109 protein-coding genes and 1 pseudogene (1 of these 110 only partly in view) are annotated in these 110,893 nt (G+C 69.2%); 54 read left to right on the top strand and 56 right to left on the bottom strand.

Going from position 1 to position 110,893, the window contains the following annotated elements:
- From PSV23_RS09705 to pnp, 15 genes are all read left to right on the top strand, one after another.
- Positions 1-275, top strand: the 3' portion of a protein-coding gene (locus PSV23_RS09705) for a hypothetical protein (protein WP_300468325.1). The gene continues 256 nt to the left of window position 1, outside the view; the window shows 275 of its 531 coding nt (coding positions 257-531); the start codon falls outside the window, past its left edge; the stop codon is at positions 273-275.
- A gap of 57 nt (positions 276-332) precedes the next feature.
- The gene (gene metK / locus PSV23_RS09710) at positions 333-1,532 is read left to right on the top strand and encodes a methionine adenosyltransferase (protein WP_300468327.1); all 1,200 of its coding nucleotides are present in this window, start codon (positions 333-335) and stop codon (positions 1,530-1,532) included.
- Between the two features lie 29 nt (positions 1,533-1,561).
- On the top strand, positions 1,562-2,260 hold the full coding sequence (trmB, locus tag PSV23_RS09715; RefSeq protein WP_300468329.1) for a tRNA (guanosine(46)-N7)-methyltransferase TrmB: 699 nt from the start codon (positions 1,562-1,564) through the stop codon (positions 2,258-2,260).
- Positions 2,261-2,291: 31 nt separating this feature from the next.
- Complete coding sequence (locus PSV23_RS09720; RefSeq protein ID WP_300468331.1) at positions 2,292-2,795, top strand: DUF1993 domain-containing protein; 504 nt, start codon at positions 2,292-2,294, stop codon at positions 2,793-2,795.
- A 142-nt stretch (positions 2,796-2,937) separates the two neighbouring features.
- Complete coding sequence (gene rimP, locus PSV23_RS09725) at positions 2,938-3,480, top strand: ribosome maturation factor RimP (RefSeq protein WP_300468333.1); 543 nt, start codon at positions 2,938-2,940, stop codon at positions 3,478-3,480.
- 4 nt (positions 3,481-3,484) lie between these two features.
- Positions 3,485-5,242, top strand: coding sequence for a transcription termination factor NusA (nusA, locus tag PSV23_RS09730; protein ID WP_300468335.1), 1,758 nt, complete (start codon positions 3,485-3,487; stop codon positions 5,240-5,242).
- A gap of 18 nt (positions 5,243-5,260) precedes the next feature.
- Positions 5,261-5,929 carry an RNA-binding protein gene (locus tag PSV23_RS09735; protein WP_300468337.1) on the top strand — a complete coding sequence of 223 codons (669 nt, stop codon included), beginning with the start codon at positions 5,261-5,263 and terminating at the stop codon, positions 5,927-5,929.
- A gap of 82 nt (positions 5,930-6,011) precedes the next feature.
- Positions 6,012-9,017 (top strand): translation initiation factor IF-2, encoded by a 3,006-nt coding sequence (gene infB, locus PSV23_RS09740; protein ID WP_300468339.1) that lies wholly within the window; start codon positions 6,012-6,014, stop codon positions 9,015-9,017.
- Between the two features lie 205 nt (positions 9,018-9,222).
- Positions 9,223-9,753, top strand: a complete 531-nt coding sequence (locus tag PSV23_RS09745) for a hypothetical protein (RefSeq protein ID WP_300468341.1) — start codon at positions 9,223-9,225, stop codon at positions 9,751-9,753.
- Between the two features lie 39 nt (positions 9,754-9,792).
- The gene (locus tag PSV23_RS09750; protein WP_300468343.1) at positions 9,793-10,464 is read left to right on the top strand and encodes a hypothetical protein; all 672 of its coding nucleotides are present in this window, start codon (positions 9,793-9,795) and stop codon (positions 10,462-10,464) included.
- On the top strand, positions 10,461-11,171 hold the full coding sequence (locus PSV23_RS09755; protein WP_300468345.1) for a DUF2459 domain-containing protein: 711 nt from the start codon (positions 10,461-10,463) through the stop codon (positions 11,169-11,171). The genes PSV23_RS09750 and PSV23_RS09755 overlap by 4 nt, the downstream gene beginning before the upstream one ends.
- 60 nt (positions 11,172-11,231) lie before the next feature.
- Positions 11,232-11,705, top strand: coding sequence for a 30S ribosome-binding factor RbfA (gene rbfA, locus PSV23_RS09760; RefSeq protein ID WP_300468347.1), 474 nt, complete (start codon positions 11,232-11,234; stop codon positions 11,703-11,705).
- Positions 11,705-12,637, top strand: coding sequence for a tRNA pseudouridine(55) synthase TruB (truB, locus tag PSV23_RS09765; protein ID WP_300468348.1), 933 nt, complete (start codon positions 11,705-11,707; stop codon positions 12,635-12,637). Before rbfA ends, truB begins: the two co-directional genes overlap by 1 nt.
- Before the next feature lie 10 nt (positions 12,638-12,647).
- Entirely contained in the window at positions 12,648-12,917 is a 270-nt protein-coding gene (gene rpsO, locus PSV23_RS09770; RefSeq protein ID WP_055831653.1) for a 30S ribosomal protein S15, read from the top strand.
- A gap of 247 nt (positions 12,918-13,164) precedes the next feature.
- Positions 13,165-15,396, top strand: coding sequence for a polyribonucleotide nucleotidyltransferase (pnp, locus tag PSV23_RS09775; protein WP_300468351.1), 2,232 nt, complete (start codon positions 13,165-13,167; stop codon positions 15,394-15,396).
- 604 nt (positions 15,397-16,000) lie between these two features.
- Here the strand turns inward: pnp and PSV23_RS09780 are convergent.
- The 3 genes from PSV23_RS09780 to clpB form a co-directional block, all read right to left on the bottom strand.
- Positions 16,001-16,291 (bottom strand): GIY-YIG nuclease family protein, encoded by a 291-nt coding sequence (locus tag PSV23_RS09780; RefSeq protein ID WP_300468353.1) that lies wholly within the window; start codon positions 16,289-16,291, stop codon positions 16,001-16,003.
- A gap of 362 nt (positions 16,292-16,653) precedes the next feature.
- Complete coding sequence (locus PSV23_RS09785) at positions 16,654-17,673, bottom strand: hypothetical protein (protein ID WP_300468355.1); 1,020 nt, start codon at positions 17,671-17,673, stop codon at positions 16,654-16,656.
- A gap of 233 nt (positions 17,674-17,906) precedes the next feature.
- Positions 17,907-20,495, bottom strand: coding sequence for an ATP-dependent chaperone ClpB (clpB, locus tag PSV23_RS09790; protein WP_300468357.1), 2,589 nt, complete (start codon positions 20,493-20,495; stop codon positions 17,907-17,909).
- 151 nt (positions 20,496-20,646) lie between these two features.
- Between clpB and PSV23_RS09795 the strand changes: the two genes are divergently transcribed.
- The 3 genes from PSV23_RS09795 to PSV23_RS09805 all read left to right on the top strand — a co-directional run bounded on the left by PSV23_RS09795 (position 20,647) and on the right by PSV23_RS09805 (position 24,986).
- Positions 20,647-21,294, top strand: coding sequence for a LysE family translocator (locus PSV23_RS09795; protein WP_300468359.1), 648 nt, complete (start codon positions 20,647-20,649; stop codon positions 21,292-21,294).
- Positions 21,295-21,360: 66 nt separating this feature from the next.
- Positions 21,361-22,974 (top strand): serine hydrolase, encoded by a 1,614-nt coding sequence (locus PSV23_RS09800; RefSeq protein ID WP_300468361.1) that lies wholly within the window; start codon positions 21,361-21,363, stop codon positions 22,972-22,974.
- An 80-nt stretch (positions 22,975-23,054) separates the two neighbouring features.
- Positions 23,055-24,986 (top strand): PAS domain S-box protein, encoded by a 1,932-nt coding sequence (locus tag PSV23_RS09805; RefSeq protein WP_300468363.1) that lies wholly within the window; start codon positions 23,055-23,057, stop codon positions 24,984-24,986.
- Positions 24,987-25,004: 18 nt separating this feature from the next.
- Here PSV23_RS09805 and PSV23_RS09810 read toward each other — a convergent pair whose 3' ends face one another.
- The 5 genes from PSV23_RS09810 to prmC all read right to left on the bottom strand — a co-directional run bounded on the left by PSV23_RS09810 (position 25,005) and on the right by prmC (position 30,114).
- A complete protein-coding gene (locus tag PSV23_RS09810; protein WP_300468365.1) occupies positions 25,005-25,724 on the bottom strand; it encodes a DUF4893 domain-containing protein in 720 nt (239 codons plus the stop codon).
- 50 nt (positions 25,725-25,774) lie between these two features.
- The gene (locus PSV23_RS09815; protein ID WP_300468367.1) at positions 25,775-27,151 is read right to left on the bottom strand and encodes an NAD(P)/FAD-dependent oxidoreductase; all 1,377 of its coding nucleotides are present in this window, start codon (positions 27,149-27,151) and stop codon (positions 25,775-25,777) included.
- On the bottom strand, positions 27,148-27,795 hold the full coding sequence (locus tag PSV23_RS09820) for a DUF4893 domain-containing protein (protein WP_300468369.1): 648 nt from the start codon (positions 27,793-27,795) through the stop codon (positions 27,148-27,150). Before PSV23_RS09820 ends, PSV23_RS09815 begins: the two co-directional genes overlap by 4 nt.
- A gap of 81 nt (positions 27,796-27,876) precedes the next feature.
- Positions 27,877-28,863, bottom strand: a complete 987-nt coding sequence (locus PSV23_RS09825) for a DUF4167 domain-containing protein (protein WP_300468371.1) — start codon at positions 28,861-28,863, stop codon at positions 27,877-27,879.
- A 357-nt stretch (positions 28,864-29,220) separates the two neighbouring features.
- Positions 29,221-30,114, bottom strand: coding sequence for a peptide chain release factor N(5)-glutamine methyltransferase (gene prmC, locus PSV23_RS09830; protein WP_300468373.1), 894 nt, complete (start codon positions 30,112-30,114; stop codon positions 29,221-29,223).
- An 82-nt stretch (positions 30,115-30,196) separates the two neighbouring features.
- Between prmC and PSV23_RS09835 the strand changes: the two genes are divergently transcribed.
- The gene (locus PSV23_RS09835) at positions 30,197-31,420 is read left to right on the top strand and encodes a YihY/virulence factor BrkB family protein (RefSeq protein WP_300468375.1); all 1,224 of its coding nucleotides are present in this window, start codon (positions 30,197-30,199) and stop codon (positions 31,418-31,420) included.
- Between the two features lie 160 nt (positions 31,421-31,580).
- Here the strand turns inward: PSV23_RS09835 and prfA are convergent, their stop codons facing one another.
- On the bottom strand, positions 31,581-32,648 hold the full coding sequence (gene prfA, locus PSV23_RS09840) for a peptide chain release factor 1 (protein ID WP_300468377.1): 1,068 nt from the start codon (positions 32,646-32,648) through the stop codon (positions 31,581-31,583).
- A 180-nt stretch (positions 32,649-32,828) separates the two neighbouring features.
- On the opposite strand from prfA, the gene PSV23_RS09845 reads away from it, so the two are divergent.
- The 3 genes from PSV23_RS09845 (at position 32,829) to PSV23_RS09855 (ending at position 34,806) form a co-directional block, all read left to right on the top strand.
- A complete protein-coding gene (locus tag PSV23_RS09845) occupies positions 32,829-33,455 on the top strand; it encodes a response regulator (protein WP_300468379.1) in 627 nt (208 codons plus the stop codon).
- 61 nt (positions 33,456-33,516) lie between these two features.
- Positions 33,517-34,296: a sulfite exporter TauE/SafE family protein gene (locus PSV23_RS09850; protein ID WP_300468381.1), complete on the top strand. Its 780-nt coding sequence runs from the start codon at positions 33,517-33,519 to the stop codon at positions 34,294-34,296.
- A 123-nt stretch (positions 34,297-34,419) separates the two neighbouring features.
- Entirely contained in the window at positions 34,420-34,806 is a 387-nt protein-coding gene (locus PSV23_RS09855) for a hypothetical protein (RefSeq protein WP_300468383.1), read from the top strand.
- An 82-nt stretch (positions 34,807-34,888) separates the two neighbouring features.
- Here PSV23_RS09855 and PSV23_RS09860 read toward each other — a convergent pair whose 3' ends face one another.
- The 8 genes and pseudogenes from PSV23_RS09860 to PSV23_RS09890 form a co-directional block, all read right to left on the bottom strand.
- Complete coding sequence (locus PSV23_RS09860) at positions 34,889-35,485, bottom strand: glutathione S-transferase N-terminal domain-containing protein (RefSeq protein ID WP_300468386.1); 597 nt, start codon at positions 35,483-35,485, stop codon at positions 34,889-34,891.
- Between the two features lie 28 nt (positions 35,486-35,513).
- The gene (locus PSV23_RS09865) at positions 35,514-35,609 is read right to left on the bottom strand and encodes a type II toxin-antitoxin system RelE/ParE family toxin (protein ID WP_300468388.1); all 96 of its coding nucleotides are present in this window, start codon (positions 35,607-35,609) and stop codon (positions 35,514-35,516) included.
- A 50-nt stretch (positions 35,610-35,659) separates the two neighbouring features.
- Positions 35,660-35,788 (bottom strand): annotated as a pseudogene (locus tag PSV23_RS17390) (type II toxin-antitoxin system RelE/ParE family toxin); the annotation flags it as partial.
- 2 nt (positions 35,789-35,790) lie between these two features.
- Complete coding sequence (locus PSV23_RS09870) at positions 35,791-35,967, bottom strand: hypothetical protein (RefSeq protein ID WP_300468390.1); 177 nt, start codon at positions 35,965-35,967, stop codon at positions 35,791-35,793.
- A gap of 42 nt (positions 35,968-36,009) precedes the next feature.
- On the bottom strand, positions 36,010-37,158 hold the full coding sequence (gene ispG / locus PSV23_RS09875) for a flavodoxin-dependent (E)-4-hydroxy-3-methylbut-2-enyl-diphosphate synthase (protein ID WP_300468392.1): 1,149 nt from the start codon (positions 37,156-37,158) through the stop codon (positions 36,010-36,012).
- Positions 37,159-37,213: 55 nt separating this feature from the next.
- Positions 37,214-38,293: a RodZ family helix-turn-helix domain-containing protein gene (locus PSV23_RS09880; protein WP_300468394.1), complete on the bottom strand. Its 1,080-nt coding sequence runs from the start codon at positions 38,291-38,293 to the stop codon at positions 37,214-37,216.
- 195 nt (positions 38,294-38,488) lie between these two features.
- Positions 38,489-40,759: a phosphoenolpyruvate--protein phosphotransferase gene (ptsP, locus tag PSV23_RS09885; protein ID WP_300468396.1), complete on the bottom strand. Its 2,271-nt coding sequence runs from the start codon at positions 40,757-40,759 to the stop codon at positions 38,489-38,491.
- Positions 40,760-40,809: 50 nt separating this feature from the next.
- The gene (locus tag PSV23_RS09890; protein ID WP_300468536.1) at positions 40,810-42,084 is read right to left on the bottom strand and encodes an aspartate kinase; all 1,275 of its coding nucleotides are present in this window, start codon (positions 42,082-42,084) and stop codon (positions 40,810-40,812) included.
- A 55-nt stretch (positions 42,085-42,139) separates the two neighbouring features.
- On the opposite strand from PSV23_RS09890, the gene ubiG reads away from it, so the two are divergent.
- Positions 42,140-42,943, top strand: a complete 804-nt coding sequence (gene ubiG / locus PSV23_RS09895; RefSeq protein ID WP_300468398.1) for a bifunctional 2-polyprenyl-6-hydroxyphenol methylase/3-demethylubiquinol 3-O-methyltransferase UbiG — start codon at positions 42,140-42,142, stop codon at positions 42,941-42,943.
- A gap of 102 nt (positions 42,944-43,045) precedes the next feature.
- Entirely contained in the window at positions 43,046-43,267 is a 222-nt protein-coding gene (locus PSV23_RS09900) for a hypothetical protein (protein ID WP_300468400.1), read from the top strand.
- Here PSV23_RS09900 and PSV23_RS09905 read toward each other — a convergent pair.
- The 5 genes from PSV23_RS09905 to PSV23_RS09925 are packed head-to-tail and all read right to left on the bottom strand — an operon-like array spanning position 43,264 to position 46,121.
- A complete protein-coding gene (locus PSV23_RS09905) occupies positions 43,264-43,767 on the bottom strand; it encodes a GNAT family N-acetyltransferase (protein ID WP_300468402.1) in 504 nt (167 codons plus the stop codon). The two genes, PSV23_RS09900 and PSV23_RS09905, sit on opposite strands and share 4 nt — an antisense overlap.
- Positions 43,767-44,198, bottom strand: coding sequence for a DUF1178 family protein (locus tag PSV23_RS09910; protein ID WP_300468404.1), 432 nt, complete (start codon positions 44,196-44,198; stop codon positions 43,767-43,769). The genes PSV23_RS09905 and PSV23_RS09910 overlap by 1 nt, the downstream gene beginning before the upstream one ends.
- Positions 44,195-45,031, bottom strand: a complete 837-nt coding sequence (locus tag PSV23_RS09915) for a carbon-nitrogen hydrolase family protein (RefSeq protein ID WP_300468406.1) — start codon at positions 45,029-45,031, stop codon at positions 44,195-44,197. Before PSV23_RS09915 ends, PSV23_RS09910 begins: the two co-directional genes overlap by 4 nt.
- Positions 45,031-45,288 (bottom strand): glutaredoxin 3, encoded by a 258-nt coding sequence (gene grxC, locus PSV23_RS09920; RefSeq protein WP_300468408.1) that lies wholly within the window; start codon positions 45,286-45,288, stop codon positions 45,031-45,033. The genes PSV23_RS09915 and grxC overlap by 1 nt, the downstream gene beginning before the upstream one ends.
- Positions 45,289-45,314: 26 nt before the next feature.
- A complete protein-coding gene (locus PSV23_RS09925) occupies positions 45,315-46,121 on the bottom strand; it encodes a ComF family protein (protein WP_300468410.1) in 807 nt (268 codons plus the stop codon).
- Between PSV23_RS09925 and PSV23_RS09930 the strand changes: the two genes are divergently transcribed.
- Positions 46,120-47,013, top strand: coding sequence for a methyltransferase domain-containing protein (locus PSV23_RS09930; RefSeq protein WP_300468412.1), 894 nt, complete (start codon positions 46,120-46,122; stop codon positions 47,011-47,013). The genes PSV23_RS09925 and PSV23_RS09930 overlap by 2 nt on opposite strands.
- Here the strand turns inward: PSV23_RS09930 and PSV23_RS09935 are convergent.
- The 4 genes from PSV23_RS09935 to PSV23_RS09950 are packed head-to-tail and all read right to left on the bottom strand — an operon-like array spanning position 47,010 to position 49,983.
- A complete protein-coding gene (locus PSV23_RS09935) occupies positions 47,010-47,192 on the bottom strand; it encodes a Flp family type IVb pilin (RefSeq protein WP_300468414.1) in 183 nt (60 codons plus the stop codon). The two genes, PSV23_RS09930 and PSV23_RS09935, sit on opposite strands and share 4 nt — an antisense overlap.
- Before the next feature lie 21 nt (positions 47,193-47,213).
- A complete protein-coding gene (locus tag PSV23_RS09940) occupies positions 47,214-47,624 on the bottom strand; it encodes a (deoxy)nucleoside triphosphate pyrophosphohydrolase (protein ID WP_300468416.1) in 411 nt (136 codons plus the stop codon).
- Complete coding sequence (argJ, locus tag PSV23_RS09945) at positions 47,621-49,021, bottom strand: bifunctional glutamate N-acetyltransferase/amino-acid acetyltransferase ArgJ (RefSeq protein ID WP_300468418.1); 1,401 nt, start codon at positions 49,019-49,021, stop codon at positions 47,621-47,623. The genes PSV23_RS09940 and argJ overlap by 4 nt, the downstream gene beginning before the upstream one ends.
- Positions 49,018-49,983, bottom strand: coding sequence for a peptidylprolyl isomerase (locus PSV23_RS09950; RefSeq protein WP_300468420.1), 966 nt, complete (start codon positions 49,981-49,983; stop codon positions 49,018-49,020). The genes argJ and PSV23_RS09950 overlap by 4 nt, the downstream gene beginning before the upstream one ends.
- A gap of 240 nt (positions 49,984-50,223) precedes the next feature.
- On the opposite strand from PSV23_RS09950, the gene secA reads away from it, so the two are divergent.
- Together secA and PSV23_RS09960 are read left to right on the top strand one after the other, a co-directional pair.
- Positions 50,224-53,118: a preprotein translocase subunit SecA gene (secA, locus tag PSV23_RS09955; protein ID WP_300468422.1), complete on the top strand. Its 2,895-nt coding sequence runs from the start codon at positions 50,224-50,226 to the stop codon at positions 53,116-53,118.
- Positions 53,119-53,188: 70 nt separating this feature from the next.
- A complete protein-coding gene (locus tag PSV23_RS09960; RefSeq protein ID WP_300468425.1) occupies positions 53,189-54,367 on the top strand; it encodes a class V aminotransferase in 1,179 nt (392 codons plus the stop codon).
- A 78-nt stretch (positions 54,368-54,445) separates the two neighbouring features.
- Here the strand turns inward: PSV23_RS09960 and PSV23_RS09965 are convergent, their stop codons facing one another.
- Entirely contained in the window at positions 54,446-55,327 is an 882-nt protein-coding gene (locus PSV23_RS09965; protein ID WP_300468427.1) for a hypothetical protein, read from the bottom strand.
- A gap of 234 nt (positions 55,328-55,561) precedes the next feature.
- On the opposite strand from PSV23_RS09965, the gene PSV23_RS09970 reads away from it, so the two are divergent.
- Positions 55,562-56,395: an alpha/beta hydrolase gene (locus PSV23_RS09970; RefSeq protein WP_300468429.1), complete on the top strand. Its 834-nt coding sequence runs from the start codon at positions 55,562-55,564 to the stop codon at positions 56,393-56,395.
- Between the two features lie 24 nt (positions 56,396-56,419).
- On the opposite strand, the gene PSV23_RS09975 is transcribed toward PSV23_RS09970, so the two are convergent.
- The 3 genes from PSV23_RS09975 to PSV23_RS09985 all read right to left on the bottom strand — a co-directional run bounded on the left by PSV23_RS09975 (position 56,420) and on the right by PSV23_RS09985 (position 59,432).
- Positions 56,420-57,922 carry a CoA-acylating methylmalonate-semialdehyde dehydrogenase gene (locus PSV23_RS09975; protein ID WP_300468431.1) on the bottom strand — a complete coding sequence of 501 codons (1,503 nt, stop codon included), beginning with the start codon at positions 57,920-57,922 and terminating at the stop codon, positions 56,420-56,422.
- 83 nt (positions 57,923-58,005) lie between these two features.
- The gene (locus PSV23_RS09980) at positions 58,006-58,896 is read right to left on the bottom strand and encodes an alpha/beta hydrolase (RefSeq protein WP_300468433.1); all 891 of its coding nucleotides are present in this window, start codon (positions 58,894-58,896) and stop codon (positions 58,006-58,008) included.
- Between the two features lie 53 nt (positions 58,897-58,949).
- Positions 58,950-59,432 carry a Fur family transcriptional regulator gene (locus PSV23_RS09985; protein ID WP_300468435.1) on the bottom strand — a complete coding sequence of 161 codons (483 nt, stop codon included), beginning with the start codon at positions 59,430-59,432 and terminating at the stop codon, positions 58,950-58,952.
- A gap of 105 nt (positions 59,433-59,537) precedes the next feature.
- Between PSV23_RS09985 and PSV23_RS09990 the strand changes: the two genes are divergently transcribed.
- Both PSV23_RS09990 and PSV23_RS09995 read left to right on the top strand, forming a co-directional pair.
- Positions 59,538-61,568 (top strand): TonB-dependent receptor, encoded by a 2,031-nt coding sequence (locus tag PSV23_RS09990; RefSeq protein WP_300468437.1) that lies wholly within the window; start codon positions 59,538-59,540, stop codon positions 61,566-61,568.
- 106 nt (positions 61,569-61,674) lie between these two features.
- Positions 61,675-62,466, top strand: a complete 792-nt coding sequence (locus PSV23_RS09995) for a SapC family protein (protein WP_300468439.1) — start codon at positions 61,675-61,677, stop codon at positions 62,464-62,466.
- 169 nt (positions 62,467-62,635) lie between these two features.
- On the opposite strand, the gene PSV23_RS10000 is transcribed toward PSV23_RS09995, so the two are convergent.
- Together PSV23_RS10000 and PSV23_RS10005 are read right to left on the bottom strand one after the other, a co-directional pair.
- Positions 62,636-63,043, bottom strand: coding sequence for an acyl dehydratase (locus PSV23_RS10000; protein WP_300468441.1), 408 nt, complete (start codon positions 63,041-63,043; stop codon positions 62,636-62,638).
- A gap of 11 nt (positions 63,044-63,054) precedes the next feature.
- On the bottom strand, positions 63,055-64,077 hold the full coding sequence (locus tag PSV23_RS10005) for an NADP-dependent oxidoreductase (protein ID WP_300468443.1): 1,023 nt from the start codon (positions 64,075-64,077) through the stop codon (positions 63,055-63,057).
- A 318-nt stretch (positions 64,078-64,395) separates the two neighbouring features.
- On the opposite strand from PSV23_RS10005, the gene PSV23_RS10010 reads away from it, so the two are divergent.
- Positions 64,396-64,758, top strand: a complete 363-nt coding sequence (locus PSV23_RS10010) for a hypothetical protein (RefSeq protein WP_300468445.1) — start codon at positions 64,396-64,398, stop codon at positions 64,756-64,758.
- Between the two features lie 63 nt (positions 64,759-64,821).
- On the opposite strand, the gene PSV23_RS10015 is transcribed toward PSV23_RS10010, so the two are convergent.
- Entirely contained in the window at positions 64,822-65,619 is a 798-nt protein-coding gene (locus tag PSV23_RS10015) for a response regulator (RefSeq protein WP_300468446.1), read from the bottom strand.
- A gap of 195 nt (positions 65,620-65,814) precedes the next feature.
- Between PSV23_RS10015 and PSV23_RS10020 the strand changes: the two genes are divergently transcribed.
- The 5 genes from PSV23_RS10020 (at position 65,815) to PSV23_RS10040 (ending at position 70,449) form a co-directional block, all read left to right on the top strand.
- Positions 65,815-66,015 carry a NepR family anti-sigma factor gene (locus PSV23_RS10020; RefSeq protein ID WP_300468538.1) on the top strand — a complete coding sequence of 67 codons (201 nt, stop codon included), beginning with the start codon at positions 65,815-65,817 and terminating at the stop codon, positions 66,013-66,015.
- A complete protein-coding gene (locus PSV23_RS10025) occupies positions 66,012-66,623 on the top strand; it encodes a sigma-70 family RNA polymerase sigma factor (protein ID WP_056615750.1) in 612 nt (203 codons plus the stop codon). Before PSV23_RS10020 ends, PSV23_RS10025 begins: the two co-directional genes overlap by 4 nt.
- Positions 66,624-66,660: 37 nt before the next feature.
- Entirely contained in the window at positions 66,661-68,412 is a 1,752-nt protein-coding gene (locus PSV23_RS10030; RefSeq protein ID WP_300468450.1) for a sensor histidine kinase, read from the top strand.
- 41 nt (positions 68,413-68,453) lie between these two features.
- Complete coding sequence (locus tag PSV23_RS10035) at positions 68,454-68,591, top strand: entericidin EcnA/B family protein (RefSeq protein ID WP_300468452.1); 138 nt, start codon at positions 68,454-68,456, stop codon at positions 68,589-68,591.
- Positions 68,592-68,790: 199 nt separating this feature from the next.
- Positions 68,791-70,449 (top strand): MFS transporter, encoded by a 1,659-nt coding sequence (locus PSV23_RS10040; protein WP_300468454.1) that lies wholly within the window; start codon positions 68,791-68,793, stop codon positions 70,447-70,449.
- A gap of 3 nt (positions 70,450-70,452) precedes the next feature.
- On the opposite strand, the gene PSV23_RS10045 is transcribed toward PSV23_RS10040, so the two are convergent.
- The 3 genes from PSV23_RS10045 to PSV23_RS10055 form a co-directional block, all read right to left on the bottom strand.
- The gene (locus PSV23_RS10045; RefSeq protein WP_300468456.1) at positions 70,453-70,953 is read right to left on the bottom strand and encodes a hypothetical protein; all 501 of its coding nucleotides are present in this window, start codon (positions 70,951-70,953) and stop codon (positions 70,453-70,455) included.
- A gap of 62 nt (positions 70,954-71,015) precedes the next feature.
- Positions 71,016-71,450 carry an SRPBCC domain-containing protein gene (locus tag PSV23_RS10050; RefSeq protein WP_300468458.1) on the bottom strand — a complete coding sequence of 145 codons (435 nt, stop codon included), beginning with the start codon at positions 71,448-71,450 and terminating at the stop codon, positions 71,016-71,018.
- A gap of 43 nt (positions 71,451-71,493) precedes the next feature.
- Positions 71,494-72,795 carry an MFS transporter gene (locus PSV23_RS10055; protein ID WP_300468460.1) on the bottom strand — a complete coding sequence of 434 codons (1,302 nt, stop codon included), beginning with the start codon at positions 72,793-72,795 and terminating at the stop codon, positions 71,494-71,496.
- Between the two features lie 128 nt (positions 72,796-72,923).
- Between PSV23_RS10055 and PSV23_RS10060 the strand changes: the two genes are divergently transcribed.
- Positions 72,924-73,343, top strand: coding sequence for an SRPBCC family protein (locus PSV23_RS10060; RefSeq protein ID WP_300468462.1), 420 nt, complete (start codon positions 72,924-72,926; stop codon positions 73,341-73,343).
- 154 nt (positions 73,344-73,497) lie between these two features.
- Here PSV23_RS10060 and PSV23_RS10065 read toward each other — a convergent pair whose 3' ends face one another.
- Entirely contained in the window at positions 73,498-73,848 is a 351-nt protein-coding gene (locus PSV23_RS10065) for a hypothetical protein (protein WP_300468464.1), read from the bottom strand.
- An 83-nt stretch (positions 73,849-73,931) separates the two neighbouring features.
- On the opposite strand from PSV23_RS10065, the gene PSV23_RS10070 reads away from it, so the two are divergent.
- Positions 73,932-75,254 (top strand): amidohydrolase, encoded by a 1,323-nt coding sequence (locus PSV23_RS10070; RefSeq protein WP_300468466.1) that lies wholly within the window; start codon positions 73,932-73,934, stop codon positions 75,252-75,254.
- Between the two features lie 75 nt (positions 75,255-75,329).
- The gene (locus PSV23_RS10075) at positions 75,330-75,467 is read left to right on the top strand and encodes a hypothetical protein (protein ID WP_300468468.1); all 138 of its coding nucleotides are present in this window, start codon (positions 75,330-75,332) and stop codon (positions 75,465-75,467) included.
- On the opposite strand, the gene dapE is transcribed toward PSV23_RS10075, so the two are convergent.
- Positions 75,464-76,624, bottom strand: a complete 1,161-nt coding sequence (dapE, locus tag PSV23_RS10080) for a succinyl-diaminopimelate desuccinylase (RefSeq protein WP_300468470.1) — start codon at positions 76,622-76,624, stop codon at positions 75,464-75,466. The two genes, PSV23_RS10075 and dapE, sit on opposite strands and share 4 nt — an antisense overlap.
- A 48-nt stretch (positions 76,625-76,672) precedes the next feature.
- Here dapE and PSV23_RS10085 point away from each other — a divergent pair, with 48 nt between their 5' ends.
- Both PSV23_RS10085 and PSV23_RS10090 read left to right on the top strand, forming a co-directional pair.
- Positions 76,673-77,158, top strand: a complete 486-nt coding sequence (locus PSV23_RS10085) for a cupin domain-containing protein (RefSeq protein WP_300468472.1) — start codon at positions 76,673-76,675, stop codon at positions 77,156-77,158.
- On the top strand, positions 77,155-78,438 hold the full coding sequence (locus tag PSV23_RS10090; protein WP_300468474.1) for an MFS transporter: 1,284 nt from the start codon (positions 77,155-77,157) through the stop codon (positions 78,436-78,438). Before PSV23_RS10085 ends, PSV23_RS10090 begins: the two co-directional genes overlap by 4 nt.
- 168 nt (positions 78,439-78,606) lie before the next feature.
- Here PSV23_RS10090 and PSV23_RS10095 read toward each other — a convergent pair whose 3' ends face one another.
- The gene (locus PSV23_RS10095) at positions 78,607-79,638 is read right to left on the bottom strand and encodes a 2'-deoxycytidine 5'-triphosphate deaminase (protein WP_300468476.1); all 1,032 of its coding nucleotides are present in this window, start codon (positions 79,636-79,638) and stop codon (positions 78,607-78,609) included.
- Positions 79,639-79,731: 93 nt separating this feature from the next.
- Here PSV23_RS10095 and apaG point away from each other — a divergent pair, with 93 nt between their 5' ends.
- Positions 79,732-80,139, top strand: a complete 408-nt coding sequence (gene apaG / locus PSV23_RS10100) for a Co2+/Mg2+ efflux protein ApaG (protein ID WP_300468478.1) — start codon at positions 79,732-79,734, stop codon at positions 80,137-80,139.
- 225 nt (positions 80,140-80,364) lie between these two features.
- Here apaG and PSV23_RS10105 read toward each other — a convergent pair whose 3' ends face one another.
- The gene (locus PSV23_RS10105) at positions 80,365-80,874 is read right to left on the bottom strand and encodes a GcrA family cell cycle regulator (RefSeq protein WP_300468480.1); all 510 of its coding nucleotides are present in this window, start codon (positions 80,872-80,874) and stop codon (positions 80,365-80,367) included.
- A gap of 266 nt (positions 80,875-81,140) precedes the next feature.
- On the opposite strand from PSV23_RS10105, the gene PSV23_RS10110 reads away from it, so the two are divergent.
- The 4 genes from PSV23_RS10110 (at position 81,141) to argF (ending at position 85,557) form a co-directional block, all read left to right on the top strand.
- Positions 81,141-81,968: an ABC transporter permease gene (locus PSV23_RS10110; protein ID WP_300468482.1), complete on the top strand. Its 828-nt coding sequence runs from the start codon at positions 81,141-81,143 to the stop codon at positions 81,966-81,968.
- Positions 81,969-82,034: 66 nt separating this feature from the next.
- Complete coding sequence (locus PSV23_RS10115; protein ID WP_300468484.1) at positions 82,035-82,958, top strand: M28 family metallopeptidase; 924 nt, start codon at positions 82,035-82,037, stop codon at positions 82,956-82,958.
- Between the two features lie 336 nt (positions 82,959-83,294).
- Complete coding sequence (locus PSV23_RS10120) at positions 83,295-84,488, top strand: aspartate aminotransferase family protein (RefSeq protein WP_300468486.1); 1,194 nt, start codon at positions 83,295-83,297, stop codon at positions 84,486-84,488.
- Between the two features lie 154 nt (positions 84,489-84,642).
- Positions 84,643-85,557, top strand: coding sequence for an ornithine carbamoyltransferase (gene argF, locus PSV23_RS10125; RefSeq protein ID WP_370461044.1), 915 nt, complete (start codon positions 84,643-84,645; stop codon positions 85,555-85,557).
- A 3-nt stretch (positions 85,558-85,560) separates the two neighbouring features.
- Here the strand turns inward: argF and PSV23_RS10130 are convergent, their stop codons facing one another.
- Positions 85,561-86,067 (bottom strand): pyridoxamine 5'-phosphate oxidase family protein, encoded by a 507-nt coding sequence (locus PSV23_RS10130; protein WP_300468488.1) that lies wholly within the window; start codon positions 86,065-86,067, stop codon positions 85,561-85,563.
- A gap of 61 nt (positions 86,068-86,128) precedes the next feature.
- Positions 86,129-86,329, bottom strand: coding sequence for a hypothetical protein (locus PSV23_RS10135; protein ID WP_300468490.1), 201 nt, complete (start codon positions 86,327-86,329; stop codon positions 86,129-86,131).
- Positions 86,330-86,553: 224 nt separating this feature from the next.
- On the opposite strand from PSV23_RS10135, the gene PSV23_RS10140 reads away from it, so the two are divergent.
- The 3 genes from PSV23_RS10140 to PSV23_RS10150 all read left to right on the top strand — a co-directional run bounded on the left by PSV23_RS10140 (position 86,554) and on the right by PSV23_RS10150 (position 91,208).
- The gene (locus PSV23_RS10140; protein WP_300468492.1) at positions 86,554-89,340 is read left to right on the top strand and encodes a hypothetical protein; all 2,787 of its coding nucleotides are present in this window, start codon (positions 86,554-86,556) and stop codon (positions 89,338-89,340) included.
- 124 nt (positions 89,341-89,464) lie between these two features.
- Positions 89,465-90,388, top strand: coding sequence for a sulfite exporter TauE/SafE family protein (locus PSV23_RS10145; protein ID WP_300468494.1), 924 nt, complete (start codon positions 89,465-89,467; stop codon positions 90,386-90,388).
- Between the two features lie 10 nt (positions 90,389-90,398).
- Positions 90,399-91,208: a TIGR02186 family protein gene (locus PSV23_RS10150; RefSeq protein WP_300468496.1), complete on the top strand. Its 810-nt coding sequence runs from the start codon at positions 90,399-90,401 to the stop codon at positions 91,206-91,208.
- Here PSV23_RS10150 and hisC read toward each other — a convergent pair whose 3' ends face one another.
- The 5 genes from hisC to rhuM form a co-directional block, all read right to left on the bottom strand.
- Entirely contained in the window at positions 91,209-92,300 is a 1,092-nt protein-coding gene (hisC, locus tag PSV23_RS10155) for a histidinol-phosphate transaminase (protein WP_300468498.1), read from the bottom strand.
- Between the two features lie 8 nt (positions 92,301-92,308).
- Complete coding sequence (locus tag PSV23_RS10160) at positions 92,309-92,992, bottom strand: hypothetical protein (protein WP_300468500.1); 684 nt, start codon at positions 92,990-92,992, stop codon at positions 92,309-92,311.
- Positions 92,992-94,029, bottom strand: a complete 1,038-nt coding sequence (locus PSV23_RS10165; protein ID WP_300468502.1) for a DUF2125 domain-containing protein — start codon at positions 94,027-94,029, stop codon at positions 92,992-92,994. Before PSV23_RS10165 ends, PSV23_RS10160 begins: the two co-directional genes overlap by 1 nt.
- 241 nt (positions 94,030-94,270) lie before the next feature.
- Positions 94,271-97,096 (bottom strand): ATP-dependent DNA helicase, encoded by a 2,826-nt coding sequence (locus PSV23_RS10170; RefSeq protein WP_370461047.1) that lies wholly within the window; start codon positions 97,094-97,096, stop codon positions 94,271-94,273.
- Positions 97,097-97,128: 32 nt separating this feature from the next.
- Entirely contained in the window at positions 97,129-98,196 is a 1,068-nt protein-coding gene (gene rhuM, locus PSV23_RS10175; RefSeq protein ID WP_300468504.1) for a RhuM family protein, read from the bottom strand.
- A gap of 151 nt (positions 98,197-98,347) precedes the next feature.
- On the opposite strand from rhuM, the gene PSV23_RS10180 reads away from it, so the two are divergent.
- Positions 98,348-100,945: a ligase-associated DNA damage response DEXH box helicase gene (locus PSV23_RS10180; protein WP_370461048.1), complete on the top strand. Its 2,598-nt coding sequence runs from the start codon at positions 98,348-98,350 to the stop codon at positions 100,943-100,945.
- On the top strand, positions 100,942-101,673 hold the full coding sequence (gene pdeM / locus PSV23_RS10185; RefSeq protein WP_300468508.1) for a ligase-associated DNA damage response endonuclease PdeM: 732 nt from the start codon (positions 100,942-100,944) through the stop codon (positions 101,671-101,673). The genes PSV23_RS10180 and pdeM overlap by 4 nt, the downstream gene beginning before the upstream one ends.
- Here pdeM and PSV23_RS10190 read toward each other — a convergent pair.
- Genes PSV23_RS10190 through PSV23_RS10205 form a run of 4 tightly spaced genes read right to left on the bottom strand, consistent with a single transcriptional unit; the run spans position 101,612 to position 104,611 of the window.
- Positions 101,612-102,382, bottom strand: a complete 771-nt coding sequence (locus PSV23_RS10190) for a 1-acyl-sn-glycerol-3-phosphate acyltransferase (protein ID WP_300468510.1) — start codon at positions 102,380-102,382, stop codon at positions 101,612-101,614. The two genes, pdeM and PSV23_RS10190, sit on opposite strands and share 62 nt — an antisense overlap.
- Position 102,383: 1 nt before the next feature.
- Positions 102,384-103,013: a YdcF family protein gene (locus PSV23_RS10195; RefSeq protein ID WP_300468512.1), complete on the bottom strand. Its 630-nt coding sequence runs from the start codon at positions 103,011-103,013 to the stop codon at positions 102,384-102,386.
- Between the two features lie 9 nt (positions 103,014-103,022).
- Positions 103,023-103,904 carry an ABC transporter permease gene (locus tag PSV23_RS10200; RefSeq protein ID WP_300468514.1) on the bottom strand — a complete coding sequence of 294 codons (882 nt, stop codon included), beginning with the start codon at positions 103,902-103,904 and terminating at the stop codon, positions 103,023-103,025.
- Positions 103,901-104,611 (bottom strand): cell division ATP-binding protein FtsE, encoded by a 711-nt coding sequence (locus PSV23_RS10205; RefSeq protein ID WP_300468516.1) that lies wholly within the window; start codon positions 104,609-104,611, stop codon positions 103,901-103,903. Before PSV23_RS10205 ends, PSV23_RS10200 begins: the two co-directional genes overlap by 4 nt.
- A gap of 68 nt (positions 104,612-104,679) precedes the next feature.
- Here PSV23_RS10205 and PSV23_RS10210 point away from each other — a divergent pair, with 68 nt between their 5' ends.
- Complete coding sequence (locus tag PSV23_RS10210; protein ID WP_300468518.1) at positions 104,680-105,630, top strand: MJ0042-type zinc finger domain-containing protein; 951 nt, start codon at positions 104,680-104,682, stop codon at positions 105,628-105,630.
- Entirely contained in the window at positions 105,623-106,153 is a 531-nt protein-coding gene (locus PSV23_RS10215; RefSeq protein ID WP_300468520.1) for a phosphoribosyltransferase, read from the top strand. Before PSV23_RS10210 ends, PSV23_RS10215 begins: the two co-directional genes overlap by 8 nt.
- Here PSV23_RS10215 and lysA read toward each other — a convergent pair.
- Genes lysA through argH form a run of 3 tightly spaced genes read right to left on the bottom strand, consistent with a single transcriptional unit; the run spans position 106,150 to position 109,042 of the window.
- Entirely contained in the window at positions 106,150-107,424 is a 1,275-nt protein-coding gene (lysA, locus tag PSV23_RS10220; protein WP_300468522.1) for a diaminopimelate decarboxylase, read from the bottom strand. The genes PSV23_RS10215 and lysA overlap by 4 nt on opposite strands.
- A 4-nt stretch (positions 107,425-107,428) precedes the next feature.
- The gene (locus PSV23_RS10225) at positions 107,429-107,665 is read right to left on the bottom strand and encodes a hypothetical protein (protein ID WP_300468524.1); all 237 of its coding nucleotides are present in this window, start codon (positions 107,663-107,665) and stop codon (positions 107,429-107,431) included.
- A 9-nt stretch (positions 107,666-107,674) separates the two neighbouring features.
- Entirely contained in the window at positions 107,675-109,042 is a 1,368-nt protein-coding gene (argH, locus tag PSV23_RS10230; RefSeq protein ID WP_300468544.1) for an argininosuccinate lyase, read from the bottom strand.
- A gap of 58 nt (positions 109,043-109,100) precedes the next feature.
- On the opposite strand from argH, the gene PSV23_RS10235 reads away from it, so the two are divergent.
- Complete coding sequence (locus PSV23_RS10235; RefSeq protein ID WP_300468526.1) at positions 109,101-109,733, top strand: TlpA disulfide reductase family protein; 633 nt, start codon at positions 109,101-109,103, stop codon at positions 109,731-109,733.
- A 25-nt stretch (positions 109,734-109,758) separates the two neighbouring features.
- Here the strand turns inward: PSV23_RS10235 and PSV23_RS10240 are convergent, their stop codons facing one another.
- On the bottom strand, positions 109,759-110,049 hold the full coding sequence (locus PSV23_RS10240; protein ID WP_300468528.1) for a hypothetical protein: 291 nt from the start codon (positions 110,047-110,049) through the stop codon (positions 109,759-109,761).
- Between the two features lie 74 nt (positions 110,050-110,123).
- Entirely contained in the window at positions 110,124-110,762 is a 639-nt protein-coding gene (gene msrA / locus PSV23_RS10245; protein ID WP_300468530.1) for a peptide-methionine (S)-S-oxide reductase MsrA, read from the bottom strand.
- Positions 110,763-110,893: the final 131 nt, after the last annotated feature.

A 110,893-nucleotide genomic window follows, 5' to 3' on the forward strand; every position in this document is an offset into this window, starting at 1 on the left:
ACGCCCTGCTGATGCTTGTCTTCGGCCGGCTGGCGCTGAAAAGCGACCGCTGGTGGCCTTTGGCGATGACAGCCACGATGGTGCTGACCGTACTGGTGCACGTCTCCATGGTGATGGTCCCTGATCTGGATCACCGCGCCGATATCGCCGCGCGGCTGGGACTTGGGGTCCTGACAACCCTGTCGCTCCTGCTCGGCGTGCTGGAGCGCTGGCTGGCGGGTGAAAGGCCCGTGAGCGAGAGCGCTCGCTGGCGCCGTGTCGAGCGTGCGCCTTGAACATATAAACATATCCTTATATGTCTGCCGGCCTTCCCATGCCGCCGGAGCTCAACCTTGTCCCGTTCGTCGTTCCTGTTCACATCTGAAAGCGTCTCCGAAGGCCATCCCGACAAGGTCGCGGACCGCATCTCCGACACCGTGGTGGATCTGTTCCTGGGCAAGGATCCCTATGCGCGGGTGGCCTGTGAAACCCTGACGACGACCAACCTGGTCGTGCTGGCGGGCGAAATCCGCGGCCAGGGCATCATGGACACGGACGGAAACTGGGCCCCGGGCGTCCAGGACGAGATCGAGGCCGCCGTTCGCGCCGCCGTGCGCGACATCGGCTATGAGCAGTCCGGCTTCCACTGGGACAGGTTCGAATTCATCAACCGCCTGCACGGCCAGTCGGCCGACATCGCCGTGGGCGTCGACGCCGCCGGCAACAAGGACGAGGGCGCGGGCGACCAGGGCATCATGTTCGGCTACGCCTCGAACGAAACGCCCGAGCTGATGCCGGCGACCCTGCAGTACAGCCACAACATCCTGAAGCGCCTCGCCGAGGTCCGTCATGGCGGCGACAAGCGGCTGGAGCCCGACGCCAAGAGCCAGGTGACGATCCAGTACGAGGACGGCAAGCCCGTCCGCGCCACCTCGATCGTTCTGTCGACCCAGCACGCCGCCGGCCTGTCGTCCGCCGACGTCGCGGAGATCGTCAAGCCGCACATTCTCGCCGTGCTGCCGGAAGGCTTCACCGACGAGAACACCGTCTGGCACATCAACCCGACCGGCATCTTCGAGATCGGCGGCCCGGACGGCGACGCCGGGGTGACCGGTCGCAAGATCATCGTCGACACCTACGGCGGCGCGGCCCCGCACGGCGGCGGAGCCTTCTCGGGCAAGGACCCGACCAAGGTCGACCGCTCGGCCGCCTACGCCTGCCGCTACCTGGCCAAGAACGTGGTCGCCGCCGGTCTGGCAGACCGCTGCACCATCCAGATCTCGTACGCCATCGGCGTGGCCAAGCCCCAGTCGATCCACGTGGACCTGCACGGCACGGGCAAGGGCGCCATCACCGAGGCGGTGCTGGAGGCGAACATCCTGGGTCTGATCGGCGGCGCCACGCCGCGCGCCATTCGCGAGCACCTGGGCCTGAACAAGCCGATCTACGCCCGCACCGCCGCCTACGGCCACTTCGGCCGCGCGCCGGACGCCGACGGCGGGTTCAGCTGGGAGAAGACCGATCTGGTCGACCAGCTGAAGGCGCTGGCCTGAACGGCCGGGCGCGTCTAACAGGCGCGCCCATGGCCTCCTCCGACGAACCCAGACACCCGCCGCTCCGCTCATTCGGACGCATAAAGTCGCGCGCCATCAAGCCGCGCCAGGCGGCGCTGTTCGACACCTTGCTGCCGTCCATCGCCGTACCGGACCCCAGGGCGGGGCCGATCGATCCGTCGAGCTTGATGGCGGAGGCGGTTGGCGTCTGGCTGGAAATCGGCTTCGGCGGCGGCGAGCATCTGGCCGAACAGGCGAGCCGCCATCCGGACGTGCTGATGATCGGCTGCGAGCCGTTTCTCAACGGCGTCGGCTCGGCCCTGCGCCACATCGACGAGCGCGGGCTGAAGAACGTCCGCCTGCACGCGGATGACGCGCGCGACGTGATGACGGCCTTGCCGGACGCCAGTCTGGACCGGGTCATGATCCTGTTCCCCGATCCCTGGCACAAGGCGCGGCACAACAAGCGGCGGCTGATCCAGGACGAGACGGCGGCCGGGATCGCACGACTGCTGAAGCCGGGCGGCCGGCTGCGTTTCGTGACGGACTGGACCGACTATGCGGAATGGGCGGTGGAACGGTTCGAGCGCACGCCGGGTCTGGTCCGGCAGCTCGACCCGGGCGTTGACTGGTTCACGGCGCCTGACGATCACGTCGTCACCCGCTATGAAGAAAAGAAGCTTGGCGATACACCGCCGATCTTTATGGATTTCGTTCGCGCGGCCTGACGCAACGCTGGTCGAACCAGGGGATCGCCTCATGATTCTCGCCCTCCACGACATCGCCGCGCCCATGTTCCTGCGCGGCCTGAACGCCCTGTCGGGTCTGGTCGACAGGGCCATCGCGTCCGACCTGGATGAAGCCACGCTCATGGATGCGCGTCTGGCGCCCGACATGAAGCCGTTTCCCGACCAGGTCCGCATGGCCTCGTTCTCGGCCCGCAGCTGCGTGGCGCGGCTGACTGGCCAGGAATGGCCCCGGACGGACGACGCCGAGGCGACCCTGGTCGAGCTGAAGGAGACGATCGCCCTGTCCATCGCCTTCATCGAGGCGACCGATCTGCGGGCCTTCGAAGGCGGCGAGACGCGCCGCGTGGAGTTGCGCTTCCCCGGCGTCGAGCTGGATTTCGAAGGCGCGGGCTATCTGACCAGCTTCGCCCTGCCGAACTTCTATTTCCACATCAGCATGGCCTATGCGGTCCTGCGCAATGCGGGGATCGAGTTGGGCAAGCGCGACTATCTCAGCCAGCTGGAGCTGGTCTGATGGCGGCGGCCTCTGACGACAGGGGCTGACAAAGGCGTTTGGGGGAGCTATACGCCCTCCCACATCGTTAGACCGGCGTCCTAACGGCGCCGTTTGAAGCGGCGGCCGTCGGGCCCGCCGCTTTTTGTTTGGACCAAAGCCTTTGAAGGCCAAGACCGCCGAAGACCGCGCTCTGCTGGAGCTGATCGAACCCGTGGCCGAGAGCCTGGGCCTCGATATCGTGCGCGTGCGGCTGATGGGCGGCACCCTGCGCCGCCGCCTGCAGATCATGGCCGAACGGCCGAGCGATCACGACATCGCCGTCGAGGAATGCGCCCGTCTGAGCCGCGCCGTGTCGGAGGTGTTCGACGCCGCCGACCCGATCAACGGCGAATATCTGCTGGAGGTGTCGTCGCCGGGCGTCGACCGCCCGCTGACCCGGCTGTCGGACTTCGATCTGTTCGAGGGCTATGAGGCGCGGCTGGAAAGCGATCGCATGATCGAGGGCCGCAAGCGCTTCAAGGGCGTGATCGCCGGCACCGACGGCGACAATGTCGCCATGGACCTGGAGGGGGAGGAGGACACCGCCCTGATCCCCTTCGAATGGCTGGTCGACGCCAAACTGGTGCTGACCGACGAACTGATGAAGGCGGGCGCCGAGAAGCGCGCCGCCCGTAACGACAACTCTATCGAGACCGAGGAATAACAGAATGGCTGTCGCCGGCGTTTCCGCGAACCGACTCGAACTGCTTCAGATTGCTGACGCGGTCGCGCGCGAAAAGAACATCGACAAGGAGATCGTCGTCGAGGCGATCGAGGAGGCGATCCAGAAGGGCGCCAAGTCGCGCTACGGCGCCCATCACGACATCCGCGCCAAGATCGACATCAAGTCGGGCGAAATGGCCCTGACCCGCCACGTCACCATCGTGCCGGACGACTGGCAGCCCGAGGACGAGCTGGAAGAGTTCAACGACTCGGCCATGGTCCGCCTGACCGACGCCTCCAAGCGTGATCCCGAGGCCTTCGTCGGCAAGGAATACATCGAAAACCTGCCGCCGTTCGAGTTCGGCCGCGTCCAGACCCAGATGGCCCGCCAGGTCGTGACCGGAAAGGTCCGCGAGGCCGAGCGCGCGAACCAGTACGAAGAGTTCAAGGACCGCGTCGGCGAGATCGTCAACGGCACCGTGAAGCGCGTCGAATACGGCAACACCGTCGTCGACCTGGGTCGGGGCGAGGGCATCATGCGCCGCAACGACTCGATCCCGCGCGAGGTGTTCAACATCGGCGACCGGATCCGCACCTACATCTACGACGTCCGCGCCGAGGCCAAGGGCCCGCAGGTCATGCTGTCGCGTTCGCACCCCGGCTTCATGGCCAAGCTGTTCGCCCAGGAAGTGCCGGAAGTCTACGACGGCGTGATCGAGATTCGCGCCGCCGCCCGCGACGCAGGCTCGCGCGCCAAGATGGCCGTGCTGTCCAATGACTCCTCCATCGATCCGGTCGGCGCCTGCGTCGGCATGCGCGGCTCGCGGGTTCAGGCGGTCGTCGCCGAACTGCAGGGCGAGAAGATCGACATCATCCAGTGGAACTCGGACGAGCCCACCTTCATCGTCAACGCCCTGGCCCCGGCCGAGGTGTCCAAGGTGGTCCTCGACGAGGAAGCCGACCGCGTCGAGGTCGTGGTGCCGGACGAGCAGCTGTCGCTGGCCATCGGCCGCCGCGGCCAGAACGTCCGCCTCGCCAGCCAGCTGACCGGCTGGCAGATCGACATCATCACCGAAAGCCAGGACTCCGAGCGCCGTCAGCGCGAGTTCAGCGAACGCACCGTCCTGTTCCAGGAAGCCCTGGACGTGGACGAGGTCATCGCCCAGCTGCTGGTCACCGAAGGCTTCGCCACGGTCGAGGATCTGGCCTTCGTCGAGCCGTACGAAATCTCGGACATCGAGGGCTTCGACGAGGACACGGCCGAGGAACTGCAGGCTCGCGCCCGCGACTTCCTGGACCGTCAGGCCGCTATCCTTGACGCGAAGCGCGTCGAGCTGGGCGTGCTGGACGAAGTCATGGCCGTTCCGGGCGTGACCGGCGCCATCGCCGTCGCACTGGGCGAAGGCGGGGTGAAGACCGTCGAGGACCTGGCCGACCTGGCCACCGACGAAATCCGCGGCGGATACGAAGTCAAGAACGGCGAACGGGTCAAGGTTCCGGGCGTGCTGGAAAGCTTCAACCTGGCCCAGGAAGAGGCTGAAATGCTGATCCTGCAGGCGCGCGTCGCCGCCGGCTGGATCGACGCCTCGGAACTGCCGCAGCCGCCCGAGCCTGAGTATGAGGAAGAGCTGCCCGAGGGCGAGTACGACGCCGAAGCCGTCTTCGCCGCCGCGCCGGAAGGTGACCAGGCTGAAGTCGTCGCCGACGAAGACGCCGACGCGGAGGTCCTCGCCGGGGACCCCGAACAAACCCCCGACGCGTGATGGGAGACCGGATCGTTCATGAGTCTGCGCGAAGCGACGATCGATAGAGAGCGACGCGACCTCGTCACCCACGAGGTCATGGACGAATCTCGCCTGATCCGCTTCGTCGCCGCTCCGGACGGTTCGGTGGCCCCCGACCTGGCGCGCAAGCTGCCGGGGCGCGGCCTGTGGGTCGCCGCGAACCGGGCCTCGATCGAGACGGCGGTGAAGAAGAACCTGTTCTCGCGGGCGGCCAAGGCGCCGATGAAGCCGGCCGCCGACCTGGCGGACACGGTCGAAAACCTGCTGCTCCGGCGCTGTCTGGACCAGCTGGGGCTTGCCCGCCGCGAAGGCGTGCTTATCTCCGGCTTCGAAAAATCCCTGGCCAATGTCCGGTCGGGCAAGGCCGCGTGGATCATCGAGGCGGCGGACGGTTCCGCCGACGGTCGCGGCAAGCTGCTTTCGCTGGCGAAACACATGACGCCGCGCCCGAAAGTCTGCGGCGTCTTCACGGCGGACGATTTGAGTTTGGCCCTTGGGCTGGAAAATGCGATACACGCCGTCCTGCTTGAGAGCGGGCGGGCCGATCGCTGGACCATTGAGGTCGAACGACTGGCGGGATTTCGACCGCTTCTGCCCCCGGAGTGGGGCGGAGAGCCGGCTGAGATGCCGAACAAGGTTTTGGACGGGCGGGGTTCTGCTCCCTGATTTGGGGGCAGGGCGACGCGCGGCTTTTTGTGTTTGAACGAGACGACGGCGGATCATCCGCTGTCACAAGTAAAGCGACCGGATGACTGACGAGAACGACAAGACCAACGACGGCGCACCACAGGCTCCGACCGGGACTCCGTCCACGACGGGCCCGCGCGCGCCGCTGAGCCTCAAGCCCCGGCAGGCGGGATCGGTTTCGACCGGCACCGTGCGCCAGAGCTTCAGCCACGGCCGCACCAAGACCGTGGTGGTCGAGACCAAGCGCCGCGCCGGCGCCGTGCCGGGCCATCAGCGCCCGCAAGGCTTCGACGTCGCCGCCCGTCCGCGCACCGATGCGCCCGCGCCCCAGACGCCGCGTCCGGCCGCGCCTGCCGGTCCCGCCGGCGGCCGCCTGTCGAACGAGGAACAGGAAGCCCGCCGCCGCGCCATCGAACTGGCGAGCCAGGCCCAGGCCCAGCGCGCCCAGGCCGCCGCCGCCGAACAGGCGCGCCGCGACCAGGCCGCGCATGAACAGGCCGCCGCCACGGCCCAGGCCGCCAACGCCGCCCAGGCCGAGGCCGCCGCCGCCCGCGCCGCCGCCGAGGCCGCTCGCGCCGAGGCCGCCAAGCTGACGGCCGCCGCGCCCGCGCCGACGCCGGCCAGGCGCGCTCCGGCCGCCGCCGCGCCGACGCCGGCGCCGGCTGCACCTGCCGCGCCGGCCCCGGCTCCGGTCGAGGCGGCCGCTCCGGCTCCCGCTCCCGCCGCTCCGGCCCGTCCGGCCCCGCCAGCGCGTCCGGCGGTCAATTTCGGCCAACGCGTGCCCAAGGCCCCGAACCCCTCCCGCGCGCCCGCCGGTCCCGCCTTCGGCGGCCGCTCGGCCCGTGAGGAAGCCATGGGTGGCGGTGAACGCGCCTATTCCGACCGTCCCGCCGCTCCGGCGCGCCCGACCGGCCGTCCGGCCGAACCGGTCCGCTATTCGGCCCTGACTCCGCGCCCCGCGCCGGGCGCCGCCCGTCCGGGTCCGCGCACCGGCCCCGGCGGCCGTCCGACCCCGAACGCGCCTCCGGCCCAGGCCGAGGTCGCACGGCCCAGCCGCGCGCCCGGCGGCGGCTTCGCCCGTCCGCTCAAGCCCGAGGATGATCGCGACAAGCGTTTCTCGGACGCCGGCAAGGCCGTCAGCCGCACCCGCGGCGAGCCCAAGCGCCGCGAAGGCCGCCTGACCATCCAGTCGGTCGCCGGCGACGGCGACACCGCCGAGCGGATGCGCTCGCTGGCCTCGGTCCGCCGCGCCCGCGAACGCGAGAAGGAAAAGCGCAAGGGCGGCTCCACCGATGCGCCGAACCGTCCGCGCGAAGTCGTCATCCCTGACGTCATCACCGTGCAGGAGCTGTCCAACCGGATGGCCGTGCGTGGCGTCGACATCATCAAATTCCTGATGAAACAGGGCCTGATGATGAAGATCAACGACGTCATCGACACCGACACCGCCGAACTGGTGGCCGACGAATTCGGCATGACCGTCCGCCGCGTGTCGGAATCCGACGTCGAGGCCGGCTTCCTGTCCGACGCGATCGACGACGAGGCGGTCACGCCCCGGGCGCCGGTCGTGGCCATCATGGGCCACGTCGACCATGGCAAGACCTCGCTGCTGGACGCCCTGCGCACCACCGACGTCGCTTCGGGCGAGGCCGGCGGCATCACCCAGCACATCGGCGCCTATCAGGTTCGCCTGCCCAGCGACGACCGCGTCACCTTCCTGGACACCCCGGGCCACGCCGCCTTCTCGGCGATGCGCGCGCGCGGCGCCAATGTGACGGACATCGTGGTCCTGGTCGTGGCCGCCGACGACGGCGTCATGCCCCAGACGATCGAGGCCATCCAGCACGCCAAGGCGGCCGGCGCCCCGATCATCGTGGCGGTGAACAAGATCGACAAGCCGGACGCCAACCCGCTGAAGGTCGTCAACGAACTGCTGCAGTACGAAGTCATCGCCGAGAGCCTGGGCGGCGACACCCAGATCATCGAGGTGTCGGCCAAGGAACGGACCAACCTGACAGGGCTGATCGACGCCATCCTGGTGCAGGCCGAGGTCATGGACCTGAAGGCAGATCCGGAACGCTCCTCGGAAGGCGTGGTCATCGAGGCCAAGCTGGACAAGGGCCGCGGCCCGGTCGCCACCGTCCTGGTCAAGCGCGGCACGCTGAAGCGCGGCGACATCGTCGTGGCCGGTTCGGCCTGGGGCAAGGTTCGCGCCCTGCTGAACGAGCGCAACGAGCAGCTGACCGAAGCCGGCCCGTCGGTGCCGGTCGAGATCCTGGGTCTCGACGAGGCTCCGAGCCCCGGCGATCCGTTCGCCGTGGTCGAGAACGAGGCCCGCGCCCGAGAGCTGACCGAATACCGTGACCGCATCAAGCGCGAGAAGGCCACCGGCGGCATCAACCAGGTCAGCCTGGTCGACATGATGTCCAAGCTGCAGTCCAAGAAGGTCTCGGAACTGCCGGTCATCATCAAGGCCGACGTGCAGGGTTCGGCCGAGGCCATCGTCGGCTCGCTGGACAAGATGGGCAACGAGGAGGTCCGCGCGCGCACCGTCATGTCGGGCGCCGGCGGCATCACCGAGAGCGACGTCCAGCTGGCCAAGTCGGCCGGCGCGCCGATCCTGGGCTTCAACGTCCGCGCCTCGAAACAGGCCCGCGACCTGGCCGAGCGCGAAGGCGTCGAGATCCGCTACTATGCGATCATCTACGACCTGCTGGACGACATGAAGGGCGTGCTGTCCGGCATGCTGGCGCCGCTGCAACGGGAAACCTTCCTGGGCAATGCGGCGGTGCTGCAGGTCTTCGACATCTCCAAGACCGGCAAGATCGCCGGTTGCCGGGTGTCCGAGGGCGTGGTCCGCAAGGGCGCCAAGGTCCGGATCATCCGCGACGATGTCGTGGTGCTGGAACTGGGCACGCTCACGACGCTCAAACGCTTCAAGGACGAGGTCAACGAGGTTCCGTCGGGCCAGGAGTGCGGCATGCATTTCCAGGGCTTCCAGGACATCAAGGCAGGCGACTACATCGAGTGCTTCACGGTCGAAGAGATCAAGCGCACGCTCGACTAGGGTTTTCGTAATGCGTCTCCCTCCCCTCCGGGGGAGGGATGTCGGCGCGCAGCGACGACAGGGTGGGAGGGGCTCGGCGACACAAGCGCCGGCGTTTGCTCTTGCTTAGCCGTCCCCACCCGGTCGCTTCGCGACCACCCTCCCCCGGAGGGGGAGGGAGAGGGCCGCGCCGCCTTTTCGCCTTACCTGTCGGAGATCAAACCGCATGCGCCGTTTCCTGATCGCCGTCCTGACCCTGTCCGCCCTCACCCAGGCTGTCTGGGCCGGTCCCGTCTCGGCGGAGACGCGTTATCTCGCCTACAACGCTTCCGATCGGGTCACCCAGGCCCTGACGCGCGGCATCACGCTGGAGGCCGAGCGGGGCCTTTTCGGCGCGATCAGCGTGCGGCGCATCATCTCCACCTCCAATCGCGGCCAGGCCGATATCCGGCGCGGCGGCCCCGACGCCGTGCGACGCGCCCTGCCGGCCGGCTCGACCGAGTCGTCTGTCTATTCGATCGCCCCCGAGGGCGGCGGTCGGGCCCTGGGCCGCGCCCTGTGCCCCGGGTCGGAAGAGGCCTGGATGGTGCTGGGCCGGGTGCGGCTGGCCCGCCCGCTGGCGGTGCACGCCGTCGGGCGCTGGCCGGATGGAACCTACCGCCATTGCGTCCAGCTGTCCTACGACTGGCGCGGCGAGTGGGCGGTCCCGGGTTCGAGCGGCGTCGCGGACGATCCCAACGCGCCTGTCGCGCGATAGGCGTTCACCTCATCGCATCGCCTCGCTAAGGTTGCGGCGATGCCCGCCGCCGCCGCGCCCCGACAGACCGGACTGAAGCGCCTTGCCGCCGCGCTGGCTTTCCTGTGTCTGGTGCTGTTCCTGCTGGCCATCGAGAACCGCCACGCGATCGAGGCATGGCGGGCCCTGCGCGATGAGGCCGCTCCGGCGGCGGGTCGGGTCGCTGATTGGGCGGCCAGGCTGCCTTCAGGAACCGCAGACGGCCTGTCAGGTCTGAAGACGGCGATCGCCGCCGACCCCAGGGTCGTGGCGGCCGACGCCGGGGACGTGGTCCTGACCGGCGAGTTCAGTCCGGCCGATGAAGCGACACGTCTCGCCACCGGCGCCGTCGCCTTCGTGGGCGCCGACCTGCGTTTCGACACGGGCCACGCCCTGCACACCCGGCCTCTTCGTATCGCCGCCGGACGGGAGTCCTTCGTCGCGGGTCAGACCTTCGCCGATCGCTGGAACGCTCCGGCCGATGCCCAGATCGAACTGCGCCGCATCGTGCCCGCGGCGCGCAATCGGCCCGTTGCGGCGTCCGCGTCCTGCGACGGCGAAATCCCCGGCGTCGCCGCCCTGCTGCACCGTCGTGACCGGGTAGACATGATGGTGTTTCGCGCCCGGACGATTGTGGGCCCCGATGCGCCGCCGTCCGCTCTGTGCGGCAGCTGGAGCTATCGTCAGAGATGAGGCGCCGTCGACAATCCTGGGGCCTGAAGAGGTTTCTGGCCGTCGCCATACTGGCGACCATCGCGGCTGTCTGGACATGGACGGCCCCCGGCGACCCCGGGCTCTGGCCCGCCCGCGCCGGCGAGCCCGGGGTTGAGGTCCACCTGCTGGACAACGGCTTTCATACCGATCTGGCGGTTCCTCGCCGCGCCCTTGAGGCGCGGCCCGGGCCCCTGGCGGATGCGGTGCGCGGTCTGGCTCCGGGCGAGTGGATCCTGATCGGCTGGGGCGATGCGAAATTCTACGTCGATCAGAGCCCGATGGAGAGTCGGCTGCCGGACGGCCTGCGCGCGTTCTTCCGGCCCGGCAACGCCTCGGTGATCATGCTGGACCCGGCCCAGCGCGACCCCCGCGCGGCCTTCGCCCCTGGAACCCGCCGCACCCTGCGTCTCTCGCGACCCGGCTTCGACGCCATGGCGGATCATATCCAGGACTCCCTGGACCTGGCCGGCGGCGGCCCCCGGATTTCAGCGGCGCGCGCCGGCGACGATGCGCGCTTCTTCGCCAGCCGCGAGCATTTCTCGATCGCGCGCCTCTGCAATCACTGGAGCGCGGGCGTTCTCAACGCCGCGGGCCTTCCTGTTCGCCCGATCCGTTCGATAACCTCGGCCGAGGTTATGGCCACCATCGACCGCGCCCAATTGGACACCGGGCCTTCGCGGGACTAGACCCCGCCCCTTCGCTTTTTCAAGCCGGGTCCGATCCCCGACAGGCGACAAGGACAAAGCATGAGCAACCGCAAACCCAGGAAGCCCGCCGCCAAGGCCGGCACCGTCAGCCAGCGTCAGCTGCGCGCCTCCGAAATGATCCGCCACGCCCTGGTCGAGGTCATGCGCGAGAACGAGATTCGCGACGACGCCCTGACCGGTGTTTCGGTCACGGTCACCGAGGTGCGGTTGTCGCCGGACCTGAAGCACGCCACCTGTTTCGTCGAGCCGCTGGGCGCCGGCGTCGAGACGGCGCCGGTCGCCGGTCACATCGATGAGATCGTCAAGGCGCTGAACGTCCACGCCAAATTCCTGCGCGGGGCGCTGGGGCGGCATATCGACATGCGGTTCACCCCCGATCTGCGCTTCCGCCACGACGAGAGCTTCGCCGCCGCCGAGCGCCTGAACCGGCTGCTGGACGACCCCCGGGTGCGGGCCGACGTCTATGTGTCGCCGTTCGCGGATGACGACGTGGAAGAGGACGGCGAGGCCTGATGGGCCGCCGCAAGAAGGGCGAGATCGTCAACGGCTGGGTCTGCCTGGACAAACCCTACGGCATGGGATCCACCGACGCGGTCTCGAAGGTCCGCCGCCTGTTCGACGCCCGGAAGGCCGGCCACGCCGGCACGCTCGATCCGCTGGCCAGCGGCATCCTGCCGATCGCCCTGGGCGAGGCGACCAAGACCGTGCCCTTCATGATGGAGGCGCAGAAGGTCTATCGCTTCACCATCAACTGGGGCGTCACGACCGACAGCCTCGACCGCGAGGGCGAGATCACCGCCCGGTCGGACGTGCGCCCCGACGTCGAGGCGGTGCGCGCGGCGTTGGAGGCCTTCGTCGGCGAGATTGATCAGGTTCCGCCGCAGTTCTCGGCCATCAAGGTGGATGGCCAGCGGGCCTATGACCTGGCCCGAGAGGGCGCCGAATTCGAACTGGCCAGCCGGCGGGTGACGATCCACGAGGCCGCGGTGACCGACGCGCCGGACGCCGACCATGTCGAGATCACCATGCGGACGGGCAAGGGGGTCTATGTCCGCTCGCTGGCGCGCGATCTGGCGATCATGCTGGGCGCCGAGGGGCATGTTTCGGCCCTGCGCCGCGAACGGGTCGGGCCGTTCTCGACGGAAAACGCCGTCACGCTGGATTTCCTGACCGATCTGGTGCATAGGGACGCCGCCTCGGAAGGCTTGCTTCCCGTTGCGACCGCCCTGGACGACATCCCGGAGCTGGCCGTAACGGACCAGGACGCCTTCTCGCTTCGTCAGGGACGACCGATCGTTCTGCTCCCCCGACAGGTCGAAACGCTCAAAGGCCGCCTTCGGGACGGCTCCAGAACCGTTTCAGCCTTCCAGGGACAGACCCTCGTCGCTCTCGGTCAGTTGCGGGCCGGCCGGCTGGAACCCGACCGCGTATTTAACCTCCAATAGGAGCATACCGATGTCGATTACTGCTGAACGCAAGAACGAAGTCATCGCCGATAACGCCCGCACCGCTGGCGACACCGGCTCGGCCGAGGTCCAGGTCGCGATCCTCTCGGAACGCATCGCCAACCTCACCGAACACTTCAAGACCCACAAGAAGGACAACCACTCGCGCCGCGGCCTGCTCAAGATGGTCTCGCAGCGTCGTCGCCTTCTTGACCATCTGTCGAAGGTCGATCGCGAGCGCTACACGGCGCTGATCGGCAAGCTGAACCTGCGCCGCTAAGGCGAAGGGGACGAGCGGAAGAGTTTTTCGAGGCGCGGGCCATGTCCGCGCCTCGTTCCGCATCCAGAACCACCCGCGCGCCTCGGGATTTCAGGCGCATGACGCGAGGGCTGGATACCGGTCCTCACCACTCCCGGGCGGTTCGCGATGGCGCGGACGCCCATGGACCGAAGGACTGAACGCCCGACGCTCCACCCACTGATGGGACCCCGCGCGGAATCCGCCCGCGGGATACGAAAGACGAAACATGTTCGATATCAAACGCAAGACGATCGACTGGGCCGGCCGCCCGCTGACGCTGGAAACGGGCCGCATCGCCCGTCAGGCCGACGGCGCCGTTCTGGCCACCTATGGCGAGACCGTCGTCCTCGCCACCGTCGTCTACGGTCGCGCGCCCAAGCCGGGCCTGGATTTCTTCCCGCTGACCGTCAACTACCAGGAAAAGACCTTCGCCGCCGGCAAGATCCCGGGCGGCTATTTCAAGCGTGAAGGCCGTCCGACCGAGAAGGAGACCCTGGTCTCCCGCCTGATCGACCGCCCGATCCGCCCGCTGTTCGTCAAGGGCTTCAAGAACGAGACCCAGGTCGTCGTCACCGTGCTGCAGCACGACCTCGAGAACGACCCCGACATCGTCGGCCTGGTCGCCGCCTCGGCCGCCCTGACCATTTCGGGCGTGCCCTTCATGGGCCCGATCGGCGCCGCGCGCGTCGGCTATATCGACGGCGAATACGTCCTCAACCCCACGCTTGACCAGCTCCCGGACAGCCAGCTCGACCTCGTCGTCGCCGGCACCCAGGACGCCCTGATGATGGTCGAATCCGAAGCCAAGGAGCTGTCGGAAGAGGTCATGCTGAACGCCCTGATGTTCGCGCATCGTGGCATGCAGCCGGTGATCGACGCCATCATCGAAATGGCCGAGCACGCCGCCAAGGAGCCCTTCGACTTCCAGGCCGACGACGTCTCGGACATCGTCACCTCGATCCAGACCATGGTCGGCGACGACATCAAGGCCGCCTACACCCACGCCGGCAAATACGAGCGCCGCAACGGCGTCGACGTGGCCAAGAAGGCCGCCGCCGCCAAGCTGGTGAAGACCGACGAGAACCCGGACGGCGTCGATTCCGCCCGGTTCGGCGTCGCCTTCAAGGAATGCGAAGCCCACGTCCTGCGTCGCGACATCATCGACAACGGCCACCGCGTCGACGGCCGCGCCCTCGACAAGGTCCGCGACATCGTCTCGGAAGTCGGCGTCTTCCCGCGCACCCACGGTTCGGCCCTGTTCACCCGTGGTGAGACCCAGGCCATCGTGGTCGCCACCCTGGGCACCGGCGAGGACGAGCAGTACGTCGACTCCCTGGCCGGCACTTACAAAGAGAAGTTCCTGCTGCACTACAACTTCCCTCCCTATTCGGTCGGCGAGACCGGTCGGATGGGCGGCGCGGGCCGTCGGGAAATCGGTCACGGCAAGCTGGCCTGGCGGGCGATCCGTCCGATGCTGCCGTCGTCGGAAGACTTCCCCTATACGATCCGCATCGTTTCGGAGATCACCGAGTCCAACGGCTCGTCCTCGATGGCTTCGGTGTGCGGCGCGTCGCTGGCGCTGATGGACGCGGGCGTGCCGCTGGTTCGCCCGGTCTCGGGCATCGCCATGGGCCTGATCCTCGAGCCGTCGGGCGAGTTCGCCATCCTGTCCGACATCCTGGGTGACGAAGACCACCTCGGCGACATGGACTTCAAGGTGGCCGGCACGCGCGAGGGCATCACCTCGCTGCAGATGGACATCAAGGTCGCGGGCATCACCGAGGAGATCATGCGCAAGGCGATCGCCCAGGCTTCGGCCGGCCGTCTGCACATCCTCGACGAGATGGACAAGGCCATCGACGGCGCCCGCACCGAGCTGGGCGAGTACGCGCCCAAGATCGAGTCGATCAAGGTTCCGACCGACAAGATCCGCGACATCATCGGCACCGGCGGCAAGATCATTCGCGAGATCGTCGAAAAGACCGGCGCCAAGATCAACATCGAGGACGACGGCACGGTGAAGATCGCCGCCTCGGATCAGGAGAAGATCGACGCGGCCAAGGCCTGGATCACCTCGATCGTGTCCGAGCCCGAGCCCGGCATGATCTACACCGGCAAGGTCGTGAAGGTCGTCGACTTCGGCGCCTTCGTGAACTTCTTCGGGGCCAAGGACGGCCTGGTCCACGTGTCCCAGATCGCCCTGGAACGCGTCGCCAACCCGGCCGACGTCCTGACCGAAGGCCAGGAGGTCAAGGTCAAGTTCCTGGGCATGGACGATCGCGGCAAGACCAAGCTGTCGATGAAGGTCGTCGATCAGGAAACCGGCGAGGACATCACCGACAAGATCAACGCCGAACGCGCCGAACGCGGCGAGCCGGCCCTGTCGGACGACACCGGCGGCCGTCCCAAGCGTGAAGGCGGCGGCGGTGACCGCGATCGCGGCCGCAGCCGTCGCTAAGCGGCGGCGACTTCGGTGAAATGGATGAGGCCCCGGTGGTGACGCCGGGGCCTTTTTTCATGGGCGGGCGGAAAAAACACGGTGCGAAGCGTGCACTGGGTGCGCTGCGTGCGGGGCGGAAAAACACCGTCTACACCGTCTACAGCGTCTCATCGGGCGGTCGCGGAAAACACCGTCCCGAAGCGTCCGGATCGTTCGCCCGGGCGGGGGTTCGGTGGCGGGATGCGATTGTCAAAGATCGGCGGCGAAGGTCAGGCCGGCAGTGTCGCACGGGCCGTTCCTGCGGCTGGGAAATGACGCTGTTCCTGCGAGGGAAGGCCGCGCGATCAAGGGGTTGGCGGCGCGAAGTCGTCTGTCTGGCGGCGGATTGCTCGCATGAAAACACCGTGCATCCCCGCGAAGGCGGGGACCCAGGCTTTGGCCACGCCAAACACCGTGCATCCCCGCGAAGGCGGGGACCCAGGCTTTGGCCACGCCGCCGGTGTTGGACTGAGCGCCGGTTACCCCAGCCAGCCCTGCCGTCGCTCAAACCCGGGTCCCCGCCTTCGCGGGGATGCACGGATGAAGACCGTCCGCGCTTCACCGGGACACAGGGATGGTTGGATCAGCGGGCCACCCGATCCAGCAGATCATGCCAGCCGGGGTTCATTTCCTCGATCATCCGCAGCTTCCACAGCCGGTTCCATTTCTTGATCTGGCGTTCGCGTTTGAAGGCCGCCGCGCGGGTCTCATGCCATTCGTACCAGACCAGCCGGGCCACGCCGTGCCGGGCGGCGAAGCTGTCGGGCCGGACCTTGTCGCGGTGCTGAAAGACCCGCGCGATCAGGTCATCGGTCGAGCCGGTGTACAGCGTCCCGTTCCTCTGGCTGGCGACGATGTAGGTGTAGAAGGCCAAGGGAGTTGACGCGCGCTATGAGTGTTATGTCACACGCGGATAAGATATCCGCGCCTCGCGCCCGGTCAACCAGCCCCATCAATCCGTGCATCCCCGCGAAGGCGGGGACCCAGGCTTTAGCCTTACCGCCAGTGCTGGATCGGGCGCCGGTTCGTTCAGACACCGTCGCCGCCGCTCAAACCTGGGTCCCCGCCTTCGCGGGGATGCACGGAGCCGGGGGGCGTGCGCGGAGTCCCATGAGGCGGCGGCGCGGCTGTTCGAGGGCCATCCGCATTGCACGATCTTTCCGTGCGACGCGGTGGAGGTGATGCCGCTTTTGGGGGGGTGAGGGAGCGTGAGCGTCTTCAAAACCGTTCCTTGCATCACGCTCCCGCGTTGTTGCCGGCCTCTGGCGGGAACTGTTCCCCTTCACGAACCTGCGTCACCCAATGGAATCTGGCATCCGCCTCACTATCCGGCGGCCGTTGAGCGACAAACGTGACGAATGGGCCGAAATTTCGAACGTTACGATCGCAGCATATCGCTAAGACGAGCTCGTATGCCGCGATCAGTTGGCCGAGCCTAACCTCAAGATATTGACTGACGTCGGTTCGATCGACGGCCCAAGCGGGGTGCATGATCTCAATCGTTGGGGCTAGCACCTTATCGTTTGGGGAGAGCTCATGATCCAAACACCGAACCCACTTCATCTTGTCCGGATGAACCGCAGCATTTCGGTGCTGAATGGCGCTCTCGAGATCGTCCGCAATCTCGCCAAAGGTCGCCAGAAACGGATCGTCGGCGGGAAGATGCCGATGAAGGGCTCCTTCCAGCGCGGCTCGCCACGGTAGGTTAGGCCTAGCTCGCGGGTAGAAAAGCTCACCAATGGCGATGATGTTGAGAGCAGCCTGTCGGGCGTGTGAGAGCGCCTGTTCGGTGCGACCCCGGAGGTTTTGCGTCCGAGGAATGAACGCTCTATTCCAACGGCCAGCGGCTAGTCCCTCGTTGACCTCTTTCTGTTTGCTGTGAAGCCAACGGATTTCATCATTAATAGCGGCCAACTCCTGCGCGGTTTCTAGAGCTAGCGCCTGACTTCTGGCGATGTCGAAGCCTTCAGGGAGATGCGGCGCACCATTCTTCAGCAACTCATCAGTGATCGAAACCGTGCCTCGGACGAGGTCGTCGTCCGCCCCGTATGCTAGCTCCTCCTGCTGAACCACTTGAGGAATCGCGCTGTTCAGCCTTTCGGGGTCAATTTCATCGGCAAGTTTGGCGGCAAAGATTGAGCTGGGCGTCATGAAAAACAGGCGATCCGCAAAGACGAACATGCGGATGATCGGTTTGCCGTCGGGTACGGAAGCTTGAGCTCCTCCTTCCCTCTGAAGATCAATTGGTCGCTTCATTCAAACCTGCTGGCGCTTCGTTCAAAAACTAATGCACCCGTGCCTTCCCGATCTCCAGTCCGCTTTCGTCATCCTCCGGCGAGCGCAGCGAGACCGGGGGACCCAGCGGCGCGCGTGAGCGCGAACCTGACGGGAGCGCGGCTGGACAGGTCGCCTTCGGCGCCGCTGGGTCCCCCGGTCTGCGCCGCGAAGGCGCGGCTTGCCGGAGGATGACGAAAGGGATGGGGCGGGCCCTAATGCACCCGCGCCTTCCCGATGCTCAGCCCGCCATCCCCCGCTGACACGGCGATCACGCTCCCGTCCTCGATCTCCCCCGCCAGCAGCTTCTTCGCGATCGGGTCGACCAGATCCTTCTGGATGACCCGCTTCAGCGGCCGCGCGCCATAGACCGGGTCGTAGCCCTTGTCGGCCAGCCAGGCATAGGCGCTGTCGTCGAGCGTGATCGTCAGGCGGCGGTCGGCGAGCAGTTTCTCGAACCGGGCCATCTGTATGCGGACGATCCCCGCCATCTGGTCGCGCCCCAGGCGGCGGAAGAGGATGATCTCGTCGATGCGGTTGAGGAACTCGGGGCGGAAATGGCCGCGGACCTGTTCCATGACATAGGGCCGCACGGCCTCGACGTCGTCGCCCTCGCCCTGATTGGCCAGGGCCTCGGAGCCGAGGTTGGAGGTCATGATGATCAGGGTGTTCTTGAAGTCGATGACCCTTCCTTGCCCGTCGGTCAGGCGGCCGTCGTCCAGCACCTGGAGCAGGACGTTGAAGACGTCGGGGTGGGCCTTTTCGACCTCGTCGAACAGGACGACCTGATAGGGGCGCCTACGGACAGCTTCGGTCAGGGCGCCGCCCTCGTCATAGCCGACATAGCCGGGAGGGGCGCCGATCAGGCGGGAGACGCTGTGCTTCTCCATATATTCCGACATGTCCATGCGGGTGATGGCGGCCTCGTCGTCAAACAGGAAGGCGGCCAGGGCCTTGGTCAGCTCGGTCTTGCCGACGCCCGTGGGGCCGAGGAAGAGGAAGCTGCCCAGCGGGCGGTTGGGGTCGTTGAGGCCGGCGCGGGCGCGGCGGACGGCGTCGGCGACGGCGGTCAGGGCCTCGTCCTGGCCGACCACGCGGGCGCGCAAGGCGTCCTCCATGGCCAGCAGTTTCTCGCGCTCGCCCTCCAGCATCTTGTCGACGGGGACGCCGGTCCAGCGGGAGACGACCTGGGCGATCTGTTCGGCGTCGACGACCTCGGGGGTCAGGGGGCCCTGTTTGTCGGCCTCATTGGCCTCGGCCTCGGCCAGCTGTTTCTCGATCTGCGGGATCTGGCCATAGGCGATCTCGGAGGCGCGGCCGAGGTCGCCGGCGCGCTGGGCGGCGGCCAGTTCGGCGCGCAGGCGGTCGAGGGTTTCGCGCAGCTGGGCCCCCTGGCCGACCTTTTCCTTCTCCGACTTCCAGCGCGTGGTCAGGTCCTCGGATTCGGCGTCGAGGTCGGCGATCTCGTCTTCCAGTTTTTCGAGTCGGGCGACCGAGGCCTTGTCGGTCTCCTTCTTCAGGGCCTCGCGCTCGATCTTGAGCTGGACCAGGCGGCGGTCGATCTCGTCGAGGGACTCGGGCTTGGAGTCGACGGCCATGCGCACGCGGCTGCCGGCCTCGTCGATCAGGTCGATGGCCTTGTCGGGCAGGAAGCGGTCGGTGATGTAGCGGTGGCTGAGGGTGGCGGCGGCGACGATGGCGCTGTCCGAGATGCGCACCCCGTGGTGGACCTCATACTTCTCCTTGATGCCGCGCAGGATGGAGACGGTGTCCTCGACGCTGGGCTCCTCGATGAAGACGGGCTGGAAGCGGCGGGCGAGGGCGGCGTCCTTCTCGACGTGCTTGCGGTACTCATCCAGCGTGGTGGCGCCGACGCAGTGCAGCTCGCCGCGGGCGAGGGCGGGCTTGAGCAGGTTGGAGGCGTCCATGGCCCCGTCGCCCTTGCCGGCGCCGACCAGGGTGTGCATCTCGTCGATGAACAGGATGATGCCGCCCTCGGCCGCGGTGACCTCGGCCAGCACGGCCTTGAGCCGCTCCTCGAACTCGCCGCGGTATTTGGCGCCGGCGATCAGGGAGCCCATGTCGAGGGCCATGACCACCTTGTCGCGCAGGGATTCCGGCACGTCGCCGTTGACGATGCGCAGGGCCAGGCCCTCGACGATGGCGGTCTTGCCGACGCCGGGCTCGCCGATCAGGACGGGGTTGTTCTTGGTGCGGCGGGCGAGGACCTGGATGGTGCGGCGGATCTCCTCGTCGCGGCCGATGACCGGGTCGATCTTGCCGTCGCGGGCGGCCAGGGTCAGGTCGCGGGCGTAGCGCTTCAGGGCGTCATAAGCGTCCTCGGCCCCGGCGCTGTCGGCGGTCTTGCCCTTGCGGACGTCGGCGATGGCGGCGTCGAGCTTGTCGGGAGTCGCGCCGACCGATTTGAGGACTTCCGCCGCGACGCCGCCCTCGCGGGCGATGGCGCTGAGCAGGCGTTCGGTGGTGACGAAGGCGTCGCCGGCCTTTTTCGAGGCCTCCTCGGCGGAGGAGAAGACGCGGGCGGTGTCGCCGTCGAGATAGATCTGGCCCGAGCCGCCGGTGACCTGGGCGCGTTTCTTGAGGGCGGTTTCGGTCGCGGCCTCGGCCTTGGCGGGGTCGCCGCCGGCGGCGGTGATCAGATTGCGGGCGAGGCCGTCGCGCTCTTCCAGCAGCACCTTGAGCAGGTGTTCGGGGGCGAACTGCTGGTGGCGGCGGGCCAAGGCCAGCGACTGGGCGGACTGGACGGCCTGTTTGGCGCGGTCGGAGTAGAGGTCGAGGTTCACGGCAGTCCCCTGTCAGGCGGATTGGAGCCACAGGCGCCCTTTCCGGAAGCGGCGCCTTGATATGCCGCAAACTTGGGTGTGGCGGACGGGGCACACAAGGGGTGACGGGCCGCGCCGGCCCGGCCTAGGGTGGCGGCTCGAGGAGACGTTCGTGATCCCCCATTCCGCCTGGCCGGTCGATCCCGGCGTCATCTTTCCCTTCCTGCTGGCCGTGGCGCTGATCGAGCTGACGCCGGGGCCGAACATGGGCTGGCTGGCGCTGGTTTCACTGGCGCGCGGGCGGCTGGCCGGGTTCGCGGCGGTGGCGGGGGTGACGCTGGGGCTGGCGGCGTGGATGCTGGCGGCGGCGTTCGGCCTGACCCAGGTGCTGCTGATCTGGCCGCCGCTGTATCAGCTGATCCGCTGGGCCGGGGTGGTGTTCCTGCTGTGGCTGGCGTGGGAGGCGTGGCGCGGCGACGGGGATCCGGCCGCCGGCGACGGGGCCGATCACCGGACCGTGCGCGGCCTGTTCCTGCGCGGCCTGACGGGCAATCTGCTGAACCCCAAGGCGGCGGTCTTCTATGTCGCCCTGCTGCCGACCTTCATGCGGCCGGACCACGGATCGCCGCTGGTGCAGGCGCTGACCCTGGGCGGGCTGCATCTGGTCGTGGCGGTGGCGATTCATTCGGCGATCGTGCTGGGCGGGGCGGGCGCCAGCGGCCTGGTGCTGACGCGGGTGCAGGGGCCGGGGCTGCGCGCCGCGATAGCCGGCGGTATCGCCATCGTGGCCCTGTGGATGGCATGGGAGACGCGGGGCTGAGGCGGTTGTGGACAGGGTCCGCGCGGGCGGGCTAGCGTCCGCGCCGAACCTGTCCGGAGCCCCTTGATGTCCATCCGCCTGACCCGCCGCGCGGCGCTGATTTCGTCCGTGGCCGGAGTGGCCGCCCTGCCGACGGTCGGATGGGCGCAGGCGGCGGCCAATGACAGCGCCTCGCTGGCGGAACAGGTCGACGCCTTCGTGAAGCGGGCCATGGCGGCCTTCCCGGACCAGCCGGCGGTTTCGGTGGCGCTGGTGAAGGGCGGCGAGGCTTTGCTGACGCGCGGCTATGGCGTGCGGGCCATCGGCGGGGCGGCGGTGGACGAGCACACCCTGTTCGCCATCGCCTCCAACACCAAGGCGGTGACCTGCGCGGCGCTGGCGATCCTGATCGACGAGGGCAAGGTGAAGTGGGACGAGCCGGTGCGGACGTACCTGCCCGGTTTCAGCCTGTCGAAGCCCGAGCTGAACGACATGGTGACGGTGCGCGATCTGGTCAGTCACCGGATCGGGTTCGGGCTGGGCGCCGGGGACCTGCTGTTCTGGCCCAACAGCGACCGGACGCGGGCCGAGATCATGGCCGCCATTCCGCATGTGCCGATCGAGGACAGTTTCCGGACGAGCTATCACTACTGCAACCTGATGTTCGTGGCGGCGGGCGAGGTGGTGGCGGCGGCCTCTGGCGTGGCGTGGGAGGATTTCGTCCAGACGCGGATCCTCGACCGGCTGGGGATGAGCGAAACCCTGCCGCTGATGACCGGCGCGGATCCGGCGAAGTCGGCCCTGCCGCACGGGCGGATCGGGCCGCCGCTGCGGTACCAGGGCGAGATGCAGACCATTGGCCGGTCGATCCAGGAGGTCTGGAACTGGTCGTCGGCCGGGGCGGCGGGCGGCTTCGTCACCACGCCGGTCGACTGGGCGAAATGGATCGCGGTGCAGCTGGCGCGCGGCGCCCTGCCCGACGGGACGCGACTGTATTCGGAAGCCCGCGCCGACGAGATGTGGCGGCCCAATATCATCATCTCCAACTCGGCGGGACCGACCGAAACCCTGCCCGGGCGGGCCATCGCCTCGACCTATGCGACCGGCTGGCAGGTGCAGGATTACCGCGGCGAGCGGATGGTCACCCACGGCGGCGGGGCGCCGGGCTTCGTCTCGGGCACGGTGCTGATCCCGGGGCGGGACGCGGGGTTCTCGTATTTCACCAATGCCGAGGAGGGCTTCCTGACGCGGGCGTTGCGCAGCGGCATCACCGACATCCTCATGGGCAAGACGGACTTCGACTGGATCGCCGACGGGGTGCGGCTGAAGGCCGAGGGCGATGCGAGGTCGATCGCGGCCGCGGCGGAGATCGACGCCAAACAGGCGGCGGGCGCGGCGCCGTCCCTGCCGCTGGCGGCCTATGCCGGAACGTGGCGCGATCCCTGGTATGGCGACATCACCATCGAGGCGCGGGACGTGGTTCTGTGGCTGAAATTCAGCCGGACGCCGGCGCTGCAGGGGCCGCTGGAGCCGTACGACGGCGATACCCTGAGGACGCGGTTCACGGACCGGCGCGAGGAGGATGTGTTGATCACCTTCAGGGTCGAGAACGGGGTTCCGGTCTCGGCGACGATGAAGGCGGTCAGTCCGGATGCGGACTTCTCGTACGACTATCAAGACCTGCGACTCACCAGGGTCTGATCCCGGAGGTCGCCGGAACCATCGGCGCGTGGGGTTCGTTTCGCCCCCGCGTGTCCGGCGGGGGCCCGGGAGAGGCGTGAATGGCGAAGGCAACGGCGGGAGAACCGGTCCACGACGACGATCGCTACCGGCTGCTGGTCAATGCGATCACCGACTACGCCATCTACATGCTGGACCCCGAGGGCCGGGTGGTCAGCTGGAACGCCGGCGCCGAGCGGTTCAAGGGCTATACGTCGTCCGAGATCACCGGCGAGCATTTCTCGCGCTTCTACACCCCCGAGGATCAGGCTGCCGGCGTGCCCGCCGAAGCGCTGAGGCAGGCCGCGACCGAGGGGCGTTTCGAGCAGGAGGGGTGGCGGATCCGCAAGGACGGCACCCGGTTCTGGGCCCATGTCGTCATCGATCCGATCCGGACCCCCGAGGGCGAACTGATCGGTTACGCCAAGATCACGCGCGACCTGACGGAACGGAAGCTGGCCGCGGAGGCCCTGCGCAGGAGCGAGGAGGAGTTCCGCCTGCTGGTCCAGGGCGTGATCGACTACGCCATCTACATGCTCGACCCCGACGGGCGGATCACGACCTGGAACCTGGGGGCCCAGCGGATCAAGGGCTACCGGCCGGAGGAGGTCGTCGGCGGCCATTTCTCGACCTTCTACACCGAGGAGGAACGCGCCGCGGGAGCGCCGGCCCTGGCCCTGGCCGTGGCTGAGGAGGAGGGGCGTTTCGAAACCGAGGCGTGGCGCGTTCGCAAGGACGGCTCTCGCTTCCGGGCCCATGTGGTGATCGATGCGATCCGCGACGAGCAGGGCGTCCTGCTGGGGTTCGCCAAGGTCACGCGGGACGTGACGGAGCGGATGGAGTCGCAGCGCGCGCTGGAGAGCGCCAGAGAGGCCCTGTTCCAGTCCCAGAAGATCGAGGCGATCGGCCAGCTGACAGGCGGTATCGCGCACGACTTCAACAACCTGCTGATGGCGGTGCTGGGCAGCCTGGAACTGGTGCGCAAGCGGCTGGACTATGATCCGCGGATCACGCCGCTGCTGGAGAATGCGATCCAGGGTGCGGAGAGGGGCGCGGTCCTGACCCAGCGGATGCTGTCGTTCGCCCGCAAACAGGAACTGACCTTCGTGGCGGTGGACATTCCGTCGCTGGTGCGGGGGATGTCGGAGTTCATCGAGCGGACCATCGGGCCGAGCATCGACGTTTCTGTGCGCTTTCCGCCCGGCGTGCGCAGGGTTCACACCGATCCCTACCAGCTGGAGGCGGCGCTTCTGAACCTGGTCGTCAATGCCCGGGACGCGATGCCGCACGGGGGCAATATCACGATCACGGCCGAACCAGACGCGAGCCCGGACGGCGCCGCCTTCGTGCGGATCAGCGTCCGGGACACCGGCGAGGGGATGGACGAAGAGACGCTGAAACGGGCGACCGAACCCTTCTTCACCACCAAGGGCGCGGGCAAGGGCACGGGACTGGGCCTGTCGATGGTGCACGGACTGGCGGAACAGTCGGGCGGCCGTTTCGGCCTGGTCAGTCCCGAGGGACAGGGCGTCACCGCCCACATCTGGCTGCCCGTCGCCGTCGCGGGTCAGGATCAGGAGGCTCCGGACAACCGGCCGGTCGGCGCGCCCGAATGCCGCGGCCTGCGAATTCTGGCGGTGGACGACGACCGGCTGGTGCTGACCAACACCGTCGCCATGCTGGAGGACATGGGCCATTCGGTGATCGCCGCGGCGTCGGGAAAGGAAGGTCTGGACGAGGTGCGACGGCATCCGGACATCGACCTGGTCATCACCGACGAGGTCATGCCCCGGATGAGCGGCTCCCAGATGGCCGTGGAGATGCTGAAGACGAGACCGGACCTGCCCATCGGCGTGGTCACCGGGTACGCCGACATGGCGAACCGGGACAGCCGGCTGAGCCTGGGCCTGCCGCGACTGGCCAAGCCGTTCACCCTGGCCGCCCTGGCGGCCTTCGTGGATCAGCTGATGCTGGCGGAGGCCGCGCCCGCCTGACGCGGCCCGCGGGCGGCCTCAGCGCGTCAGTTCGAGAATCTCGAGCTTGGACTCGACCTTCGGCCACGGAATGACGAGACGCCAGCGACTGGAGCCGATGCGTTCGAAGACGCCGACCTGATCGCGGACCGGCTGCTGGCCGTAGCGGGGGAAGGTCGTCTCATCCATGCCCCAGGCCTGGGCGCCGACGAAGACCATGCGACGATCCGTGTCCGGATAAAGCAGGCCCCGCGTGCGCTGGGAACCAGTGGTCCTGGTCAGGATCAGGTCGCCGCCCGGTGTCAGTTCGATGGTGCAGCGGAACCACGGATACTCGAGATAGCCCGGGCCGCCGGGTTTGTGGGTCCCCAGTTTGATCGTCCGGCATCGATAGGTACCGGGCGCCGGTTGCAGGCGGCCGGCCTGACCCGCGGCGGGATCGACCAGCGGCCCCAGCGCCTCGACCCGGGCGGCGAACCCCCCGTCCTCGGCCTCGGCCCGGCCGAGGCGCCAGGCCTGGTCGAGCCGGCCGAGGTTCGAGGCGTCGGCGGCGGAGGCCGCCTTGCGCCAGTTGGCGGTCCCACCCTGTTCGCCTCCGGCCGGCGGAGCGGGAGCCTGCCCCGGAATGGCAGGCGTTTCGGGGGCCGGCGGCGTCCTGGCGTCGACCGCGGACGTTGCGGCGGAGTCGCCGACGGGCGCGCCGGCGTCTCCGCAGGCGGAGAGCAGGGCGAGCGAGGCGACGGCGACGAGGGTTCGCATGGGTATTCCCTGGCGGCTGAGCCGTTCAAACGGCTGCGGCGAACAGGAGTTCAGCCGCCGTCGCGTGATCGGGGGTCCAGCAGCACGCCGGCGACCGTGGCGGCCAGCAGGCGCGGGGCCAGAGGCAGGCGCGCGACCTTGCCCAGCACATGGTCGCGGACCCAGGGCAGGAGGCGGCCGTCAGCCTGGTAGAAGGGGGTGAAGCCGAGACTGAGCGCCTGATACAGCCGGACATGCCAGCGGCGGGCGCGAGCATAGGCGTTCAGCGCCGTCGGCAGGTCGGGGTGGCGGGACAGGGCGTCGGCCAGGGCCTGGGCGTCCAGCAGGCCCATGTTCACGCCCTGGCCCAGCTGGGGGCTGGTCGAATGGGCGGCGTCGCCCAGGACGGCCAGCCGCTCGCCCACGGGCCGGGCGAGAGTCTGGTGGCCGTAGGAGGCCAGGGTCATCTGTTCGCGGTCGGTGATGGCGTCCAGAACCGGCGTCAGCTCGGGCCAGAGGCGCAGGCAGTGATCCTTCCACGTCTCCAGCCCGAGGGCGTGCCAGTCGGGCCAGACCTCGGTCTTCAGGCTCCAGAAAAAGGTCGCCAGCGGCGCGGCCGGGGCGCCGGGAAGGGCGCCGCAGGGCAGGACGCCGAGCATGCGGCTGGCGCCCAGATAGACCTGTTCGAGCGCCGTCGGATCGAAGGGCGCGCCGGGCCAGGGGACGGTGGTCCAGAGCGCGCCCCAGGCGAGGTCGCGCCGCTCCGCCCCCATGCCGGCGGAGATGGCCGAGCGGGCGCCCGAGGCGTCGATGACGAGATTGAACGGGGCGCTGCGGCGGCCGGCGCTGTCGATCAGACGGCCCGCGTCGGCGGCGACGATCTCGCGGTCCGTCTCGAAGTCGACCCCGGCCTCGACGCAGGCGTCGTGCAGGATGGAGAACATGGCGGCGCGATGGATGCCGATGGCCTGTCGCGGCTGCTTCAGGTCGCTGTAGCGAACGTCCAGAACCACGCGGCCCTGACGAGCCTCGCGGCCGAAGATGTGGTCGATGCGCTGGCCGCAGGCCTCGATCCGGGGCGTCAGGTCCAGACGGTCCATCACGTGCAGACCCGTGGGCTGGAGCATGAAGCCGGCGCCCACGGGACGGGGCGTCGCGAACCGCTCGTGGACCATGACGCGCCGTCCCTGCCGGGCCAGCATCAGGGCGACGGCGAGGCCGGTGGGGCCGGCCCCGACGACGGCGATGTCGGCGGGGCGCGGCCGGCGGGGCGGCGGGGGGATGTCGAGCGATTGCTCTTTGGGGGGGCGCGGTCGTCGGCCCTTCGGGACCTCCCGATCCGACGCAGCTTCTTTCTCTGGCTGCGGTCGTCGGCCCTTCGGGACCTCCCGATCCGACGCAGCCCTGGCCCGCGATTTGCGGGGTTTCGGGACGGGCTTGTCCGTCACGCGGGGACGAGTTCGATCACGTCGAGATTGGACTCGGCCTGGGGCCAGGGCAGGACCAGGCGCCAGCGGCGGTCGCCGATTCGCTCCAGCACGGCGATCAGGTCGCGATCCGGGCGCTGGCCGTAGGAGTTGGCGGCGGGCTCGTCGGCCAGGGCCAGGGAGCCGAGCAGGATCATCTGGCGGTCATTCTCGGGGAACAGCAGGCCGGCGGGCCGCTGGCTGCCGGTCAGTTTGGAGAATTTCAGGCCGCGCGGCGTCTGTTCGATGCGGCAGGCGAACCAGCCGTAGACCACATAGCCGAGGCCCTGTTCGCCGCCCTGCGAGCCCAGTTTGACGGTGCGGCAGCGATAGTCGCCCGGCGGTGGGGCGACGGGCGCGCGGCGGATCCCGGGGTCGATCAGGTCGCCCAGGGCGCGCAGGTCGCCCGAGCCGGTCTGGCGGCGGGCCTGCTGCAGGGCCAGCGACCAGGCGGCGTCGCGGCGGGCGTAGCGGTCGCGGTCGGCCGAGGTGACGATGCCGCGCCAGTCGCGCAGGGCGGCCCCCGAACCGCCCGGCGGGGGCGGGGGCGGGGGGGCGCTGGCGCAGGCGGCGAGGGTCAGCGTCGCGATGGCGATCAGGGCCGTGGATCGCGACAGGCGGGACATGGACGCTCCGGTTCGGGTCGGACGCTCTTTGGGCCAGTCCGCGGCGGCGGCGTCAAGCGCGCCGGCGTCGCGGTTGGAACATCAGTCCCCGGCGGGGGCCTCGACCTTGCGGCGCGGGGCGCGGCGCTTGGGCGCGGGAGCCTCTTCGGCCGCCGCGGCCTCGGCCGGGGCGGGAGCCGAGGGGGCCGGAGCGGTCGGGCGGGTCAGGAAGCCCGGCAGGGCCGAAGGGCCGTCCTCGGTGGCCACGCCGGCGTCGCGTCGCGGCCGGCGTTCGGCGCGTTCGGCGCGGGCGGGGCGTTCAGCGCGTTCAGGACGATCCGCCTGTTCGACGGTTTCAGCGCGGACCTCGGAGTTCTCGTCAGACGCCGGCGGAGCATCGCCCTCGGGGCGTTCGCCGCCTTCGCGGTCGAAGCGGGCGCCGCGTTCCAGCTGACGGCGTTCCCAGCGTTCGCGGCGGGTTTCGCGGCGGCTGCCGTCGGCGTTGGTGGTCGCCTCGCCTTCGGGGCGCGGTTCGCGGGGTTCGCGTTCGGGACGGGGCTCGCGCTCGGCGCGGGGCTGGTCGTCGCGGTCGCGCCATTCGCGGCGCGGCTGCTCACCCTGACGGTCACTGGAGCCGCCGTTCTGGCGCTCTTCGTTCTCGCGCTGGCGGGCCTCGATCTGGGCGATGCGGTCGGCCTCGACCTTTTCGGCGGCCATGATGGCGGCGGCCTGGGCGCCGGTCTCGTCCTCGAAATCGATGTCGAAGCCCTGGCCGGCCAGTTCGCGCTGGGCGATCTCGGAGACCGGACGCGAGGGCTGCAGGGCGCGCAGGACGCGGAAATAGTGTTCGGCGTGCTGGGTGTAGTTCTCGGCCAGAACGCGGTCGCCGGCGGCCGAGGCGTCACGCGCCAGCTGCATGTAGCGCTCATAGACGGTCTGGGCGTTGCCGCGGACCTTGATGTTTTCCGGGCCCTGGGAATCCCAGGACCGGTTCGGATTGGTGGCGTTGGCGTTGTTGTTGCCGCCGCCGCTGCTCCCGGGCTTTCTGTTGCGTCCGCGCTGACGCTTCATGCCCTTGAAATCTCTCATCGGACGCTACCGTGCTTTGTATGAGGGACAGTCCGGGGCGAAGGCCGCCGGCGCCGTCCGTCTGGTCGTTCCGCTTCGTTCCGGGGCCAATCCCCGCTGACGATGTGATCGGAAATCCGTTGTCGCCCCCGGACCATTCAAGAATGGTCCGCTCGACACTGGGGCGGAAATCTGAGTTCAGATGCAAGCGCATCTGAACCGATTTCCTCCCGGTCCGCCGGGCGACCTGGCCCGACCGTCACTGCCCTGATGCGCGCATGGATGGGCCAGAGGAGGACCAAGGCGTGCGTTTTGGGTGGGAGACAGTCAGAGACTTAGCGCGGGCGGGGCCGGTTTCCAAGGGGAAGTTTCGACCGCCTACATCTTCGGAATGGGATTGGTGCGCGGGTCGGGCCCGTTGGTCACAACCCGGTCGCGGTCGGACAGGTCCTTGACGACAATGACGTGCTCGAAACCGGCGGCCTCGAACAGGGCCCTGACCTGCGGGCCCTGGTCCCAGCCGATCTCGACGGCGAAGATCCCCTCGGGCCTGAGGATACGGCGGATTTCGGGGGCCAGTTCGCGATAGGCGGTCAGGCCGTCGGGGCCCCCGTCCAGAGCCAGAAGGGGGTCGTGATCGCGGACCTCCGGGTCGAGGCCGGGGATGTCGCCCGAGGGAATGTAGGGCGGGTTGGACACCACCAGATCGAAGCTGTGGTCCCCGAAGCCGGCGGCCCATTCGGTGCGCAGGAAGGTCGCGCGGTTGTCGAGCTCGAGGTTGGTGGCGTTCTCCTTCGCCACGGCCAGGGCCTCGAAGGAGATGTCGGTGCCGACGCCGCGCGCGCCGGCCCGTTCGGCCAGGGTGGCCAGCAGGATGGCCCCCGAGCCGGTGCCCAGGTCGATCATCTCGAAGGCCCGGTTTGGCGGGAAGGCCAGCATGACGACGTCGAGGATGGCCTCGGTGTCGGGGCGGGGGCTGAGGACGTCGGGGGTGACGTTCAGCATGATCTTCCAGAAGCCCTTCCTGCCGAGGATGCGCGAGACGGGTTCGCGGCGCAGGCGGCGTTCGACGAAGGCGTCGAGGGCGGTCTGCTGGTCCGGCGTCACCACCCGGTAGGGGTCGGTGAGGATGTCGGTGCGGGTCGCGCCCGTGGCGACTTCCAGCAGCAGGCGGGCGTCGATCGAGGGGCTGTCGATGCGGCCGGCCTTCAGCGTCGCGGTGGCGGCTTTCCAGGCGGCGACGAGGGTGGGGGCGGGGGCGGTTTCGGTCATGCGCTGGCATTGGCGCGGCTTTGCGGGGATATCAAGCGGGACGGCGCGGGAACGCGCGTCGGATGGAGCCGTTGTGGGCGGGATGCGAAGACAGTCGGGAGACAAGGGCGGTCTGGGCCCCTGGGGCATGATCGGGGCGATCATGGGCGGCCTGGCCGCCGGGGCGGGCGCGGCGCATCTCGTCTATTCGCGCGGCCACAAATTCGGGCTGGAGCTGCGCAGGGAACGGCCCGCGCCGCTGCCGCCGCGCGCGCCGACGCCCGAGGATTTCGACGCGAAAGAGCCGGGCCGCGGCCGGCTGGCGCAGCGGCCGGAGCATATTCCGCACAAGGGCTGGGTCGACATCTTCTGGCGTCTCGGCATGTCCTATTTCGGCGACCGGATCGGCTTCCTGGCCGGAGGCGTGGCCTTCTTCATCATGCTGTCGCTGTTCCCGACGCTGGCGGCCTTCGTGACCATCTACGGCCTGTTCGCCGATCCGGCGGACGCCGCCTCGCGCATATCCTTCGTCTATTCGGTGATGCCATCGGGCGTGGCGCAGTTCCTGGCCGACGAAATGAACCGGCTGGCGGCGAACTCGAACACCCAGCTGACCTTCACCCTGATCTGGACCCTGGCCCTGTCGCTGTGGACCGCGAACGGGGCGATCAAGGTGCTCTTCTACGGCCTGAACGTCGCCTATCACGAGGTCGAGAAGCGCAACATCGTGAAGTACAACCTGATGTGCATGGCCTTCACCGTCGGCGGCCTGGCCTCGATCCTGCTGACGGCGGCCCTGATCGTGGGCGTGCCGCTGGTCCTGGGGGTGTTCGGCTGGGCCGCCGAGTGGAGCCACCTGGCGCCGTTCCGCTGGCCGGTGCTGCTGTTGGTCTACGGGGCCGCTCTCACGCTGATCTACCGGATGGGGCCATGCCGCCAGAAGGCGCGCTGGCGCTGGCTGACGCCCGGGGCGATCTTCGCCGCCCTGCTGAGCCTGATCCTGTCGCTGATCTTCAGCTGGTATCTGCAGACCTTCGTGCGCACGGCCTCCTACGGCCCGCTGGCGGCGATGATGGGCTTCCTGCTGTGGACCTGGCTGAGCGTGCAGATCATCCTCATGGGCGCCGAGCTGAACGCCGAGATCGAGCACCAGACGGCGATGGACACCACCACCGGCGATGACCGGGCGATCGGCGAGCGCGGGGCGGTGGTGGCCGATACGGTCGGGCCCAAGCGCGGATCGCCGGCGGCCCTGGCTTTCACGCTGAAACACGCCGAGGCGCTGTCGGACCGGCTGCTGAAGCGGAAGATCAGGGCGGGAAGCTGACCGCTCTCCCTCCCCCTCCGGGGGAGGGTGGTCGCGTAGCGACCGGGTGGGAAGGGTTCGGCGACGAGAGCGCCGGCGTCCGGCTCGCCGAGCCGCCCCCACCCCGTCGCCGCTTCGCGCCGACGACCCTCCCCCGGAGGGGGAGGGAGAGTCCGCAGGATCAGCCGAATTCGGCTTCCAGATCGGCCAGCCGCGCCGCCTGGTCCTCGGCGATGAGGGCGTTCAGAAGGGGGTCGATGTCGCCCTCGAGGATCTGCGGCAGGCTGTGCAGGGTCAGGCCGATGCGGTGGTCGGTGACCCGCCCTTGCGGGAAATTGTAGGTGCGGATGCGCTCGGAGCGGTCGCCCGAGCCGACCTGCGACTTGCGGGCGTCCGAACGGGCGTTGTCCTTCATCTGGCGCTGCATGTCGTAGAGGCGGACGCGCAGGTTCTTCATCGCCTTGTCGCGGTTCACGTGCTGCGACTTCTCGGACGAGGTCACCACGATCCCGGACGGGAAGTGGGTGATGCGGACGGCGGAATCGGTCTTGTTGACGTGCTGGCCGCCCGAGCCCGAGGCGCGGAAGGTGTCGATGCGGATGTCCTTGTCCTGGATGTCGATCTCGACGTCCTCGACCTCGGGCAGGACGGCGACGGTGGCCGCCGAGGTGTGGATGCGCCCTTGCGCCTCGGTCGAGGGCACGCGCTGGACCCGGTGGACGCCGCTTTCGAACTTCAGCCGGCCGAAGACGCCGTCGCCGGTGACGGTGGCGATGATCTCCTTGTAGCCGCCGGCGTCGCCCTCGGTGGCCGAGTCCAGCTCGACCTTCCAGCCGCGGTTGGCGGCGTAGCGCGAGTACATGCGGAACAGGTCGCCGGCGAACAGGGCGGCCTCGTCGCCGCCGGTGCCGGCGCGGACTTCCAGCACGGCCGAGGCGTTCTCGTCGGCGTCGCGCGGGGCCAGCAGCAGGGCGACGTCCCGCTCCATGTCGGGCAGGGTTTCCTTGAGGACCTGCAACTCGTCGGCGGCCATTTCGGCCATTTCCGGATCGGCCGCCATGGCTTCCAGATCGGCCATCTCGGCGCGGGTCTTCGCCAGGGCCATGACCGCGTCGGCCACCGGCTTCATCTCGGCGTGTTCCTTCGACAGGCGCACGATCTCCTGCCCGTCGCTGGCCGCGCCCATCCGCGCCTCCACCTGGTGGAAGCGGTCGAGCACCTGATCGAGCCGGGCCTGGGGCAGTCGCAAGGGGGAAAGGTCCTGAAATCCGAACGGGCCGGACGCATAGCCCAGTGCATCCCCGGCTGTCGAGGAAGCCGCTCGCGGCGCGATGGCGGGATCGTGACCCGGCCTCACAACCCTGTCAGCCAAGGTTTCGCCGGCCGGCCGGGGCGCCTAGCTGAACACCGGGCAACAGGCGGAGGGCGCATGTTTGACGGAACGCTGAATTCGACGATCGGAGATGGAGCCGAACTGGACCGGCTGCGGGCGAGATACGACGGCCTGCTGGCCGACCCGCCGACTCCGCCCGGAGCCGAGGCGCTGGCGGAGCTGGCGGGCATGGCGCGGATCTTCGACCTCGACGGGTCGCGGGCGCCGGGCGAGGTCTGGCGCGACCTGCGCGCCGTGCTGACGCGTCACGCGGGTCCGTCCGGAGCTACGCCGGGCGAGGCCCCGGCGCACCGGCCCCTGACGCTGATGGTCGTCGAGGACGATCCCGAGATGGCCGCTGACCTGACCGAGATGCTGGCCGGGGCGGGCCACGGCGTGGTCGGCCCGTTTTCGGATGCAGGTGCGGCCGCGACGGCGGCGGGTCTGCACGGGATCGACCTCGCGTTGCTGGATATAAATCTCGCCGGGGAAGGCGACGGGGTCGAACTGGCGAGGACGCTGACCCGGACCTGGGGCGTTCCGGTCATCTTCCTGACAGGGAATGTCGAGGCGGCGGCCCGGCATGCCCGGCTGGCGACCGCCCTGGTGCTGAAGCCCTATGGCGGTCGGGACGTGCTGGATGCTATCGCCCGAACGGTCGCAAGCGGAGCCGTGGCGTCCTGACGGCGCAACCAAAGGCGCCACAAAGCTTTGCGGAAGAGACGTGGCTGTTCGATCGGGCTGAATGGAAACCTTTCTGCTGTTCTTCGTCGTCGGCGTGGCGGCCCAGTCGGTCGATGGCGCTCTTGGCATGGCCTATGGCGTGATTTCGTCGTCGGTGCTGCTGGCCTTCGGCGTGCCGCCCGCCATGGCCTCGGCGAGCGTCCACGGGGCCGAGGTCTTCACCACGGCCGCCTCGGCCGGCAGCCATATCGCGCACCGGAACGTGGACTGGCGGCTGCTGGCGCCCCTGGCCATCGCCGGGGTGATCGGCGGCTGCGTCGGCGCCTATGTGCTGACCGGGATCAAGGGCGATGTCATCAAGCCCTTCGTCGTCGCCTATCTGGGGCTGATGGGGGTCTACATCCTGTGGCGGGCGGGCCATGAGATTCTGCTTCGCCACATCCCGTCGTGGGTCACCTGGCCGCTGGGACTGGTCGGCGGCTTCCTCGACGCCGCGGGCGGGGGCGGCTGGGGACCGACGGTGTCCTCGACCCTGGTCGGCGCCGGGCAGGAGCCGCGCCGGGCGATCGGCACGGCCAATACGGCCGAGTTCTTTCTGACGGTGGCCATCAGCGCCACCTTCGTCTGGGCGCTGTTGACCGGGCACTGGGCCGACGCCGGAGCGTTGGAGCACCATGCTGCGGCGCTGGCCGGGCTGGTCGTCGGCGGGCTGATCGCCGCGCCCTTCGCCGGGCTGATCGCCAAGCGGGTGCCGCGCAAGCTGCTGACCTATGCGGTCGGCGCGGTCCTGCTGGTGCTGGCGGTGTTTCAGGGGCTGCAGCTGGCGGGGGTGGTCGCGTAGCCGCTCAACAGGGCGAGCCAGCTCAACCAGGGCGAGAGGCTCCAGCTGGACACTCGCGGAGCTAGTGGCTATCGCAGCGGAGGAACTCGCGTGTTTGCGGGTTGTTCCTGAGGGGGAATTCCAGTGAATAAGATCGCTCTGGCGCTATGCGCCACGATGGCGCTTGGCGCATGCACGACTACGACGAAGGTCAGTCCGACCCAGCCGGGCGATCGCCTGATGACCTGTTCCCAGCTTCGAGAAGAGTTTTCCAAACTCGACACCATCAAGGCCGACGCCCAGAACGACCAAGGCGTGAACGTCGCAAACGCCGCGGCCTTGGTGTTGTTCTGGCCGGCCATCGCCGGGAACTATCTGAGCGCCCGCGATGCGATGCAGCTGCTGGAACAGCGCCGCACGCACCTGATGGGCTTCTACACCGAGAAGAACTGCGACAATCCCGCGAACGCCAATCTGAGCTTCATGGTCCCCGAGGTGCTGCTGGCGCCGATCGCGCGCGGCTCGCACTAAAGTCTGCGGGCCGCCGCGTCGGCGGCCTTACCAAACAACAAACGGCGGCTCGAAGGGCCGCCGTTTTCCTCCATCCGTCCGGTCAGCCCGGTCGGGTTTCCGCGAAGCTCGGCCGGGTCTCGATCGCCTCGTGCAGGGCGACCAGATTCGGTCGTCCGGCGCGCCAGTCGAAGCCGGGGTGGCGGAAGCCGATCCAGGCCAGGGCCACGCCGGCGGTGATGACGCCCATGTCGAGTTTGTCCGCGTTCGGAGCGGCGGCCTCGAGGGCGTCCAGCGCGCGGGCCATGTTCTGCGTCCAGCGGGCGATCCATGACGGCGAGCGTTCGCTTTCGGGGCGGCGCATCTCGAGCACCAGCTTGACCCCCATCTCCAGCGCGGCGTCCGCCAGGGTCTCCATGCGACGGACGGCGAGACGTTCGGCGCCCTCGGCCGGCAGCAGGCGCGGTCCCGAACCGAGGGCGTCGAGGTATTCGCAGATCACCGGGCTGTCGCTGATCGGCAGGCCGTCCTCCGCGATCAGGGTCGGGACCTGGACGATCGGGTTGGCCGCCAGCAACTCGGGCGCATTGGCGTAGGGATCGACCGCGATCTCCTCGATCCGGTCGATCAGGCCCTTTTCACGCGCCACGATGCGGCATTTGCGGGCGAAGGGCGACGGGACGGTGATGTAGAGTTTCATTTCGCTTGTCGCCTGTCCGGGAAGCGGGTCATGGGTATTTCTGGCTGGTGTGCAGGACGTTCACGATCCGCACCAGCTTCCCTTCCACGCGATAGACCAGAATGTAGTTGGGATGAACGACCATTCCCGCGTGCCGGATCTGCGGCCGGCTCGCCATGCCAACGGAAACCGGGCAAGTCGCTCAGCGGAGGGCTCGAGATGGTCTCTCAGGGTCTCGGATGCGTCGGGATTTCGCTCGGCGATATAGGCGAGAATAGCGCGCAGGTCGGATCGTGCATCCTCGGCCCACGTGACGCCCAGCAAGACTATTTCCGGTAGCTGTCGATGAGAGCTTTCATTTCAGCCATGACCTGCTCATGCGGAATCGGCGGGCGAGGATCGGCCAGTGATCGCTCGACCTTCGCCCGGAACCAGGCGTCATAGGCTTCGGCCTCCTCGGTCGAGGCGAACCCGGATTCGATAGGGGACGGGGCGGCGGGCATGGGCGGAATATGCGCCTCGTGCCGCACAGCCGCAACCGGTTGCTACTCCGCGGCGACCAGCGGCGTGGCTTCAACCGCCCGCGCGGCGTCCAGCTCGGCGGCCTTCTGTTCGACGAGGTGGACGATCTGGTCGATCATCCCCTCATTGGCCTGTTTGTGGGCCATCCTGCCGTTCAGATAGACCATGCCGGCGCCCTTGCCGCCGCCGGTGAAGCCAACGTCCGTGTACAGAGCTTCGCCCGGGCCGTTGACGACGCAGCCGATGATCGACAGCGACATGGGGGTGGTCACATGGGCCAGTTTCTCTTCCAGTATGCCGACCGTCTCGATGACGTTGAAACCCTGCCGCGCGCAGGACGGGCAGGCGATGATGTTGACGCCCCGGTGGCGCAGGCCCAGCGACTTGAGGATGTCGAAACCGACCTTGATCTCTTCCACCGGATCGGCGGCGAGGGAGACGCGGATGGTGTCGCCGATGCCGGCCCATAGCATGTTCCCCATGCCGATGGCCGACTTGATGGTGCCCGAGCGCAGCGGGCCCGCCTCGGTGACGCCGAGGTGCAGCGGGCAGTCGATGGCCTCGGCCAGCTGCTGGTAGGCGGCGACGGTGAGGAAGGGGTCGGACGCCTTCACCGAAATCTTGAATTCGTGGAAGTCGTGGTCCTGCAGGATGCGGGCGTGGTTCAGGGCGCTCTCGACCATGGCCTCGGGGCAGGGCTCGCCGTATTTCTCGAGCAGTTCGCGCTCCAGCGAACCGGCGTTGACGCCGATGCGCATGGAGCAGCCGTGGTCCTTGGCGGCCTGGATGACCTCGCGCACCCGGTCGGGCGAGCCGATGTTGCCGGGATTGATGCGCAGGCAGGCGGCGCCGGCCCGGGCCGCCTCGATGCCGCGCTTGTAGTGGAAATGGATGTCGGCGACGAGCGGGACGCGGGCCTCGCGGGCGATCTGGCGGAAGGCGGCGGTGGACTCCTCGTCGGGGCAGGAGACCCGGACGATGTCGGCCCCGGCCTCTTCCAGCTGGCGGATCTGGTCGATGGTGGCCGCCGCGTCCGAGGTCGGCGTGTTGGTCATGGACTGGACGCTGATCGGCGCGTCGCCGCCCACGGGCACGGAGCCGACCATGATCTGGCGGCTCTTGCGGCGCTCGATGTGACGCCAGGGACGGATATGCGAATGGTCAGCGCTCATGACGGCGCAACATAGGCTTTCGATTGCGGCAAGGCCACGACATGCGCTGTCGCGATCAGCCCCCGGCAGCGACGACCATGGCCGACTGGACGCTCGCGGCCCGCGTCTGGGCCTCGGCCTGGGCGGCCCGGGCGCGGGCGGCGACCTCGGCAGCCGTCTGACGGGCCAGGGCCTGGGCCCGCGTGTTCAACTGGCTGAGCGGCGTCTGTTCGGCGGTCAGCGTGCCGCCGTGCTCGCCATTCAGATAGACGTCGAAGTCCGCGAAATCCGAGGAGGCGTCGACCACGGCGACCACGCCGGCGGGCGCGCGCCAGGCGTCGCCGGCGGCCAATTGCCGCGCGAACAGCACCCGGCCGTCGGCCATGCGGACCACCAGGCTGGCGGCCTTGCGAGCCTGGATCACCACCTGGGAGGCGCTGGCCGGGGCGCCGTAGATGGCGCCGCGGGGGTTGAAGGCGCGCTGGACCGGCGAGTTGGATGACGCGGCCGCGGCGAGGCCCTCGGGCGAGGCCGGGTCCACGCCCGTCAGCTCGGCCTCGAGACCGGGGGTGACATAGAGGGCGGGAATGGTCTGGTCGGGCGGGGCCGGCTGCGGGGCCGACAGCCGCAGGGACTGACCCGGGACGGCGCCCAGGGTCCAGCTTTCCGGCACGGAGGCGATGTCGAACGGCTGGGGCGCGCGCATCAGGCTGACGCGCTGGAAGACGTTCCAGCCCACCACGGCGAGCACGAGGGCCAGGCCGGCGGCGATCACGCGCGGAGAATAGCGGCGAACCTCCTCGAAGGCGACGCCGACCGGCGCCTGAAGGGGCACCGAGGGGTCGGGGGTCTCGCGCTTGAACCGTTCGACGGCCAGTTGCTCGTCGAGGCCGAGGGCGTCGGCGTAGGCGCGGACATAGCCGATGGAGAAGACGCGGTTGGGCAGGGTCGAGAAGTCGTCCTGTTCCAGCGCCGTCAGATAGCGGGCGGGAACGCGGGTCACCGCGGACAGTTCGGCCAGCGACCGGCCCGACTGCTCGCGGGCCACGCGGAGGCCGTCGCCGAGCGTCGGCGCGTCCGTGATGGAGGGAGCGACGTCCTTCCATTCGGGATTGGCCCGGAATTCGTCGGACCCGTTCCCCATATCCAGCGCCATGGCGTCTGACCCCACACTCGGCTCGCAGGGGGTGTCCCCATGCGGCGCCGTACTCGAACCCGGGGCCTGTATCATATCGGGATGACAGTTCGGGCCTGCCCCCGCAGACCACCCGGTTCCGGCTTGTGGATAACTCATTAGGGCTGACCGATCAACGATTTATTAGGCGTACCGGCCAGTTCTGGCGCGGGACGATCAGATCGTGACGTTCAACTTTCGGGCCAGGGATTCCAGCTCGCCCCGGATCGATCCGGCGGATGAGCCGAGCAGGTTGGTCATGCTTCGCCGCGCGGCGGTCAGGTCGGCCGACAGGATCATCCGTTTGACCGGCCCGACGCCCCCGGCGGGAGCCGACAGCCGGGTATAACCCAGCGTGAGCAGGGCGAAGGCCTCCAGCGGCTTGCCGGCCAGTTCGCCGCACACCGAGACGGGGGTGCCGGTGTCGGCGCATTTCTTCTGGATCTCGGCCAGCGCCCGCAGCGCGGGGGGCGACAGCGGGTCGTAGCGTTCGGACACCAGCGGGTTCGTGCGATCCGCGGCGAACATGTACTGGAACAGGTCGTTGGAGCCGACCGAGACGAAGTCCGTCAGCGGCAGCAGGGCGTCCAGGTGCCACAGCAGACTGGGGCATTCGATCATGGCCCCGACCCGCAGCAGGGCCGGCAGGGCCCGCCCCCGGCGCCTGGCCCAGGCGCATTCGACGTCGACCAGCTCGCGGGCGGCGCGGAACTCGTCGACGGTGGCGATCATCGGGAACATGACCCGCAGCTCGCGGCCGGCGGCGGCGGCCAGCAGGGCGCGCAGCTGCAGCCGCAGCAGGCCGGGCCGGTCGAGCCCAAGGCGGATGGCGCGGCGGCCGAGGGCCGGATTCTCCTCCCGCTCGGTCTCCAGATAGGGCAGGACCTTGTCGCCGCCGATGTCGAGGGTGCGGAAGGTGACCGGCCGGTCGCCGGCGGTATCCAGCACCAGCTTGTACAGGGCCGTCTGGCTGTTCAGCCGGGGCAGCTCTTCCGACACCATGAACTGGAATTCGGTGCGGAACAGGCCGATGCCCTCGGCCCCGGTGGCGTCGAGGTTTTCCAGATCCACGGCGAGGCCGGCGTTGGTCAGAAGGGTGATGCGGGTCCCGTCGCGGGTCACGGCGGGCACGTCGCGCAGCTTGGTGAACTCGGCCTGGCGCTCGCTGCGCACCAGCATGCGGGACTGGACCGCGGCCAGCATGTCGGGCCGGGGGCGCAGATAGGTCTCGCCGCTCTCGCCGTCGACGATGACGAGGTCGCCCTCGGACAGCCGGTCGCGCAGGCCCATGATGCGGCCGACGCAGGGGATCTGCAGGGCGCGGGCGACGATGGCGGCGTGGCTGGCGGCCGAGCCCTCCTCGAGCAGCAGCCCCCTCAGCTTGTGACGCGGATATTCCAGCAGATCGGCCGGGCCGAGGTTGCGGGCCACCAGAATGGCGTCGTCGGGCAGGTCGCGCTCGCCAGGCTTGTCACCGGCCAGCACGCGCAGCAGGCGGTTGGCCAGATCCTCGAAGTCGTGCAGCCGTTCCTTGATGTAGGGATCGCGGGCCTGGGCGAAGCGGGCGCGGTGTTCGTTGCGGACGCGGTCGACGGCGGCCTCGGCGGTCAGGCCGGTGCGGACGGCCTCCTCCAGCGACCGGTTCCACCCCCGGTCGTCGGCGAACATGCGGTAGGTTTCCAGCACCTCGAACGACTGGCCGGCCAGCTTGCCCTGGCCGCCGCCGTCGAGGATGGAATCGATATTGGCCTTCAGCCCGATCAGGGCCTCGCGCAGGCGGATTTCCTCGACCTGCTGGTTCTCGGCCAGCAGGTTTTCCGGCGGCACCGGCGCCTCGTGCAGGATGACGTGGCCATAGGCCAGGCCCTCGGCGAAGCGCTGGCCCTTGAGGCGTTCGGGCCGGTGCGGCGCCACCTCGATGTCGCGTAGCTCGTCCTGGGCCAGCAGTTCGCCCGAGGCCACGGTCTCGGCCAGGACCATGGCGATGGTCTGGATGTCCTCGACTTCCTCGTCGTCATAGCGCCGCTCGGAGCGGTTCTGGACGACCAGCACGCCGATGGCCCGGCCGCCGCGCAGCAGGGGGGCGCCGAGGAAGGCGTGATACGGATCCTCGCCGGTTTCCGGGCGGTAGGCGAAGCTGGGATGGGACGGGGCGTCCGACAGGCTGATGGGGGCCGCGCTGCGGGCCACCTCGCCGACCAGACCCTCGCCGGGATGCAGCCGGGTCTTGTGCACGGCCTCGGGGTTCAGGCCCTGGGTGGCGAACAGTTCCAGCTCGCCCGAGGCGCGGCGCAGATAGATGGAGCAGACCTCGGCGACCATCGACCGGGCGATGATGCGCACGACCATGTCCAGCCGCTCCTGCGCCGGAGCCGCTCCGGCCATGGCCTCGCGGATCTGGCGAAGGAGGTTGCGCGGCCCCCTCGTCGTCAATCCGCCAACCGGCATGGCCCCTCCGATACGTCAGCGCTCCAGATGGGCGCCGTAGAGCTTGTTTCCTAGACCGCTTCCAGTCCGTAGGCCGAATGAAGCGCACGAACGGCGAGTTCCGCATAGGCCGCATCGATCAGCACGCTGATCTTGATCTCGGAGGTCGAGATGGCCTGGAACTTCACGCCCTTGTCGGCGAGGGCCCGGAACATGGTCTGGGCGACGCCCGCATGGCTGCGCATGCCGACGCCGACGACCGACACCTTGGCCACGTCCTCGTCGACGCGCAGCTCCTCGAAACCGATCTCGGCTTGCGCCGCGCGCATCAGTTCGGCGGCGCGGGCGGCGTCCCTGCGGCCGGTGGTGAAGGTCAGATTGACCGCCCCCTCGCTGCGCGCCTGCGACTGGACGATCATGTCGACGTTGACGTTGGCCTCGGCCAGGCGGGTGAAGACGTCGGCGGGGGCCTCGACCCGGTCGGACAGGCCCAGCAGGGTGATGCGGGCTTCGTCGCGGCTCATGGTGACGCCGGACACGATGCGTTTTTCCACGATTTCCTCCTCGTCGCAGATCAGGGTGCCGGCGTTTGCGGGCAAGGCCCCGTTCTCGTCGGGTTCGATGAAGCTCGATAGCACACGCAGCGGCACCTGTTTGGCCATGGCCAGTTCGACCGAGCGCGTCTGCAGCACCTTGGCCCCCAGCGAGGCCATCTCCAGCATCTCCTCGTAGGAGATCTTCTCAAGGCGGCGGGCGCGGCTCTCGATGCGGGGGTCGGTGGTGTAGACGCCGTCGACGTCCGTATAGATGTCGCACGGGCAGTTGAGCGCCGCGGCCACCGCCACCGCCGAGGTGTCCGAGCCGCCGCGGCCCAGGGTGGTGATCCGGCCCGAGCGGCTGACGCCCTGGAAACCCGGGACGACCGCGATCTCGCCCTTGTCCATGGCGGCGCCGAGCACATCGCCGGGAACATCCTCGATGCGGGCGCGGCCGTGGGCGTCGTCGGTCAGGATGGGAATCTGCCAGCCCATCCAGGTGCGGGCGTTGAGGCCCATGTTGCGCAGGGTCAGGGCCAGCAGGCCTGCCGTCACCTGTTCGCCCGAGGCGACGACGACGTCGTATTCGTCGTCCGACGGTTCGATCCCCTGGCCTGGCCGGCCGGCGCCGTCGGTCCAGGCGACCAGCTCATTGGTCTTGCCGGCCATGGCGGAGACGACGACGGCGACCTGTTTGCCGGCGGCGGCCTCGGCGGCGACGATGCGGGCGGCGCGGCGGATGCGCTCGAGGTCGCCCATGGAGGTGCCGCCGAACTTCATCACCAGTCGCGTCGTATCTGGCCGCGTCATCGTGGCGGATCGCCCCATCTTGCGTGGAAGGCCGCGCGGGTTCATCCCTCGGCTCATGGTCGCTTCTAACGGCACGGTATCGGCGCGCAAACCCCAAAGCCGCCCGGAATTCAACGATCAGGCCGAGGGGCCGTCGATCGATCCCGCCGACGTGGCGCGCTTTTCGGCCCAGGCGGCGGAATGGTGGGACGCGCGCGGGCCCTTCGCGCCGCTGCACAAATTCAATCCGGCGCGGCTGGCCTTCGTCCGCGACCGGGCGGCGGAGCGGTTCGGACGCGACGCGAGGACCCGGGCGCCGTTCGCGGGCCTGACCCTGCTGGACGTCGGCTGTGGCGGGGGGCTGATCGCCGAGCCGATGCGGCGGATGGGGTTCGAGGTCACCGCCATCGACGCCTCGGCCGAGAACATCGGCACGGCCCGGGCGCACGCGGAGCAGCAGGGGCTGGACATCGCCTGGCGCGCCGCGACCGTGGAGCAGATGGAGGCGGAAGGGGCGGGGCCGTTCGACGTGGTCCTGACCATGGAGGTGATCGAGCATGTCGCCGATCCCGAGGCCTTCGTCCGCGCCTGTTCGCGGCTGGTGAAGCCGGGCGGGATGATGGTCGTGGCGACCCTGAACCGGACGCTGAAATCGCTGGCGCTCGGCAAGATCGCGGCGGAGTACGTCCTGCGCTGGGTCCCGGCCGGGACGCACGACTGGAACCAGTTCCTGAAGCCCGACGAGATCCGGCTGATGCTGTCACAGGAGCCGGTGGCTGTGACCGGACCCTTTGGTCTCGCCTATGATCCGTTCACGGATCGCTGGAGCGAGAGCAGCGACGCGGGGATAAATTACATGATGATCGCCACCCGGGACTGATGTCGCAGGCTTACGGCGAATTCATCCACCTTGCAGGGATGTAACGGGACAGGCGAAGCTTCACGGTGGGATGAGGGATCATCCCCGAAACGGAGCCTCCTGATGAAACGCCTTCTGATCCTTTCCGCCCTGTCCGCCGCCCTGATGACCTCGGCCTGCGTCACCGTGATCGACGCCACCGACGGCGACGATTTCGGATGGCACGGCGAGAACGCCCAGCCGTTCGACGCCGCCCGTGACGCCTGCCGGGCCTCGACCGGCCACGGCCAGCGCAGCGAAGCCTTCCGCGAGTGCATGGCCGCCAAGGGCTGGACCCGCAGCTAGGCCGTCAGGTCCCGGACCATGTAGCGGGCGCCCGGCCCGTAGCTGGCCAGTCTGGTCGTCATGGCGGGACTGTCGACCACGGCGAAGCCGCGCCTTTCCCAGAAGGGCGCGGCGTCGTTGACGGCGACGAGGGTCAGCGCCGGCCAGCCGGCGTCGCGGGCCTGACGGGCCAGACGCTCGACGACGTCACGTGACCAGCCGCTGCCCCGGACCTCGGGGTGCAGGGCCAGGTCGTGCAGATACATGACCGAGGCCTCCGCCGGGATGGCCTCGATCAGGGTGTTCAACGCCGGCGCCGCCCCGGCCCGCCACGGCCAGGCGACCATATAGCCGCGCGGTTCGCCGTTCGCCTCGGCGAGGACGAAGCAGCCGGACGGATTCAGCGCCAGCCGGTTCCCGAAACAGTCCCGGCCCTCGAAATGGTCCGGAAAGCCGATCGCCGCGATGTGGGCGACGGCGTCCAGATCGGCCGCCGTCATCGCCCGCCAGTCCAGAGGCATCAGTTCAGCTTGTCCGGTGTGGGCGGCAGCGGCGGCAGGCGCGCGCACGGGACGCCGTCCTCCTTGAGCTTTCTCACCTCGGCAGGGGTGGCTTCGCCGTAGATCTCGCGCTTTTCGGAGCGGCCCTCGTGGATGTCGCGGGCCTCGCGGGCGAAGGCGTCGCCGACATAGTCGAAATTCCGCTCGACATGGCTGTGCGCCTCGCGGGCCGCCTGCATCACCAGGGTCTGCATCTTCGCCAGATCGGGCGTCGCTTCGCGCTTCCTCGTGCCGGAGACGGCGGGGGCCATGATCTGTTTGGAGACCGCGTGCGAGCCGCACAACGGGCATTCGACCAGGGCGCGGGCGACCTGGTCGTCATAGTCGGCCGAGGCGCTGAACCAGGCCTCGAAGCCGTGATCGTGTTCGCACTGAAGGGCGTAGCGGATCATTCCGGCCCCGCGAATTCGCGGTCGTGGGTCAGCTGGGGGATGGCGGCGCGGGCGCGGGCGACGGCGTCGAAATCCAGCGTCGCGAACAGCACGCCTGGCGTGTCGTGATCCAGCTTCGCCGCCACCTCGCCCCATGGCGCGACGACGGTGGAACGGCCCCAGGTGCGGCGGCCGTCGTCGTGGGTTCCGGCCTGTGCGGGCGCCAGGATCCAGCAGCCGGTCTCGATGGCGCGGGCCCGCAGCATCGTTTCCCAATGGGCCTCGCCCGTCGGCACGGTGAAGGCGGCGGGCACGGCGATCATCACCGCCCCGGCCTTCGCCAGGGCGCGATACAGATGCGGGAAGCGGATGTCGTAGCAGATGGTCAGGCCGAGCTTGCCCCAGGGCGTGTCGGCGACAACGGCCTCGCTCCCGGGCCGCACCGTGGCGCTCTCCCGCCAGCGTTCCCCGGTCGGCAGGTCGACGTCGAAGACGTGCAGCTTGTCGTAGGTCGTGACGATCCCGCCCTGGTCGTCGATCAGCAGGGACCGGTTGGCGGCGCGGTCGTCGCCCTCATGGCCCGAGCGGACGATGGCCGAGCCGATCAGCAGCCAGACGCCGAGCTCCCGGGCCAGATCGCGCAGGGCGGTCACCGCTTCGTCCCGGTCCTGGGTGGTCAGGGCGGCCTCGCGGCGATCCTTGTCGCGGATCATGAAATTGGTCGCTTCCGGCGTCAGGATCAGCCTGGCCCCGCCCGCCGCCGCCTCGCGGATCAGCGGCTCGACATGGGCGAAGGCCGCCGCGGGCGTGGCCGGGGTGCGGGTCTGGATCAGGGCGATCGGAAGCGTGGCCATCAGGCCTCCAGCAATGCGTCCAGCGCGCCTTTCCGGTCAAGCGCGTGCAGCTCGTCGGAGCCGCCGATATGTTTTCCGTCGATGAAGATCTGCGGGAAGGTCATGCGTCCTTTCGACCGCTGGATCATCTCCTGCTTCCTGGCGGGGTCGCTGGAGGCCACGATCTCGGTGAAGTCGGCCCCCTTCTTGTTCAGCAGGGCCTTGGCGGCGTGGCAGTAGCCGCAACCGGGCTTGGTGTAGATGACGACGTCGGCCAAAAGAGTCTCCTGAAAATCCGTCCGGGCTATGTAGGCATTTCACGGGCGGTTCGCACCCGGGCGACGACCGCGAGGTCCACGGCGCGCGCGCCGGCGTCCAGCAGGGCGCGGGCGCAGGCCTCGGCGGTCGCGCCCGTGGTCAACACGTCATCGACCAGAAGGATGCGGCGGCCCCGGACCCGGCGGCGACCCTCCGCCGGGACAGTGAAGGCCTTGCCGACATTCAGGCGTCGGCCGCGCGCGGACTTTCCGCCCTGGCTGGCGGTGTGGGTCTGGCGGATCAGGGCGTCGGGCAGATAGTCGAGGCCGGCGTGGCGGGCCAGCGGCCGGGCGATCTCGGCGGCCTGGTTGAAGCGGCGCGACAGCAGGCGCAGGCGGTGAAGGGGCACGGGGGCGACGGCGTCCGCCTCGGCCAGCAGCGGGGCCGCCGAACGGCTGACCCAGCGGGCGAACAGGGGGGCGAACGGCTGGTGGTCGCCGTGCTTGAACTGCAGGATCAGGCCGCGGGAGGCGGCGTCATAGACGCAGGCGGCCCTGGCCCGATCGAAGGCGTAGGGCTGGGCCACGCAGGCGGCGCAGCGCGGCGATGCGAACGGGCCGCCGTCCATGTCGAACCCGGCGCCGCAGCCCTCGCAGACGGGGTCCTCGAGGAAGACGACGCGGCTCCAGGCCTCGGGGGTCAGGCCGGCCGAAGCCGCGGCCTCGGGGCTGTCCCAGGCCAGGGGCGGCAGCAGCAGGTCGGTCAGGCCGCGGCCCAGCGACCGCGCGCCGCGCGTGATCTTCTGGCCGCCCGCTTTCAATCGGTCGCGCCAGCCCCCATCCTGCAGGTTCATGAGCGCCTCCTCCCTTCCTCCTGTCATCTTCGATGTTCCGCGCCGTACGGCAAGGCTTGCGCGCAGTGAGCGGACGATCGGTCGCGCCGATTTCCTGCACGCCCGCGCCGCCGACAACGCCGTGGGCAGTCTGGAAGCCCTGCTGCGCGACTGGCCGAATGTGCTGGACCTGTCTGCCCACCCCGGCGCCTTTGCCGAGGCGCTGAAGGGCAGCGTGGCCGAGGGACGGGTCGGACCCGTCGTCACGATCGGCGACCGGGCGCACCGGGCGGGTCCCGGGACCGCGCCGCCGGGCGTGGCCGACCAGTCGCAGGACCTGATCGTCTCGCTGATGAGCCTGCACTGGGCCAATGACCTGCCCGGCGCCCTGGTCCAGATACGCCGGGCGCTGAAGCCGGACGGGCTGTTCCTGGGGACGCTGCTGGGCGCCGGGACGCTGAAGGAACTGCGCGCGGTGCTGACCGAGGCCGAGCTGGAGGCGCGCGGCGGAGCCCAGGCGCGGGTGTCGCCCTTCGCCGACGGCTTCGACGGGGCGGCCCTGCTGCAGCGGGCGGGTTTCGCCCTGCCGGTGGCGGACGTGGACCGGGTGACGGTGCGCTATCCGGACATGCTGGCGCTGGTGCGGGATCTGCGGGCCATGGGCGAGACAAACGTATTGGCGGGGCCGCTACGACCGCTGACGCGCGGCATCGCGGGCCGGGCGGCGGAACTGTACGCCGAGCGGTTCGGGGAGGCGGACGGACGGATCCCCGCGACCTTCGAGATCGTCCATCTGGCCGGCTGGGCTCCGCACGAAAGCCAGCAGAAGCCGCTGCCGCGCGGCTCGGCGAAAATGCGGCTGGCAGATGCGCTGGGGGTCAGGGAGCAGACGGGCGAAGATCAGGACGACTAGCCGCCCATCGCCGCCCGTAGCTTGTCCATGGCCCCGTTGAAGACGCCGCTGCCCGTCGCGCCGAACGCCTGCAGGGCGCCGAGGATGACGAGGAACATCAGGGCCAGGATCATGCCGTATTCGATGGCCGTGGCCCCGTTCTCGTCGCGCGCGAGGCGGGAAAGGAAGCGTCGCAGCATCGGCCCCCTCCTTTTCGGCGGCTAGAGCAGGTCGCGCAGCCAGGCGACCAGGGGTTCGTCGGCCGGAGGCATGGGCCAGTCCGAAAGCTGGTTCGGTCTCACCCATTTCAGCGCCGCGTGCTCGCGGTTCTGAACCACCCCCGACCAGCGTCGGCATAGCCACAGTGGCATCAAGAGGTGAAATGAATCGTAAGCGTGGCTGGTAAACACGAACGGGGCCAGGCAGGCCTCGTTCACGTCGATGCCCAGTTCTTCCTTCAGTTCGCGGATCAGCGCCGCCTCGGGCCGTTCGCCGGGCTCGACCTTGCCGCCGGGGAATTCCCACAGGCCTGCCAGCTGTTTGCCCTCGGGCCGCTGGGCGATCAGCACCCGGCCGTCGGCGTCGATCAGGGCCACGGCGACGACGAGGATGGTGGGAAGCCCCTCGCTCACGAGCGATAATCGCCGTTGATCTCGACGTAGCGTTTGGTCAGGTCGCAGGTCCAGACGGTGGCCGAGGCGCGGCCCGAGCCGACGTCGACGGTGATGTCGATCTCGGCGTTCTTCATATAGGCGCTCATCTTCGCCTCGTCGTAGGTCGGCGACGGAGCGCCGTCGACGGCGGCGACATGGGGGCCGAAGCGGATGGCCAGACGGTCGCGGTCGACCGGCTCCTCGGTCTTGCCGACGGCCATGACGACCCGGCCCCAGTTGGCGTCCTCGCCGGCGAGGGCGGTCTTGACCAGGGGGCTGTCGGCGATCGACTTGGCCAGTTTGCGGGCCGAGGCGGGCGAGGCCGCGCCCTCCACCGTGACGCGGACGAATTTGGTCGCGCCCTCGCCGTCGCGGACCAGCTGGTGGGCGAGGTTCAGCATGACCTTGTCCAGCGCGGCCGAGAATTCCTTCAGCCTCCGGTCGCCGACCCGGCCGATGCGCGGCGCTCCGCTCGCGCCCGTGGCGAACAGCAGGCAGGTGTCGTTGGTCGAGGTGTCGCCGTCGACGGTGACGCTGTTGAAGGTGGTGCGAACGTGCAGGCCCAGCAGGGCGCGCAGCACCGGCGGAGCGATGGCCGCGTCGGTGACGATGAAGCCCAGCATGGTGGCCATGTCGGGGGCGATCATCCCCGAGCCCTTGGCGATGCCGGCGATGCGGACCGTGTGGCCCTCGATTCTGCACTCGGCGTATGCGCCCTTGGGGAAGGTGTCGGTGGTCATGATGCCCTGACCCGCGCGCGCCCATTGCTCGGTCGGGTGAGTGTCCGCATCAAGGGCCGTCTCGATGTCGTTCAGACGGGCGGTGATCTTGCGGTCGTCCAGCACCACCCCGATCACCCCGGTCGAGGCCAGCATCACGTCGCGCTGGCGGCAGCCGAAGCGTTTGGCCAGTTCGGAGGCGGTGCGCCGGGCGGCGTCGGCCCCGGCCTTTCCGGTGAAGGCATTGGCGCAGCCGGCGTTGACGACCAGGCCGCGGACGTCGGCGCCGCCCCCGGTTCCGTCCAGCTGCCGCTTGCACCAGTCGACCGGCGCCGAGCCGATCTTGTGCCGGGTGAAGACGCCGGCGCAGGTGGTCCCGCGGGCGAAACGGAACACCACCAGGTCGTCACGCTCGTGCTTGTAGAAGCCGGCGCGGGCGGTGGCGATCTCGACCCCGCCGATGGGCGGAATGGTCGGGAAGGGCACGGCCAGCGGCGATATTTCGAGACCGGGCTTGCCGGGCGCGGCGGGCGCCGCCGGTTTCGGCGTCGAGGTGGTGGCGCGTTTCAGGGCCGTGGCCAGCGGATCCAGGGCCTTTTCCAGCGCCTGTTCGAACTTCTGGCCGGTCGAGGCGCGGCCCTCGGGCGGGCGGTTCACGACTTTTTCGCCGCGACGGGAGCGGCGGCGGCGGGAGTCGGAGCGGCCGGGGCCGGCGTGGCGGCCGACGACCGCGGGGCCGAGGCCGGTTCCTGCGAGCCGGCGGCGTCGCCCTCGAGCAGGATGTCCACCTTCGCCTTGCCGCGCAGCTGTTCCAGCAGTTGGCGCACGCCCTCATAGGTCAGATAGCGCACGATCTGCGGCCGGGCCTGCTCCAGGGTCGGCGGCGTTTCGCGGCGACGGTCCTCGACCCGCAGCACGGCCCAGCCGCCCTCGGTCTGGAACGGGCCGACGGTCGAGCCGGCGGGCTTGTCGCGCAGGGCGTTGGCGTAGGCTTCGGGCATGACGTCCAGCGTCCGGTAGCCCAGGTCTCCGCCGGAATAGCGGGTGGCGTCGTCGATCGAGCTTTCGGCGGCCACGGCCTCGAAGGCCGCGCCCTGCGCCAGTATGCCGATGACCGCGTCGGCCTCGGGCCGGGTTCGCGACAGGATCAGGCGCACGCGGATCTCCTCAGAGGTCTGCGCCAGCCGGACCTGCTCCTGATAGATGGTCTCGACCGCGCGGTCCGAAATCGTGCCGTTGACGACGGTTTCGACCAGCATGTCGCCCAGGATGCGTTCGCGGGTCGCCTCGAGCCGGCGCTGGGCCAGGGCCGAGTTGTCCAGACCGCGGCGGTCGGCCTCGGCGGCCAGCAGCTTCTGGTCGATGACCTCGTCCAGCACGCGGCGGAACAGGTCCGAGGTGACGTCCAGCGGCTCGCCCTCTCCCACCAGACCTTGAGCCACCGCCTCGCGCTTGACGTCGGAGGCCCAGATGGTCTGATCCTGGACCTTCGCCACGGCCCGGTCGCCCGGCTCGGGCGGACGGTCGGAGCCGGCGCCCCGGCCGCAGGACGCCACGCCCAGCGAAAGCGCCAGACAGGCGGCGATCAGGACCGGTGCGAAGGGGGTGGAAAGCCTCATCGGGGGCGCGCTCCGTCACGGGGCGGGAGAGGCCCTCGCGTTGACAGGGATAAGGTCGGTGCTTAAGTCCCGCCTGCGCCCAAGTCGAGGGGTTTTCGAACGTTCGCGCGGCCCTCGCGCGCGCCTGTGTAGCAGGGCGCCGGGCCGACGACGCCGGGAACCTCCGGGCGAAGTCGCCGCCGCTCCTTCGAGACCTTCCAGTACCAGAGCCCCTGTCGCTCGCCCGCCTTCGGATCATCCATGCTCGGCATCGCCAAGAAGATTTTCGGCTCCTCCAACGACCGCAAGGTCAAGGACTTCATGGGCCGGGTCCAGAAGATCAACGCGCTGGAGGACAAGTTCGCCGCCCTGTCGGACGACGAGCTGCGGATGATGACAGACGCCTTCCGCGATCGGCTGGCGGCGGGCGAGACCCTCGACAAGATCATGAACGAGGCCTTCGCGGTCGCCCGCGAGGCGTCCAAGCGGGTCCTCGGCCAGCGTCAGTACGACGTCCAGCTGGCCGGCGGCATGATCCTGCACGACGGCGGCATCGCCGAGATGCGCACCGGCGAGGGCAAGACCCTGGTCGCCGTGGCGGCCGTGTATCTGAACGCCCTGTCCGGCAAGGGCGTGCACGTCATCACCGTCAACGACTATCTGGCGCGGCGCGACGCCGAATGGATGGGACGCGTCTACCGCTTCCTCGGCATGGAGGTCGGCGTCATCGTCAACGGCCTGTCGTCGGGCCAGCGCCAGGCGGCCTATGCGGCCGACATCACCTACGGCACCAACAACGAATTCGGCTTCGACTATCTGCGCGACAACCTGGTCTATGACCGCAAGGAGATGGTGCAACGGCCGCACCATTTCGCCATCGTCGACGAGGTCGACTCCATCCTGATCGACGAGGCGCGCACGCCGCTGATCATCTCAGGCCCGACCGAGGACCGGTCGGACCTGTATCTGATCGTCGACGGCATCATCAAGGAACTGATCCAGGACAAGACCACCTTCGACCTCGACGAGAAGCAGCGTCAGGCGCTGCTGACCGAGGAGGGTTCCGAGAAGATCGAACAGATCATGGAGGAGCGCGAGCTGTTCGCGCCCGACACCACGGGTCTGTACGACGCCGCCAACATCACCCTGGTGCACCACATCAACCAGGCCCTGCGCGCCAACACCCTGTATCAAAAGGACAAGGACTACATCATCAAGGCCGGCGAGGTCATGCTGATCGATGAGTTCACGGGCCGGATGATGACCGGGCGCCGCCTGTCCGAAGGCCTGCACCAAGCCATCGAGGCCAAGGAGGGCGTGAAGATCATGCCTGAAAACCAGACCCTGGCCTCGGTCACGATCCAGAACTATTTCCGCCTCTACGAGAAGCTGTCCGGCATGACCGGCACGGCGGCGACCGAGGCGCAGGAGTTCCTCGACATCTACAAGATGGACGTGCTGGAGGTGCCGACCAACCGGCCCGTCAAACGCATCGACCACGATGACGAGATCTTCCGCACCGAGGCCGAGAAGAACCTGGCCATCGCCGCCCTGATCGCCGAATGCCACGTCAAGGGTCAGCCGATCCTGGTCGGCACCGTCTCGATCGAGAAGTCCGAGACCCTGTCCGAGCTGCTGAAGACCCACGAGTACGAGGTCACGCTCAAGACGCTGAAGCCGCAGCACGCCCATCTGATGGAAATGGTGGTCAGCGAGGACGAGAAGGTCCGCCGCGAGGCCAAGAAGGCCTACGCCGCCCTCAAGGACGAGGACTTCGACATCGAGGTCAAGCGCGGCAAGGGCATTCCGCACAGCGTGCTGAACGCCCGCCAGCACGAGCAGGAAGCCTATATCGTCGCCGACGCCGGCCTGCCGGGCGTGGTGACCATCGCCACCAACATGGCCGGCCGCGGCACCGACATCCAGCTTGGCGGCAACCTGGAAATGCGGCTGCAGAAGTGGCGCCAGGAAAACCGCAACATGGCGGTCGAGATCACGCCGGAGATGGAGGCCGCGGAAGAGGCCCGTCTGAAGGCCGATATCGCCGTGCAGAAGCAGAAGTCGCTGGCCGCCGGCGGTCTGTTCGTGCTCGGCACCGAGCGCCACGAAAGCCGCCGTATCGACAATCAGCTGCGCGGCCGGACCGGCCGTCAGGGCGACCCGGGCACGTCGAAATTCTTCCTGTCCTGCGAGGACGACCTGCTGCGCATCTTCGCCGGCGACCGTCTGGACGCCATCATGCGCAGCTTCGGCGTGGCCGAGGGCGAGGCCATCTCGCACCCATGGCTGAACCGCGCCGTCGAGACCGCCCAGAAGCGGGTCGAGACCCGCAACTACGACATCCGCAAGAACCTGCTGAAGTACGACGACGTCGTGAACGACCAGCGCAAGGCCGTGTTCGAGCAGCGTCAGGAGTTCATGGACTCCGAGGACCTGTCCGAACTGGTCGGCGAATTCCGCAACGACGTGATCTCGGACCTGATCGAAAAGCATATGCCGCCCAAGGCCTATGCCGAGCAGTGGGACATGGACGGGCTGGACGAGAAGATCCGTTCGACCCTGGGTCTGGAGCTGCCGCTGCACGACTGGGCGGCCGAGGAGGGCGTCTCCAACGAGGAGATCGAAGAGCGGGTCGTGGCCGCGGCGGACGCACGCGCCGCCGAGCGGATGGAGCAGATCGGCGCCGACCAGACGCGCGGCCTGGAGAAGCAGTTCCTGCTGCAGATGATCGACATGCAGTGGCGCGAGCACCTGGTCCACCTGGACCACCTGCGCGGCGTCATCGGCCTGCGCGGCTACGGCCAGCGCGATCCGCTGAACGAGTACAAGACCGAGGCCTTCAACCTGTTCGAGACGCTGCTGTACGAGCTGCGCCACAACGTCACCCGCTGGCTGATGACGGTCGAATTCCGCTTCGAACAGCCGGCCCCGATGGAGATGCCCGAGTTCCAGGAAATCCACCTGAACCCCGGCACCGGCGAGAACGAGATGTCCAACCCGCTGGCCCAGAACCCGGAAGGCCAGCTGACCGGCGACGACCGCGCCCGTCTGCCGGTCGATCTGCTGGCGGCCGGCTGGGAACGCACGCCCCGCAATTCGAACTGCCCCTGCGGCTCGGGCCGCAAGTTCAAACACTGCCACGGCAGTCTGATTTAAGGGCGCTGCTTGAGCGCGGGGGAGGGGGCCGCTAACCACGGTCTTTGCTGAACCCGCGCCGGAGCTTCCCATGAGCCGCAAGGACCTGTTCTCCCGCGCGCTGTCGCTGGACCCGGAGCGGCTGCATTTCGCGGCGCACAGCCATCATCTGTGGCCCGACGCCAGCTTCGACGGACAGGTGCAGGCCTGGGTCGAGGCCAACCGGTTCGCCGACCGGAAATGGGACCTGATCTTCGGCGAGGTCGTTCCACGGGCCCAGGCCGAGGTCGCGCGCGAGCTGAACCTGCCCGATCCGAACACGGTGGTTTTCGCGCCCAACACCCACGACCTGCTGCTGCGCGTCTTCTCCGGCGTGGCGCACAAGCCCGTCCGCATCCTGTCGACCGACGGCGAGTTCCACTCGTTCCGGCGTCAGGGCGAGCGTTGGGAAGAGGCGGGCGAGGCCCTGATCACCCGCGTGCCGCTGGAGCCGTTCGACACCTTCGAGGATCGGTTCGTGGCGGCGGCCCAAGCTGGTCAAGACGTGGGCGGCGGTTTCGATCTGATCATCGTCAGTCAGGTCTTCTTTCGCACCGGACAGGTGTTCGGCGGCGTCGCCGACCTGGCCGCGCTGGCGGACCCGGCGGGGCCGTGGGTGATCATCGACGGCTATCACGGCTTCATGGCCACGCCGACCGACCTGGCTGCGGTCGCGGATCGGGTCTTCTATCTGGCGGGCGGATACAAATACGCCATGGCGGGCGAAGGGGTCTGTTTCCTGCACGCGCCGGGCGGCTACTGCCCGCGGCCGGTGATCACGGGCTGGTTCGCCGAGTTCGGGGATCTGGCGGGGCCGCCGGGCGGGGTGCAGTACCGCGGCGACGCCGGCCGGTTCTGGGGCGCCACCTTCGACGTGACGCCGCTGTACCGGTTCAACGCCGTGCGGGAGATGCTGGACGGGGCGGGGCTGGGCACGGCCGATGTCGCCGCCCATGCGCGGGGGTTGATGCAGCGGTTCCAGGGTGCGGTCGCTGACGGCGAGACGGGCAGGCTGGGCGAGGCCGAACTGATCAATCCGGTGACGGACGATGGAGCCCGCGCGCGGTTCCTGGCCTTCCGGCACGACAAGGCCGCGGGATGGAAGGGCCGGCTGCTGGACGCGGGCGTGGTCACCGACGTGCGCGACGACGTCATCCGGTTCGGCTTCGGCCTGTACCAGGACGCGGCCGACGTGGAGCGGCTGATCGCGGTCTGCAAGCGGGTGCTCTAGGTCGAAATACATACCGTGCATCCTCGCCTTCGCGGGACGCACGGATTTATGGGCCGGGTTCCCCACTCGGAGGCCGGATCAGAAGAAGGTGGTGTCTTCCGTCTGCTTCGCCTCGGGCGCCTTGCGTGGAGCGGGCGGGGTCGCGGGACGCGGAGCGATCGGAGCGGTTCCCGGCGCCGGAGCCGGCGAAACGCCGTCCACGGCGGGCGGCGTCGCCGGGACGTTCGGCCAGGGCAGGCTCTCGGGACTGCCGTCGCCCGGGTATGTGGAGGGCGCGGCCTGATCGCCGGGAGCGACCCCCGGGGTCTCGATCCGGTCCGGCGCGTCGAGGTCGTCGCGGATGAAGGTCCACGACCGGGAGTCCGAGCAGGCGCAGGCCTTCATGAAACCCTCGCGGTCGCGCCAGATGATCAGCGGATAACGGGTCTGCAGGCCTTCCTGATTCAGCTTCTCGGCCAGGCTGGCGACGAAGCTGCGTCCGGCCTCGACCACCGCGCCGCGCGCCAGATTGCCGTCGGCGGCGGGAATGCCCGCGGCCGTCCAGTTGCGCACCGGGGTCGCGGTCCAGCGCTGGTACAGGGTCCAGTCCCGCGTCAGCCACAGCTCGGCCACGCTGGCGCGCTCGGCGGCGGTGGATTGCGCCAGCCCCTCGCGGTCCGGCCGGGCGAACAGGATGATCCGGGCCTCGACGCCCGCGGCGCGGAGTTTGGGGACCTCCTCCATCTCGTAGCGTTGCATGGCGGCGGAGTCGCGGTAGCCGATGATGTAGAGGGGCTCGCCGCCGCCGCCGGCCGAAACCCACGAGGACTCGTCCAGCAGCCGCTGGATCGAGGCCTGATTGCGCTGCACCGTCACCGGCTGGAAGCGGGCGTAGAAATGCTGATAGGCCCAGAAACCGCCGATCGCGATCACGAGGCCGATGACGGCCGCCAGGGCTGACCAGACGAAAAATCGACGCATGCGGGGGAGCGCTCCAGCTTCACTGTCCGAACAGATAACGCTTACCATCGAATTACGTCGCTTTCGAACAGGATACGCGCCTGACGCGTCCGCGCCGGCCGGTCGGCGCTTGCAGCGGCCCGCGCCCTCGGTTCCTGTTCTCGCCGGTCCCGGTCCGGAGAAGCAGGCGATGGGTGTTCAATTGAGGGGGTTGAAGATGCTGGCGCGCGCCCTGGTAATGGCGGCGGTCCCGCCATGGCCCAGAACTCCGTCGAGGTGGCTCCCGGTGTCATGCTGAACGTCGTCGAGGCCGGCGAGGAGACGGCGGCCCCGGCCCTGGTTCTTGTTCCGGGATGGAGCATGGGCAGCGAAGTCTGGCGGACGCAGATCGACCATTTCGCCCGCGATCGCCGGGTCATCGCCATCGATCCGCGGTCCCAGGGGGATTCCACCAAGACCGGCTACGGGAACACGCCGGAGGTCCGGGCGCGCGACCTGCACGCCCTGCTCACCGCCAAGGGCGTGCGCCGGCCGGTGCTGGTGGGCTGGTCGCAGGGGGTTCAGGACATCGCGGCCTATGTGACCCTGTACGGGACCGACCATCTGGCGGGGCTGGTGCTGGTCGATTCCGCGCTGGCGGGCGGTGCGCGCTCCATGACGCCCGAGAACGCCGAGGCCAACACCGTCACCTTCGTTCGGATGGCGATCTATCAGGAATATCAGGCCGAATACGTGCAGGGCTTCCTGGAGGCGATCATCACGCAGCCCCAGCCGCAGGACCGGCTGGACCGGCTGGCGGCGGACGCCATGAAGATTCCGCCGGCGATCGGCGTGGCGATCATGATCGCCGACCTGTTCGGCGAAGACCTCAGGCCGGCGGCGGACCTGATACGCCGCCCGACCCTGATCATCGCCTCGGACAGTTCGCCCGAACTGGCCCGGCAGCGGGAACTGGCCGAGCGGATTCCGGGCGCGCGCTTCGAGGTTCTGGCCGACGCCGGACACGCGGTGTTCGTCGATCAGCCCGAGCGGTTCAACGCCCTGCTGACCGAATTTCTCGCCTCCCTGCCGGCCGAACCGGAGGCCTGAGCCTCCGGCCGCCGTGCGGGCGCGTCAGCCCATGGTCGGGATGACGAAGCTGGAATCCGCGTGTTCCAGATCGCTGTCGGGCCAGCGGGCGGTGACGGTCTTGACCTTGGTCCAGAACTTCACGCCCTCCATGCCGTGCTGGTTGGTGTCGCCGAACGACGACCGCTTCCAGCCGCCGAAGGTATGATAAGCGACCGGCACCGGGATCGGGACGTTGATCCCGACCATGCCGACATTGACCCGGGCGGCGAAGTCGCGGGCCGCGCGGCCGTTCTGGGTGAAGATGGCGACGCCGTTGCCGTACTGGTGCTTCGACGGCAGCGACAGGGCCTCCTCGAAACTGGCGGCGCGGACGATCTGCAGCACGGGGCCGAAGATCTCCTCCTTGTAGGATTCCATCTCGGGCGTGACGTGGTCGAACAGCGACGGGCCGATGAAATAGCCCTTCTCGTGGCCCTGCAGCGAGAAGCCGCGGCCGTCGACGACCAGTTCGGCGCCGTCTTTCACGCCCTGGTCGATCCAGCCCTCGACGCGGGCCTTGTGCTGGGCGGTGACGACGGGGCCGTAGTGGGCGCCGGCGTCGGTCGAGACGCCGACCCGCATGGTCGGGATCTCGGCGATCATCCGTTCACGCAGCTCGTCGGCGGTTTTCTTGCCGACCGGCACCACGACCGGCAGGGCCATGCAGCGCTCGCCGGCCGAACCATAGGCCGCGCCCGACAGGTCCTTGATCACCTGGTCCATGTCGGCGTCGGGCAGGACGATGCCGTGGTTCTTGGCCCCGCCCATGGCCTGGACCCGCTTATGGTTGGCCGCGCCGGTCTGGTAGACATAGTGGGCGATGTCGGACGAGCCGACGAAGCTGACGGCGTGGACCAGCGGATGGGTCAGGATGGCGTCGACCGCGACCTTGTCGCCATGCACGACGTTCAGCACGCCGGCGGGTGCGCCCGCTTCCATCATCAGCTCGGCCAGACGGACCGGCACGGACGGATCACGCTCGCTGGGCTTGAGGATGAAGGTGTTGCCGACGGCGATGGCGACGCCGAACATCCACATCGGGATCATGGCCGGGAAGTTGAACGGGGTGATGCCCGACACCACGCCCAGCGGCTGGCGCATCGAATAGACGTCGATGCCGGGGCCGGCGCCCCAGGTGTATTCGCCCTTCAGCGCATGGGGGATGCCGCAGGCGAACTCGATCACCTCAAGCCCGCGCTGGATGTCGCCTTTCGAGTCGGCGACGACCTTGCCGTGCTCGGCCGACAGCAGTTCGGCCAGCTCGGTCATGTTGGCCTCGACCAGGCGTTTGAACTCGAACATCACCCGCGCGCGGCGCTGGGGGTTGGTCGAGGACCAGCCGTCGAAGGCGTGCCGAGCGGCCTGGACGGCGTGGTCCATCTCGGAGACCGAGGCCAGCTGCACCCGGGCCTGGACCTCGCCGGTGTTGGGATTGAAGACGTCGGAGAACCGGCCCGAGGCGCCCGTGAAGCTGGCGCCGTCGATGAAGTGATTGATGTCGCGCATGATCGGAAACGGTCCTGGAAAACGAAACAGTCTGTACGGATGGGCAGCGGTTTAGCCCCTGACCCGCGCGGGCGCCAGCGGCTCTAGACCGCTGCGTCGAACAGGGCGTCGCGGGCGACGTCGACCTTGAGCATGGGGAAGAAATGGGTCCCGCCGGGGACTGTCTCGACCGTGACCCGGGGCAGGCCGCGCGGAGTTTCCGTCAAATGGCAGGTCGAACCGTTTTCGGCCCTGAGGATCCGCACCGGCCTGTCGAGGCGCTCGAGGGCCCGCCACGGGTCGTGGCCCTGGGCGGCGTAGTTGGAGGCCTCCCAGGCCGGGTCGCAGGTGAGGGCGAAGCCGGCGTCGGTCTCGATCAGGCCGTCGGCCAGATAGTCGGCCAGCACCATCTCAGGCCAGCCCTTGAAGGCGCCGCGGCCCGAATAGGCGGCCATGGCCTGGGCGCGGCTGTCGAACAGGGCGCGTCGGCGCAGGGCAGCCTTCACCAGAGGGATGCGCGAGGCCAGACGGTCGAGCAGCGGCAGGCGAAAGGCCGCCACGGCCCAGCGGCTCCAGATCACCGGATCGAACAGGACCAGGCCGGCGACCCGGTCCGGCCGCCCGGCGGCGGCCAGCAGGGCGGAGGTCGCGCCCATGGAATGCCCCGCCAGCACGACCGGCGGGCCGTCCAGCGCCTCCAGCAGGGCGATCAGGTCGTCGCGGTGGTCGTGCCAGTGGCGGCGCCCGGCGCGATCGGTCGGCAGGGTTGTCCCGCCATGGCCGCGCAGGTCGGGCGCCCAGATCCGCAGGCTGCCCGACAGGGGGGCCAGCAGGGTGCGGTAGGTCATGGCGTTGAAGCCGTTGGCGTGGACGAAGACCATGTCGACGGGCCGGTTGGCGTCGCCGAAGTCCAGCACGCTCATGCGTCCTTCGCCCCAGCGGTTCGAGACCGGCAGGCTCAGGCGACGGGGCGGGGAGAGCCGGATCGCGTCCATGCAGGGCAGATAGGCGATCGCAGGGGGCCGCGCCAGTTCACCCGGGGTAAACCTCAGCCGTTGACGCAGGCCGGACAGCGGCCGTGAGCCTCGATGGTGGTGCGGGCGATGGCGTAGCCGGCGGCCTCGGCGGCGCGGCCCAGATCGCCGGCGACCGGAGCGGACACCTCCTGCGTCGCCCCGCAGCAGTCGCAGATCAGGAAGGCGGCCGCATGGTCGGCGCTGCCCGAGGTGCAGGCGACATAGGCGCTGATGGAGGCGATGCGGTGGGCCAGACCCTTGCGCTCGAGAAACTCCAGCGCGCGATAGACGGTGGGCGGCTTGGCGGGCTGGCCGTCGTCGCCGAAGCGGGCGATCAGGTCATAGGCCTTCACCGGCTCGCCGGCGGCCAGCAGCAACTCCAGCACGCGCAGGCGGGCAGCGGTCATCCGCTCGCCCTCGGCGGTCAGGCGGCGGTCAGCCTCACCCATCGCGCGGGCGACGTCGGCGGCGGCCGGAGGACCGTCGTCGTGATGGTGATGGCAGTGCTCGCTCATGCGCCAGAGCTAAGCCCTCGCCGCGGTCGTCGCAACCAGAGCCGCTTGACGATATGTGATGTTATCTCGTAACACCAAATCATTCCTTCTGTACCGGATCACTCCATGTCGCTTTCTCTTGTGTCGCGCGCCGCCCTGACCGCCGCCCTCGGATGGGGCGCCCTGGCCGGCGCGGCGACCGCCCAGTCCGTCACGCCCGCGCAGGAGCCGGAGGCGGTTCTCGATGACGTCATCGTCACCGGCGCGCCCTATGGCATCAGCGCCCGGGCCACGACCATCGCCACCACGGTGATCGACGCGGAGGCCCTGGCCATGGCGCCCGCCGCTTCGCTGGGCGACCTGGTCGCCGGCCTGCCGGGCATGCGGTCGACGGACTTCGCCCCGGGCGCCAGCCGGCCGGTAATCCGCGGCCTGTCGGGTCCGCGGGTGCAGGTGCTGACCAACGGCATCGGTCTGATCGACGCCAGTTCGGTGTCCCCCGACCACCAGGTCGCGACCGACCCGGCCGAGGCCAGCCGTATCGAGATCGTGCGCGGCCCGGCCACCCTGGCCTATGGCGGCACCGCGATCGGCGGCGTGGTCAATGTGCTGGACAACCGGATCCCGACGGAAATGCCCGAGGGCGTCGATGGCCTGGTTTCGGCCCAGACCTCCAGCGTCGACCAGGGCTGGTCGACATCCGCCCGCGCCACCTTCGGCCTGGGGCCCATCGCGATCAGCGTGGACGGAGTGAAGAAGGCGGCCGACGACTACGACATTCCCTCTCCCGCAATTTCGCAGCGGCTGGCGGACGCCGAGGGCGTCGCGCGCGGATCGGGCGGGAGCCAGCCCAACAGCTTCTCGGAACTGGAAAGCTGGGGCGTCGGCGCCTCGTGGATCGGATCGCGCGGCTTCATCGGCGGGTCGTACAAGGACCTGTCCAGCACCTATGGCACGGTGGCCGAGCCGGACGTCTTCATCCAGCTGGAACAGACCCGCGAGGATCTGCGCGGCGAGCTGCGCTTCGACGGCGGGCTGTTCCAGAAGCTGACCGGCTCGTACGGCCACGCCGACTACACCCACACCGAGTTCGAGGGCCCCGGCAATCCCGGCACAGTCTTCCAGTCGGACGGCCAGGAGGCGAGGGCCGATCTGGTGCAGCGGACCCGGGATGGATGGAACGGGGCGTTCGGGGTGCAGGCCCTGTCGCGGACGTTTGCAGCCATCGGCGCCGAGGCCTTCGTGCCGAGCAGCGATATCGAGGAGGCGGGGATCTACACCGTCCAGCGGCTGGATCGCGCCGGCTGGGGGCTGGAGGGCGGCCTGCGCTATGATCGGCGCACGGTGACGGCTGCGCCGCTGTCGGGCGGACCGGAGATCGAGCGCGACTTCGGCAACTGGTCGGGCTCGGCCGCGGCCTTCGTCAAGCCCACGGCCAACCTGTTCCTGGGCCTGAGCCTGGCCCACAACGAGCGCGCCCCGTCCGAGGTCGAACTGTTCTCCGACGGCCTGCACGTGGCGACCGGCGTCTATGAGCGCGGCGACACGACGCTGGACAACGAGACGGTGACGACGCTGGAGGGGACGGTCCACTACGCCGTCGGCCGGTTCCAGGGCGACCTGCACGTCTATGCCTCGAAATACGACGGCTTCATCGACGAGCGCGACACGGGCGCGGTGTTCGTGGACGGCGGCGAGAGCTTCCCGATCTTCCAGTTCGTCCAGACGGGGGCGGACTTCCGCGGCTTCGAGGTGGAGGGCGAATACGATCTGTGGACCAGCGGAGACCGCTCGCTGAGCCTGGAAGGGGCCGCCGACTTTGTCGACGCCCAGACCGACCAGGGCCCGGCGGCGCGCATTCCGCCGTGGAGCGCGACCGCCCGGCTGGTCTGGAACTCGACGCCGTTCGACGCCTCTCTGGAGGTCCGGCATGTCGGCGAACAGGACGAACTGGCGGCTCATGAGCTGGGCACGGACGGCTACACCATGGTCAATCTTTCGGGCTCCTGGCGGCCGTTCGCCGACAAGGCCGTCACCCTGTTCGCCGAGGGTCACAACCTGACCGACACCGAGGCGCGCGAACACGTCAGCTTCCTCAAGGATGTCGCCCCCCTGCCGGGTCGGAACCTCAGGGTCGGCGTCAGCTACCGGTTCTGAGAAGGGCTGTTAACCGCGTCCGACGCGCCGGGGGCGAGGCGGTTTGCGGCTGTCTGGCGACTAGGCTAGAAGCCCCCTTCCCTTATTTCAGAGCCTGATCGCGTTCATGACCGATACAACCGCCGCCTCGCCCCTGTCGGGCAATGTCCTGTTCTACGCACAGCCCGAACCACTGTCGCTCGAGGCCCATGGCGCACTGGGCGTCGACGCCGTCGACAAGCCCTATTCCTTCGTCGCCCAGACCAATCTGGTGCCGGTGATGGTGACCGAATTCGCACCCGCGGCCCTGTCGTATCCGGTGATCTTCGTCGGCGAGAACAAGCAGCCGGTGGCGGTGATGGCGCTGCGCGCCGGCGAGAACCTGTTCGTCAGCGACGACGGCGAGTTCCGCGCCGAGGCCTACATCCCCGCCTACGTCCGCCGCTATCCGTTCGTCTTCGCCAACGACGACGCGCAGAGCCGGATGATCCTGTGCGTCGACCGCGCCGCGCCGTTCATAAAGGAAGGCGGCGCCACGCCGCTGTTCGTCGACGGCCAGCCCTCGCCCTATACCCAGCAGGCGATGGAGTTCTGCAACAATTTCGAGCAGGAGCGCCTGCGCACCGAGTCCTTCCTGACCCTGCTGAAGGAACTGGACCTGCTGGACACGCGCGAAGCCATCTTCACGCCGCGTAATCCGGACGGCACGGCCGCCGCCCCGCAGAAGATCGCCGAATATTTCGCCGTCTCTGAAGAGAAGCTGAAGGCCCTGCCGGCCAAGAAGCTGGCCGAGCTGCGCGACAACGGCGCCCTGGGCCAGATCTACGCCCATCTGGTGTCGCTGCTGGGCTGGGATCGTCTGATCGCCATGGCCTTCCAGAAGGCCGCCGCCTCGCAGCCGGTCGCCGGCAACGCGTGAAGTAGTGATGAGTGGCTAGTGGCTAGTGATTGGCTGGATATCCTGCCTGCCAATGGGTTTGACAGGCCGTCCGCCGCATGCACGCCCACTAGCCACTAGCCACTAGCCACTAGCCACTAGCCACTAGCCACTAGCCACTAGCCTCCAGCCGCCAGCCACTCCCGGCGCATCAGCGCCGGGCCAGCAACGCCCGCGTCAGGCACGAGAACACCAGCCGCCCCGCCTCGTCGAGCAGGTCGTGCTGGGCGATGACGATGCCCTTTTCGTCTCCGACCGGGTCCTTGCCCATCACGGTCATCCGGCCGCGCATCAGCTCTCCGGGCGGGGGATTGCGCATGAAGCGCAGGCCGTCGACGGCCAGCACCTTGGACTGGGCCCAGCCGGCGGCCTTGTCGGCGAAGATGCGGCTCCACAGGGCGTAGACCATGGCGTCGGGCGCGCCGTACGACACGTCCCAGCCCGGCGAGAACCGCTCGACGAAGACATCCAGCGCCGCCGGGTCGACCATGCAGGCGCCCAGTGAGATGACCTCGCCGACCCCCATGTCTTCGAAATGGACGTGCAGGGGTTCAGTCATGTCGGATCCCGTCAGCCGGCCGGTTCTTCGGATACGCGGACCAGCAGCTTGCCGTCATGGTCGCCCGTGAACAAGCGGTTCAACGAACCCAGGGCGCCTTCCAGCCCGTCGTCGACATGGACCTTCCACTTCACCGTGCCGTCAGCCAGCCACGGACCCATTTCGGCGACCATCTCGCGACCGCGGTGGGCGTAGTCGAGGACCAGGAAGCCCTGGATGTTCAGGCGGTGGGTGATGATGCGCGAGAAGTTCGGCGAAGGCGGCATTTTCGTCGCGTTATAGGCCGAGATCAGGCCGCAGACAGCCATGCGGCCGTGGGTCTTCAGCCGGTTGAACACGGCGATCATGATATCGCCGCCGACGTTCTCGAAATTCAGGTCGACGCCGTCGGGGGCCAGCCGGTCCAGCGCCTCGCCCACGTCCTCGTTCTTGTAGTCGATGGCGGCGTCGAACCCGAGTTCTTCGGTCAGCCAGCGACATTTGTCGGGCCCGCCGGCGATGCCGATGACGCGGCAGCCGCGCGCCCTGGCCACCTGGCCGGCGATCGAGCCGACGGCTCCGGCGGCGGCCGAGATGACGAGGGTTTCGCCGGCCTTGGCCTTGAGCACGTCGGTGACGCCGAAATAGGCGGTCATGCCGGTCATGCCCAGGACGCTGAGGTTGGCTGTGAGGGGCATGCCGGGCGCGCGATGCACGGGGCGCAGCTCCATCTCGCCGACGACGGCGTAGTCTGACCAGCCGCCCGACAGAGGGGTGACCACGTCGCCGGCCCGGAACCGGCTGGAGCGGCTTTCCTCGACCACGCCAAGCGTCAGGCCGCGCATCACGCCGCCGATCGGCACCGGCGGCAGATAGCCTTCGGCGTCGTTCATCCAGGTGCGATTGGTGGGGTCCAGCGACAGATAGACGGTGCGGACCAGGACCTGGGATTCCTTCAGCGCGGGCACCGGCGCCTCGACCAGTTCCAGATCGCCGGATTTGATCAGGCCCCTGGGCCGCTGGCGCAGCACCCACTGACGATTGACGCGAGCCATGACGATCTCCGGGTTTTCTTTCTGGACCCGCCCATAGTCAGCAAGCGAGGGCCCCTGTCCAGCGGGGCAAGGAAAAAGGCGGACCGTTTCCGGTCCGCCTGAAGTCGCATCATCGAGAATGAGGCGCGGAGGCGACAGACTGACTTTCGTCAGTCTCAAGTCGGGGGGGCGTCGCCGCCTCCGCATTCTGATAACGGGGCCTCCGCGCTTCGGTTCCGGGCGGGCGAAGGATTTTTTCGCGTCGGCGGCGAGTCCCGGAACGGCCACGCTGGACGGCGCGTTCATCAGGCTGATCCCACGCCTCGACGGAGCCGAGCCATGACCCATGAATCCCCCCACGACAAGGCCGCCGACGCCGTCCATGAGGGCCGCCCCGTCGAGGCCCAGTATGTGCGCGGCGGGCGCGGCGGCGTGCGCATCCTGACCCTTCTGGTCATCTCGCTGGCCGCCGTGGCTATCCTGCTGCTGGGCATGTGGTTCGTCAGCCAGGGCGGCTTCGCCAACACCAACGCCAACAGCGGCCAGCAGGCGGTCGACGTTCAGGCCTTCCAGGGCGACGCGGCCACGCCCCCGACGGCCGATGGGCCCACCGCCGCCGGTGGAGAGCCGATCAGCCCGCCGGCGGCCGGCGAGACGCCCGCCGTCGATGCGCCGGTCGAGCCGGAGGCCACGCCCCACTGAGGCGAGGCGAAAAAAAGCCCCGGTCCTGCGACCGGGGCTTTTTCCTTGTTCGGGGAAGAAGACTTACGCCGCCGCCTTCTGGCGCGACGGATGGAAGAACAGCGCCTGGCTGATCGCCGCCTTCACCGTTTCCGGCTGGAAGGGCTTGGTGATCAGGAAGGTCGGCTCGGGCCGCTCACCGGTCAGCAGCCGCTCGGGGAAGGCGGTGATGAAGATCACCGGCACGTCGATCCGCTTGAGGATGTCCTTCACCGCGTCGATGCCCGACGAGCCGTCGGCAAGCTGGATGTCGGCCAGGACCAGGCCCGGGCGGTGACGGGCGACAGCGTCGACCGCTTCGTCGTGGGTGGTGGCGGTGCCGGTCACGCGGTGACCCAGTTCCTTCACCAGGCTTTCGATATCGGCCGAGATGATGGCCTCGTCCTCGATGATCAGGACGTCGGTGGCCAATTCGGCGTCGATGTCGGACTGGGCCTCGCCGATCAGGCGCTCCACGTCAAAGGCGTCGGCGTCCAGGATCTGGGCGGCCTCGGACGGGGTGAACCCTTCCAGCGCCGTCAGCAGGAAGGCCTGACGCGAGCGCGGCGCGATGCGCATCAGGCGGCGCGAGGCGTCGTCGGTCCGGGTGTCCAGACCGCTCTTGTCTTCCAGCTGGGCCCCGGTGGTGGTCCAGATGGCGTGGAACACGTGATAGAGGGCGACCCGCGGCGTCATGTCGGCGGGCAGTTGCCGCTCGCCGGCGGCGAGCGCCTCGAGAGCGACGCGGACATAGTTGTCCCCGGTGGTCTGATCGCCGGTCAGCGCCCGTGCGTAACGGCGAACATAGGGCAGGTGCGGCGCAAGGCGGGCCAGCAGACTCATTTATCAAAATCCCCGACAGGGAGGTTCCAACCATTTGAACCTCGGCAGTTCCGGTCAACGTATCAAATGCGCCACGGTTCCCGCCTTGACCAGCAAGCTTGAGCATTAATCGTCCGTAACCTAGGAACCGGCCCTGCTGAGTGGCGTTTGGCCAGTCGCAACAAGTATTTTGTCAGGGTGGCGGCCGTTTTTTCAATGACAGACAATTCCAACCCTCCGGGCAAGGGCCCGCCCAAGGGCGGCGCAAGTCTGGAAGAGGCCCGACTTCGTCAGCAGGCGATCGGCGTCAAGCTGCGTCATATGTTCGACGAGATCGTGAACGAGCAGGTTCCGGACGAGTTCCTGGACATCCTGCGTCGCGCCGACGAGCGGTCGTCTGGCGGGAGCGGCAAATGAGCGGTGCGACGAACCCGCCGCCCAAGCCTCCTTCAGCCGATGACGATGCTTTCAAACGGGAGCTGGTCGCGCTGATTCCGCATCTGCGCGCCTTCGCCCGCACGCTGACCGGCGACCCGACCGCCGCCGACGACCTGGCGCAGGACGCCATGATGAAGGCCTGGGACGCCCGGGCCAGTTATCAGATGGGCACCAACATGAAGGCCTGGACCTTCATGATCCTGCGCAACCAGTTCTATTCGGAAAAGCGCCGGTCCTGGCGCCAGTCGCAGCTCGACCAGGAAGCGGCCGAACGCACCCTGGTCGCGGTCGATGATCCGGAATCGCCGGTGGCGCTGGACGAACTGCGTCTGGCCCTGGCCACCCTGCCGGAAGAACAGCGCGAGGCGCTGATCCTGGTCGGCGCGGGCGGCTTCGCCTATGAGGAAGCCGCCGAGATCTGCCAGTGCGCCGTGGGTACGGTGAAGAGCCGCGTTTCCCGCGCCCGCAAGGCCCTGCAGGCCACGCTTGAACGGGGCGGTTACGCCCGTGACGGACGCGCCGCGGGTGACGCAATGCGCTCCATCCTCGCCGCCGCTGATCGCCTGAGCAGCGTCCGGCAGGACTGACCGGGTGGGCCGGGTAGGGCGAGTGCTGGCCAGACGGATGGGCCGCAACCTGGGCCCGCCGCAGTTCCACGGCATCCGCTTCCGTCTGGGCTGGGCGATGGCTGTCGCCCTGCTGCCCATACTGGTGCTGGGCGCCTTTCAGACCCAGTCCGCGTTCCGGGCCCAGGATGTCGAGCGGCGCTCGGACCTGCAACTGGCGGCCGAGCGGACGGCGGCCAACGCCAAATCCCGTCTCGACAGCACCGGCGTGCTGCTCCAGGCCCTGCGCCCGGAGGCGCTTGAGGTGTTCTGCGAGCCGCGCCTGACCGACCTTGTCGAACGGCTCGAGGATCTCGACGGCCTGGCGCGGCTGACCGCCAACGGGACGACGGTCTGCGCCTCGCGCGGCCTCCGCCAGGCCTCGCCGGTTTGGCTGGCCCAGGCGCCCTCCAGTCCGTGGTTCCTGCGGCTCAGGGGCGGGGAGAGCATGGTTCTGGCCCGTGCGCCCACCGTCGCCGGCCGATCGCCCGGCCTGATCGTGGCCATCCGGCTGGAACGTCCGCTGGGGACCTTCGCCGGCGTCATGACGGCCCTGATTCCTCTGTCCAGCCTCGAGCCCGATGTGGATGATCCCGCCCTGCCGGAGGGGTCCCAGGCGGCCCTGACCGATGGCGACGGGCGTCTGCTGACCGCCAGCGACGCCGGCGCCTTCACCCTGTCGGGCGGCGAGAGCCTGACCGGCTGGGTCGGGCGCGCCCGGTCGGGCGCCTCGGCGATCTTCGAGGCGGACGACGCTCATGGCCGCCACCGCGTCTACGCCGGCGCGGCCCTGGCCGGGCGGGACGTGTACGCCCTGCTGTCCGCGCCCGCGCCCGGCCTGTTGTCCTGGGCCCGGCTGAACCCGGTCGGGGCGCTGCTGGTGCCGCTGCTGGCCTGGTTCATCGCCTTCGCGGCGGTGATGCTGGTGAGCGAGCGGATCGTCATCCGCTGGCTGAACTATCTGGAGCGGATCGCCGCCATCTACGCCCGGGGGCGGTTCAACGTGCGTCCGCTGCAGGCCATGAACGCGCCGGCGGAAATCCGGGTCCTGGCCCGGACCCTGGACGAACTGGCCGAGTCCATCGTCACCCGCGACGCCGCCCTGATCGCGTCGCTGGCGGAGAAGGACGCGCTGATGCGCGAGATCCATCACCGGGTGAAGAACAACCTCCAGATCATCTCTTCGCTGCTGTCGATGCAGCAGCGGGCGCTGACCGATCCGGCGTCCAAGGCGGCGGTGGGCGACACGCGTCAGCGCATCTCGGCCCTGGCCCTGATCTATCGCACCCTCTACCAGAGCGATGACCTGCGTTACGCCGACGCACGCATCTTCCTGACCGAACTGGTGGGCCAGCTGGTGGCCAGCGAGTCCGGGCGGGGGATCGTGGTGACTTCATCGGTCGAGGCGGATTCCCTGGTCGTCGATCCCGACAAGCTGGCGCCGCTCGCCCTGTGGCTGGTCGAGGCCGTGACCAACGCCCAGAAACACGCCTTCGCGGGCCGGGGCGGCGCCCTGCAGGTCCGCTTCAACGTCCGCGGCGACAAGAGCGTGCTGGAGGTGCAGGACGACGGGCCGGGGGTCAGCGAGACCTTCCGCGCCGGTGTCGGACGCACCCTGATGGGAGCCTTCGCCAAACAGCTGAGGGGCGAGGTGGAGATGGTTTCCGCGCCCGGCGGCGGGACGATCGCGCGCCTGACCTTCGCCACGCCGGAAGCCGTCGTGCCGACGGATCCATCGGATCTGGGAACCGGAGCCGGGGCGCAACGTTGATTGGGCAAGACGCCGCCTCCCCGGCCACTGGAGTTCACGCCATGCGCAAGATTTTTGTTCTGTTCGCCGCCGCCGCCGCCCTGACGACCGCGGCCTGCAACACCGTTTCGGGCGTTGGTCGCGACGCCTCGGCCGCCGGCAGCGCCGTGACCACGGCCGCGGAAGACGCCAAGAACTAGATTTCGAGTTCCCGACCGCGCTTCCCCCCCCGACACGCGGATCGGTTGAAGAAGGCCCGTCAGCATCCCCCGCTGGCGGGCTTTCGCTTGTCTGGACCCCCGCCCCGGCCGTTCCGGCCCTTGCGCGCCCGGTCCGGGCGGTTAGCATCGTGGCGCAGGCGTCCGCAGAGACGCCGGACCGACACGCGGGGAGCGATCGATGACGGATGCGGCGGAGACCCGGGCAGGACCCGGCCTGAAGACCGTGGTGACCGCCTCCGCGGCGGGCACCGCGTTCGAATGGTACGATTTCTTCGTCTTCGGCTCGCTGGCCACCGTCATCGCGCGGCATTTCTTCGCCGACGCCGGCGAGACCGTCGCCTACATCATGGCCCTGCTGACCTTCGGCCTCGGCTTCGTGGTCCGGCCGCTGGGCGCACTGGTGTTCGGCTGGTTCGGCGACCGCACGGGGCGCAAGACCACCTTCCTGGTGACCATCACCCTGATGGGTGTGGCGACCGTGGCGATCGGCCTGTTGCCCGACTATGGCCAGATCGGCCTGGCGGCGCCGATCCTGTTGCTGATCATGCGGATGCTGCAGGGGTTCGCCCTGGGCGGGGAGTATGGCGGGGCCGCCATCTATGTCGCCGAGCATTCGCCGCCGAGGCAGCGCGGCCTGATGACCGGATGGATCCAGACCACGGCGGCCTTCGGCCTGATCGGGGCCCTGTCGGTCATCCTGATCACCCGCCGGATCGTCGGCGTCGAGGCGTTCGACGAATGGGGCTGGCGCATACCCTTCCTGCTGTCGGCCCTGCTGCTGGCGGTGTCGCTATGGATCCGGCTGAAGCTCAACGAGAGCCCCGCCTATCAGCGCATGGAGGCCGAGGGCGGCGAGCGGCGCGCCCCCTACAAGGAGGCCTTCTTCCAGTGGGGCAACGGCCGCTTCGTGCTGATCGCCCTGTTCGGCATCATGATCGCCCAGGGGGCCGTCTGGTACTGCGGCTATTTCTACACGCGGTTCTTCATGGAGCGGGTGCTGAAGGTCGACACCAACACCGTCGACCAGCTGGTGCTGGCCGTGACGGTGGCCTCGGCGGGGCTGTACGTCTTCTTCGGCTGGCTGTCGGACCGGGTGGGGCGCAAGCCGGTGATGCTGTTCGGCATGCTCCTGGCCCTCGTCGCCTTCTTCCCCGGCTTCCACGCCCTGACCAGGGCGGCCAATCCGGCCCTGGCCGAGGCCCAGGCCTCGGCGCCGGTGACGGTGATCGCCGATCCCGCCACCTGCGCCCTGCAGTTCGATCCCATCGGCAAGGCGGCCTTCGCCAGCTCCTGCGACATCGCCAAGAACGTGCTGTCGAACGCGGGCGTATCCTACGGCAACGCCGAAGCGATCGCCGGCTCGGTCGCGACGGTCCGCATCGGCGCCGCAGAAGTGGCCTCGGTCGAGGGCGCGGGCATGAGCCCGGCGGACCTGAAGACGGCGCGAACCGGGGTCGAGTCGCGGATCAAGGCCGCGCTGGCCGAGGCCGGCTATCCGGCCGGGGCCGATCCGGCGCGGGTCAACATGCCGCTGGTGTTCGCCATCCTGATGATCTTCATGGTCGCGGCCACCGCCCTGTACGGACCCCAGGCGGCGGCCCTGGTCGAGCTGTTCCCGACGCGGGTGCGCTACACGGCCATGAGCCTGCCCTACAACATCGGCACAGGCTGGGTGGGCGGACTGTTGCCCGCGGCCAGCTTCGCCCTGGTGGCCTGGTCGGGGAACATCTATTTCGGCCTGTGGTACTCGGTCGGCTTCACCATCGTGGCGGTGATCGTCAGCCTGCTCTGGCTGCCCGAAACCAGGGGGCGCGACCTGGACCGCATCGGGACCTGACCGTCAGGCGAAAGCCCACGCCCCGTCGGAATCGTCAGGCGCGGGCCGCCGTCGACCGCCGGGCCGGGGCGCCCGGATCGCCCGGACAGCGTCGCGCCGCCGCGCCGTCAGCCGCGTCATGACCTCCGCCGCGCGCGCGACGATCGCCGCCCGCATCGGGCGAAGCCGCGTTCCGGCCGCCAGCAGGCTGATCGCCATGACGGCTTCCAGATAGACCAGCACGTCGCCGGCCAGCAGCAGGGCCATCTCGAGCGGCAGCAACTGGATCAGCATCAGCGCGCCGACGACGATCAGGACGGACCGCACGGCTGAACCGGAGAAGGCCCGGAGGAGCTTGTCCATGACCTGGCCGCGCGTCGGCGCATGGAGAGCGCAGGCCGCGGCGATGACGCAGAGCAGGGCCGGGATGAATGGCAGGCCGTGCGCCGCCAGACCGGACAGGGTCATCAGGGCCAATCCCGCCGCCGCCAGCAGCCACAGGGCCGTCGTCTTCCAGCTGTCCATTGGTCCCCCCAGGCGTCGCTTTCGTTACGCAGATGGCGGCGGGCCGGGACGGGGGCAAGGGGTCAGGCCTCGGCGGCGGCCTTCCAGGCGTCGGCGACGGCGTCGACGGAATGGCGCAGGCGGGCGCGGTGCGTGTCGAAGAACATCTCGCCGCGCAGGCCCGAGAAGATGAAGCCGTTGGCGGCGATGCAGGCGTTCGGCTCGTCCAGGGGCTGGATCTCGAAATAGCGCACCGACCGCGACCACAGGCCCCGGTTCTCGGTCCAGACCAGCTGGGAATAGGGCTGCCAGTCGCCGACGCGGGCCGCGACCCGGCGTTCGGGCAGGCCCTTGATCGTCTCCGTCAGGCTGATGCCGGCCCCGAAGGCGATGGCGCCCTCCAGCCCCGTCTCGATCGGGTTCCAGCGGCTCCAGCCGGGCAGGTCGGCGATCAGGCCCCAGATATGCTCGGGCGTGGCGCGCACGCCGATGCGGCGTTCGATACGGGCGGTTTCCATGGCTCCGATCTGCCACGGCTATGGGACGGAGAAAAGGCCGGGCTCAGCGGTTCCCCTCGGGACCGGGCTGGGAGGCGGGCGGAGTATCGGGCGAAGGGGTCTCGTCGCGATCCGGCAGGTCGGGCGGTCCGGCGCGCAGCCGGGCGCTGACGAAGCACAGGGCCGTGGCGGCGGCCAGCATGACGGCGTTGGCGATGAAGGGCCCGGGCTCGGCCAGTTCGTACAACGCTACCCCGATCACTGGCGGGCCGAGGAAGCTCAGCCCGGCCAGCGACATCATCAGTCCCGCGACCGCCCCCTGCTCGTGCGGCCCCACCGACAGGGAGGAGCCGGCGGTGAAGCCGGGCCGGGCGAAGCCGACGCCCATGGACACAACCGCATAGCCGACCACCACGCCGTAATAGCCGGGCGAGGCGATGCTCATCAGGTTTCCGACCAGGGCCAGGCCCGCGCCCCAGCGCATCAGGTCGCGCGGCTGCAGCTTCAGCAGCGGGATCAGCCCCCACTGCGCCATGAGGGTGGCGGCCGCGCCGGCCAGCATGGCGATGCCGATGAAGGGCTGGGCTTCGCGCGTCGCGATCCCGGTCGCCCCCAGCTCGTCGATGATGTGGAAGCCGAGCACGGAAATGTTCACCGCCTGGGCCCCGGTGACCAGCAGGCCGTACAGCAGATAGTCCCGCACCCGCGGGTCCTTCCACAGCCCCTTGCCGGTCTCGCCGCGATGGCCGCCGGGCGAGGGCAGGCGCACCACCTCGCCGCTGGGCAGTTTGCGCCAGACGATGAACAGCACCACCGCGCCGAACAGGGCGAAGGCGTACATGGGTCCCGCCAGCCCGATCAGCGGCAGGACGAAGAACGGCGCCAGCGCCGGCCCGACCACCGTGCCCAGCCCCTGGGCCGAGGCCAGCAGCGACATGGCCTGGGTCCGCTGTTCCGGCGAGGTCCGGTCCGCCACATAGGCCTGGGACGCGATCGGCGCGGCCGAACCGAACACGCCATAGACCGAGCGCGCCACCGCCATCAGGGTGAAGGCCAGGCCCGCGCCCAGCCATCCCTCCAGCCCGGATGTCGCGGCCAGGCCGAAGCCGCTCATGGATACGACGAAGCCCGACAAGCCGATCAGTATGACGCGCTTGCGCCCCAGGGTGTCCGACAACCGCGCCCAGAACGGCGAGGCGAAGGTCCACATCAGGGCCGAGATGGCGAAGGCGCCCGCGACCAGGGTGTCGGACAGTCGGAACTCCCGCCCGATCGCCGGCAGCACCGACTGCAGCGCCATGTTTCCCGCCGCCGCGATCAGGCTGACGGAGAACAGGATGGCGAAGGCGGGCGAGCGGAGGTTCACGGACCGAACCTAGGCTGGTCGTCGCCCGGCGTCATCCTCGCGTTCGCGGTTCGCCGATGTTGTCCGATTCCCGCCAGACCGCGGTCGCGGACGGGCGCAGGGTCGGCCTCGACAAAAGGAGTTTCCGCATGGCCTCGAACCGTATTGAACGCCTCATCGACGCCCCGGCCGGACAGGTCTGGGACGCCATCCGCGACCTCGGCGCCTTGCACACGCGTCTCGTGCCCGGCTTCGTGGTCGACACCGTTCCGGAGCCGGGCGCGCGGGTCGTCACCTTCGGCAACGGCATGGTCGTGCGCGAGGTGGTGGTCGATGTCGACGACGCCCGCCGCCGGTTCGCCTACAGCGTTCGGGCCGAGGGGTTCGAACACCACAATGCGTCGAACGAGATCCTCGACGAAGGCGAGAACCGGTGCCGGTTCATCTGGATCGCGGACCTTCTGCCCGACGCCCTGGCCGCCACGGTCGGCGAGATGATGGGCCAGGGCGCGGACGTCCTGAAGGCGACCATGGAGAAGGCGGCGGGGTCTCTTCTCAACAAGGATTGAGCCTCCCCCCATCCGCTCATCCCCGCGAAAGCGGGGACCCAGCGCTTTGGGCTACCGGCGAAACCGGCTTCGCGCTGACATCAGTCCCACGCACCAGGCCTTACGAAAGGACCGGGTCCCCGCTTTCGCGGGGATGAGCGGTTGAAGCTGTGCGTCACCCTTCGCCGACCACCCTGAAGCTCGGCTTCAGCCGGCGGTCGTCGTCCAACCCCAGCCGCGCCTTGACCTCGAACAGGTCCGCGCCGGCCGGCACGATCAGCAGGGCCTTGGGGTTGGCCGCGTTGACGGCGACGACCGCATTCTTCGGACAGATGTCGAAACAGTTGGTCTCCTTGACCACCAGCTCGGCCTTCCTGCCCTTTCCGGCCTTCAGATATTTGCGCAGGGCCTTCTTCAGCGTCCTGTCGCCGTCTGGGCCGAAGCCCTTTCCATTCAGACGCTTCGAGCATTTGCGGCAGACCAGCACCATGTCGCGCCACTGGGTCTTCGCGGTCTTGATGGCCATGCGCGCCAGTTTGCCTGGCGCGCGCCCTTGCGCAAGAGCGGCGGCTTTGCGCACCCTGCGGCCTTCCAGCCATCGGGGACGCCATGACCATCCGCCGCCTGCTTGCCGCCTCCAGCCTGGCGCTGGTCCTGTCCGCCGGCCTGGCGCATGCCCAGACCGGCCCGATCGCCCTGGAGCGGGTCGAGGCGGCGGTGACGGCCGAGACGCCCCGGGTCGTCGCCTGGCGCCGCGATCTCCACGCCAACCCCGAGCTCGGATTCGCCGAAACCCGCACCGCCGCCATGGTCGCCGCGCATCTGCGCGCGCTGGGGATGGAGGTCCGCACGGGCGTCGGCAAGACCGGCGTCGTGGGCGTGCTGCGCGGCGGGCGGCCGGGCCGGACGGTGGCCCTGCGCGCCGACATGGACGCCCTGCCGGTGCTGGAGGCGACCGGCCTGCCCTTCGCCTCGACCGCGACCGGGACCTATCAGGGCGATACGGTGCCCGTGGCCCACGCCTGCGGCCACGACGCCCATGTCGCCATGCTGATGGGCGCCGCCGAGGTGCTGGCCGGCCTGAAGGCCGACATCGCCGGGACCGTGGTCTTCATCTTCCAGCCGGCGGAGGAGGGGGCCCCTCCGGGCGAACCCAAGGGCGGCGCCGCCCTGATGATCGACGAAGGGGCGCTGGAGAATCCCACGCCCGACGCCATCTTCGGCCTGCATGTCGTACCGGGCCGGCCGGGCACGGTCTTCTACCGGCCGCAGGGATTCATGGCGGCCTCGGACCGGATCGACATCGTCCTGCACGGCCGCCAGACCCACGGCGCCTGGCCGTGGAAGGGCGTCGACGTCATCGCCGTCTCGGCCCAGATCATCCAGACGATCAACACCCTGACGGCGCGAACCATCGACCCGACGACGACGCCGACGGTCTTCACCATCGCCACGGTGGACGCGGGCGTCCGCTACAACATCATCCCGGAAGAGGCGACGCTGTCGGGCACGCTGCGCACCTTCGACATCGCCCAGCGCGATGATCTGGTGCGGCGGGCGGGCGTGGCCATCGACAATGTCGCCGAAACCTTCGGCGCCACGGCCGAGTTCTCGGTCCGCCAGAACGCGGCGCTCACCTACAACAACGAGGAACTGTCAGCCTGGCTGGCCCCGGTCCTGACCGAGGCGGCGGGGGCGGCCAACGTCAACGCCGGCAGCCCGCCGACGACGGTCGCCGAGGACTTCAGCTATCTGTCCCAGGTCGTGCCAGGCGTCTTCTATCACCTGGGCGGTTCGAAGGACGGGGCCGATCCGGCGGCCTCGCCGCCCAACCATTCGCCGGGCTTCGACGTCAATGAATCGATCCTGCCGCTGGGGGTGAAGACCCATGTGCTGAGCGCGCTGCGGTTCCTGGAACGCCCGGCGCCCTGAGCCGAGGCAACCACGTTTCTCAACACCCCGGCAAGAACGCGGGCGCATCCTTGCCTGTCCTTCAGGGAGGGTGTGGTGCGGGAATTGCCAGTCCAGATGCCGCCGATGCGGCTTGAGCGGCGCGGCGGGACGCTGCGGGAGATTTTCTGGTTCCTCGTCGCCTTCGGGGCGATGTTCGGGGCCGCCATGCTGGGGCTGGACCTGCTGATCTAGGCGCGCTGGAAAAACGTTCCGATCACGCCGCGATAGACTTCGGTCAGGGCCTCGATCTCGGCCACCGGCGCCCGCTCGTCGATCTGGTGCATGGTCTGGCCGACCAGACCCAGTTCCAGCACCGGGCACATGGCGCGGATGAAGCGGGCGTCCGAGGTGCCGCCGGTGGTCGAGGCCTCGGGCCGTCGGCCGGTCGCGGCCTGGACGGCGTCCCGCACCCCCTCGATGAACGGGCCCGGCCCGGTCAGGAAGGCGTCGCCCGAGCACAGATGCTCCAGCTCGATCCGCAGGCCCGACGCCGCCTGGGCCTCGCCCGCCATGGCGTTCAGCCAGGCGATCAGATCGTCGCCGGTGTGGCTGGGATTGAACCGGATGTTCAGCCGCGCCCTCGCCTCGGCCGGAATGACATTGGTCGCCGGATTGCCGATGTCGATGGTGGTGATCTCGAGATTCGACGGGGGAAATTCCGGATAGCCGTGATCCAGCCTGTGGTCGTCCAGCCGGGCCAGCAGCTTCGCCAGCACCGGCGCGGGATTGGAGGCGCGATCCGGATAGGCGACGTGCCCCTGCTTGCCGTGGACGGTGATCCATGTGTTCAGCGAGCCGCGCCGCCCGACCTTGATCATGTCGCCCAGAACCTGCGACGATGACGGCTCTCCGACCACGCAGGCGTCGATGACCTCGCCCTCGGCCATCAGGGTTTCGACCACCCGTCTGGTGCCGTGCAGGGCCGGGCCTTCCTCGTCGCCGGTGATCAGGAAGGACAGGCTGCCGGGGACCTCGCCCTCGGCCAGAACGTGAGAGACCGCGGCCACCCAGGCCGCGATGCCGCCCTTCATGTCGACCGCGCCGCGACCATAGAGGACGCCGTCCTTGACCTCGGCCTCGAACGGGCCGGACGACCAGGCCTCGGTCGAACCGGTCGGCACCACATCGGTGTGGCCGGCGAAGCAGAGATTGGGGCTGGCCGTCCCCCGCCGCGCGTACAGGTTCTCAATCGTGTCGAACCTCATTCGCCGGCAGTGAAAGCCGAGGTCCGTCAGCACCTGCTCCAGCACGTCCATCGCGCCCGCGTCGGCGGGGGTGACCGAGGGTCTGCGGATCAGGTCGCGGGTCAGGGCGACAGGATCGATAACGGGAGTTGATGCGACGCTCATAAGGCTATGCTTTACGGGGTTCGAACGATTGCGAGAAGGCTTCTCCCCATGCCGAAGATCGACATCGACGCCGCGCCCACGGGACACGGAACGGGCTATCCCGAGGAGTTCGCCGGCCCGTGCAAGCCGCGCCGCCGCTGGCGGCTGGGCGACGCGGTCGGACTGGACCAGTTCGGCGTCAACCTGCTGCGGCTCCCGGCCGGCGCCTGGTCGAGCCAGCGTCACTGGCATGAGGGCGAGGACGAGTTCGTCTGGGTCGTGTCGGGCGAGGTGGTGCTGGTCGAGGGCATGCCGGGCGAGGCGGGGGACGAAACGGTGCTGCGCGCCGGCGACTGCGCAGGCTTCAAGGCGGGCGTGCCCAACGGCCACAAGATCGAGAACCGGTCCGACGCCGAAGCCGTTCTGCTCGAAGTCGGCACGCGCACGCCCGACGGCGACGCGGGCGACTATCCCGATATCGACATGGTCTTCCGGGAGGGCGGCTATTTCCACCGCGACGGAACCCCGTATCCGAAAGTTGACCGGCGCACGTGACGCAAACCATCGAGACCACCGAACCGGTCCAGCCGCCACCGCCGCCCGAGGGGCCCGCCAGTCCCTGGTCCATCCGCGACTTCCGCCTGCTGTGGGTCGGGCGGGTCGCGGCGGTGCTGGGCATCCAGATCCAGTCCTCGGCCCTGCTGTGGCAGGTCTATGAGATCGCGCGGCGCGACCATCCTATCGCCGAGGCCAGCCTGTATCTGGGCCTCGTCGGCCTGTGCCAGTTCCTTCCCCTGCTGGCCCTGACCCTGCCCGCCGGGGCCATGGCCGACCGGCGCGACCGCAAGAACACCGTCACCCTTTCCGTGATCGTCGAGGCCGGCTGCGCCGTCGGCTTCCTGCTCATGGCGCTGCACGGAAACCCGCCGCTCTGGGGGCTGCTGGCGGTGGCCGCCGTCTTCGGCGCCGCCCGCGCCTTCCTCGCCCCGGCCAGCCAGGCCTTCCTGCCCATGGTGGTCGGCCGCCGCGCCCTGCCGCCCGCCATCGCCGCCCAGTCGATCGCCTTCCAGACCGGAGCCATCGCGGGCCCGGCCCTGGGCGGACTGATCGTCGGCCTGTCCGTGCCCCTGGCCTATGCCTCGGCCCTCGCCATGTTCGCGGTCGGTATCGGCAGCCTGCTGCTGATCCGCACCAGCGGCAAGCCGGCCCCGTCCCCCACACGCATCCCGGTGGTGGAACAGGTCAGGGAAGGTCTGGCCTATGTCTGGAATACGAAGATCGTGCTCGGCGCCATCTCGCTGGACCTGATCGTGGTGCTGCTGGCCGGCGTCGCCCTGCTGACCCCCATCTTCGCCCGCGACATCCTGCACGTCGGCCCCGAAGGCTTCGGCCTGCTCCGCGCCTCGTTCGGCGCCGGGGCGTTGCTGGTGGCGCTGTATCTCAGCCGCTTCCCGATCGTGAAGCACGCCGGAAAATGGATGTTCGCATCGGTCGCCGTCTTCGGCGTCTGCACCCTGACCTTCGGCCTGTCGACCAGCGTCTGGCTCTCGGGCACCGTGCTGTTCCTCGGCGGGGCGGCCGACATGATCAGCGTCAACATCCGCCAGACCCTGATCCAGCTGTCCACGCCCGACCATATGCGCGGCCGGGTCAGCTCGGTCTCCATGCTGTTCATCGGCGCCTCGAATGAATTGGGCGAGGCCTATTCGGGCGTGGCGGTGCGCTTCCTTGGGCCCATCGGGGCGGCGGTGTTCGGCGGCATTGGAGCGCTGACCGCGACGGGGTTATGGGCGAAACTGTTCCCCGATCTCCGGAAGGCGGATCGGCTGGAGTGACGAGTGTGTTCTCCCTCCCCCTCCGGGGGAGGGTGGTCGCGAAGCGACCGGGTGGGGAGGGCTCGGCGACGAGAGCGCCGGCGCTTGTCTCGCCGAAGCGTCCCCACCCCGCCGCCGCTGCGCGGCGCCGACCCTCCCCCGGAGGGGGAGGGAGAGCCAAGGGTTACCTCACCCCCACGGCCGGAAATGCTTCGACAGCTTCAGCCCCTGCCGCTGGTAGTGGCTGCCGCCCTCGCCATACAGCCGCGTCGGGCGTTCGGTCAGCGGCTCATAGACCAGCCGGGCGACGATCTGGCCGTGCTCCAGCAGAAAGGGCGTGTCGTGCGTCCGCACCTCCAGCACGCCCTTGGAGCCCGCCCCGTGCGCCTCGTCGGTGCCGAAGCCGGGATCGAAGAAGCCCGCATAGTGGACCCGGAATTCCCCCACCGACGGATCGATCGGCGTCATCTCGGCGGCCTGGTCGACCGGGATCTCGACGTCGTCGCTCGAGGCCAGGATGTAGAATTCGCCCGGGTCCAGCAGCAGTTCGCCACGACGCAGGGTCAGCGGCTCCCAGAAGTCGCGCGGATCGTGGCCGTCGATGTTGTCGAGGTCGATCACCCCGGCATGGCGCCGCCCGCGGAAGCCGACCACCGCCCCGTCGCCGCCCTGAAGCTCGACGCCGACGCTGCGGGTCTCCAGCTTCGGCGGCTCGCCGGCCTTGAGCCGCAGCTGGTTCAGCCGCGTCCCCGGCCGCACCAGGATGGGGAAGGTCTGGGGCGAGATCTCCAGATACAGCGCCCCCTCATAGCCCTCGGCCACGTCGTCGAAACTGGCCCCCCGGTCGGTCAGCAGGCGCACGAACACATCGACCCGACCGGTCGAGCTCTTGGGGTTGGCCCGCGCGATCAGACCTTTCGGCAGGCTCAGCCGCTCCTGCAGCCGGGCGATATAGACGCAGCCGCGCTCCAGCACGACGCCGCCCGACAGGTCGATGCGGTGCATGGAGACGTCGGCGATGCGGTCCTCGACCGTCCGCTTTCCGGGCAGGAACGACGCGCGCACGCGCCACGCCTCGTCCGACAGCCGCAGGTCCAGACTGGCCGGCTGCACCTGATCGGCGTCGAAGGGGGTGTCCGAAGCGATCGCGCCGCCGGCGATCAGGGCCTCGATGGACTGGCACGGCAGGATGCCGGCTACGGAGAGGTCGAAGGTCTGCATCCGTCCGGCTTACACGATTTTTCGCCGCGTCTCCCCTGTCCAGCGACGCACGGCGGCGCTTGACGCGGGGACGGGTTGCACGACCATTGCCGAATGCATGACGCCCGCGCCTATGAAGCCGAAACCGAGGGGATCGTGGTCCGCGTGCGGCCCAGCTATCTGGCCGGCCAGTCCGATCCCGAGGGTGGGCGCTGGGTCTGGGCCTATCAGGTGGAGATCGTGAACCTGAGCGGCGTCCCGGTTCAGCTGATGGCGCGCCGCTGGGAGATCACCGACGCCCTGGGCCATGTCGAGGAGGTGCGCGGCGCCGGCGTGGTCGGCGAACAGCCCACCATCCAGCCGGGCGACAGCTATTCCTACGCCTCGGGCTGCCCGCTGGGCACGGCCTCGGGCTCGATGGCCGGCGGCTACTATATGACCGACCCGTCCGGGCGCTCGTTCGAGGTCGCCATTCCGGCCTTCAGCCTGGACGTGCCGGGCGATCGCAGGGTGCTGAACTGAGTGGCGAGTGGCTAGTGATTGGCGAAGCGGGCGCCGCCGCAGGATTCCCACTAGCCACTAGCCACTAGCCCGAGCGCTCGCGGATGCTCCAGGCAGGGAAGGGGGCTGCGTCAACCCGGAAAAGCGCAGCCCCGCCCCAGCGATCAGGGCCGCATGCGGGTGCGGCCCTGAGGCGGAGGGCGGCTCTCTAGGAGCCTATGATGACAGCCGTGTGGCTGAATGGGGTCAGATGTAGCGCCGCAGCGAGCGCGCCAGGTCCGTCGCGCCGCGCTTGACCTGCGGCTGATAGGCGACGCGGGCGTGCTCGACGCAATAGACGCCTTCCGAAGAGCGGCGGCCGCAGAAGCTGAACTCGTTCGACGACGGATCGCCGATCGGCCATTTGCACATGTGGGCGCCGAGGGTCATCACCGTGGCCGTGCCGGGCAGGTCGGGCATCGGGGCCGGGACCGACTGGGCCGTGGTCACGGCGCGCGGCTGAACCGCCTCGATGCGGCGCGGAGCCGACGGAGCCTGGGTCGGTTGCGTCGGGCGCGGACGCGACGGGCGGAAGGTGGCGCGCGCCGGCTGCGACGGAGCGGCCCGGCCCGACAGGCCGAGGCGGTGCACCTTGCCGATGACGGCGTTGCGGGTGACGCCGCCGCCCAGCTGTTTGGCGATCTGGCTGGCCGACTGGCCTTCCAGCCAGAGCTTCTTCAGCGCGCCGACGCGGTCTTCTGTCCAGCCTGCGGTCATAGCCAACCCTCCGGGTCTCGGATTCAATATATGGGGTCCAGACGTCCCTCCCGGGGCCTCGACCTACCACTAATCGTAAACGAGCCCTTACCGGACGCAAGATGTGCGAATCAGTCCGTCCACAGGAACCAGATGTAGGGATGGTTAACGAGGGCGGCTTCGTCGAGTGGCTAGTGGCCGTGACGTGGCTCCAGTACCCACTAGCCACTAGCCACTAATCACTCTCGCCCTTGCATCCGCCCCCGCCACCCCGCATCTCCCCGCCCATGACCGACCTGACCTCGACCCGCCCCGCCGGCCTGCGGCAGCCCCGCAGCTACGACGGCGTCAACTGGATCGGCGTCCGGACGCTGTACCTGCGCGAGGTGCGGCGGTTCTGGAAGGTCGGGGCCCAGACGGTTGCGGGGCCGGTGGTCACCACCCTGCTGTACATGCTGGTCTTCGTGGTGGCCCTGCGCGGCACGCGCCCGCCGCTGCACGGCACGCCCTTCGCCGAGTTCGTGGCTCCCGGCCTGATCATGATGGCCATGCTGAACAACGCCTTCGCCAACGCCTCCTCCAGCCTGATCCAGGCCAAGGTGATGAACACGGCGACCGACTTCCTGACCCCCCCGCTCAGCCCGCTTGAGCTGACCATCGGCTTTTCGCTGGGGGCCGCGACGCGCGGTCTTGTGGTCGGGATCGTGACGGCGATCTGCGTCATGCCCTTCGCCCGGCTGGAGGTCGCCAATCTCGGACTGATCCTGTGGTTCGGTCTGCTGGCCTGTCTGATCATGGGCATGCTGGGCGTCTTCGCCGGCCTCTGGGCCCAGAAATTCGACCAGCTGGCCGCGGTGCAGAATTTCGTCATCATGCCGATGACCTTCCTCAGCGGCACCTTCTACCTGGTGGAGAATCTGCCCGAGCCGTTCGCGACCATCAGCCACTTCAACCCGTTCTTCTATCTGATCGACGGCTTCCGGGCCGGCTTCATCGGGGTCGGCAACGCCGAGGGGAATCTGCTGATCGGCGCTATCATGAGCGGCCTTCTGACCGTGATCATGGCCTGGGCCTGCTGGGCGGTGTTCAAATCGGGCTGGCGGCTGAAGAGCTGACACAGAAGTAAGGTGCGCGGTCGGCCCGACCGCGCTAGCCATGGCGCCTCGTCTCAAGGGGGTTCCATGCTGTTCCGTTCGATCGCCGCCGCCGCGGCCCTCCTCGCCGTCTGCACGCCCGTCGCGGCCCAGGACCTCGACCTGCGCGCCCAGGTCGCCGCCTACATCCAGCCGACCAACCAGGCCCGCGCCGATGTCGTCGTCGCCCAGCTGCGCGCCGCCGGCTTCGAGCCGACCGTCGAGACCTTCATCGGCGGCAACCGCCAGACCGGCGAGATGGAAGGCCGCAACGTCGTCGTCACCCTCGGCGAGGGCGAACCCGAACTCCTGCTGACCGCTCATTATGACGCGGTGAAACTGCGCGACGGGACGATGTCGCACGGTGTCGTCGACAACGCAGCCTCCGTGGTGGGGGTCATCGAGGCGGCGAAGATCCTGCGCGGCAAGGCGCTGAACCATCGCATCCGCGTCATCCTGTTCGACCAGGAGGAGCTGGGCCTGATCGGCGCGACGAAGTGGATCGAGGCCCACGGCCTGGCCAATGTCGCCGCCGTCGTGAACTCCGACGTCGCCGGCTATGGCGACACCCTGATGTACGGCCTGAACAACGGCTCCCAGTCGGCCGGGGTAGTCCGGGCCGTGCGCGAGGTCTGCGCCGAACGGGCCATGTCCTGCGTCGGCTTCCCGGTCTATCCGCCCTCGGACGATCGCGTCTTCTCCGGGGCCGGTCTCGGCGGCGGGACGGCTCCTGCCGCTGTGGTCCCGACCGTTTCGCTGGGATTCCAGGATCACGTCGGCGCCCACCAGATGTGGCTGGCCTTCAACGGCGGCGAGACCCATGGCCTTGCCGGGGGCTTCGTGCCGCAGGTGTTCCGCCTGATCCACTCCAGCGAGGACACCATCGAGCACGTCGATCCGGCCACGGTCCGGCTCGCCGGCGACACCTATGCGGCGGTGGTGGAACAGCTGGACCGTCAGCTGTCGCGGTAATTTCCCGCCCGGTCCCGTTGGGAGAGGGCTTGAGCCCACAAGCACACCCGCCTGTCGTCATCCCGGCGAAAGCCGGGACCCAGCGGCGCGCGCGAGCGCGAACCTGTCGCGGATACATCTGACCGCCCCGGTGTGCGTGAACAGATCGCCTCCGGCGCCGCCGGGTCCCGGCTTTCGCCGGGATGACGACGGGAAGGATGTCAGCCTCTTCTCTAACCGCCTCGGCCCACCCCGGTGTTGACTAACCCCGCCCCTCGTCCGACAAGGTCTGACCCTTTTTTCAGCGGTCCCGACGCTTCCGGCGCCGGGGCCGTCTCGCTTTTGGAGGCCTGCCCCGTGTCCACTGATCATCTGATGGGTGTCTACAACCGCGCGCCGCTCGAGGTGGATCGCGGGCAGGGCGCGCGTCTGTGGGGCAAGGACGGGACCGAATACCTCGACTGCGTCATGGGGATTTCGACCAACGCCCTGGGCCACGCCAATCCGATCCTCGTCCAGGCGGTCAAGGACCAGGCCGAAAAGCTCTGGCACGTCTCCAACATCTTCAAGATTCCGGGTCAGGAAGCTCTCGCCGACGCCCTGTGCGAGAAGTCGTTCGCCGACGTGGTCTTCTTCACCAACTCGGGGACCGAGGCGGTCGAATGCGCGCTGAAAACGGCGCGCAGATATCATTTCGCCAACGGCCAGCCCGAGCGGATCGACGTCTACGGCTTCGACGGCTCGTTCCACGGCCGCACCTACGGCGCCATCAACGCGGCGGCCAACCCCAGCTACACCAACGGCTTCGGCCCGCCGATGGAGGGCTTCCACCAGCTGGTCTGGGGCGATCGCGAGGCGCTGGAGGCGGCGTTCCGCAGTCCGACCACGGCCGCCGTCATCCTCGAGCCGGTGCAGGGCGAGGGCGGTTGCCGCGCGACGCCGGACGAGGATCTGCGCTGGATGCGCCAGATGGCCGACGAGAACGGCGTCCTGATCATCTTCGACGAGGTCCAGTGCGGCATGGGCCGGACCGGCAAGCTGTGGGCCCATGAATGGGCCGGCATGACGCCCGACATCATGGCCATCGCCAAGGCCCTGGGCGGCGGCTTCCCCATCGGGGCCTGCCTGGCCACGGCGAACGCGGCCACGGGGATGACCGTCGGCGTGCACGGCTCGACCTTCGGCGGCAATCCGCTGGCCATGGCCGTCGGCGGCGCCGCCTTCGGCGAGATCTCGAAGCCGGAGACCCTGGCCCACGTCAACGAGATCGCCGGCTATCTGAAGCAGCAGCTGCATGGCCTGGCCCAGCGCTTCCCCGACGTGATCGTGGACGTGCGCGGCAAGGGCCTGCTTCTGGGAGTCAAACTGATCCCCAACAACCGCGAATTCATGGGCTGGGCCCGCGACGAACATCAGCTTCTGGTCGCCGGCGGCGGCGACAACTGCGTGCGCATCCTGCCGCCCCTGAACCTGACGCTGGAAGAGGCCCGCGAGGCGGTCGAACGCTTCGAACGCACCTGCGAGGCGGCTCGCGGGAAGATGGCGGGCTGATGTTTTTCAAATCCGCTCATCCCGGCGAAAGCCGGGACCCGGTTCTGTCCAGCTTGACGCCGGCGAACAGGGATGAGCGGGTGAGTCCCTCCGGGTAACAATCATCACCCAAAGCACTGGGTCCCGGCTTTCGCCGGGATGAGCGGAGATCAAAATGGTTCGCCATTTCCTCGACATCCACAAGCTCGAAGCCGAGGAGTTGCGCGCCATCCTCGACGACGCCCACGCCCGCAAGGCCGCGCGCCAGGGCTGGCCGAAAGGCCGCGCCGACGCCGACGGCCCGGCGAAGGATCGCGTCCTGGCGATGATCTTCGAGAAGAACTCCACCCGCACCCGCTTCAGCTTCGACGCCGCCATCCGCCAGCTGGGCGGGGCCTCCATCATCGCCAACGCCGGCGATATGCAGCTGGGCCGCGGCGAGCCGGTCGAGGACACGGCCCGCGTCCTGTCGCGTATGGTCGACGCGGTGATGATCCGCGCCAACAGCCACGAGGACGTCGAACGCTTCGCCCGCGTCTCGACCGTGCCCGTGATCAACGGCCTGACCGACCGCTCGCACCCGTGCCAGATCCTCGCCGACATCATGACCATCGAGGAGCATCGCGGCCCGATCGCCGGCAAGACGATCGCCTGGGTCGGGGACGGCAACAACGTCTGCCACAGCTTCATGCACGCGGCGCCGAAGCTGGGCTTCCATTTCAACGTCGCATGCCCGGCCGACTACCACCCCGATCTGCACGATCTGGCGCGCGGCGGCGATCACGTCACCCTGACCAGCGACCCGCGCGAGGCCGTGGCCGGGGCCGACGTGGTCGTCACCGACACCTGGGTGTCGATGGGCGACGGCGACTATGAGGCGCGTCTCGAGGCCTTCGAAGGTTACGGCGTCGACGACCGTCTGATGTCCGGCGCCTCCAGCGACGCCGTCTTCCTCCACTGCCTCCCCGCCCACCGCGGCGAGGAGGTGACCGACGCCGTCATCGACGGCCCGCGCTCGCTCGTCTGGGACGAGGCCGAAAATCGCATCCACGCCCAGAAGGCCGTGCTGGCTTGGTGCTTCGCAGGCTAGGCGTCAGTTCAGGCTGACGTCCACGACCCCGCCCGAATCCGGCAGCGTCTTCGTCACATTGGCCTTCGCGATCTCGAAGGCGAAGTTCAGGAAGCCGCCCTCGTTGACCCAGATGCGGCCTTCGTCGGCGTCGAATCGAAGCAGGGTCAGGTGAGGGTCGTCCTTGCCTCCGGGATACCAGGCGGCGAGGATCGGGTTCCAGTAGCGGTCGATCTTCTCGCGTTCGTGTGCGACCGACAGCTGGCCGTGGATGCAGGCCCAGACCTTCTGGTCCTTCGAACCGTAGTGGAACATGGCGCTCTGGCCGCCGCCGATCGAGACGTCCCTGGCCAGATCGGTGTCGTCGCGGGTGAAGAACCAGATGGTCCCGGTCTCCTCCTCGCGGAAGGCGGTCATCGGCTGGGCGTGATAGCCCGGCTGGTCCAGCCCGAGCATGCCGGTGTTGGAGTTCTTGAGGTGGTCCCAGAATTCCTTCTCGGCCTCGGCGGCGGTGAGGGTCTTGTCGCCCATGACAGGTCTCCTTGATCGTCGGGTCGATCAGGAATGGCCGGGCAGGGGTGCGGGTTCCGCCTCAGTACGGCCTTTGCGGCACGCCCAGCAGGGTTCCGACATGGATCACCAGGATGAAGACGCCGGCCCCCGCCAGCAGCATGATCAGCCGCCACGGGATCATCCGCACGCCGCCCCTTGGATCCCACGGCCGGGAGCCGCGCCATCCGGCGAAGATGGCCAGGGCGATGGCGGCGGCCGTCAGGGCCAGGGTCAAGGTCATGTCCACCGGCGCGAGGTGGCGCGGCCGGCGGGTTTGCGCAAGCCCGCAGTCCTTTCCAACAGGTTAATCTTCACGCCTCGTTAACCCCTTGGGCACGAGAATCCTTCCGGTGTCGGCGCTTTCCACAGGAAGATGGAGCCGCCACCATATCTTGGGGTTAACCACGCGTTTACACGCATCATCTTGGCGTCTAGCGTTCGGCAAGTAGGTCGGGAGGCGAATCAGTGAGCGCAGCCGCGCCGTGGAGCGTAAAGGGCATCGAGCCCAAGGCGCGCGAGATCGCCAAGGACCTCGCCCGTCGCTCCGGCATGACGCTGGGCGAGTGGCTGAACACGATCATCATGGAGGACGGGGACGACGACGAGGGTGTCGTTCCGCTGTCCCGCCGTCCGCACGCCGCCGAAAGCTATGAACGCCGTGGCCGCAGCCGCCGGATGGACGACGCCTACGGCGGAAACGACGACCAGCTGGGCCGCCTGGGCGCCTCGATCGACGCCATCGCCGCCCGGCTTGAGGCCGCCGAGCGCCGCTCGACCATCGCCATCCAGGGCGTGGATCAGGCCGTCTCGGGCCTGGTGCGCCGGCTGGACAGCCAGGACCAGAGCGACAAGTCCCACGTCCGTCGCATCGACGACATCGCCGAGGAGCTGCGCGAGGGCCATCGTCGTCTGCGCCGCTTCGAGCAGGAGGTCGGTCCCCAGACCGCCGAGACATTCGGCAAGGTCGAGGCGACCATGGGCGCACTCGCCGGTCGCCTCTACGACATCGAGGAGCGGCAGCGTTCGGGCGTCAACGAACTGCGCCAGCGGATGGACGCGGTCGAAAAGGCCGCCGGTCCCGGCATCGGCGCTGATCTGCTGGCCCAGGTCGGTCAGCGGCTGGATCAGGCCCAGGCTCGCACCACCGAGGCCCTGCGAGGGTTGGAACGCTCGTTCGCCGGACTGGACCAGCGCCTGCGGGCGACCGAAGGCCGGATCGAACCCGAAAGCGCTCGCGAGGCGGCTCGATTCGAAAAGCTGGCCGAGACCCTGAGCCGTCAGGTCGAGGGCAACCGCGCCGAGATGATGCGGCGGCTCGACACCGCCGAGACCGAAGGTCGGATGGACCGCATCGAGCGCGCTGTCCTGGCCATCGGCGATCAGGTCAAGTCTTCCGAGGAGCGCTCGGCCAAGGCTGTCGAGGCCATGGGCCGCGAGGTCCTGCGCATCGCCCAGAATCTGAACGGCCGGGTCCAGACCATCGAGAGCGCCGCTCCGATGCAGCTGGATGTCATCAGCCGAAAGGTCGAAAGCGACATGGGCCGGCTGGCCCAGGGGCTGGAGCAGAGGCTGACCGCCGCCGACGATCGCCACGCCCTGGCGCTGGAGAAGCTGGGCGGCGAGATCACTCGCATCTCGGACCGCCTCAGCGAGCGGATCGCCCTGTCCGAGCGCCGTTCCCAGCAGGCGCTGGAAGACATCGGCCGGCGGCTGGCCGACAGCTCCAGCAAGATCGAGCAGGGCTATGATCGGGCGTCCGGCGAACTGGCCGAACGCATGCGTCTGTCCGAGGAACGCACCGCGGCCCTGATCGCGGAAGCGCGCGGCAACATCGAGCGCCGGGCCGAGCCCGCGCGTCCCGCCGCAGCGGAACCGGACTGGCGTGCGGCCGCCTTCCCGGATGCGGCCTTCCCGGATGCGGGATTCGCCGAAACTGCCTTTGACGATCCGGTCTATGCCGAGCAGCAGGCCTGGTCCGCCGATCTGGCCCCGCCCGAGACCGGGTTTGAACCCGAGCCAGCGGCGCCCCGCGAAGAGGTGCTGAACGCCGACGCCATCTTCGACGCCGTGATGCGCGGTCCCCGGACCGACGTTGAGGCTCCCGCGGTCTCGACCCCGTTCGGCAGCCGTCCCGCAGAGACCCCGGCGATCGAGGCCTCCGCCGAGCCCGCCTTCACCCAGGCCGTGGAGCTCGCGCCAGCCGCGCCGGCGCCGCAGCCGGCCGCATTCGCCTTCGGCCAGGGCTTCGGCGGCGCCGACGTTTCGGACGCGCTGCAGGCCACGGCGCCGGACGGCTTCGAAAGCGGCCCGGATGATTTCGCCGGCGAGACCGACTTCGTCGATCCGCGCGCCCTGCGCGCCGCGGCGGCCCAGGGGCGGGCCTCCTCGACCCGCCTGGCCATCGACGCGGCCCGCGCCGCCATGGCTTCGCCGGAAGCCGCTGACCCTCCCGCCCGCTCCGGCTTCGGCCTGAAGAAGGGCGGCAAGTCCAAGCTTCAGGAGCGGCTGGACAAACAGGCCTCGCGCGGGGGCGGCACGGTGCGCAAGGCGCTGGGCGCCTCGGCCATCGCCGTCCTGCTGACGGGCGGCGGCGCCTATGCGACGGGCCAGCTGACGGGTTCGGGGCTGAACATTCCAGGTCTGACCACGGCGCCCGAAGCGCACCCCATCGCGGCCCTGGCGGTGCTGCCGAACGCGCCGACGGCCGGCGACCTGGAGCGCGGAGCCGACCTGTACCAGCAGGCGATCGAGCTTCTGGACGCGGACGCGGCCAGCGGCGTCGATACGCTGAAGCGCGCCGCCACGACCGGCTACACTCCGGCCCAGTTGCACCTCGCCAGCCTGTACCAGGACGGCGCCAAGGGGGTCGCAGTGAACCTGCGCGAGGCCCGGGTCTGGGCCCGCCGCGCGGCCGACGGCGGCGACGCCAAGGGCATGCACGCCTATGGCATGTATCTGTTTGAAGGCGTCGGCGGGGCGCAGGACCAGGGCGAGGCCCTGGCCTGGCTCGAGAAGGCGGCCGAACGCGGTCTGGTCGACAGTCAGTTCAACGTCGCCAAACTGTACGAGACCGGCGACGAGGCCATCCAGCCCGACCCGGCCATGGCCTACAAATGGTATCTGATCGCGGCGCGCGCCGGGGACGGCGACGCCCAGGCGGCAGTCGAGCGGCTGGACAAGGCGATTCCGGCCGCGACCCGGACCCAGGTCCGCGCCGAGGCCGAGCAATTCCAGGTCGAACCGCTCGCCTGATACGGGACGGCCAAGCTTTTCAGGCGCATCGGGTGGCGGGGGCCGTCGGGTGGGTCTAGGACAACCAGACTTCCATCGTCGCCTATCCGGCGCCTGACTTCAGTTCCAGCCGAAGGCGCGTCCTTTGGATATCTATCTGCCAATCGCCGAGGTTTCGGTGAACTGGCCGCTCCTGGTCCTGCTGGGGGCGGTGGTCGGATTCGTGTCCGGACTGTTCGGCATCGGCGGGGGCTTCCTGATGGCCCCGATCCTGATCTTCATGGGCATTCCGCCCTCGGTCGCGGTCGCCAGCCAGGCTAGCCATGTCGTGGCTTCCTCGACCTCGGGCGTGATCAGCTACACCAGCCAGAAGGCCGTCGACTACAAGATCGGTCTCGTCATGGCTGGTGGGGGGGTGTTGGGCGCGCTGCTGGGGGTTGAGCTATTCCGCTATTTGCGCCTGCTGGGTCAGGCCGATCTGGCGGTGGCCCTGTCCTATCTGCTGTTCCTCGGCGCCATCGGCACCCTGATGCTCTACGAGAGCCTGGGCCAGATCCTGCGCCGGGTGCGCGGCGAGGTGGCCCCGCACAAGGAACGCCGGCGGCCGCTGTGGCTATACGGCCTGCCGCTGAAGATGCGCTTTCCCCGCTCGGGCCTCTACATCAGCGCCATCCCCCCTTTCGCCCTTGGGACCTTCGTCGGCGTGATGTCGGCCATCATGGGAGTGGGCGGCGGCTTCATCCTCGTGCCCGCCATGCTCTATGTGCTGCGCATGAAGGCCGGCGTGGTGGTGGGCACCAGCCTGTTCCAGATCATCATCGTCACCGCCATGACCACCATCCTGCAGGCGGGGCGCAACCAGACTGTCGACATCGTCCTGTCGATGCTGCTGCTGCTGGGCGGCGTCGTCGGGGCCCAGTACGGGGCCAGATGGTCGGGCCGGTTCCGGGCCGAGGAGCTGCGGGCGGTGCTGGGCCTGATCGTCCTCATGGTCGGCATCCAGATGGGGCTGGAGCTGTTCGTGCGGCCGTCCGATCTGTTCGCCTTCGCCCCCGGCATAGCAGAGTGAGGGTGACCCGGTGATCGCCGCCCTGCCGCCGCCCCCGCCCTCCATCTCCGCGCCCGCGCCGGAACGCTCGGCCGGCACGACGGACCAGGTACGGGTCGCAGCCGCCCTGACCGACGCGCGGGTGAGGGTCGACTCCAGTTTCCAGGGCGCGTCGATCGTCCTGTATGGCGCCGTCTTCAATCCCGGCGACCAGCCCGCCGATGTCGTGGTGGTGGTGCGCGGGCCGGACAGTCCCGTGCGGCTGGTCAAGAAGACGCGCAACACCGGCGTGTGGCTGAACAGCCGGCCCGTGCTGTTCGAGGGGGCTCCCGGCTTCTACATGACCGCCTCCACGCGGCCCTTGTCGGACATCGCCGATTTCGGCCAGTTGCGCCGGCTGGGGGTCGGCGTCGATCACCTGCGGATCAACGCGCCGGAGGAGAGCCGCACCGTCACCCGATACGGCGTTCGCGACGTTGTCGTCAGCCGGCTGGGCGAGGACTATCTGGACTTCCGCCGCGCGGTGATCCGGCTGCGCGAGGCGGCCGCCCTGTACAATACCGACCCGGAAGGGGTGGAGTTCGTCGACCGGGGGCTGTTCCGGGCCGAGGTCGAACTGCCCGCCGTCGCGCCCACCGGCCAGTATTTCGCCGAGGTCTGGCTGTTCCAGGATGGCGAGCCGGTTTCGGTCTCCAACCTGACCCTGACGGTCGAAAAGGTCGGCATCGAGCGCGACATCTTCGAGTTCGCTCACAACCGTCCCTGGACCTACGGCCTGCTATGCGTCCTGCTGGCCGCGTTCACGGGGTGGGCCGCCAGCAGGATTTTCAGGCGTCAGTAGTCAGCTTGCCGCGAACTCGCTGAGCGCATCGATCACCGCGCGGTTCTGGTCTTCGGTGCCGACGGTGATCCGCAGGCAGTCCGGCAGGCCGTAGCCGCCGACGGGGCGGACGATGATGCCCTTCGTGTTCAGATAGTCGTTGGCGGCCGCGGCGTTGTGGGCTTCGTCGGGAAAGCGGACCAGCACGAAATTGCCGGCGGACGGGAAGACGTCGAAGCCGAAGCCCCTGATGGCCTGGATCAGGCGCGGGCGCCAGGTTTCGACCAACTCCCGGGAGGCTTGCTGGTGGGCCTCGTCGCCGAGGGCGGCGACGGCGGCCTCGATCCCGGGCACCGAGACGTTGAAGGGCAGGCGGATGCGGTCGACCGCTTCGGCCACCTTCAGCGGGGCGTAGCCGAAGCCGATGCGCAGGCCGCCCAGGCCGTGGATCTTGGAGAAGGTGCGGGTGACGACGATGTTCCGGCTGTCGCGGGCCAGTGGGAAACTGGTCTCCCAGTCGGGTTCGGCGACGAACTCTGCATAGGCCTCGTCGATGACCAGCAGGACGTCGGGCGACAGGCCTTCGTGCAGACGGCGGATTTCCTCGGCGGTGTTGTAGCTGCCGGTCGGGTTGGAAGGGCTGGAGACATAGACGATGCGGGTGCGGTCATCGACCTCGGCCAGAATGGCTTCCGGCGTCAGGCGGAAGTCGGGTTCGGGCGCCAGCTTGACCGAGGCCTGGTTGGCCAGGGCGCTGATACGATAGGCGAGGAAGCCGTATTTGCCGCTGACGATATTGTCGCCGGGCGTCAGATAGGTCTGGTTCAGCAGGGCGAAGACCTCGTCCGAGCCGTTGCCGAAGATCAGCCGCCCGGGCTCCAGGCCGTGGTGTTCGGCGACGGCGTCGCGCAGTTTCGTCGCCCGGCCGTCGGGGTACATATGGATGTTGGCGACCGAGGCCTCATAGGCGGCGCGGGCCTTCTCGCCTGCGCCCAGGGCGTTCTCGTTCGACGACAGCTTCATCGGCGTGGCCACGCCCTCGATGCGCGACTTGCCGCCGACGTAGGGGGCGATGTCAAGAATGCCGGGTTTGGGGGTGGGGGCGTCGGTCATGGGTGCTTTCAGAACAGGGGGGCGGCGCCGATGACGCCGCTGAGGCCGCCGGGCGCGGATGAAAGCCGCCCGTCCTCGGCCTGCACATAGCCCGCCAGCATGAACAGCTTCAAGCCGCCCGCGGCGATCAGCGGACTGGCGGCCAGGCCGGCGGCGGCGAGCGCTTCCACGATCGTGGCCGCCGGGGCGGCGCTGTCGGTGGTCCAGAAGGTGCGATCATCGCCGGTCGGGCCGGGCGGCGCCTGCTGGATCAGCAGGGCCCGGGGGACGCCGAGGCGATCGTCGGGCAGGGCGGCCACGACCCGCAGGGCAGGCTCGGCGAGCAGACGGCCCCACCATGCCGAGGCCGGCGTCAGATCCATCAGGGCGCGGGCGCCGTCGCGGACGACGGCCAGGGCCTGATCCGGGTCGGACGCGGTGCGGGCGGTCAGGCCATACCGGTCGGCGGCGAGGGTCTGGCTGGCCGACCCCCATACAACCAGCGGCGCCCCGGAGGCCGCGTCAATGCGGCCCAGCACCGCCCGAAGCACGGCGGCCCCGGCAGGGGGTTCGCCAGCCAGTGTCTGCCGCAGGGCGATGGCGTCGGCGTCGGGCCTCGGACGCGCGCCGGCAGCCAGACGGGCCCGAACGGCGTTCGCCACCGCCCGGTCGAGGGTCAGCCGGTCGGCGTCTTCGTCGGGCTCGGTCAACATCAGAACAGCTTCGGCGCCGGAGCGAGGGCGAAGGGCCCCAGCCAGGTGCGGCCGTCACGGAAGCGGATGACCAGATCGACGCCGCGGTCCCCGGAAACGGCGGTCGCGGCGGCGGCTCCCGCCGCGCCGAGGCGGTTGACGGCGCCCGACTGCGAGCGGGCCAGGCCGGCGATGGCGGCTCCAGGTTGTTCGGCCCTGAGGGAGACCTCGCCCTCGAGGCGGCCCCCGGCGTCGGCGGCCAGGGTCTCGCTTTCGATGCGGGCGCGGCTTTCGCCCGCGGCCAGCTCGCCCTTGATGGCGGTGAAGCGTCCGCCCGAGGCGGTCCAGGCGGCGAAGACGCCGGCGCTGTCCATGCCGCCGAGGCGGCCGGCGTTGACGAGCGTGCCCTCGATCCGGGCGGTCAGACGGCCCTGTCGCGTGGCGCCTTCGACCGGGCCGCCGGGACGGCCGCGCGCATCGACCAGTTCGAAGGCCACGTCCATCTCGTCAGTGGCCGCGCGGCCACCCGTCAGGTGCGGGCGGACATTGAGCAGTATCCGTTCGGCCGAGGCGATGGGGAAGGGTTCGGCGCCCTGATGGGTCGTGAAGCCGGGACGGATCATCTCGGCGCGCAGGTCGGGAAACCGTTCGCGCAGATGGCTGACGCTCAGGCGCAGGCCATCGCCGGCGATGCCGACCTTGCCCTTGCCGGCGCGGGTCAGGGTCAGGCCGTCCGGGGCGATCACCACCCAGCGGTCGGGGTTGTAGGCGTTGGTCTCGGCGATCAATTCCGGCGCCGCTATGCCGTGACCCGAGGGGGCCATGATCTCGGCGTGGGGGATCGACACCCGCGCCCGGAACGGCCAGCCGGTGGTGGTCCGGGAGGCGTAGCTGATCTGCCACCCGTCCTGCCGCATGGCCGCGACCTGGGCGTCCAGCCGGGTCTCGATCTGTTGCGTCAGATAGAACCACCAGCCCGTCCAGGCGCCCAGCAGCACCCCCGCGATCACGAAGGGAACCAGCAGGCCGCGGCGACTATGGCGGGGTTCGGCGGTCATCGAGGCTCCGGAAAAACGGGGTCTGGCAGGTTGAACGTCTGAAACCCGGAACCGGGCCGAAAAACACAGTCTACTGCGTCTACTGCGTCTACCCGGTCCGCTTCGAGCGAAACCACACAGCCGCCCGGGCGCCCGATATGGTGAAGCCGGAAACCGGCGGCAAGCCCCGACGTGGGAACACCGGGCGGGGTCACCCGGGGCGGTCCCCCGCCCGATTCGCAGCGTTCATGGGGAGGGGAGGTCAGGCCAGGAACGCTCCCACCTGCTCCACCGCGTCAGCCAGTCCCATGCGCTGCACCTCCGTGCCCGGCGGAAGGCTGCCGAACAGGCGGGTGGGGGCGGCGGCGTCGAGCATGACGAAGACGCCCTTGTCGTCGGCGCGGCGGATCAGCCGGCCGAAGGCCTGGGCCATTTTGGCGCGGGCCAGGGCGTCGTCGAAATTGCGGCCCCCGGCGCCCTCGCCGCCGAAGCGCAGACGCCGCGCCTTGTGCAGCAGGTCAGGGCGCGGCCACGGCACGCGGTCGAAGGCGAGGATGCGCAGGCTGCGGCCCGGCACGTCGACGCCGTCGCGCACCGCGTCCGTGCCCAGCAGGCAGCTGTCCTGCTCGGCGCGGAACACGTCGACCAGGGCGCCGACCTCGAGCGGATCGACGTGCTGGGCGTAGAGGGGGATGCCGTGTTTCGCGAGGTCGGGACCCAGCCGCTCATAGACCGCCTTCAGCCGGCGGATGGCGGTGAACAGGCCGAGGCCCCCGCCGCCCGCGGCGAGGAAAAGTTCGCGCATCGCCGCCGCCGTCTGACGCGTGTCGTCCTTGATCAGATCATTGACGACGATAACCCGGGCGTTGGCGGCGTAGTCGAACGGGCTTTCGACCTTCAGCGTCCTGGCAGGCTCGATCAGCCGGGCGGAGCCGGTGCGCAGGCGGGCCATGTCGAACGGGTCGTCGGAGTTGGGGTCGGACAGGGTGGCCGAAGTCACCAGTACGCCGTGGGCCGGCATGATGACCGCGGCTTCCAGCGGCACGGTCGGATCGATCCAGTGGCGGCGCAGGGCCACGTCCATGATCCGGCCGAAGGCAGCCTCGGCCGACAGCCAGTCGAGGAAGTCGGGGTCCGGCTCGTCGGATGATACTTCCAGCGCCGCCAGCATCGAGCGCCATCCCGGCAGTGTCATGCGGGCGCGGCGGTCAAGACCGCGCAGGGCCCCCTCGATGCGGGCGCGGGAGGCGCCGTCCAGGTCGGAGGCCTCGTCGTCGAGGATGTCCTCCAGATGGCGGGACAGGGCCAGCAGCGGGGCCTCGACGGCGGCCAGGGCCCGGGCGGCTTCGCGCGCGGCCTCGAGCACCGGTTCGGTGACGGGGCGCAGGGAGCATTCCATGCCGAATTCGGTCCCGCCGCCCGAGGCGTTTTCGGATGTCCGTGCACGGAGCTGTTCCAGTGCGGCCAGCAGGAAGCGTTCGATCGGTCCGACCGGATTGACCTCGCCCGAGGCCGGGGCGATGCGCCCCGACACGCCTTCGCCGGGCAGCTGGGCGGCGGCGCGGACCGCGTCCTGCAGCGCCTTCGTCGCCGCCTCGTTGTCGGCGCACAGGTCGCCGAGCCGCTGTTCCAGACCGCGCCCGCGCCGGCCCCGGCCTTCCGGTCCCCGCAGCCAGCGGCGCAGCTCGGCGGCCTCCTGGCCCGAGAGGCAGGCCGAGAAGGCGCTGTCGGCGGCATCGAACAGATGGTGGCCCTCGTCGAAGACGATCCGTTTCAGGGCCGCCGTCTCGCCGTCCTGTTTCAGGCCGCGCGCCGACCGGGCGCCGTCGAAGGCGGCCTGGGTCATGACCAGGGCGTGATTGGCGACGACGAGATCGGCCCGGCGGCTGGCGCGGATGGTCTTTTCGACGAAACAGGTCCGGTAGTGGGGGCAGGCGGCGTGGACGCATTCGCCGCGCCGGTCGACGAGGTTGGCGGCGCTGGCCTGATGGCTCGGTCCCGTCGCGAACAGGCCGGGCAGCCAGCCGGGATAGTCGCCACCGGTCATGTCGCCATCGCGCGTATGCATGGCCCAGCGGCTGGCCAGGGCCATGCCGACCAGGTCGCCGTTCCCCAGTTGCGCGGCCTGCACCATGTCCTGCAGGTTCAGCAGGCAGAGGTAGTTCTCCCGCCCCTTGCGAACCACGGTCTTCTTCTTGCGCTCGACGGGATCGGGCCAGAGGGCGGCGCTCTCGCGGTCGATCTGGCGCTGCAGGGCGCGGGTGTAGGTCGAGACCCAGGCGGCGCCCTGATTGCGCTCGGCCCACAGGCTGGCGGGGGCGAGGTAGCCGAGGGTCTTGCCGGTGCCGGTGCCGGCCTCGGCCAGCAGGAAGCGGGGACGCCCCTCCTCGTTGCGCGGCGAGAAGGCGTAGGCGGCCTCGGCGGCGTAGTCCGATTGGGTCGGGCGGGTCTCGTCGAGGCCCGAGGCCTGAAGCAGTTTCTCGAGCCGGATGCGGGCGGATTCGGAATCGACCGGGGCCGAGCCGGCCTCGCCGCGCGGCGCCTCGTCCTCCCATTCCGGCAGGCGGGACCAGGCGTCGAGGCCGCTGCCGCGATGCTGGCGTTCGCGGACCGGGTGGTGCTGCAGGGCGCCGGACACGCGCCACGCCCACGACCAGCCGGCGCGGCCCAGGGTCTCGGCGAGGGTGAAGGCGGCCTCGCGGTCGGGGTAGGCCGGGTCGGCCAGCTCCTTCAGCAGGCCGGCGGCGGCGTCCATCAAGGCCTGGGCCTGGGCCTCGGCCCCCTTGGGTTCGCTCATCCCCATGGCCAGGGCCAGACCGCTGGGCGAGGGGGCGCAGAAGCGGGCCGGGCGGACGAAGGCGAACAGCTCCAGCACGTCCAGCAGATTGACCGAACGCGGCGGCGGGGCGATGCCGAGACGGCGCGCGGTCAGGCTGGCGTGGGCGACCATGACCGGGGCGGTGGTGAAGGCCCCCTCGGCCGCGCCGCGCCCGATCTTGCGCGCGCCTTCGCCGTCGCAGATCGCCCCCGCGCCCGGCGGGATGGCGAGCGCCGGCGGCAGGGCCAGCCATGGCTCGGCGCCGGTCAGGGCGGCGCCTCCGTCAATTCGACCGTCGGCGATCACCTTGATCGCTTCTTGTCTTTCAAGGTTTTCGCGAGCTGACGAAGCTGATCCTCACCGGCCGTCTCGGCCTCCAGACGTCTCAGGTCCTTGTAGGCCTTGATCTCCTTCGACGCATGAGCCGCAGCTTTCGCACGGCTCACGGTGGTCGCCGCTCCCCAAGGCTTCAGCGGGCGTCCGTCCAGTTTGATCAGGTCTCGCAGCTTGATCTGGAATTCGCCCAAGGTCGTCGTCCGGCGCTGTTCCGCCTGACTGTCGAAGAACTCCAGCATCAGGCTCGTGATGTGGTTGAGCGCCTTGATCTCGGGCTCGTGGAGCAAGTTTTTCGCGGTCGTGGCTTCATCGACTGTGGGCATCTGGCCCTTGAAGGTCACGACCCCGGCGGCGTCTTTTCGGTGATCGACCCGTTCAACGATCAGCTCGCTGGCCGTCTTCTGAAGGACAGCCCAGTGAAGCGTGTTCTGGATGTCGGCGAAGAACCCAGTGTGCTGGCTCTGGTCGTGGGGATCGTAGTCCACGCAGAACGACGCAAGTTCAAGGATGCGGGTCCACATCCTCTTTTCCGATGACCGGATGTCGCGGATGCGATCGAGAAGTTGGTCGAAGAAGTCCGGCTTACCATCCGGATTCTTCAGGCGCTCGTCGTCGATGACGAACCCTTTGACGAGGTAGGCCATCAACACCTGCGTCGCCCAAATGCGGAACATGGTCCCCAAGCGCGAACTGACCCGATAGCCGACTGCGATGATGACATCGAGGCTGTACAGGTTGGTCCGATAGGTTTTCCCGTCGGCGGCAGTTATCCAAGATTCTTGGACAACTGAATCAGCGGCCAATTCGCCCTCTGCGAATATGTTCTTGATGTGGTTGCTGACGCTGCGGACATCGACGCCGAACATGTGCGCCATCTGCGCCTGGGTCGCCCAGAAGGTGTCGCCCACGACGCGGAGTTCGGCGCGGACGCCATCCTTAGAAACATAGACGAGAAAACGATCGCCCGTGTCGCCGTCCTCCCGGAGGGTGACCGGTCCGTTGTCGTGGGAATCGGGGAGGTGGTCGTCGTTCATGGGTCGAGGCTAGCATTCGCGGGAGTGAAACGGAACGGGAACATGCTATAGGCGCGATGTGACGCCGCCGCCCGCTCCTGCAACGCTTTCGCCCCTCTTCGCCGACTGGTTCGCGTCGCGCGGCTGGTCGCCGCGGCGGCATCAGCTGGAGATGATCGCGGCGGCCGAGGCGGGGTCGCACGCCCTGCTGGTGGCGCCGACCGGGGGCGGCAAGACGCTGGCGGGGTTTCTGCCGTCGCTGGTGGAGCTGGCCGGGCGGGGGCCGAGACCGGAGTTCGGGCCGGGCAGCGGGGTCCACACCCTTTATCTGTCGCCGCTGAAGGCCCTGACCACCGACGTCGAGCGCAATCTGATGACGCCGATCCGCGAGATCGGGCTGAACATCCATGTCGAGAGTCGCACCGGCGACACCAGACAGTCGAAGAAGGCGCGGCAGCGCGAGTTCCCGCCGGACATCCTGCTGACCACGCCGGAACAGCTGGCCCTGTTTTGCGCCTGGGACGGGGCGCGGTCGTATTTCGCCGACCTGAAATGCGTGGTGCTGGACGAGGTGCATGCGATCTGGAGCGGCAAGCGGGGGGATCTGCTGTCGCTGGGACTGGGGCGGCTGCAACAGTTCGCGCCGGGGATGCGAAGGGTGGCGCTGAGCGCGACCGTGGACGATCCGGAGATGATCGCGGACTGGCTGAAGCCGGGGGCGGACGCGGATCCTTCTCCCCTTGCGGGAGAAGGTGGCTCGCGAAGCGAGACGGATGAGGGGTCACACCAGCGCGAGCCCGTTCAATCGCCCGTGGACCGCCAATCGGAAGAGTCCGCGAGACCCCTCATCCGCCCCTCCGGGGCACCTTCTCCCGCAAGGGGAGAAGGGAAGGTGAATATCGTCCGAGGCGACCCGGGCGCGCCGCCGGTGGTGGATGTGCTGGTCAGCGAGGGCAAGGTGCCGTGGGCGGGGCATACCGGTCAGCACGCGATCCCCGAGGTCTATGAGGCGATCAAGCGGTCGGGGATGAGCCTGATATTCGTCAACACCCGCTGGCAGGCCGAGTTCGTTTTCCAGCAGCTGTGGGCGATCAATGACGACAGCCTGCCGATCGGCCTGCACCACGGCTCGCTGGCGGCGGAGCAGCGGCGCAAGGTCGAGGCGGCGATGGCGCGCGGCGAACTGCGGGCCGTGGTCTGCACCTCGACGCTGGATCTGGGAATCGACTGGGGCGACGTCGATCTGGTCATCCAGCTGGCGGCGCCCAAGGGGGCGTCGCGGCTGGTGCAGCGGATCGGCCGGGCCAACCACCGGCTGGACGAGCCCTCGCGCGCCCTGATGGTGCCGGCCAGCCGGTTCGAGATGCTGGAGTGCCAGGCCGCGCGCGAGGCGGTGGCTGAAAACGCCTTCGACTGGGAGCCGGTGCATACGGGCACCCTCGATACGCTGGCCCAGCACGTCATGGGCTGCGCCTGTTCCGAGCCGTTTGCGATGACGGATCTCTATGACGAGGTGACCGGCTGCGGTCCCTATCGCGACCTGACGTACGAACAGTTCGAGGAGGTGGTCGATCTGGTGGCCACCGGCGGCTACGCCCTGCGCACCTATGAGCGGTTCGCGCGGATCGTGCGGACGCAGGACGGGAAGTGGAAGGTGCGCAATGCTGTGACCGCCCAGCGGCACCGGATGAACGTCGGGACCATCGTGGCGGCCGCGACGCTGAACGTGCGCATCGCCTCCCGACGCGGCGGGGCGGCGAAACAGCTGATCGGCGGGCGCAAGGTGGGCGAGGCCGAGGAGAGCTATTTCGAGCAGATGACGCCGGGCGACACCTTCATCTTCGCCGGTCAGGTCTGGGCCTTCCAGGGCATCAACGGCATGGACGCCCTGGTCAGCCATGCCCAGGACAGGGATCCGAAGATCCCGTCGTGGGGCGGGTCGAAATTCCCGATGTCGACCTCGCTGGCCGACCGGGTGCGGGCCATGATCCAGGACCGCGACCACTGGCGTGTTCTGCCGCCCGACGTGCAGGAATGGCTGGAGCTGCAGGAGGAGCGGTCGATCATTCCGGATGCGCAGACCATGCTGGTCGAGACGTTTCCGCGCGGCAGCCGGCATTTTCTCGTCGCCTATCCGTTCGAGGGCGGGTTGGCGCACGGGACCCTGTGCATGCTGCTGACGCGGCGGCTGGACCGGCTGGGGATCGGGCCGCTGGGTTTCGTCTGCACCGACTATTCGCTGGCCATCTGGTCGATCAAGCCGATGGACGGGCTGGACCTCGACCGGTTGTTCGAGCCCGACATGCTGGGCGACGATCTGGAGAGCTGGCTGGAGGAGAGCTTCATGATGAAGCGCAGCTTCCGCAATTGCGCCCTGATCTCGGGCTTGATCGAGCGGCGCCAGCCGGGGACCGAGAAGACGGGGCGGCAGGTGACCTTCTCCACCGATCTGATCTACGACGTGCTGCGCCGCCACCAACCCGATCACCTGCTGCTCAAGACCGCCCGCGCCGACGCGGCCGCAGGGCTGCTGGACGTCGCGCGTCTGGGCCAGATGCTGGCCCGCATCCAGGGCCGGATCCGTCATGTCAAACTGGAGCGGCCTTCGCCCTTCTGCGTGCCGGTGCTGGTCCAGATCGGGCGCGAGCGGGTCGGCGGCGGTCAGGCGGCGGAGATGATCCTGGACGCTTCGGCCTATGGATTCGACGAGGCCGATCTGATCGCGGAAGTCATGGCGGACGCGCCCCCTGAAATGGCGGGCGCGGAATGAACGCGGCCCTCAGACAGGCGCTGTCCCCGGCGCGGCATCCGTGCGGCGGCCTGCGGGTCCATATCGAGGGCGAGCCTTGCGTGCTGCGCTGTTCGGGGGCGCTGTGGGTGCTGAACCATCGCACCCTGATCGCGGCGGACCTGCATCTGGAGAAGGGCTCGGCCTTCGCCGCCCGCGGCCAGATGCTGCCGCCCTATGACAGCCGGGCGACGCTGGACCGGCTGGAGGCGGAGATCGAGGCGCTGCAGCCGGCGGCGGTGGTTCTGCTGGGCGACAGCTTCCACGACGCGGCCTCGGTGGGGCGGATGGCCGCCGACGACAGGGCGCGACTGGACCGGCTGGCGGCGGGCCGCGACTGGATCTGGCTGGAGGGCAACCACGACATCGCCACCCTGGCCGGGGCGATGGACGATCTGGTCGGCGAGGTGGTCGAGACCATGGAGCTCGGTTCGCTGCGCCTGATCCACGAACCGCAGGCGGGGGTTCGTTCGGGCGAGATCGCCGGTCACCTGCATCCGGCGGCGCGGGTCGCCGCCTATGGCCGAGGCGTGCGGCGGCCCTGTTTCGTGACGGACGGACGGCGGGCGGTGTTGCCGGCGTTCGGGGCGTTCACGGGGGGGCTGGATGTCAGGGACCCGGCGATCGCGGGCCTGTTCGCGGAGCCGCCTATGGCCGCGGCGCTGGGACGGGACCGGGTGCATGCGCTGGTATGGGAATCCCTGCGATAGGGTCCCGCGCCAGCAGGGCGTTCGACGCCCCCTCGAGCCGCTCTTCCAGAACCGCCATGAACTCCGCCCGCTTCAGTCCCGCCGGGATCGCCGGCAGGAATTCGTAGACGATGGTCCCCGGATACCGGCGGAAGCCATGCGCCGGCCAGTGAACGCCGGAGTTGGTGGCCATCGGGGTGCAGGGGCAGTCGAGATCGCGGTAGAGGGCGGCGATGCCGGGCTTGTAGTCGGCGGGGGCGCCGACGGGCGCGCGGGTGCCTTCGGGGAAGATCAGGATCTGGCGGCCCTCGGCGTGGCGGATGCGGGCCTGTTTGACCATGTCCTTCAGCGCCCTGGAGTGGGCCGAGCGGTCGACGGCGATCATCCGGGTCTTGGTGGCGAACCAGCCGAAGAAGGGCAGGGGGGCCAGCTCCTGCTTCATGATGAAGCAATTGTCGGGCAGGACGGCGAACGGCGCGATCACGTCCAGCATCGACTGATGCTTGCCGGCGATCAGGGCAGCGCCGGTGGGGCGATGCTCCAGCCCGCGGAACTCGACCTTGACCCCGGCGATCCAGCGCAGGCCGAACAGGCAGAATTTCGACCAGCTGCGGACGACCCACATGGCCTGGCGGTAGGGCATCAGCAGGGCGGGCGACAGGCCGACGGCGAACAGGGCCATCGACAGATAGAGCCAGGCGACGAACAGCAGCGACCGGATCGTGGTCACGTCAGGCGGCCTTTTCGGCGGGCGCGTCGGCGGGTGGGGCCTCGGTGGCGGGGCGGCCTCCGCCGACCGTGGCGCGGGCCAGGGCGGCGAGATATTTCATGTATTCGAGGGTCATGCGGCGGGCGGTGACCGCGGCCTTCCACCAGCGCGAATTGTCCAGCGACGGCGTCTCGACCGCATAGGGGGTCAGGCGGACGCCCGGGGCGGCCGCCCGGATCTCGGTCAGGGCGCGGGGCATGTGATAGTCGGAGGTCACCACAATCAGACTGTCATAGCCCTTGGCGTCGGCCCAGGCGGCGATCTCCTGGGCGTTGCCCAGGGTGTCCTCGGCCTCGAAGCCCAGGTCGACGCAGCAGTTGAAAAGCTTGTTCGAGCCCGGCGTCAGGGCGCGCAGTTCCTGACGGCGGACCTCGCGGTTGACGCCCGAAATCAGGACGCGTTCGCCCTTGTCCTGTTCCAGCAGGCGAATGGCGGCGTTGACGCGTTCGGCGGACGGACCGGTCAGGGCGACGATGGCGTCGGCGCGCTCGGGCTCGGGCGCGGGCGTGAAGCCGCGCACCCGATCGGCGAAGGCGAACAGGCCGATCGCCCAGATCAGCGCCAGAATCGCGATGAAAGTCAAAAACTTCATGCGGTTAACCTAGTGACGCCCCTTCAATCGCGCCAGCGCCGTGAAGCGCGCTGCCGCAAGCGCCACCGTAGCCGCCAGCAAGGGGCATGGCGAGAGGATCAGGACGTCGGTCCACATCAGCGGCAACGCGGGGGTAACGCCTTCGGCCCCACCGAGAAACCGCAGGCCCGCGACCAGGATCATGGCCACGGCGGCCCCGATGCCGCCCGCGACCGCCGCCACAAGGCCGTAGCGGACCTGATAGAGGGCGGCGATGGCGCTGTCGGACGCGCCGTTGAGGCTGAGGGTCTCGATCACTCCGGTCTGGGCGGCCATTCCGGCGCGGGTGGCGTAGGCCACGGCGGCCCCCGCCGCGCCCGCGGTCAACAGGAAGGCCGCAAGGGCCAGGACGGTGATCAGGGCGGCCGACCGCTCAACCTCGCCACGCCACAGGCTGTGATCGTCGACGGTGGCGTCCAGCCCGGCGGAGGCGAGGGCGCGGCTGAGACTGACGGCGCTGGCGGGGCCCGCCTTGTCCAGCCGCACGGTGACCAGATGGGGGATGGGCAGGTCGGGCAGGACGGCGTCGCCGAGCCAGGGCCGCAACAGGGCTTCGGCGGTCTTGCGGTCCATGGCCTCGGCCTCGGCCACGCCGGGGACGCCGGCCAGGGTCTCGGCGGCGCGGGCGGCGGCCTCGGCGCCCGTCTCGCCGACGCGGGGGCGGACCTGGACGGTGGCCTCGGACCGCAGTTGCCGGGCCCAGCCGTGCGCCGCGCGGTCGGCGGCGACCGCGCCCACGGCGGACAGGCAGGCGAGGAAGCACAGGACGGCGATCAGCGAGGCCAGCCAGCGCTCGCCGCCGGCGTCGCGCGGCAGCAGGGACGCGCGACGGGAGAGCAATCGGCGGATCACGTCTCGCCCCCGCTCAGGCGTCCGCCGGCGAGGCGCAGGACCGTGGCCCCCGACCGTTCTGCGAGGGCCTCGTCATGGCTGGCGATCAGGACGGTGGCGCCCAGTTTGTTCAGCGACTGGAACAGTTTCAGCAGCCGCTCGCCCATTTTTGCATCGACGCTGCCGGTCGGTTCATCGGCCAGGATCAGGTCCGGTCCGGCCACCACGGCGCGGGCGATGGCCAGCCGCTGCTTCTCGCCGCCCGACAGCGAGGGCGGCAGATCGTTCATCCGGTCGCCCAGACCGACCCAGTCCAGCATCTCCTCCACGTCGGTGGCGTAGTCGACCTGCCTGCCGCCCGCGAGCCGCAGCGGCAGGGCCACGTTCTCGAACACCGACAGATGGTCCAGCAGACGGAAATCCTGGAACACCACGCCGATGCGGCGGCGGAAGTCCGGCAGGGCCCGGCGGGGCGCCATGGTGGCGTCCTCGCCGAACAGATGCAGGGTTCCGACGTCAGGTCGCTGTTGCAGGGTCAGCAATTTCAACAGGGTCGACTTCCCCGCGCCGGACGGCCCGGTAAGGAAGTGGAAAGAGCCCGATGGCAAGGTGAGGTTAACGTCCCGCAGCGCGCGGTGCGTCGCCGCATAGCCGAAACCCACGCCGGACAGGCGGACGGTGTCGGTCGCGGGGGCGGATCGTGTGGCGCGGCGGGGCTGGACGGACATCGATTTTGGGTCAGGACGCGGTTTCGAACCGCGACGGGAGGGGGCGAAGAGCCTCGCAGTCAGCCGACATGATACTGACCTGCCCGTCCTGCGCCACCAGCTATTTCACCCCGGATGAGGCGATCGGGCCCGGCGGCCGCACCGTGCGCTGCAAGGACTGCAAACACACCTGGCGGGCCACGCTTGACGAGCCGCTGGAGCTGTCCGTCCCGTCGAAACCGGTAGAGGCTTCCAGTTTCGCGGCGCGCGACGAGCCTGAAACCGAATCGCTGGCCGAAACGCCCGCCCCGGAACTGCCCCGCGCCTTCCGCGCCCGCGCCGAACAGCAGCGCCGCCTGCGCCGCGCCGCGACCCACGGCGTGGTCTGGGCCGGCATCGCCTCGGGCTTCGCCGCCCTGCTGGCCAGCGCCTGGCTGTTCCGCGTCGAGGTGGTCGAAATGGCCCCGCGCGCGGCCCAGGCCTATGCCGCTGTCGGTCTGACGGTGAACCCCACGGGTCTGGATTTCGAGGCCATCAGCGCCAGACCCCTGCCCAGCGATCCGGGCAAGGTGCTGGTCTCTGGAGCCTTGCGGAACGTGCGCGACAACGAGCGAACCGCCCCGCCGGTGCGGGTGGCCCTGCTGGACGCCCAGGGCGCCGAGATCGGCCACGCCGTGGTGCGCATCGACGCCGCCCCCGTGCTGCCGGGCAAGGTCCAGGGCTTTGCCGCCGTGATCGCCGATCCGGGCGCGCGCGGTCAGGGCATCGGCGTCGACTTCGTGCTGGATGCGCCCGAAGCCCGTCGCGAACCAGCGCCCGCCGCGCCGGTCCGGGCTGACACCAGCCGTACAGCCCCCGCCGCCGTCCCCGAGCCCGCCCTTCGCGAGCCGGCGTCCGCGCCATTGCACGAAGCCGGCGCCGGCGGCCTGCGCCCGGCCCTGTCGCCGGATTCCCCGGCGCCGATGAACATGCAGCCGATCGACGCGATCCCGGTGGTGGACACGCATGGGGTCGAGGCGGTATCCGCCTCGAATGGCTGAGACCCCCAGGCCCACCGTTCTTCTTCCCGAAGCCGAGGTTCAGCGCATCGTCGCCGAACTGGCGGCGCAGATCGCTCCCGTCATTGATGATGAGACCGTCGCCGCCGTCCTGCTGACCGGCGGCCTGTGGTTCGCGGCCGACCTGACCCGCGCCCTGTCGCGTCTGGGCCGCAACGTCCGCTTCGACGCCCTGTGGCTGGCCTCCTATGGCGACGAGAAGGAAAGCCGCGGCCGTATCGACGTCTATGCGCCGTTCCAGCGGCCGGTCACGGGCCGCCGCGTCCTGATCATCGACGATGTCTTCGACACCGGCCTGTCGCTGGCCGAGGCCGTGCGGATCGCGGGCGAGGCCGGCGCGTCCGAGGTGCTGACCGTCGTCTTCGCCAAGAAGCCCTGGCCCCTGCCGCGCGCGCCCGAGCCGGACTTCGTCGGCTGGGAGGCGCCGAACCGGTTTCTGGTCGGATACGGGCTGGACCACGCCGGCGCCCTGCGGGGCCTGCCGGACGTCTGCGCGCTGGACTAGAGCCAGTCGGCCCGGGGTTCGCGGGCCAGCATGTCTTCGTAAGTCGGCCGCCCACGGACGATCGCCCAGCGGTCGCCATCGATCAGCACTTCCGGGACCAGCGGTCGTGAGTTGTACTCGCTGGCCAGCACCGCCCCGTAGGCGCCGGCCCCCATGAAGGCGACCAGATCGCCGGCCCGCAGCGGCGGCGACAGCCGGTCGCGGGCGAAGATGTCGGTGGACTCGCAGATCGGTCCGACAAGATCATAGGCCACGGGTTCGCCGTCACGCGCGCGCACCGGGACCAGGTCGTGGAAGGCGTCATACAGGGCCGGTCGCATCAGGTCGTTCATGCCGGCGTCCAGCACGGCGAAGCGGCGGCCGTCGCCGCGTTCGTTGATCTGGATGACGCGGCTCAGCAGGACGCCGGCGTTTGCGGCCAGCAGCCGGCCGGGCTCGAACGCGGCCTCGACGTTCAACCCCTCCAGCACGCGTGCGGCCATGGCGACATAGTCGGCGATCGACGGCAGGTCTGACTGGCCATGATAGGGCACGCCGAGACCGCCTCCGAGGTCCAGCCGTGACACCGCCAGCCCCTGGGCCCGCAAGTCGAGCGTCATCGCCTTCAGGGCGCGGAAGGCGGCCTCCAGCGGCGCCAGGGTCGTGATCTGGCTGCCGATGTGACAGGCGAGGCCGAGCGGCGTCACATGGGGCGAGGCGGCCGCGCGGGCGTAGAGGGCCGGGGCGTCGGCGAAGGGCACGCCGAACTTGTCTGTCGCCCCGCCCGTGGTGATCTTCGCATGGCCCCCCGCGCCGACGTCGGGATTGACCCGGATGGCGATCTCAGGCGCCGCACCCTTGCCGGCGGCCACGGCGATCAGCCGGTCCAGTTCGACGGCGCTCTCGATATTGATCTGGCGCACGCCCGCCTCGATGGCGAAGGCCAGTTCCGCATCGGTCTTGCCGACGCCCGAGAAGACGATCCGGTCTCCGGGAACGCCAGCCTTCAGCGCCCGCCGGATCTCGCCCTCAGACACGGTATCGGCGCCGCAGCCCAGCCGCGCCAGGGTCGCCAGCACCGACAGGTTGGAGTTGGCCTTGACCGCGAAGGCGATCAGGGCGTCTCCCAGCGCGCCGGGATGGGTGTCCGCGGCCTCGCGCAGCAGGGCGTAATGCCGCGTCAGGGTCGCGGTCGAATAGACATAGACGGGCGTGCCGACGGCTTCGGCCAATGCCTCCAGCGGCACGCCTTCGGCGTGGAGCGCGCCGTTGATCCGGTCGAAATGGTGCAAGAGCCTAGTGGTTCGGCTGGGCGCCCGGGCCATTGTAGGGGCTGCTCGGACCCCCGTCGATCGGCTGGGTGCTGGGTGGACGGTAGACGGTGGCGGGCTCGGGCAGTCCGGGCGCCCGGCCGTCGCGCTGGCTGCGCTCGGTCTTCTTCGCGGGCGGGGCCTCGAGGTCGGCCATGCGGCCGCAGCCGGCGGCGGAGAGGGCGAACAGGGCGAGGACGCCCAGGCTGACGATCTGTTTCATCCCAATCCCCTACGCGAGACGCGTCTTCCATTCGGCGATGCGCGCGCGGACCTGTTCCGGCGCCGTGCCCCCGAAACTCTGGCGGCTGGCGCAGGAGGCCTCAGGGGTGAGCACCTTGTAAACCGCTTCCGTGACGCCCGCTTCAAGCGATTGCAGTTCGGCCAGGGGCAGTTGCGACAAATCCACGCCCAGCGCTTCCGCCCGCTTCACCGCGGCGCCGGTGACATGGTGCGCCTTGCGGAATGGCAGGTTCAGCTCGCGCACCAGCCAGTCAGCCAGATCGGTGGCGGTCGAGAAGCCGGAGCCGGCGGCGGCGCGCATCCGCTCCGTGTCGGGCTGGAGCGCCGAGACCATGGCCGTCATGGCGCCCAGCGCCAGGGTCAGGGCGTCGAAGGCCTCGAACACCGGCGGCTTGTCCTCCTGCATGTCCTTGGAATAGGCCAGCGGCAGGCCTTTCATCACCGTCGACAGGGCGACCAGCGAGCCCATGATCCGGCCCGTCTTGGCCCGCACCAGCTCGGCGGCGTCGGGATTGCGCTTCTGCGGCATGATCGACGAGCCGGTGGTCAGGTCGTCGGGCAGGGTGGCGAAGCCGAACTGGGGAGTCATCCAGACGACGATCTCCTCGGCCAGCCGCGACAGGTGGCCGGCGGCGATCGAGGCGGCGGCCAGACTCTCGAGCGCGAAGTCGCGGTCGGACACGGCGTCCAGCGAATTGCCCATGGGCCGGTCGAAGCCCAGTTCCGACGCCGTCATGTGCCGGTCGATGGGGAAGGGCGATCCGGCCAGGGCCGCGGCCCCCAGCGGGTTCTCGTTCATCCGCCTGCGGGCGTCCGCGAAACGACCGGCATCGCGGCCGAACATCTCGACATAGGCCATCAGATGGTGGCCCAGGGTCACCGGCTGGGCCGGCTGCAGATGGGTGAAGCCGGGCATCAGGTCGCCGGCGTGCTGTTCCGCCCGGACCAGCAGGGTGGACTGCAGCCCCTTCAGCTGTTCGATCGCCCGGTCGCAGGCGTCGCGGACCCACAGGCGGAAATCAGTCGCCACCTGATCGTTGCGGCTGCGGGCGGTATGCAGCCGGCCCGACGGCTCGCCGATCAGCTCGGCCAGCCGCGCCTCGACGTTCATATGGATGTCTTCGAACTGGTCGCGGAACGGGAAGGAGCCGTCGCGGATCTCTCCCTCGATGGCGTCCAGCCCGTTCAGGATGGCGTCGGCGTCCGCCCGGGTGACGATGCCGCGCGCCGCCAGCATGCGGCAATGGGCCCGCGATCCGGCCAGATCCTGGGCCCACAGACGGCGGTCCACGCCGATCGAGACGTTGATCGCCTGCATGATGTCGGCGGGCCGGGCCGAGAAGCGGCCGCCCCACATGTCTTGACCTTCCGCGTTCGGTTCGGCTTTGGTCGGGGCGGGGGACGTTGGATCGGACATGAAGGTCTCGAAGTCGGTTCTGGGCGTGTTGGCGGGCGTGCTGCTGATCGGCGTGATCGGCGGCGCCGCGCTGCTATACGCCAAACCCGGCGCGATCGACAAAGCGCCCGCGCCGGCCGCAGCGAAAAGCGAGCTGGGTCGGTTCGCCCGCGGCTCGATCGCCTCGCTGGAGACGCCGGCGGTCCTGGAACCCGCACCGGCCTATGTGTTCAAGACGCGCGACGGCGCCGACGCGCGGCTGGCGGACTTCCGCGGCAAGGTGGTGGTCGTCAACGTCTGGGCCATGTGGTGCCTGCCCTGCCGTACCGAGATGCCGACTCTCGCCCGTCTGGCCGAGGTCTATGCGGGGCAGGATCTGGTCGTGCTGCCGGTCAATGTCGACAATGAGGCCGACAAGATCGCCGACGCCAGGAGCTTCATCGACGTGCACGAGCCCCTGCCGCTGTACAGCGATCCGAAATTCCAGCTGCCGTTCGAACTGCCCGGCAAGGGCAAGATGCCCCAGACGGTCCTGCTGGACCGGCAGGGCCGGATACGCGCCCATTTCTCGGGCGAGGCCGACTGGGCCAGTCCGGAAGTCCGCGCCCTGATCGACGCGCTTCTGGCGGAAGGACGCCCCGCCGCCGGGTGATCGCCGATGGCCGGGCGCGGAAGGGTCAGTTGCCGCGGGTGTCGGTGGCGGTCTCGACCTTCTGATCGTCGGCCTTTTCCGCCAGCTTGTCGGTCGCCTCGTCGACCTCCTGCGCCACCTCCCCGGCGCCCGCGGCGATGGCCGAACCGACCTGTACCGCCTCTTCCTTCAGCGCGGAACCGGCCTCTTCGGCCGCCTCGCCCGTGTCGGCGGCGGCTCCGTTGGCGTTGGCCTGGGCGTTGTCCTGTTCGGCCTGATTGCAGGCCGCGAGGCTCAGGGCGGCGATGGCGGCGAGCGTGATGGTCTGGATGCGCATGGGAATCCCCTCCGGCGTTGAACCTTGGCGATAAACGCGGCGAACCGGGCCCGGTTGCACCTCCGACCGCCCCACTAGGACGCGGCGTCGCCCCAGACCGCACGCAGCCGCGCCGCCCGGCCGCAGAACCGGCTGTATCCCGCGTAGCGCTCGGGGTTCAGCCGGGCGAAGTCCTGATGATTGGCCCCGGCCGGCCAGAAGCGCGCGGCGTCGCGCACCGGCGTCACGAACCGCGCGCCCCCGATCCGCGTCGCGGCGGCGCGGCGCGAGGCCTCGGCGGCGGGCTTCTGCGCTGCGGTAGCGAAGGCGGCGGTCGCATAGGACGGGCCCTGGTCGCAGAACTGGCCGTCTGGATCTGTGGGGTCGATGGTCAGCCAGAACCGGTCGACCAGCTGCCGATAGGTGACGCGGGCCGGGTCGAAGGTGACCTGCACCGCCTCCAGATGTCCCGTTCCTCCACGCACCACCTGCTCATAGGTCGGCGCCGCGCCGCGGCCGCCGGCGAAACCCGATACGGCCGAGACCACGCCGGGCATGTGTTCGAAACTGGCCTCCGTCGACCAGAAACAGCCACCGGCGAAGACGGCGACCTCCCGCCGGCCGCTGTCGCGAGCCTGGAGCGCGGACGCGGAGGGCGCGCTCTCGGCCGGGTCGCCCGGCGAACAGGCGGCGATGGCGAAAAGGACCAGGCTGGCAATGGCGCGACCCGACATGGGCGATCTCCGGCGGCGCAGACGGCGCCCTGTCCGGAACATACGACCTCGGCCCGGTCGCGGTTTCAAGGCGCTCCAAAGCAAAAACCGCCGGCCCTCTTTCGAGGACCGGCGGCTGTTGTTGTCTGGCC

This window comes from Brevundimonas sp., assembly GCF_029946145.1.
GTDB lineage: Bacteria > Pseudomonadota > Alphaproteobacteria > Caulobacterales > Caulobacteraceae > Brevundimonas.

Bases quoted from the DNA above. Each gene is read 5' to 3' on its own strand.
- trmB (WP_300468329.1), top strand. From the start codon at position 1,562: ATGGCCTCCTCCGACGAACCCAGACACCCGCCGCTCCGCTCATTCGGA.
- PSV23_RS09720 (WP_300468331.1), top strand. From the start codon at position 2,292: ATGATTCTCGCCCTCCACGACATCGCCGCGCCCATGTTCCTGCGCGGC.
- nusA (WP_300468335.1), top strand. From the start codon at position 3,485: ATGGCTGTCGCCGGCGTTTCCGCGAACCGACTCGAACTGCTTCAGATT.
- PSV23_RS09735 (WP_300468337.1), top strand. From the start codon at position 5,261: ATGAGTCTGCGCGAAGCGACGATCGATAGAGAGCGACGCGACCTCGTC.
- infB (WP_300468339.1), top strand. From the start codon at position 6,012: ATGACTGACGAGAACGACAAGACCAACGACGGCGCACCACAGGCTCCG.
- PSV23_RS09745 (WP_300468341.1), top strand. From the start codon at position 9,223: ATGCGCCGTTTCCTGATCGCCGTCCTGACCCTGTCCGCCCTCACCCAG.
- PSV23_RS09750 (WP_300468343.1), top strand. From the start codon at position 9,793: ATGCCCGCCGCCGCCGCGCCCCGACAGACCGGACTGAAGCGCCTTGCC.
- PSV23_RS09755 (WP_300468345.1), top strand. From the start codon at position 10,461: ATGAGGCGCCGTCGACAATCCTGGGGCCTGAAGAGGTTTCTGGCCGTC.
- rbfA (WP_300468347.1), top strand. From the start codon at position 11,232: ATGAGCAACCGCAAACCCAGGAAGCCCGCCGCCAAGGCCGGCACCGTC.
- truB (WP_300468348.1), top strand. From the start codon at position 11,705: ATGGGCCGCCGCAAGAAGGGCGAGATCGTCAACGGCTGGGTCTGCCTG.
- rpsO (WP_055831653.1), top strand. From the start codon at position 12,648: ATGTCGATTACTGCTGAACGCAAGAACGAAGTCATCGCCGATAACGCC.
- pnp (WP_300468351.1), top strand. From the start codon at position 13,165: ATGTTCGATATCAAACGCAAGACGATCGACTGGGCCGGCCGCCCGCTG.
- PSV23_RS09785 (WP_300468355.1), bottom strand. From the start codon at position 17,673: ATGAAGCGACCAATTGATCTTCAGAGGGAAGGAGGAGCTCAAGCTTCC.
- PSV23_RS09800 (WP_300468361.1), top strand. From the start codon at position 21,361: ATGTCCATCCGCCTGACCCGCCGCGCGGCGCTGATTTCGTCCGTGGCC.
- PSV23_RS09805 (WP_300468363.1), top strand. From the start codon at position 23,055: ATGGCGAAGGCAACGGCGGGAGAACCGGTCCACGACGACGATCGCTAC.
- PSV23_RS09810 (WP_300468365.1), bottom strand. From the start codon at position 25,724: ATGCGAACCCTCGTCGCCGTCGCCTCGCTCGCCCTGCTCTCCGCCTGC.
- PSV23_RS09820 (WP_300468369.1), bottom strand. From the start codon at position 27,795: ATGTCCCGCCTGTCGCGATCCACGGCCCTGATCGCCATCGCGACGCTG.
- PSV23_RS09825 (WP_300468371.1), bottom strand. From the start codon at position 28,863: ATGAGAGATTTCAAGGGCATGAAGCGTCAGCGCGGACGCAACAGAAAG.
- prmC (WP_300468373.1), bottom strand. From the start codon at position 30,114: ATGACCGAAACCGCCCCCGCCCCCACCCTCGTCGCCGCCTGGAAAGCC.
- PSV23_RS09835 (WP_300468375.1), top strand. From the start codon at position 30,197: ATGCGAAGACAGTCGGGAGACAAGGGCGGTCTGGGCCCCTGGGGCATG.
- PSV23_RS09845 (WP_300468379.1), top strand. From the start codon at position 32,829: ATGTTTGACGGAACGCTGAATTCGACGATCGGAGATGGAGCCGAACTG.
- PSV23_RS09850 (WP_300468381.1), top strand. From the start codon at position 33,517: ATGGAAACCTTTCTGCTGTTCTTCGTCGTCGGCGTGGCGGCCCAGTCG.
- PSV23_RS09860 (WP_300468386.1), bottom strand. From the start codon at position 35,485: ATGAAACTCTACATCACCGTCCCGTCGCCCTTCGCCCGCAAATGCCGC.
- PSV23_RS09865 (WP_300468388.1), bottom strand. From the start codon at position 35,609: ATGGTCGTTCATCCCAACTACATTCTGGTCTATCGCGTGGAAGGGAAG.
- PSV23_RS09870 (WP_300468390.1), bottom strand. From the start codon at position 35,967: ATGCCCGCCGCCCCGTCCCCTATCGAATCCGGGTTCGCCTCGACCGAG.
- ispG (WP_300468392.1), bottom strand. From the start codon at position 37,158: ATGAGCGCTGACCATTCGCATATCCGTCCCTGGCGTCACATCGAGCGC.
- PSV23_RS09880 (WP_300468394.1), bottom strand. From the start codon at position 38,293: ATGGCGCTGGATATGGGGAACGGGTCCGACGAATTCCGGGCCAATCCC.
- ptsP (WP_300468396.1), bottom strand. From the start codon at position 40,759: ATGCCGGTTGGCGGATTGACGACGAGGGGGCCGCGCAACCTCCTTCGC.
- PSV23_RS09890 (WP_300468536.1), bottom strand. From the start codon at position 42,084: ATGACGCGGCCAGATACGACGCGACTGGTGATGAAGTTCGGCGGCACC.
- ubiG (WP_300468398.1), top strand. From the start codon at position 42,140: ATGGTCGCTTCTAACGGCACGGTATCGGCGCGCAAACCCCAAAGCCGC.
- PSV23_RS09900 (WP_300468400.1), top strand. From the start codon at position 43,046: ATGAAACGCCTTCTGATCCTTTCCGCCCTGTCCGCCGCCCTGATGACC.
- PSV23_RS09905 (WP_300468402.1), bottom strand. From the start codon at position 43,767: ATGCCTCTGGACTGGCGGGCGATGACGGCGGCCGATCTGGACGCCGTC.
- PSV23_RS09910 (WP_300468404.1), bottom strand. From the start codon at position 44,198: ATGATCCGCTACGCCCTTCAGTGCGAACACGATCACGGCTTCGAGGCC.
- PSV23_RS09915 (WP_300468406.1), bottom strand. From the start codon at position 45,031: ATGGCCACGCTTCCGATCGCCCTGATCCAGACCCGCACCCCGGCCACG.
- PSV23_RS09930 (WP_300468412.1), top strand. From the start codon at position 46,120: ATGAGCGCCTCCTCCCTTCCTCCTGTCATCTTCGATGTTCCGCGCCGT.
- PSV23_RS09925 (WP_300468410.1), bottom strand. From the start codon at position 46,121: ATGAACCTGCAGGATGGGGGCTGGCGCGACCGATTGAAAGCGGGCGGC.
- PSV23_RS09935 (WP_300468414.1), bottom strand. From the start codon at position 47,192: ATGCTGCGACGCTTCCTTTCCCGCCTCGCGCGCGACGAGAACGGGGCC.
- PSV23_RS09950 (WP_300468420.1), bottom strand. From the start codon at position 49,983: ATGAGGCTTTCCACCCCCTTCGCACCGGTCCTGATCGCCGCCTGTCTG.
- secA (WP_300468422.1), top strand. From the start codon at position 50,224: ATGCTCGGCATCGCCAAGAAGATTTTCGGCTCCTCCAACGACCGCAAG.
- PSV23_RS09960 (WP_300468425.1), top strand. From the start codon at position 53,189: ATGAGCCGCAAGGACCTGTTCTCCCGCGCGCTGTCGCTGGACCCGGAG.
- PSV23_RS09965 (WP_300468427.1), bottom strand. From the start codon at position 55,327: ATGCGTCGATTTTTCGTCTGGTCAGCCCTGGCGGCCGTCATCGGCCTC.
- PSV23_RS09970 (WP_300468429.1), top strand. From the start codon at position 55,562: ATGGCCCAGAACTCCGTCGAGGTGGCTCCCGGTGTCATGCTGAACGTC.
- PSV23_RS09975 (WP_300468431.1), bottom strand. From the start codon at position 57,922: ATGCGCGACATCAATCACTTCATCGACGGCGCCAGCTTCACGGGCGCC.
- PSV23_RS09980 (WP_300468433.1), bottom strand. From the start codon at position 58,896: ATGGACGCGATCCGGCTCTCCCCGCCCCGTCGCCTGAGCCTGCCGGTC.
- PSV23_RS09985 (WP_300468435.1), bottom strand. From the start codon at position 59,432: ATGAGCGAGCACTGCCATCACCATCACGACGACGGTCCTCCGGCCGCC.
- PSV23_RS09990 (WP_300468437.1), top strand. From the start codon at position 59,538: ATGTCGCTTTCTCTTGTGTCGCGCGCCGCCCTGACCGCCGCCCTCGGA.
- PSV23_RS09995 (WP_300468439.1), top strand. From the start codon at position 61,675: ATGACCGATACAACCGCCGCCTCGCCCCTGTCGGGCAATGTCCTGTTC.
- PSV23_RS10000 (WP_300468441.1), bottom strand. From the start codon at position 63,043: ATGACTGAACCCCTGCACGTCCATTTCGAAGACATGGGGGTCGGCGAG.
- PSV23_RS10005 (WP_300468443.1), bottom strand. From the start codon at position 64,077: ATGGCTCGCGTCAATCGTCAGTGGGTGCTGCGCCAGCGGCCCAGGGGC.
- PSV23_RS10010 (WP_300468445.1), top strand. From the start codon at position 64,396: ATGACCCATGAATCCCCCCACGACAAGGCCGCCGACGCCGTCCATGAG.
- PSV23_RS10015 (WP_300468446.1), bottom strand. From the start codon at position 65,619: ATGAGTCTGCTGGCCCGCCTTGCGCCGCACCTGCCCTATGTTCGCCGT.
- PSV23_RS10020 (WP_300468538.1), top strand. From the start codon at position 65,815: ATGACAGACAATTCCAACCCTCCGGGCAAGGGCCCGCCCAAGGGCGGC.
- PSV23_RS10025 (WP_056615750.1), top strand. From the start codon at position 66,012: ATGAGCGGTGCGACGAACCCGCCGCCCAAGCCTCCTTCAGCCGATGAC.
- PSV23_RS10030 (WP_300468450.1), top strand. From the start codon at position 66,661: ATGGGCCGCAACCTGGGCCCGCCGCAGTTCCACGGCATCCGCTTCCGT.
- PSV23_RS10035 (WP_300468452.1), top strand. From the start codon at position 68,454: ATGCGCAAGATTTTTGTTCTGTTCGCCGCCGCCGCCGCCCTGACGACC.
- PSV23_RS10040 (WP_300468454.1), top strand. From the start codon at position 68,791: ATGACGGATGCGGCGGAGACCCGGGCAGGACCCGGCCTGAAGACCGTG.
- PSV23_RS10045 (WP_300468456.1), bottom strand. From the start codon at position 70,953: ATGGACAGCTGGAAGACGACGGCCCTGTGGCTGCTGGCGGCGGCGGGA.
- PSV23_RS10050 (WP_300468458.1), bottom strand. From the start codon at position 71,450: ATGGAAACCGCCCGTATCGAACGCCGCATCGGCGTGCGCGCCACGCCC.
- PSV23_RS10060 (WP_300468462.1), top strand. From the start codon at position 72,924: ATGGCCTCGAACCGTATTGAACGCCTCATCGACGCCCCGGCCGGACAG.
- PSV23_RS10065 (WP_300468464.1), bottom strand. From the start codon at position 73,848: ATGGCCATCAAGACCGCGAAGACCCAGTGGCGCGACATGGTGCTGGTC.
- PSV23_RS10070 (WP_300468466.1), top strand. From the start codon at position 73,932: ATGACCATCCGCCGCCTGCTTGCCGCCTCCAGCCTGGCGCTGGTCCTG.
- dapE (WP_300468470.1), bottom strand. From the start codon at position 76,624: ATGAGCGTCGCATCAACTCCCGTTATCGATCCTGTCGCCCTGACCCGC.
- PSV23_RS10085 (WP_300468472.1), top strand. From the start codon at position 76,673: ATGCCGAAGATCGACATCGACGCCGCGCCCACGGGACACGGAACGGGC.
- PSV23_RS10095 (WP_300468476.1), bottom strand. From the start codon at position 79,638: ATGCAGACCTTCGACCTCTCCGTAGCCGGCATCCTGCCGTGCCAGTCC.
- apaG (WP_300468478.1), top strand. From the start codon at position 79,732: ATGCATGACGCCCGCGCCTATGAAGCCGAAACCGAGGGGATCGTGGTC.
- PSV23_RS10105 (WP_300468480.1), bottom strand. From the start codon at position 80,874: ATGACCGCAGGCTGGACAGAAGACCGCGTCGGCGCGCTGAAGAAGCTC.
- PSV23_RS10110 (WP_300468482.1), top strand. From the start codon at position 81,141: ATGACCGACCTGACCTCGACCCGCCCCGCCGGCCTGCGGCAGCCCCGC.
- PSV23_RS10115 (WP_300468484.1), top strand. From the start codon at position 82,035: ATGCTGTTCCGTTCGATCGCCGCCGCCGCGGCCCTCCTCGCCGTCTGC.
- argF (WP_370461044.1), top strand. From the start codon at position 84,643: ATGGTTCGCCATTTCCTCGACATCCACAAGCTCGAAGCCGAGGAGTTG.
- PSV23_RS10130 (WP_300468488.1), bottom strand. From the start codon at position 86,067: ATGGGCGACAAGACCCTCACCGCCGCCGAGGCCGAGAAGGAATTCTGG.
- PSV23_RS10135 (WP_300468490.1), bottom strand. From the start codon at position 86,329: ATGACCTTGACCCTGGCCCTGACGGCCGCCGCCATCGCCCTGGCCATC.
- hisC (WP_300468498.1), bottom strand. From the start codon at position 92,300: ATGACCGACGCCCCCACCCCCAAACCCGGCATTCTTGACATCGCCCCC.
- PSV23_RS10160 (WP_300468500.1), bottom strand. From the start codon at position 92,992: ATGTTGACCGAGCCCGACGAAGACGCCGACCGGCTGACCCTCGACCGG.
- PSV23_RS10165 (WP_300468502.1), bottom strand. From the start codon at position 94,029: ATGACCGCCGAACCCCGCCATAGTCGCCGCGGCCTGCTGGTTCCCTTC.
- rhuM (WP_300468504.1), bottom strand. From the start codon at position 98,196: ATGAACGACGACCACCTCCCCGATTCCCACGACAACGGACCGGTCACC.
- PSV23_RS10180 (WP_370461048.1), top strand. From the start codon at position 98,348: ATGATCGCGGCGGCCGAGGCGGGGTCGCACGCCCTGCTGGTGGCGCCG.
- pdeM (WP_300468508.1), top strand. From the start codon at position 100,942: ATGAACGCGGCCCTCAGACAGGCGCTGTCCCCGGCGCGGCATCCGTGC.
- PSV23_RS10195 (WP_300468512.1), bottom strand. From the start codon at position 103,013: ATGAAGTTTTTGACTTTCATCGCGATTCTGGCGCTGATCTGGGCGATC.
- PSV23_RS10205 (WP_300468516.1), bottom strand. From the start codon at position 104,611: ATGTCCGTCCAGCCCCGCCGCGCCACACGATCCGCCCCCGCGACCGAC.
- PSV23_RS10210 (WP_300468518.1), top strand. From the start codon at position 104,680: ATGATACTGACCTGCCCGTCCTGCGCCACCAGCTATTTCACCCCGGAT.
- PSV23_RS10215 (WP_300468520.1), top strand. From the start codon at position 105,623: ATGGCTGAGACCCCCAGGCCCACCGTTCTTCTTCCCGAAGCCGAGGTT.
- PSV23_RS10225 (WP_300468524.1), bottom strand. From the start codon at position 107,665: ATGAAACAGATCGTCAGCCTGGGCGTCCTCGCCCTGTTCGCCCTCTCC.
- argH (WP_300468544.1), bottom strand. From the start codon at position 109,042: ATGTGGGGCGGCCGCTTCTCGGCCCGGCCCGCCGACATCATGCAGGCG.
- PSV23_RS10235 (WP_300468526.1), top strand. From the start codon at position 109,101: ATGAAGGTCTCGAAGTCGGTTCTGGGCGTGTTGGCGGGCGTGCTGCTG.
- PSV23_RS10240 (WP_300468528.1), bottom strand. From the start codon at position 110,049: ATGCGCATCCAGACCATCACGCTCGCCGCCATCGCCGCCCTGAGCCTC.
- msrA (WP_300468530.1), bottom strand. From the start codon at position 110,762: ATGTCGGGTCGCGCCATTGCCAGCCTGGTCCTTTTCGCCATCGCCGCC.